Origin of the sequence: Olsenella sp. An293, from assembly GCF_002159495.1 — a bacterium.
GTDB lineage: Bacteria > Actinomycetota > Coriobacteriia > Coriobacteriales > Atopobiaceae > Thermophilibacter.
Window position 1 is genome coordinate 1 of the sequence record NZ_NFIT01000009.1, and the last position, 107,969, is coordinate 107,969.

The following is a 107,969-nucleotide window of genomic DNA, read 5'->3' on the forward strand; positions in this document are numbered from 1 at the left end:
CCCCCCCCGTTGGCGATTACGATCATGGATGCCTCCTTGCTTTCGATGCTTACGATGGCAGCTTTATGCCGAGCACGAGGTCGGTTGTGACATTCAGGGTCAGTGCCATCCCGTTGCTCGACGGCTTTGCGTCAACCACCGAAGATGCGAGGTCCGTGGAGTACCTAGCCGTGGTGCCCATGGTGTCGTAGATGGCTCCAGGCATGGACTCGTACGGGTCCGAATACTGGACCTTGACCTTCGAGCTCACGATCGCGAAGCCCCTGCCGTTCCATATGGTGTTCCCGGTCTGGAACCTGACCATGACGAAGTCGAAGTCGTTGAAGCTCCGGGACAGTGTCACGTAGCTTTTTGCCGCTCCCTTGTAGATGACGGTCGCGACCTGTCTCTCCAGCACGGTCTTGAGATTGTCCACGCTCACCGGCTTGCTACCGGTCCCCGAGACCCCCCCCCGCGACGTCGAGCGCCGCAGCGAGGCCAGCCGCGCTGAGCGGCTCGCTTCCCGTGAGTGCCACCTTCATCACCCCTGTAGCTTGAGATTCATCCCTATGACGCGCTGGACCTTGTCCTGGTTCCAGTCAATCGTCAGGGTCATTCCGTCTGAGGAGAGCTTCGCTTGCGTCGATGTTTCGTTGCCGACGTTTCCAGGCGGGTTCTTCTTGTAGTAGTACATTCCGCCGACGTAGTACTCCGGGCTGTTGCCCGCGTACTTGGACTGCACCAGCATGCTGTAGTACGGCACTCCCCCGTACACACTGAAGACGTCGACCATGAGCAGGTCGTAGTCGTTCGCGCTCCGCGAGAGGGTTGCCTCGGTGACCGCAGGCCCCTCGTAGAGGATGGCGATGCTCGAGGACGCCTCCTTGGCCTCCAGCGCCGCCGCGAGGTTGTCAACGCTCACCGGCTTGCCGCCTGTGTCGGACGCGCCGCCACCGGCGTCGAGCGCCGCCGCAAGGTTATCGGCGCTCACCGGCTCAGTTCCCGTCAGTGCCATAGACACCTACCTCCTACGCCGTCCTCTTCCACGCGTACACTGCGAGGTAGGGCGGCATGTTGTTGTGCGCGGCGCCTCCGCCCTGAGACGGCAGCGACGTGCTTGCGCTTCTGATTGGGTCGTTAAACGTGCCCGCGACGTATCTCAGGTTGGTGGCATGAGTTGAATCTCCAACTGGCCCGACCGAAATCGTCCCGCTGTGGTCGTGAGCCGGCATCTCGTCCACCGTCAGCGCGTGGCTCGCCTCGCCCCCGGTGGAGCCGGCCGCGTACCCGCCGCCAGCGCAGAGCAGGAAGCGGCCCTGAATCTGCTGCCACGTCCCGCCGAAGAGCGTCTGCGGGCTCGTGGCCGACGTGCTCAGGTAGATGGCGCCGACCGGGTAGACGAGGTCAGCTATCGAGCCAGCCCCCCCCCGTCAGATTTTGCACGACGGCGGCTAGGTTCCCGCAGCTCACGGGCATGTCTGATGTGACCAAAGTGAGCACCCCCCTAGCTCAGGCCGAGATAGGCCAGCAGTTCCTCGTTGGTCGGGTAGTGCGAGCTCACGACCTTCTGGAAGAGCGCGTCGTCGGTCGTCACTCCCGTGCCGCCGCGCTCCACGGGCAGCGTGCCGGACGTGACGTCGGCGGCGTCGTGGACGTGCTCGGCGGCCGCCGCGCCGATGGCGGACGGCGTGATGCTCGACTTGTCGAGCTGCTCGATGGTGATGGCGCCGTCGGCGAGCTTCTCGGCCGTCACGGACTTGTCCGCGAGCTTCCCGGTCGTGACCGCGCCGTCGGCGAGCTTCGCCTCGGTCACGGAGAAGTCGGCGAGCTGCGCGGTTCCCACGCCGGACGCCTTGATGGAGAGCACTCCCTCCGCCGTCATGGAGACGGTGACCTCGTCGGCCGTGACGGTCGGCCCGGCGCCCGCGATGGCGTCCGCGATGTCGTGGACGAGCTGCGAGAGGCCCGGGCGGTCGAGGTACTGGGCGGACTTGCCCGTGGTCGGGTCGACCTCGCCCTGCTCCCACATGGCCTCGATGGCCGTCTCCTCGATGCGGGAGACCTGCGGGATGAAGTCCGGGTCGAAGATGGCGGTGACCTCGGCGGCGTCGCCGACGTAGGTCACGACGTCCACCAGCTTCTCCACGAGCGTGCCCGAGGCCGTGCCCGCGGGTATCAGCTCGCCCTCCGGCGTGTAGCCGTAGGAGTAGAGGACGTCGTCGGCGTCCCCGCCCACCTTGGCGTAGAGTCCCAGCTCGCGCCACGTGAAGGCCTCGTCCTGCTCCTCGTTGGTGAAGCGGGCGCCGACCACGGCGGTCTGGCCGTCGCTCACGACGGCCTTGGTGATGGACGCCTGCGCCCTCGGGCTCACGACGTCGGTCATGGTGGCCGGCGACTGCGAGGACGGCATGTTGCCGTCGCCTAGCACGATGCGGGTGAAGGTCAGCCCGCCCTCGCCCGCCATGACGCGGGCGAGCAGCGCCGTGCCCAGGTTGGTGATGTGGTTGTCAGCGAAGTCGCTCAAGGAGTCACCCCCAGCTCGATCGTCTCGCGGGACGTTATCTTGGTGACCATGCCGTGCCGCGCCGTCTGCTCCCCGGTCAGGCCGATCATCACGCCGTCGAAGACGGAGGAGAGGCGCTTGACCTTGCGCAGCATGTCGAGGAAGCGCGGCAGGTTCTCGCCGACCGCCGACGGGTCGGTCGTGAAGACCTTGAAGTGGTGCGGCTGGCCGTCGTAGTCGGGCCACTCCATGACGCGGCCCGCGCCGAAGTAGCTCGAGACGACGCTCTCGACGGCGCCGACCGTGCCGAGCTTCTGGTGGACCCGGTCGGAGTTCCGCACGAGGTCCACCTTGGTGTCGTGCGAGGCCCCCGAGTCGTACCAGCGCACGTCGAGCGCCCACGCCAGCTCGTCGAGGTAGGCGTCGGGGAGCTGGTCTAGGCAGTCCCAGACGCTGAGCACGGCCACCTGCGGCGCGAGGTCGCGGATGACCTCGTCCACGCCCTGCGCGAGCGCGACGTCAGCGAGGTCGCCGCGCATCCACGTGGGCAGCAGCCTCACGAACTCGATGTCGCCGAGCCTCAATCGGACCACCCCGCCTGGGTCTCGACCTCGTGGGTCACGGTCGGCGAGCCGGTGAGGCGCGCGACCTGGAGGCCGCTCACGGCGGTGCGGGTCGGCGCCGTCACGTCGCAGCGCAGGGCGCCCGCCTGCATGACGTAGGTCTTGAGCACGTCCGGCTCTATGTCGCGCCCTAGCTTGGCGCTCTGGTCTGCCACGTAGCGGTCGATGGCTCCGCCCGGGCCCTCCACGGCCTCAACGACCGCGGCCTCGTCGTCGATGGTCGCCCAGTACCTGAGCGAGATGGTGTAGTCCACGGGCGTCGGCGCCTCGACGGTCACCACGTCGGTCATGGGCCGGATGGTCGAGTCGCTGACGGCGGCCGCGACCGCCTCAAGCGTGCCCTCGTCGGGCAGCGCGCCGCCCTCCATGAGCGGCACGACCTTGACGCGCCCGTCCATCTTGCGGTGGACCACCACGTCCACGGACTCCTTGACGGCGTCCGTCTCGGACAGCGTGATGGTCAGAAGGCTGTCCTCGTAGGCGTACGTGAATCCGGTGGACTGGCCCTCGACGGTGAGCAAGGTCTCCGGGTCGAGCAGGTCGCCGCCGACGAACGCCATGCCGTCGTGTACCTCGCACGCGATCGTGTCGTCGAACTCGTCAGAGAACGCCGCCACGTCCACGATGCTCGGGTCGGCGGTCATCGCCCAGTAGACGTAGGCCTGCTCCGGGCCGGCCACGCTGAGGGCGTTCGGCGCGAGGCGGATGCGCTCGCGGAGGCGCTCGTCGCCGTCGGCGGTGTAGGGCTCGCCGTCGTCCCCGCCGTCGGTCGGCGTCGTGTTGGTCACGGTGGCCACGTAGGGCTGGAGGTCAACCAGCGTGGTCAGCGTGCCGGGTAGCAACCCGTTGCCCGCCGAGCCGGCCTCCGTGCAGCTCGCCGTGACCGTGCCGACCGTCTCGCCCGAGGCGATGACGCACGGCTCGTCGGTCGCGAAGTAGATGCTGCCGTCGGAGGTCACGCGCGTCATGGCCGGGATGGTGATGGCGTGGCCCTGCGCCGCGGACAGCTCGAACTTGACCGTTGTCGTCGCCGGGGTCGCGTCGATGCGCTCCACGCCCAGGCGCTCGCCGATGGCGTCGAGCACCTGCCCGCGCGCGTGGCGCAGCAGCGTCTGGCGGCTCGCGTCGTTCGCCTTGCTCGCGTAGGCCACGAGGACCGCCACGAGCGCCTCGGCGAAGATGCGCCGCTCGTCGCCCGGGTAGAGCGGCTCCCCCACGCCGGACTCGAGCGACGTGACCACGTCCGTGTAGATGGTCTGGCTGTCCACGTCGACGAGGTTCAGCGCCTCGTCGTAGGTGTCGGTCGCACCGTCAGCCACTTGCCACCCCCTGTCTGTCCGTGAGCATCGCGACCGCTGAGAGGTCGCCCGCGGCGCCCGCGTCGGCCGACGCGGCCATGCGCACCTCGTCGAGCGTCACGCGCGGCTCGTAGCTGTCTATGACCCACTCCGCGTCGGCGTCCACGCGCCACGACTTGGTGGCGGGGATGTCGATGAGCGAGCGGTCGATGCCCTTGGTCCTCGCGTAGGGCACCTCGCCGCGGAAGGTGCGCAGGAGGTTGAGCGCGCACACCTGCGGCGCGGAGTTGCCTGTCGAGAGCATCGCGATCACATCCCCGGGTTCGAGGGCATCTTGCCCTGCCTCTGCGCGTCGCTCGGCCCCACGGACACCGCGGTGGCCACGGTCTGCGTCATGACGCCCGGCGTGAGGCCCGCAATCTCGCGCTTGTCGAGCTTGAGGCCGCTCTCGTCCTCGGCGTACTCCTCGAAGCTGAGCGTGATGGTGGCGCTGAGCCACTGGCCGTCGGGTCCGAGCAGGATGTCCGACGGCGCCGCGCTCTTGAGCATGAAGAGGTCGGCCATGAACCGGCGTCCGTTGAGATAGAAGGGCGCGTAGACGGAGACGTTTCGCCACCACTCCCCGTACTCGTCGCGCGGGTCGCGGCCGGTCGCGGAGAGCGCCGCGGTGTAGCTCAGGTCGAGCGTCATGAGGTCCATCGCGACCGTCTGGGTGGCGGGCTCGCCCTCCTTGTCCTCGTTGCGCTCGACCGACACCGAGCGGTTCGAGTCGAGCTGCTTGATGGGCCGCACGCAGCCCGGGGCGACGCCCCACGTGAATCCGTTCCACTCGGCCTGTGTGGCCATGGGCGCTCACCTCCCTAGTGCGGGCCGCTCGTCTCGCCGTGCGGCGCCGTGTGCGTGTGCCCGGTCGCGGATATGCCGGCCGCCGTGACGTCTGCCGCGAACGTGCCGCCCGCCTGCCCGGTGAGCTGGCCCTCCACGGTCACGGCTCCCGGGACGAATCCCGCCCACTCGCCGTCGGCGCGGGAGAGCACGATGCCGTCCCCGTCCTCGGAGCGGGCGCACCACACGAGGTCGCCGACCGCGAGCGGGCACATGCCGCCGCGGACCGACCAGTGCAGCGCGAGCGGGCGCGTCACCACGCCGTCTGCCACGAGCGGCAGCACGCGCGCCCTGTCGGGGTCGCCGTTGCGGTCGCTGCCCTCCAGCGTCGAGATCTTGGCCTTGAAGAAGGGCCTGACCTCAGCCATGCGCACCCCCTAGTAGCCGAGCGGCTTGGTCAGCCACACCTTGCACCTGCTGTCGTAGTAGTCGTGGCGGATGCGCGAGACCACCGCCGGGCCGTCCCAGCTCGCCGCCGCGGACGCGCTCAGGTCCACGACCGAGCCGGCCGCGTAGCCTCGCAGCATCGAGTCGGTCCTGACGACCATGCGCACCGCCTCGCGGTTCGCCGCGCGCAGGAGTCCCTTGGCCCAGCGCTCCGCCTCTCCGACGCTGCCGATGCGCTCGGGCACGACGCGCACGAGGGTCTTGCCCTCCCCCGCCGACCACGTGGCCGACGTGGTGCCGTCCGTGACGGTGCAAGCGCCGTATGAGCGCGCCGAGTCGTCGCGGAACTCGTAGTCCACGCCGGGCGTGACGGATAGCTCTCCCGTCGCGCCCTGCGCCTCCAGCCACTCGCCGGAGTAGGCCACGAGCCTCCCGTCGTAGACGATGAGGCCCGCGCCCTCGTAGGTGAGACGGCGGTCGAGGAAGGCGAGGTCGCTCTCGTTGTCCTGCTCGACGTAGGAGTACTCGTGGTCCTCCACGCCATACGTCTCGTAGCTCATGCCGTGGCGGTCGGCCACCTCGGCGATGAGCTGCGAGAGGCGGACGCGCTCCCAGCTCTTGGAGCGTCGCTCGCGGGCGCCCTGCGGCGCCGCGTAGGCGGTGACGGTGAATCGGCTGGACTGCGGCACGACCGAGGAGACGTACATCGTCCCCGACCGGGCCGCGCCGTCCTCGACCGCGATCTCGTCGCCCACCTGCGGGTTCCAGCGGTCCCAGAGGTTGCGGGTGTCGCCGAAGTCCATGGTGAGCGAGTCCATCGCGCCCCACGCGCGCCCGTCCACCCAGCAGCGGCCCACACTCACCTTGGGGTAGATGTCGACCCCCTGATAGAGCACCTTGAAGGCCATGGGCTACCGCCTCCAGGGCGGCAGCGTGTCGGGCGTCTCGACGCGCTCGACGATTGGCAGGTCGATGACCTCGCCGCCGTCGAATAGCAGCACGTCGGCGAGGTCTGGGTTTGCCGCGACGATGACGTCGGCCATCGTCTCGTAGCCGTAGGCCTGACCGGCGAGCAGGTCGAAGGACTCGCCCGCGCGGCAGGTGTACGACCTGTGGCCGACCACGGTCACGCTGCTAGGCATAGGCCACCTCCGCCTGGCCGGCCAGGACCTCCTGGAGGAAGTCCCCGAACTCGGCCTGCGACTGGCGCAGGGCCGCCACGATATCGTCCCTGCTCGCGTTGCCGCGCACCTCGACCTTTGGCGAGTAGGTCATGCCGGAGAGGTCGATGACCGTCCCGCCTCCGCCTGACGCGGCCGCGGTGACGGGCGCCGCCGACGCCGAGTAGGCGCCGAGCATGTGTCCAGCCATCTGCCAGTAGCGCAGGTTCTGCGCGCGGTAGGCCGGGTTGAAGCTGATGACCGCCTCGTTCGGGTAGCGCGGGTCCTCGCCGGCGATGTAGGGGCCGTTGGTGAAGCCGCCCTTGGCGAAGCCGAGGAACGACCCGATGCCGCCGAGGATGCCGCCGCCGATGCTCGCGATTGCGGACGCCGCCTGACCGGCCAGGCCGATGAGGTTGCTGATGAACCCGCAGACGCCGGAGATGGCCGCGCCTATCGCGCTCATGACGCCGGACAGGCCGCTTCCCGCGCTCATGAAGCTCTGGAAGCTGCTGATGGCGCTCGTGATGGGCGCTATGAGGCCCGTGATGCCGCCCTGGACGATCGATATGATGCCCGAGACGCCCGAGAAGACGCTCGACAGGGTCATGACCGCCGTGATGATGAACTGGATGACCGGCGTCAGCGCCTGAATCGCCGCCGTGAGCGGCGGGATGACCGCCGAGGCGATCTGCGTGACGATCGAGATGATGGGCGTCAGGAAGTTGATGATGGGCGGAAGGATGGCGTTCGCGATGGACGCGAGGAGCGGCAGGATGCCGGAGATCGCGCTCATGAGCGGCGGCATGACCGAGGTGGCGAGGTTGCTCAGCGCCGGGCCGAGACTCGTGCTGAGGATCTGCACGGCAGGGCCGACGGAGCTCACCAGCCCGCTGATGCCGGACTGGATGGACGGGAACACCTGCTGGAAGACCGACCCGATGCCCTGCACCACGGGACCGAGCGCGCCCGCGATGGACTGCACCGTCGAGATGATGCCGCCGGCGTCGATGCCGAGGTCCAGCCCGAGGGCGCCGCCCGCCGTGTTGAGGACGCCGGCGAGCGCCTGGGCGAGCACCGGGCCGACGGAGGACAGCGCGCCGGAGAGTGCCCCGGGAAGCGAGCTAGCGAGCGACGAGGCGATGCGCTGCACGACCGGCCCGACGTTGTTGGCGACGTTGCCTATGGACTCGAGAAGCTGGTCGGTCAGGGCGCCCATGTCGGCGCCCTCGGTGCCCAGGCCGGTGAGCCAGTTCGACCACGCGGCCTTCATGGTGTTCACGGAGCCCTCGATGGTGGTCGCCGCCTCGAGCGCCGTGGTCCCCGTGATGCCCATGTTCTCCTGCACGGCGTGGATGGCCGTGATGACGTCGGAGAACTTGGCAGGGTCGAGTGCCTGCCCGGTGAGCTCGGACGCGTCCTTGACGAGGCGCTCGAGCTCGGACTTGGTGCCGCCATACACAATGTTCACGGTGGGTCGCTAGTCCACCGCCGCCCATGACCTCTGGGCTGCTGCACGTCGCCGTGCAGGTCAGACTATCTCTTGGCCGTCGTACGACGGTCCCTCGCGCTTCGGGCCGCTTGGCCCTACCCTACTCGGTTCCGCCCTCGATGGGCGCCCTTTCGGTAGTCGTTACGCGTTCCCATGTGTGGATCGACCATTTCCCAGATACTCGAAGCGGTAGCCGCGCATCTTGCCGCGCCTTCCTATCCCCCCATGCTTGAGCATCAGGGAGATGTTGGCGATGGTCACTCCGAAGTGATCGGCCGCCGCCGTGATGCTCTCGAAGTTGAGAACCTCGTCAACGCCCAGCCAGCTCTCATGGCCGCCGCCGCGCATCTTGCGCTTCTCGGCATAGTGAAAGACTGCTATGCGTTCGCTTCTCGTCCCAGTCGTGTTGAACCGGGAGTTGTTCTCTGAGAACGTCGCCCATCTCAGGTTGCCCACGGAATTGTCCGTCCGACACCCGTTGACGTGGTCTACCGTCCTCTTGTTTTCTGGATTGTCCAGGAAAGCTTCGGCCACCAATCTGTGCACGGGCTTCTTCGTCCTCTTGTTCCCTTTGTAGAGATCGACGTAGAGGTACCCGTTGCTCTTGTTGAGCGTCGGCGCTTTAGGCTTCCCCGTCTTGTCGTTCCGCACCTCTCCGACGTCGCTGACGGAGTATGAGTCAAACCCGAGAACCTTTCGCCAGGCCATAGCGCTCCTAACCACGCTTTTACTGGCTTAATTTTATCAGATTCTGTGGGTGCTCTTGAGCTTCGCTCGGTATTGTCTGCTACTATGCAGCTAGCTGCAGAGTTTCACCGAATTCACGAGGTTTATACTGGGCAATTGCGGCTTGTTTATGTCTACCCAGTTTAAGGTTGTCCAGCATCGCGTAGTTCCCTCGCATGAGGGACTGGTACGTCTGCTGGATGGACTCGATGTTCGTGCCCATCTTGTTGGCGTTGTCGCTCATGTCCTTGATGGCGAGGTCCGCGTAGCTCGCCGCCGCCTGCGTGTCGCCGCCGAGCGACTGGATGAGGCTCGCCGAGAAGGCCGTCGCCTGCTCCATGTAGGTGTTCGCGGAGACGCCTGCGGTCTTGTACGCCTCGGCGGCGTACTGCTGGACCTGCGCGGAGCTTTCCTTGAAGAGCGTGTCCACGCCGCCGACCAGCTGCTCGTACTCGGCGTAGCTGCTGAGCGCGGCGCCGCCGATGGCGGTGGCGGCACTCGCGGCGGCGCCCGCCGCCACGGCGATGCCCTTTGCGGCAGCTGAGCCCGCCTTGCTCATGGCGCTGCCGAAGCCGCTCATCTTCGAGAGGCGCGAGACCTTCTTCTCGACGTCGTCGATGGCCTTCGACAGCGACTTGTCGACCTTGCCGACGAGCGAGATGACCGCCTCCATGGTCTTGCCCTTTGCCATGCTCCCACCCCCTCTCTCTCCTATTGCTCGATGCCCTCTACTTCACACGCCCGAACTTCTGGCGCGACCTGGCCATCTCCCTCTTCATGCGCTCGGCGCGCTCCCGCTCGTCCTCCACGGCCTCGTTGTAGTCGCGGAGGAAGTCGACGAGCGGGCGCCGGGCTACTTCGAAGGGGCTGCAGTTGTACTCGTGGCAGTACTCTCGGATGGCTCGTCGGAGTCGCTTTCCGTCGAGTCCCCATCCGCACCGAGCGCGAAAAAACGGCCGATGCCCGCGATCCTCACGAGGTCCACGCCGCGGATGCGCTCGAGGTCCGCGATGTCGATGGACTGGTCGGCGGCCATGATGCCCTCGAAGCCGAGGTAGATGTGGAATCCGTAGTCGATCTCGGACATGCTCGACGGCGAGCCCTCGTTGTTGCGCTTGGCGTTCGCCAGCGCCTCGGCGCGGATGAACTCGTCCGGGCCGATGGCGTCCATGTCGCAGGGCAGCTCGGTCAGCTTCTTGCCGTTGACGAGCAGCGGCCTTCTCAGCTCGATGGTCTCCAACTTGTCCTCCCTTTCGTGTGAGCGAAGATGGGCGGCGTTGCGCGTCTACCGCCCCGCACGGGCCTCACGGCGCCCGTCGACCTCGCCTCCCGCGGGCGCGTGTGGCTAGAGCAGCTGCTCGGCGCCGCCGGAGTAGTCGACGCCGGCGAAGGTGAAGATGCCGTTGAGCTGGTCCACGACCAGCACCTCCGCGCCGTCCTTGACGAGTCGGTAGCGCGTGCAGCCGAGCGTGGCCTCGTTCTCGCCGGCGCTGCCGACCTCGAGCGAGACGCCCGGGACGGTCTTGCCGTAGGCTCGGAGGAAGGCCTTGTAGCCCGCCATCTTGGAGTTGCCCTCGCGGTCCACGACCTGCTGGGCCCAGCGGACCTCCACCTCGTGGGAGCCGGGGGCGCACAGCTCGGCGAGGGACTCGTCGGGGTTGCCGACGGTGACGGTCGCCTCCATGGCGTCGACTAGGCCGGGGACTGGCGCCTCGACGGTTCCGCCGGCAGACAGCTCGACGGTGGTGAAGGCGATCTCGGGCAGCGTCACCGTGGCGTTTCGCGCGACGAGCGAGCCGTCCACGTAGACGGTGGTGCCGGCGACCGCGCCGGGGATGTCGACCCATCCTGCCATCACGCCTCACCCCCCTCGAAGTACGCGGAGAAGCCCGCGTCGGTGTAGCTGACGTAGACCGTGGCGCTCTTGAGCGGCGGCGTCGGCGTCGCCTCGGCGTTCCAGACGAAGTCGCCGCGCATGAGCTGGTCGGTCGGGTTCTCCTCCTCGCGGAACTCGACCGTGGGCTTGCCGATGAGCGCGCCGATGGTCACGAGCTGGTCGAGCTTCTCCTGCTCTCGGTTGACGATGCGGTCCTTGAGGGCGCGCGTCATGGGCGAGTCGATCTCGGGGCCCCACTCGAGCTGGAAGGAGTTCGTGATGTGGAAGAGCATCCGCATGTTCGTCGCGAAGTACGCGCGCGCGTCGACCGACGGATTGTCGTTGTCGAAGGCCGCGGTGTGCGGGCCCCAGAGCACCCACTCGCCCGCCCAGCCGATGACGGACGTGACGCCCTTGACGTTGAGCTGGTTCGCGGACTGCTGGTCGAAGCCGCGGTTCTTGGCGTTGTCGCCGAAGAACTGCTTCACGACCGGCACGGCCTTGTTCGACGGGCTCTCGAAGGGCACGCCGTCGTGCTCCTGGTCGATGCGCTGCGATGCGGCCACGAAGAGCGTGGAGACGTGGAAGCGCCTGCCGTCGGCGTCCTCGGCCATGGGCCAGCACACCACGGAGCGCTCGGACGAGTAGTTCAGCTCCTCCTTGGCTGCGAGGGCCTTGGCGATGGTGTCGACCATCTGGCTCTCGGCGTCCACGAGCGGCAGGTCGGCCACGACCATGGCGTCCCAGTGGCCGTTGATGGCCTGAGAGGCGTCCACGAGGGCGTCGTAGACCTTCTTCTCGTGGGACCAGCCCGGGGCGGCGAGCAGGTTCGGTACCACGAACTGCTCCTGCCAGAGCAGGGGCAGCGCGGCGATGCCGGAGTACTGGCCGTCCGAGGTAACCATGCCGACGATGTCATCGGCGTCGACGGCGGAGGGGTCCATCTCGGTGTAGGTGACCTTGGCCTCGCCGTCGTCAATGGAGCCGCCCTCGGTGGCGGTGATGACGATCGTGTTCGTGTTCACGTTGTAGTCGAGCGCGTAGTCCGTGCCCTCGGCGTAGGTCGTGGAACCGGTGGAGTCCTTGACGGCCACGGTGTCGAGGACCGCCGTGTCGGTGGCGACCTCGGCGCGGCCGGCCACGAAGGACACGTCCTTCTCGGTGGCCGAGGACACCTTGTGGGTGGCCGGGTCGAGCACGTTCACGACGTAGATGGGGCCCACGCCGTCCTCGTCGGCGTCGAAGTGGGCGGCGATTGCCTCGCAGAGGGTGAAGCTCTCGAAGTCGGGGCTGTAGCCGAACTTGGCACGCGCGTCGGCGAGCGAGGAGATGCGCACGGGCGCGTTGACCACGTCCGCCTCCCCATAGCCGCGCACGAGGCCGACAGGAGCCGTGCCGAAATAGACCGGCACCGTCTCGGACGCCACGACCCGCTGGACGATGGAGTCGCCCAGGTGGCCGTATGCGCCGTGCAGGTAGTCTGCCATGCGCACCTCCTATGTGCGATTGTCTAGAGGTAGTCCTGAAGGAACGTCGGGGACGCCTGCCCCCGGTAGAGCGCGACCTCGACCCACGCGAACCAGAAGGGGTAGAGGTCGGGGATGCTGCCCTGCTCTGAGTACGGGCCGAACCGGACCGGCTGCGAGCGGTCGACGGCGAGGCCGTGGACGTCGCGGGCGTTGCGCAGCTCGCGCACGACCACGTCCACGAAGCTCCACGCGTCTCGCCAGCCGTCGTCGTACGACGGCGCGAACTCGTCGGCCTCGCGCCGCACGAAGCCGCCGTCGGGGGACGGCTCCCACACGTCGCGGCCGTGGAGACCGGGGTTCCACGCGCTGAGGTGGAGCCGGACGGTGAGCGACTCGGTGCGCTCGGCTATCGAGTCCTCGCCGTCGGTCACCTGCACGAGCACGCCGGGGTGGCTGAAGAGGTAGGGCGGCGCGACCATCTGCGGGCCGGTCGGCCAGTACATGCCGTGGACCACCGGGTGGACGAGCTGGTAGTCGTAGCGGCTCCCGTCCTCGTCGCGCCAGTCCTCGGGCACGGCCTTGAGGGTGACCTTGGGGCAGACCTCGTCGGCCAGCCAGTCCATGACGCACTGGACGTCCTGCACCACGGCCACGCGCTACCACCCCCTCGCGAGGTCTATCTCGGTCACGCCCATCTCGTCGCGCCACGCGAGCACGGCGTACGAGCGCCCGTCCACGGAGACGGTCTCGCCGGGGCGCCTGCGCCGCGGCAGGTCCTCGGTGCGGGCGAAGAGGCGGGCCTCGTCGGACGGCACGCCCGAGTCGAGGTCGCGGTCCCCGCGCTCCACCTGGTCGATGACGCACGCGACGGTCGCGCCGTCCACGTCGTGCTCGCCCGCGAACTCGGCGAGGTCGAGGAAGACGCGCTCGCGGTCCTCCCCGACCGTCTCCTTGAAGCCCACCTACTCCACCTCGGCGGCGGAGAGGTCGGGCGCGGCCTCGGCCTCCTCGATGGCGGCGACGAGCTGCGCCTTGGTCTTGCGTCCCACGGGGACGCCCAGACCCTCCGCGACCTCGGCCAGCTCGGCGCGGGTCATCTCGGAGAGGTCGGAGGCGGGCTCCGCGTCGGGCGCGGCCTCGGCGGGAGCGGTGGCGGGGGCGCCGCCGTCCACGTACTCGGCCACGCCCTCGGCCACCCACCGGGCCTCGAGCGCGCGGTCGGCCTCGAAGGCCTCGCCGGGCCGCATGGTGCGGCGCCGGCGCCCGTCGAACCAGAGCAGGTCGTGCTTTGTGGCGCGAATCATGCGTCCTCCTTCTGCCGGCTCGCCTAGTCGGTGAGCAGGGACTTGGCGCTGACCCAGCAGCCCTTGTTGTTCGGCACGAGCAGCGGGCGGGCCGTCAGCGTGAGGGTGCGGACGTTGCCGTCTGCGTCAGCCACGTACTTGGGCACGCGGGCGCGGGCGTAGGTGTGGAAGTTGCCGTCGGCCTGCTCGATCTGGGAGACCGCGCCGTAGAGGGTGCGGCCCGAGTTCGGCGCGGTCATGACGCCGCAGCCCGAGGGGATGTAGCTCGCGGCCTCGCCCTCGGCGTCGACGTAGGTCTCGTCGTAGGAGATGACGTTGATGGCGTGGCCGCGGACGTTGAGCACGCACACGACGGACGCGCCCGGCGCCTCCAGCGTCGGCGCGACCTGCCCGAGGTCGTAGCGACGGTTGTCGAGGAGCTTCTGGACGGTCTCGTCGTTGACGATGGCGTCGGCGACGTCCGGGGCGCACACGAAGTCCTGAGCGGGGAGGCCCGCCTGGGTGAGCTTGAGGACCATGTCGGCCATGTCGCCGAGGATGTCGGCGCCATCGGCGTCCCACTTGGTGGTGATGCTGACGGCGTAGGGGTTGGCGCCCTCGCTGTAGAAGCGCACCTCGTTGGCCACGCCGACCTCCTTGTCGTCGGCGAGCTCCACCATCTTGCAGCCGGAGTCGAGCATGGTCTCGGCGGCCATGGCCTCCTCGCGGCGCGCGATCATGGCGTCGAGGTCCTCGAGGTCGTCCATCGCGAGCATCTGGGCGCGCTGCTGCGGGCTCATGGTGCCGAAGAGAGCCTCGCCGAAGCCGCGCTTGGTGATGTCGTCGATGGTCATCGGGCGCTTGGGCGCGATGGTGGGCGGCAGGTACTCGGCCATCTCGACGGCGCGGCGCGTCACGGGGAAGCCGTTCTCGTAGGGCGTCACGAAGGGCGCGAGGCGGCGGTCGCCGTCCTTGTACTCGACGAGCACCTTCTCGGTGTTGAAGATGTCACCGGCGTTGGTCGGGAAGTAGCGGTCGCGCAGGAAGGAGGGCTTGGGGTTGATGCCCTCCACGGCCATGATGAGCCGCGCGGTGCTATAGATGTCAAGAGCCATGTGCTTCCTCCTTCCTAGAGGGAGTCGGAGACGAGGATTCCATGCGTGCGCATGTAGTCCAGGTCGGCGGCGGTCAGGGTGTAGTCCGGGTCGGTAAGCAATGCCTCGAAGCGGAAGTTGCCGGTCTTGTAGGCCTGTGCCTTGCTGTCGACGCCATTGGCGACGTCGACGTCCTCGGCGAGGACCACGACGGTCGGCGCGGACACGGTGATGGCGCCGGTGCCGGACGCCGTGATGCCGACCGCTGCCTCGATTGGCTTGAGCGTGCCTCCGGGGGTGCCGACGAGCACGGTTCCGCGGTGCAGCGTCTCGTTGTCGCCGTCGACCTGGTTGCCCTGGACCTTGACGGTGGTCACGTGCGCGGTCGGGGTCGCCGCCGCGAAGATGTCGTTGTAGTCGGCGGTGCCGACGGTCTGGTCGAGTCGTGCCACTAGCGGCCTCCCCTCATCTGCGCGCGGAGCTGCGCGCACTGCTGGACTTCCTTCTTGGCCTGCTCCTCCTCGGTGTCCTCGCCCTCGCCGCCGGTGGGGTCGGGCTCGACCTCGTCGGTGCCGGACTCCTCGGCGTCGGACTGGGCGTCCGCGAGGTAGCGCGCCGCGGCGGCGCGGTCGGCATCGGCCCGTGCGGACCTCTCGGCGCTCTGGGCGCGCAGGGCCGCGATGGCCAGCTGCTCGGCGCCCATGGGGTGCTCGCCGTACTTGGCCTCGCGGACCATGTCCGCAGGCAGGCCGTCCGCGACCTCGTCGATTGCCGCGAGGCGGTCGCGCTCGGACTGGCGAGCGGCCGCCTCGATCTCGGCCACGAGGTCAGGGTGCTGCTCGCGCAGCTCGGAGATGTTCATGAACGTCTCCCCTTCCTCTTCTGCCGCACGTGGCGGCTCTGACATATCGGACACGGGGGACGGCTCCCCCGGTGTCTGCTCGGTGTGATTGGCGCTCGCGGAGACGCGGGCCGCGAGGTCGGGGACGTGGCGGAAGCGCGAGAGGTCGTGGAGCACGCCCGCGACCATCACCTCGCCGCCCCCCTCGTCCTCGACGGCGGGCTCCCCGCAGTCCTGGCCGGCGTCCTCGAGCACGTCGGCGAAGCCGGCGTCCACGATCTCCTGCCCGACCATCCACGTCTCGGCCTCGACCATCTCGCGCAGCTCGTCCTCGGGCCTGCCGGTCTTGGCAGCGTAGACGCCGAGCATGGCCCGCACGCCGGCGTCCATGTCGGCCACGAGCGCGCGGAGGTCGGCCCCGGTGTAGTAGCCCATGAGGCCGAGCGCCCCCTCGTGGACCATGAGGATGGAGCCGGGGGTCACGACCACGCGGTCGCCGGCGCACGCGATGACGCTCGCGGCGGATGCGGCGATGCCCTCGACGCGGACGGTCACCTCTGCGTCGAGCGACCTGAGCACGCTGTGGATGGCGAGACCCGTGTAGAGGTCGCCGCCGCAGCTGTTGAGGCGCACGGTCACGCGCTCGGCGCCGCGCAGCTTGTCCAGCTCGCGGTTGAGGGCCTCGGACGTGACGGCGGGGCGCCCGTCGGGCTCGCCCGTCCACCAGTCGCGGCTGTCCTCTGCCATGACGTCCCCGTACATGACCAGCTCGGCGTCGCCGCCCCCGAGATCGGTGGCCGCGATGCGCGGCTCGACCGGGCGGGCGCGCCGCCTGCTTGCGAAGATGCTCACTGAACCACCTCCGTTGGTGTGGCTGATTCTGCGGTCGGCTGGGCGTCGAAGAGTGCCTGATTCTCGCGGCGGAGGCGCGCGACGTTCTCGTCCCAGTCGCTGCCGTTGATGCGGACCGCAGCGGCCTCGCGGGTCGTGATTCCCGCGCCGACCGCCGCCAGCTCCGCGTTGATCTCCTTGGTCGGGTCGAGCTGGCCCTGCGACGGGCCGATCCACTCGCACCCGAGCCACGCGGCCCTCTTGGCTGGGTCGGTGAAGAAGCCAGGGGCCGCGAGCCTGCCCTGCCCGACCGCCTCGGAGAGGAAGAGCTCCCAGACCGGTCGGCAGAAGTCGTTCACGAGCCACGAGCGGCGCATGCGGAAGCCCTTCCACGCCTCCATGAGGGCGGCGCGGCTCGCGCTGTAGCTGCTGTTGAACTTCTTGAGCAGCAGGTCGGCGGGAATCTCGAGCGCCGCGCCAACCTGCGTGGCCATGGACGTCACGAAGGCGTCGAAGCCGGAGGCGGGGCGGCTCGGGTCGGCGAAGGTCACGTCCTCGCCGGGCAGCATGAAGTTCACCGTGCCGGGGCCGATCTCATACTCGTTCTCGTCGCGGCTCTCGTCGGCGTCCGGGGCGCCCGTGCCGTCGCCGACCTCGTTGAAGGGGTTGTCGGTCGGGTCGTCGGTCTTGACGAAGGCCGCGAAGCTCGCCTGGATGACCGCGGCGTCCAGCTCCGCGTTGGTGTAGCGCCGCATCTGGAGCAGCGGCTCGATGGCCTGCGCGAGGTACGGCACGCCGCGGTACTGGTCGGGGCGCTCGGCCTCGAAGACGTGGAGCACGTTGGGTAGCCCCGTCTTGGTGCCGACGGCGGGCACGCGCCGGTACTCGGTCGGTCCGTCGCCCACCTCGAACGGGTGGTGGTTGCACACCCAGTAGGCCGCGACCTCGCCGGTGGGCGAGACCTCCACGCCGTCGTAGATGAAGTTGCCATTATCCGAGTTGCGCCCGGTGGTGACGGCGGCCGGCAGCGTTCGCGCCGCCACGGAGCCGACGCCCGAGCCAGCCTCCCACGGCGTCGAGACGCGGTCGGCCTCGACCACGCGCAGCCTCAGCTGGTAGGGCCGCATGGCGCTCGCCTTGTGGCGGCTGACGAGGACGAAGGTGTCGCCGCTCATGAGCCACGACTGCACCACGAGCTGCTGCAGCTCCCAGAAGTCGTTGAGGCCCTGCGCGTCGCACGAGCGCCGGTCGCTCGCCCACAGCGAGAACTCGCGGCGGGCGGCGTCGGCCCACTCGTCGGCCTGCTCGGGCGTCATGCCGAGCGCGACGGCGTCGGGTCGGGGCCTCGGCACCACGCCGGTGCCGACCACGTTCGTGCGGACGGTGCGGACGGCGGAGGTCGCGACGGGCGCGCCCATGTAGAGCGCGCGCGAGCGCTGCCTGAGCGTGAGGTTGTTGTCGTCGATGTCGCGCGCCGGGCTCACCGAGATGGGGGTGAAGCCGCGGAGCGCGCGGCGCGTGGTGGACGCGCCGGAGTCCGAGTAGCCCGACGCCTGATGTGTCGGCGGCGCGCCCATGATGGGCTTGGGGGCGCGCCTGCCGTTGCTGTGCTTTGCCATGCGCCTCCCCTACCAGTCCCTCAGATAGACGCCGACCGACTTGCGCCGGGAGCCGCCGGCGAGCGTGGCCTCGTCCTCGGCCACCTTGGACTCGAGCGTCGCGATCATGTCCTGCACCTTGCCGAGGTCGGCGCGCGTGAGCGTGCGCGTCCCGATGGTGTAGCTCTGCGCGCCGTCGAGGATGGCTCGCTCTGCCTCGTAGTAGAGCTCCAGCCTCTCGACGTTGCGCTCGAAGCGCCGCCTAACGACGGTCACGGACGCCATGGGCACCCCCTACCACTCGTCTGCGGCGCGCTGCCGCGTCCTTCTCCTCTGATGCCGCACCCGTGGCGCCTTGTCCGCCGCCTTGCCGGCAGCAGAGCGCTCGATGGCGTCCCAGTCGGGGTTGAGAATCTCCAATGCGGCCATCGCGTAGTTGCGGCAGTCCAGCGCCTCGTTGCGCTCGTGGCCGGGTATCTTCTCCCAGCGCCAGCGCGAGCCGGTGCCGGTCTTGCTGAGCACGAGCCGCTCGGAGAGCAGCCCAGCGAAGTAGGCCTCGTCGTAGCCGCGCCCGCGCGGGAAGTGCTGGTAGCGCGGGCCCGGCTCCTGCACCTTGAGGCCGCTCATTATCTGGGCCTTGCCGGCGTCGACGCCGATGGTGTAGAGCCAGCACGTGCGCCTCTTGTCGCGGATGGCCACGCGGGTCGGGACCGCCGTGTAGGGCACGCCCTCGCCGCCCTTGCCCTTGATGGCGAAGACGCGGGACGCCTGCCGCTGGCGGCAGCGCTCGTAGACCTCCTGCGTGTAGTGGCCGCCCGAGTCAACGCACGTGACGGAGGCGCGGACGCCCCGGCCGTCGCGGCGGCGCCAGACGTGGTCGATGACGCCGTCGAGCCGCTCCCACACCTCGTCCGTGTCCGGGCGCCCCATGATGACGCCCTTCTCGAGGCCCCACGTCTCGCCCCAGCGCCCGTGGCCCACGACCTCGTACTCCAGGCGCGTGTCCTGCGTATCGACGCCGATGGTCACGACCATGGCGCCGTCGGGCAGCTCCACGGGCGTGCCGTCCTCGCGCGTGCCGTAGTCCTCGCGGCGCGCCATCATCTCGTCGTCGGAGACGAGATCGCCGCGGTCCTCCCAGAGGCGCCCGAAGAGCGTGTTGTAGACGACCTGCAGTCGCTGCGGGTCGTCCTTGGCCTCGAGGAAGTCGAGGCAAATGCGCGACCACGACGTCCACGGCGAGCAGAAGGCGTTGAGCCAGAAGCTGCGCACGTGGGCTGAGTCGATGGCGCCCGGATTGTCCGCGCGCCAGCGGCTCGGGGCCTCGCGCATGCGACGCTCGCTGACGAGGCAGCCGCACGACGGGCACAGCCACATGGGCTCGCCCTTGAGGCGGTAGGTCTTCCTGCCGTTGACCCTGTCAGACTCGAAGTCGAAGCGGATGTGGTCGAAGTCGATGTCGTGCCACTCCCCGCACTCCGGGCATCGGGTGACCCACCGCTCCTGCGTGCCGCCCGCGTAGGCCCGCTCGATGTTGGACGCGCCCCGGACGGTCGGCGTGGAGACCTCGATGGCCTTGGCATTGTAGAACGTGGTCTGTCGGGCCTCCGCGAGCTTCCACGGGTCGCCCTCGCGGCCCGCCGAGACCGCCCAGCGGTCCCTCTCGTCGCCGATGATGTAGCGCGCGGGCGTGGACGCGAGCGCGGAGGCCGCGTTGGAGCCGGTCATCATCAGCATGCCGCCGGGGAAGGTCTTCTGGAGCACCGTCTTGGCGCCGCGCTGCCCGCGCTCGGCGTCGTGGACCTTGCGGCGCAGGCGCGGGCAGTCGCGTATCATCGGCTCGACGCGGAGGCGCGAGAACTTCTTTGCGTCCTCGAGCGTGGGCTGGACGAATAGGACCGTGCCGGGGTCCTGGTCGATGAGGTAGGCGAGGCAGTTCAGCTCGCACTCGGTCTTGCCTATCTGCGAGCCAGCCACGATCACGACCTTGCGGACGCGCGGGTCGGTGAAGGCGCGCATGGGCTCGGCGAGGTAGGGCGTGCGCGACGTGCGCCACGGGCCGGCCTCGGCAGAGGACTCCGGCGATAGGCGGCGGTACCTGTCGGCCCACTCGTCGACGGTCAGGGACTCAGGAGGACGGAAGCCCCTGACCGCCCGCGAGAGGGTCGCGTTCAGGTCGTCAAGCCTCTGCCTCCCCGTCCTCATCGTCAGTCGACCATCCCTTCCGCGCCCTCACCATCGCTGCGTAGGCCTTCGGGTCGTAGCGGTACTGCGCTAGGTCCTCCAGCACCGCGCAGACCTCGCGGCGGACCACCTCGGAGACCTCGGCGGCGGGCCTGTCGGCGGCGTCCACGGCCACGCGCCCGGGCAGGGCGAGGAGCATCGAGCGCACCGAGTAGACAAGCTGCTCGGTCGCGGCCTCGACGTCCTCGGCGGAGTGCATCCGGCCCTCCAGCTCGGCGAGCCTCAGCTCCTCCTGCCGCGCCTTGGCCTCCTTGTAGTCGGCGTCGGCGCGCAGCTTCTTTCGCTCGGCGTCCTCGTCACCGGCGGACTGGCCGCGCGACGTCTCGCGGACGTAGGCGATGTAGGCCTGCACGCTCTCGGCGAGGTCGTACTGCAGAGGGTGTCCGTCGGCGGTGAGGATGCCGTCCTTGCGCAGCTGCGAGACGCGCGGCGGCGTGATGCCGAGCACGGCCGCGAGCGCCTTGCCTCCGACCATCGCCCCCGTGAGGACCACCCCCGTCCGGAGTCCGAGATGAAGTTAACGTCTAATTTTATGCTGACGGAAAATCGCTCATTTTTGCGGTCGCCGAGCCCGCCGGCCACCCCCTCGCCGAAAGGACCCGCGAGAACGTCACGATATGCCGAACCTCGCGAGCTGGCGCTGCAGCTCCTCCATCATCTTGTCCTGCAGCTCCTGGATCGTCTGCTCGTCGTGCCTCATGGACACGACCATCTGCGGCACGGCGAGCGCGCGCATGGTGCCGCCGAGCGTGGAGCCCATGCGCATGACCGGGCCGGGCACGCCGGGCACGAGCATCCACGGCGACTTCGCCGAGTACCTGCCGCCCTCGGTGCCGGGCATCGACCAGTGACCAATCTTTGCGCTCGACCCCCTAAGCACCTGACCCGTGATGACGTACGGTCGCTTGCGCGGGGTGCGAGGCTTCATGCCCTTGAACTCGGTGATGGGGATGCGCGCGCCGCGGTAGGTCATGGTGAAGGTGGTGAGGCCGCCGGACAGTGACAGCGTGCCGTGCCCGCGCTTATTGTTTGGGTTGAGCCTGCTCTGCGCGATGTTGTAGACCTGAGCCGTGTTGCGTGCCACGATGACCGGGGCGCGGCGGCGCATGGTGCGCATGGTGTAGTCCGCCGCCTTCGGCCACTGCTCGGCGTTCTTGAGCAGCGTCTTGCGGAAGGCCTCGGCGTCGATGCTCGCCTGGATCTGCACGGCCACGCCCGTCACCTCCCCGCACGCGAAGGGCCGCCCCGAAGGACGGCCCCTGACTGTCTCGCGCTCGTGCGCACCCTACTTATATCACGCTAAGGCCGCGACATGATGCGACATGGTGAGACATAGTGAGACATGTTTTTCGGCGTCTCACGGGCATGCCGGCATGAAAAAAGCCCCGAACGGCGGACCGTCCGAGGCTCTCGAATTATCGTTGCTTGCCCGGCTAGTACCTGCTGCCAGGCGTGCTGATGGCGCCCTCGTCCGGGTAGCGGAACTCGACCTCTATGCCCTCTTCTCCAAGTTCCAAAGCAACCTCGCGGGCGACGGCATTGGCGAATCCGTATGGCCCGGGATCGCGACCGTGCGCGTCGTACTGGGACTGGTCGCGGTAGTAGGTGATCACGACCGCAGCGGGCTCCCCGCGCTCCCCCACGATGGCGAGCGCCCTGTCCACGGCCTCGTCGACCAGCGCGTCGTGCCGGTCGTGCATGTCGAGCAGCCAGTCCCATGCGTCCTCAGGAGGCTCCGGCCAGTCCGGGTGCTCCCACCTCTTGACCGTGCGGAGGGAGACCCCGCACGCATCCGCGACGTCCCCCTGGGTGAGCCCGATGGTCTCGCGCAGGGCGCGGAAGTTCGCGGTCGTTCTAGCCATCCAAGCATCTCCTTCGCATTATCGGTCCCACTTGACATAGTTCTTGCACAGGGGGCCTTCGAACTGCGTCTTTGTGCCGTCCGCCCAGTGGACCAGATGCATCTCGTTCCCGCGCTTGCTAATCCAGCTCTCGACTTCGAGGCCGTCGTGCTCGACTTTCACGGAGACCGGAATCCGTTCCAGAATCGCGCCCGCGCAAGACTTAACCCATTCCGGCATCTCATCCAGCTCTTTGGCGGCCTCGTCGGCCATATCCGCCATGTATGTGAAAAGCTTCCGGTCCTTCTCACTCCGCGCATTCTCCGCTAGATCCCTCATTAGCTTGCTCATGATTTGCCCCCTTGGCTCGGTGTCCGGGAGGCCCTTGCCTCCTCGCTGACAAGCTCATTATATGTCACCTTTGGTGACAATGCAAGCGGGAATCTACCGCGAGCGGCACAAAAAAAGCCCCGAGCGGTCACCCGCCCGGGGCATGCTCTCTAATGGGGTGTGCCGCAAAATGCACTTAGCCCTATCCCTCCGCCCCGCCGGCGCCGCCGACGAGGTTCGCCCACCCGAAGAAGTCGCACGCGTCGAGCCCGACCGCGCAGAGCCGCTGGCACTGCTTGGCGGAGTATCCCGTGAGCGCCGCGACCTCCTCCCATGGGCGGGCGTCGACGTAGCGGAAGCTCATGCAGTCCGCCACGGACGAGCCCATGAGGACGTCGAGCCCTCCCTTGCCGGAGTCCTCGCCGTAGAGCGCGCGACACGCGAGGTCGAGCAGGGCGTAGTCCTCATCGATGCGCTCGCGCATGCGCTCCTCGTAGTCAATGCGGGCGTCGGTCTGCGCCATGCGGTCGCGCTCGCCGCCCACGGAGACGCGCTCTGCGTAGGCCTGGGCGCGGGCCCCCTCGCGGGCCTCCATCTGGAGCAGCGTGAGCCGGGTGCGCTCCGCCTCGCGGGATGCCTCGCGGACTGCCGCGAAGAAGTCCCTGGCGTCCCTGTAGTCCTCGAATCGTGGCTCGCGCAAACCCTCCACCTCCGCTTTAGACTTCTCGACATTCTACCAGCTCAGGACAGCAGCGCGGCAACCTGGTCCGCCACCTCGAGCACGCCCCACAGAAGGAGCAGCACAACGAGCATCTGCGCGAGCAGCGTCACGCACCTCTGGAGCAATCGGACCACCTCCCCCCGAGCCACGTGGAGACGGCCGCGACGGCGGACGCCGCCACGACGATGGGCGCGAGCGCGCAGAAGGCGAGGAGGCCGCGCCAGCTCTCCCTACTCCCCATCGTCCGTCGCCTCCGGCACGCGCAGCGGCGAGCCGTCCACGTCGAGCAGGGCGGTCATGCCGTCCCCGTCGCACAGGTACTGGGCGCCGGTCTCATGGTCCACCACGACGGTGAGGCCGGCGACGTTGGTCTCGTGCTCCGAGAAGCGCTCCTGCCCCGTCATGAGCTGAGAGAACTCGACGCTGTCCCCCCACGTGTTGTGGAGGTCTCCGACTCCGAGGAGGGAGCCGATGCCGAAGAGCACGAGCGCCGTCACGAAGAGGCCGAGTATGACGGAAATTATGGATACGACGCAGTCAATCGCGAAATCCCAGTCGATCACTCGACCACCTCCCCGCACGCCTCGTGGATGCGGCGGGCGTAATCCCTAAGCGAATCCCTCTCGCCGCTATACCATCCGTAGGGCGCTCGCTCGTCCATCTCGTCCGCCAGCGCCAGCAGCGCGTCGCGGTCGCACTTAGTCGTAAGGTCGGGCGATTTAGTCGTATCCGTAGTCGTATCGGGGTCGATGAGGTCAGCGAGGCGGGCGTAAAGGTATATAGCGTCAACGCCATCATCGTTGAGTCCGACCGCGGCGTATATCTCGTACAGCACGCGCAGATGATGCCTCACCGGGTTTCTATCAGGCACATTGGCCCACGCTCTGCGCAACCTCGCCGCCACCTCGCGGCGCTCGGTGTCACCAATAATTCGCATTCTCAACCTCCGCGCCGCAGTACGGGCAATAGCAGAAATCAGTTATGAGCCCTGCTTCGTTCATATAGCTCCGTCCATAGCTCTCAAGCCGGTATCCGCACGAGCTGCACGAGAACGCGCCGTCAGCGTCGCCATATGGCTGCGCATCGTTCCTGCATGTACGAACTGGGACGTAGACCCTAGGCGCGTCTAGTTTTCCAACCCTGATGCGCTGCGGGTAGCGCTGCTTTCCCGATGGTCCGGTGCGCTGAATCCACCAATCGCGCCCGACAGTCTGTGTAACGTCCACCGCGCTCATTCGCCCACCTCATCCTCGATGCGCGCGCCGCAGTCCGGGCAGTAGCGCACGTGGTCGCCGACGGGCTCAAGACCGCCGCACTCGCTGCACCTCCACGCGCAAATCTCCTTGTCGTAGACGTAGTGGCACGTGCTCTCCACGCGGCGGTTCCACGCGGCCTTGAGCCTGTCAATGTCGTGGCTCGACCCCGTGCGGCACCCGCACGACTTGCATCGGATGTAGGGCGTCGTGCTAGAGCCGTCGCGCGCCTCGGCCTCGCCACCGCAGTGGGGGCACGGGAGCAGGCCCTCCGGCGTCTTCGCTAGGTAGCTCATTTTTCAGCCTCGCCCTCGCTCTTCGGAAGCGGCACCGTTATCGTCCCGTCACCGACCTCTACGCCAAGGTCAGCCAGACGCTCAATCAGCGTCATGGCCGCCTCGATCTCCTCCACCGTGCCCTCGACCTCGTGGCCGTCATGGCACAGCCAAAGCTCACCGGACATGCGCTCAACCCTCACGTCAAGCGTTCCGTGGCCCTTGTCCTGCCGATTGTTCCCCAGCCAGTCGCGGTACCGTCTTCCAACCTCAACGGACAGCGTGACGTCGGGCCCGTACCCCACCCACGTGGGCTCGACGCCAACCTCCTCGCCGTCCAGCTCGACCGAGCGAAGCCACGACGCGTCGGCGTCCCCTCCGGCGAACTTCTCCATGGTCGGGCCCCACCACTCGCTGTCGCGGAATGCCTCCATGGTGTCGTAGCTGGCCAGCGTCTCCGACTTGGTCCTCAGCGACATAGAGTGGCCGTTCTGGCGAACCTCCTCGATGACGTTGGTGTGGAGCTCCACGCTGACCCTGTTCTGGAACGGCAGGACGTGCCAGCTCATGCTGTCAACCATCCCGACCTCCGGGTAGGCACCATTGCGAACGTTCTCGTGCCTCAGCTGGCCGTCGAACCATTCTTTCGAGGTCTCGCGCATCAGCCACAGGTCCTCGAACGTCCTGGGCTCCATGGTCTCCTTGCTCATTCGTCCACCACCTTCGCCCCGCAGTTCGGGCAATATTCCAAAGCAGCTGCCACGTCATCGACCCAATACGTCGGATCGTCGTACATGCCGAGCATGTAGAGAGACGCGCCGCACTCTGAGCACACGAACTTGTCAAGTCCTCCCACGTCGCGGCACGTGCGCCTCGTGCGCCGTTGCTCGCACGTGCGCTCCGCGCGGCGGTTCCACCTCTCCACCGCGTCGCGCAGACCGCGCTCGCCGCGACCGTAGCCATACACCTTGGCCCCGCACGCGTCGCACACGACGTGCGCCGTCGCCCCGCTAGCGTAGGCCGCGAGCGCGGCGTGCGCCTCGCCCCCGCAGAACGGGCAGGCACGAATCTCAGTCTCCATCACTCACGTCCACTTCCCCATAGACCGCGCGGTCGCACTCCGACCATGCCAGCTCCGCGAGGGCCGCGCACAGCTCCTCGACGGCGCGGGCGCACGCAGGGGCCGCGTCCCCGACGCGACCCCCCCCCGCGAGCGCGTCGAGCGCGACGCCGACCTCTTTCCGCGCCAGTGTCAGCTCCCTGACTGCCTCGCCGATCATCTCTCCCCCAATCTCCTCAGAAGCTCGCCGACCGCCCCGGCGCACCCCGGGCACGCGAGCGTCGAGCCGACCATCTGCCACGTCCACGAGGTGCGCGAGCGCCAGGTCACGGGCGCCTCGCGGAGCACCTGCACGCGGAGCCGCTCCCCGCGCGCCATCGGCGAGCCGCACACCGGGCACGTCTCCACGGCGGCGGGTCCCGTCGCGCTCACTCGTCCACCTTCCCGTCCGTGATGCGCCCGCGTTTCCGGTTGCGCAGCTCGCACGCCTTCATCCACGGGCGGAAGTCCTCGACGCCCAGAGCGGCCACGAGGTTGAGCGTGGCTTGGATGACGTCCGCGCACTCGTCCACGACGGCTGAGCGTTTGACGTCAGACGCGTCGTCTCGGAAGTTCTCCCATGCGGAGAAGACCTCAAGTGATTCTTCCGCAACCTTCATGACCTGCGCCTTATCTGGTTTGACCTCGTCGAAGCGCCGGACGCTGCCGACCTGCACCCACTTGCTCTGCATCGTCATGCCCTCCGATTCCACGTATGTATCGCCGCCTCTATCGCAAGCAGCCTGGTGATGTCCTCGCCGGTCGGCAGGTACGTCGTGCGGCCGCTCTGGTAGTCCCTCGACGTGGAGACGTGGCAGCCTCCGCACACCACGCGGGCCTCGTACCCCATGTCGTCGGGGTACGGCCAGTACTGGACCCACGCGCGGCCGCCGCAGAACGGGCACGGGAGAAGCTGCTCCGAGTGGGCCGTCTGCCCGGTGTCGTCCAAGAGCGCCGCCTCCATCTCACGGAGTCGGGCCATCATGGCCTCGCCCCTCTCAAGCTCCTCGTCGGTGAAGGTGTGGGGCGTCCCGTCCGGCAGCTCGATCGTCTTGCCCATCACTCTCCCCCCTTTGCCCAGAACCGTCTTGCGCTGCTGTCGAGCGCGAGGCGGTTGCGCTTCCCTGACTGCGTGAGGCCGAGCTCGTGGGCGCGCTGGCGGACGGCCTTCTCGCCGCGCCCGAGGCGGGCGCAAATCTCGTCGGTCGGCGTGCCCGCCTCCCAGTTCTCGCGCAGGTACTCGTGCTCGGCCTCCGTCCACGGCCTCCACGCTGGGCGGAGGGTCAGGCCAAGCCGCTTGCCGTGCGAGCGGCACGCCTGCTCTCCGCGCCCCTCGATGCCGCGCGCGACGTCGGCCCACGTGCCGTACTCGAGGCACCTCTGCCGGAGCAGCTCGTCCTCGCGCGGCGTCCAGTGCGCATCCCGCCTCCAGCCCTCCACGCCTATCGCCTGCCTGCGACGCGACACCGTCATTGGGTGGCACCCGAGCGCTCGCGCTATGTCGCGGTCGGTGGCGCCGGACTGGTACATCTCGGTGATCTCGGCGTCGTAGTAGCCCGACGATATGGGGTAGGTGGCCGTGGTCTTGAGCGCCTTCTCGGCCTTCACGTGCTTGCCGTAGACCGCGACGAGCGCCTTGGATATGCGGGAGATCTCGCGGCCCATGCAGACAATCTCCGCCTTCATGTCGCCGATGTCGCTCACCACCTGCGCGCACCACTCGGCGGACTCTATCTGCGCGTCGGCGGACCTCTCGACGGCGCGGGTGAGCTTTGCGACGCGGGCGTCGAGCGAGCGGACGTCATCTTCGACGGCCATCACTCGCCCCTCTCTCCCCAGGCGCAGAAGCCTTCGGGCTCGATTGGCGGACCGACGATTCCGCGGCACCATAGCTCGCCGCGCTCCTCGAACGACCTTCGGCAGTCCCGGCACCGCACGACGCATTCGTTCGGCAGATACTCGGTGTGTATGAGGCTCGTGTCCAGCTCGATGAGAGGGACCGCGATGCAGACATACTCGGTGTTCATCACTGCCCCCTCTCCGCCAGCTTGCGCCCGCACATCGGGCAGTAGTTGATGCTCGGGTAGATGTCCATGGTCACGGCATCCCATCCGCTGCTGTCGTGGTGGCAGTTGAGGTAGAAGCCGTCTGAGTCGTGTTCGATGTCAACCGAGCAGTACTCGCCATATTTCTTGCGCTCGTAGATGGGCGTTACGACAACGCCCTCGCAGTACTCGCACATCACGCATCACCAGCCAGCGCGCGGCAGCGACGCACGAGGCTGTCGAGCGCAGCGCCCAGCGTTTTCTCGTCGACGCACCAAGCAGCAGCCTCTTGGGCTTCGAAGAGGTCTTGTTTCGAGCGCCACGCCACCACCATCGCGCAGATGTCCTCAGCCAATCGGTTTAGGCTGTCTGGGCGCTCGTGGGTGAGCTTTTCGGGATGCCGGTAGTAGAACGTTCCATCCTTTTTCAGCGATACGTGCATACCGCTCTTTTCGGGGAGGCTCCATACGGCGAGCGGGCCACGGCCGTCTACGTCCCACACCGTCTCCCCATCGCGCAGCGGCTTGCCATCCGCCGCGAGGACGGGGGCGCGGTGGGTGAGTTGCGAGGGCTGTATCTCTAGGTCTGATTCGCAGGCGTCAATGTCGGTGCATACGACGAAGTCGTGCGAGAACCCGTCGACCTCAAATCTGTCTCCGGTGTCCTTGTCGTAGACCGTATCCCCCTCGCGAATCTCCACCCCGTCCGCGTCGAGCACCTTGGGCGCGGGGCGCTCGAACCGTTCGTCGCTCTCGTAACACGTGTCGAAACCGTTCTTGTCGCAGAGCGTGAACCCGTTCGCATGGAACTTGACCGCGTCCACATGGATGCGCTCGCCGTAGTCGGGGCCGACCACATCGTCTCCGACCTCCACCAGCTCACCCGATGTGTAGCGCGGCCACTCCATGCCCTCGGGCATGAGGCGGAGGCGCATCTGCGCGCTTTCGAGGCGGAGCGCGTCGTTCTCGCTCGCGATTCTTGCGATGGCGTCACGCCTGCGCCCCAGCGCCCTCTCGCACTCGGCGATGTGGCCGAGAAGGCGCTGGCGCCTCCGCTCGTAGCGGTCGTAGGGCACACGGCTGCGCCACTCCGCCCGCACGTGGTCCAGCCCGCCGTGCTCGCGCACCCACGCGATCGCGTCGCGGTCCTCCTGCGGAAGCAGGTCGTAGGCGCTCATGCTCACGTCCTCGGCGGGGTCGTGCCCCTTGCCGCCAAGCGCCTCACGCAGCTCCCGCTCAATCTGGTCGGCGACGTCGGCGAGCGCCCCGCCGAGGCCCCACTCGTCCCACGCCCCCGCGAGGGTGCGCAGCCTGTCGATTCCGCTCATGCCACCGCCCCCTCTCTCCTCGCCGCCTTTCGCAGGGCGTCGCAGCCAACGCCGCACTCGCCCGCCGCAACCGCCACGGGCACGCCGCGCCCCACCAGCCACACGGCGTGGCGCATGCGCTCGGCCCGCTCCGCGAGCTCCCAGTCGCTGAGCGCGGGGCGCCCCGTCCTGCGCTTGCACGTCCACATCGCCATCTACCTCACCGCCATCAGCTCGTCGCGGATCGACTGCGCGCGGGCCATCGCGTCGGCCAGCGACTCGTCCGGACCGCCCTCGTCGCGCATGCGGCGCTCGAGGACGAAGGCGAGGGCGGCGCCGAGCGTCTGAAAGTAGTTGCCCGTGTCCCTCCATCTCGGCTCCGACGTCTTCGCCCTGCCGTTCGCCGGGTCTGGGGCCTTCCACTGCTGGAGCATCCAGTTCCGCGCGTCGAATCGCCTCAGCCGGTACCCCCCGCCGAGGTCGATGGTCCTAGCCTCCATGTGCCCACCTTCCTAGAATCGATTTTGAGTTGCCTAGAAGCTCGCTGAGCGCGTCGAAATCGCGCGTCGGCTGTAATCCCCCGGAGCGACCGTTTCGTGACGCCCACGAATCTCCACGAGTTCAGCCGTCGTAGCGCCCGGCCCTCACGCGCTCGATGGCGCTGAGCACGCGGCTCTCGCTAACGCCGAGCTTCTGCGCGATCGCCCACACCGAGTAGCCGCGGCGCTCGCGCATCTCGTGGCACCACTTGTCGAACTCCTCGCGGGTCCACCTCCCGGACGTCGGCGGCTCGCTCCAGCTGAAGGTCCTACGCATCCGTCCCACCCCTCCTCACGTCGAGCACGGCGCAGTGGCCGCGCTCCTCGTCCTCGTCGACCCACCACGCGCACGCCTGCCCTATGCAGCGGCCCTCGGTGCCGCGCATCGGGCAGTAGATGCCGCGGCGGGCCTCGTCCACGTCAGCCCTCTTGATCACGCATCCTCCCCGCGTAGCTGTAGCCGCCCCAGAGCTCGCAGCTTGTGCGCGTGCCGGAGCGACCTCCCTTGTTCTTGACCACGTGCAGGACCGCCTCGCGCCACCCCGGGCCCTCGGCCCTCCCCCGCGTGAGCACGCACGCGGCCCACGCCGAGTAGCCCACGACGCCGGAGCCGCGGAACCAGTCGAGGGTCGGGTCGTCCTCCCCCTTCGCGAGCTTGCGCAGGCTGCTGAGGGCGAGCACGGGCGTGCCGCCCCAGAGCGCGACGCGCTGGAGCCTCGCCGCCACGTCAGAGACGCGACTGTACTCCGCGCGGTCGACGTCCGGCGAGCCCGCCTGGTACTGCTGGAGATAGTCCACGACCACGAGCGCGGGCGGCTCGCCCGCATCGCGCAGGTCGCGCAGGATGTCCTCCACCTGGCCTATCTCGGTCACCGAGTCCACGACCGCGAGTCGCCTGCCGGGACCCTCGTCCCACGCCCTCGCGGCCATGAGGGCGGCGTCGCGCCCCTCGTAGGCGACGCGCGATCGGTCGGCGTCGCAGAGGTCGCGCCACCGGCGTCGCATCTCGGGGAGCTGAGACCACGAGAAGGGACCCGCACCGTAGGACGCGGCGTGGGCGACGCTCCACGAGCTCATGCAGCGCGCCACGACGTTGCCCCACGCGTCGTCGAGCGTGAGGTAGAGCACGCGCAGGCCCCTCGACGCCACGCTCGCGGCCGCCTGGCACGCGATCGCCGACTTGCCGGCGCTCGCCACGCCCCCGAGCACCGTCACTCCCGGCATGAGGCCGCCGCCGAGCGCCCCGTCCAGCGGGGTGCCGGTCGGCAGCGGCTCGGCGCCGCCGAGGTAGCAGTCGACGGCCCACCCCCTCTCGGGGGCGTCGCGCGACATGACCTCGTCCCACGCGCTCATGGGCTAGGTGGCGGCGGAGGTGGTGGGTAGTCCCCGGAGTCCCACGGCTCGACGTACTCGTCGGGCGCGGGCGCCGGCGCGTCAGCGCCCGGCGCGCAAGCGCCAGAGTCGCGCAAGCGACTCATGCAAGAATCGCTTCGCTTCTCTTCGCTTCTATTCGCTTTTGACGTTGGTTTTGAGGTCGGTTTAGACCTTGGTTTAGGGGTCGGTTTTGTGGTTGGTTTTTTAGCTGGCCTACCTCCCCTTTTCCCATTCTCCCTCGCCGTGTTGGCGATCTCCTTCGATAGCTCGGCCTGCTTTCGTATGAGCATGAATCCGAACTCGACCATCTTGTCGCTGAACTCAGGATCGACCCCGTCAAAGACGTACTGACACAGCGCCATGATGAAGTCGCTACGCTGATTGCTCGTCTCAAGCGTCTTGAGCGCGTCGTAGTAGCTGTCCCAGAACTTGAAGCTGTCGGTTGCCACGTCTCACCTCCTCGCGGCATGGGAGGGGCCTCCGAAGAGGCCCCGTCGATTCGTCAGCTTTTAAAGCGTTAGCTTAAAATGGAATGTCATCGTCCGCGATGTCGGGCGTGGGCGCCGGGGGCGCGACCACGGGTGCGGGAGCTGCCTGAGCTGGCGCCGAGGCAGGAGCTGGGGCGACGGGCTGCGGGGCAGGGGCCGGCGGGGCCTTGACCACCTGCTGCTCGGGCGGGTACGGGGTGCCCTGAAGCTCCTTGGGGCGCGCGTCGCGGCGCTCGGTGAGCTTGGGGTCGAAGTTCCCGGCGATCGCGTCGGCCGCCGGCAGCACGTAGGAGAGCTCGACGCCCTCGCGCTGCTGTCCTGCGTACTTTCCGCGCTTGGGCACCTTGAGATAGTGCCGGAAGACGCAGCCGACCCACTTGCCCGCGAGCTGCTGCTCGCCTCCGTCGACGTCCTGGTAGACGAAGCCCTTGTTCTGCGTGGTCTGCTCCACGGCCTCGACGAGGGCCTTGTACTTCGCCCAGTCGATGCCGGGGGCGTCGTAGGCGCTGACGAAGTAGCGGTAGGTATGACGCCAGTGCTGCTCGGGGTCGGCGAGGTCCTGCGTGTACATGAGCTTCTTGGTGCCAGGGTCGAGGACGTTGAGGACAAGACCGATGTAGGGGTTCGCCTCCTCCGTGCCATCGATTACTGCATGGATGAGGCAGGCATAGCCGCCGGGGGCGAGCATGCCGCCCGCGCCCCCCTGCTTCGCCGTCACGCCCTGAAGGTTTCCGTTTGCTCGCATGAATTTCTCTCCTTAGCTCTCGTCCTGCGCCATCCTGCGCGGGTCGTACTCCTTGATGAAGTCGTCTACGGCGTCGATGTCGGGCTCGTCGTAATCGAAGTCCGGCACCTCGGGCTCGGGCACGTCGTAGCTGACGGCCCTCGGGTCCTCGGCGGGCATCTCCTCGGCGACGTAGGTGCCCTTGAAGCACCCCGGGTAGAGCTCGCGCAGCGCCTGCGCCTTTGCGACCTTGCGGATCATGGTCGCGGGCTTTGACTCCCACATGGAGTTGTCCTGGGCGTACTCCTCGAGGGGAACCTCGATGTGCACCGGGTGGCCGCGCCCCTTGTCGTAGGCCGTCGCCCATCCGCCGACGATGGCCCATCCCTTTGGCACCACGCAGCCGTCGAACCTCTTGAGGTCGGCGTCGCCGTAGCTCGCGATGACGCCGGACTCCATGCCGTCGTAGCCCTCCTGCATGGCTGCGACGCGCTGGTAGTAGTCGATGCTCGGCATGATGGTCGGGTGCCCCTTGAAGACGCCGATGTGGCAGTCCCCGGCGAGCGGGTTCATGCGCAGTGCGGCGCAGCGGGCCATGATCATCGCGACGTTGCGGTCGGTCATGGCGGGCCGGTCCTTGGCGCTCACCAGCTCCTCGATGACCTTCTTTGGCGTGAGCTCGAACTCGAGCCCGTCCGTGGTCGTGTACTTCACGATCTCTGACACTTGGTCCTCCTTAAAACCTGTATTCCTTGCTCTCCCCCGCCCTGCGGTAGCTCCCGTGGTACCCGCTCATGCGCACGCAGCGCATCACGGCGGGCATGTCGCTCTCGTCTGCCACGAGGTGTTCGACGCCGTCGAGGCGGTAGACCGAGCAGGACTCGCGGTCGGTCGGGCCACGCGGCACGGCGAGCCTCATTCCGTAGAGCGTTCGGTCCATGACGTGGCGGTCGTCGCCCTCGGCGAAGACGTCCCGGAATAGGCCGTCCGCGTAGACCCACCACGGGCGGGGCTGTCCCTCGGCCCACTCCCTGCGCTCCTCCACCTGCCGCCTGAGCCGCGCCTGCCAGCCCTCGTCCCTCACCGGTCGCCCCGCATGAGCGCGCACGCCGTCGAGTAGGGCATGCACACCCACGTCTCGTCCGAGGCGTCGAGCCACCCGTCGCAGACCATGAGAGGCAGGGCGATTCGCGCGAGGTCGCGCATCGTCACCCAGCAGAAGGCCTCGCCGACCGAGTGGTTGAAGTTCTTGACCACGAGCAGGGCGAAGTCGGCGTCGGCGTTCTCGCGCTCGTCGAGCGTCTGCCGCTGGTACTCCGCGAGCGCCTTGGCGCCCATGTCGCGGACGCGCTTGCACTCGATGATGCCCTCGTAGCCGTGCGCGAAGAGGCCGTGGATGTCGCCCATGTCCTTGGATCCGTGGAGGGCGCGGCGCTCTATGCGCTCGTCCCCGAGCTGCGACCTGGTGTAGCGCACGACGTCGGTCTCCCACGCCGTGCCGAGCGCCTTGGGCTTGGTCTTAGGCATCGGTCACCTCGTAGACATTGCAGTTCGAGAAGTCGATGCGGAACCTCCGCCCTCCCTGCTCCCTGACCTCTTCCCCCTTGGACCATTTCGTCCACCAGTCGTGGTCGTTGTAGCCGGTCCATCTAAGGTCTATGAAGTGCCCGGACATTCCGTCGTCGTACTTGAGGAACCTCCAGAAGAGGTCGTTACCGAGCATGTCCCGCTCGGCCTGTCCGATAAGCCTCCCGCTCACTCCTCACCACCACCGAGCAGGCCCACGACGGCGGACGGCAGCTCCGCTCCGAGCGCCGCGCCGACCTTCTTGACGTCCACGCGCAATGTCGTGCCGAGCCACGCGGCGGGCCTCTCGTAGTCTTCGACGCGGCACCCGTCCGGCAGCTCGCCGTCGACGGTGGCGGCGTCGACAATCGCCTGCCGGGTCTTGGGGTCGGCGAGCAGACGCCCAAGAGCGTCGCGCCCGCCATCGGAGTTGCGCAGCCAGTAGAGCAGTTCCCCACCGTCGCTCACCACGACGCGCGTGCCGCTCTCGGGCTTGGAGAGGCGCGCCGAGAGCGTGCCGACCTCCTGCCCGTTGATGACGATGCGGCGGCGGTCGGTGCCGTCCTGCTCGAAGTCCGCCCTGAGCGCGTCGTCGCACTCGGTGCGCAGCGTCGGCGCCCCGTGCGCCCCGCCGCGCGGGTTGGTCATCTCCTTGATCGCCTTGCCCATGGCCTCGGCCACGGCGAGGCGCTGAATGTCCGTCAGCTCCATCTAGTCCCTCCTCGGGGTGAAGCATTCCTCTATGTCTTCTGAGTTCGAGCGGTCGACAACGTAGGGCGTGCCGTCCCATTCGCACGACCCGCAGAAGGACAGCACTTGCTCCGCCTCGACAGATAGCCCGAGCGTCCCGCCAAACTCGCGGAAGTAGGCGCAGTTGACGCACCTGCGCTCGACCGGTTGCTCCGCCATGTGCCGCTCCGCCGCGCCCAGCACGCAGCTCTCCGCAGCGCGCACGGCCTCAGCCTCGCTCTGCACGTCGCTCCTCCTCCCTGTGCCACGCCTGCGTGACGCGCGTCTCCGGAACGCCCGCCTTGGACGCGACCTGCCACGCGGTGAAGCCGCGTCGCAGCATCTCGTGGGCCCAGCGCTCCCACTTGGGCGCGGCCGCGTCGGGCGGCATCTTCGTCCATCGCTTGGCCATCTACGCCACCACCATGCTGGCGAGGGCGCAGATCGCAAAGAGAGCCAGCGCCACGCGCGGGTGGGCGTCGAGCCACGCCCCGGCGCGGACCATGGCGGGGTGCGTGCCGGCGATGATCTCTAGGAGCATGCGACCACCTCCGGCGCCTCCATGACGGCCCTGAGCTGCGAGACGTAGACCATGCGGCCTCGCTGGCAGCCCATCGGCATGCAGCTGGGCAGGATTCCGCGCCGCACGCGGGCGTTGATGACGTGCGTGCTGTAGCCCGTGAGCTGGGCGGCCCTGCGCACGCTCACCGGGTGCTCCCCCGACTCGGGGGCGGGAATCTCGTAGTCGTTCGGTATAATCATCTCGACCACCTTCCATTGGTCGCGGCCTCGCGGTGTGCCAGCACCACGGGGCCATCTTTCTGTCTCTCCGGCGCGCACGCCGGCAAATCCACGCGCCCACCACGGCGACGGCTCGCCGAGTCATGAGGGGTGCGCACGGGAGGAGAGGAGCATGGCAGGCCCTTTGCCCGTGCGCCCGCAAGCCGCCACCGTGGCTGGCGCGCGCAGTGCTTTCGAGAGCGCCGGGGTCGGCGCACGGCACCTTGCGGTGGGAACGCCCGTGCGCCCATCCAGGCGCTCTCGACTCGTGCGGGTCGTCGCAACGGAGCCCGCACCGACGGTTTCCTTCTTTGGGGAAGCCGACAAACCCTGATTCACTGACCCCGCCCGGGCGGCTCTCTGACCGTCGCTAAACACCTTGTCGGGGCTGTCTATGTTTGTTTAGTTGACCTCTTCAGGCAAAAAAATATCCGCGAGGTCACAGTGCAGGAATGAGCAGACCGCCTTGGCTTGCTCGATGCTCATCTTCTCCTGCTTGTTCTCGTAACGGCTGTACGTTTGCCGAGATACGCCCAGGTGTTCGGCCACGGCCTTCTGCTTGACGCCTCGGCTCTCTCTGACTGCTTTGAGCGTGTTCATTTCCCTCCTCTCGACGCTGTCGATGGTAACTAAACAAACATTGGCGTGTCAAGTTAAATCGCCTAAAATGTTGTAAAAAGTTGACCGAGAGGAGAAGACATGTCGGTCGGCACAAACATCAAGCAGCTCAGAGACAGAGCTGGGATGACCCAAGAGGAGCTTGCCGAAAAGCTGGGCGTAGCGCGATCGACCGTCACCCAATGGGAGAACGGATGGTCCAACCCTCGAATGGGAATGGTTCAGAAGCTCGCCGGAGTGTTTCACGTCACCTCGTCTGACATAGTCTCTGACGAGCCGGTAAAGTCTCAACTCCCCGCCAACGCCATCCCCGTGCGCGGCACCTCCGCGATGGTCCCCGTCCGCGTGCTCGGCCGCACCCACGCTGGCGATCGCATGGACGAGGACGAGAGCGACTATGACGCGGAGTTCCCCGAGGGCGTGGTCTCTCGACACCCCGGGTGCTTCGCGCTAAAGGTCGAGGGAGACTGCATGAACCGCCGTTACCCAGACGGATGCCTCATACTCGTGGACCCCGACATGGAGCCGTTGAACGGGCGAGCCGTGGTCGCCGAGTTCGAGGACGGGCGCAGCGTGCTCCGCTGCTACTACCGTGGTCAGTCGTCGCTCATGCTTACTGCCGACAGCTTTTCTGAACATGAGGACATCATCCTCACCGGGGAGGACCCGGTAAGGCTCATTGGTGTGGTTGTTTGGTTCCAAGCAGACAAGGAAGAAGGAGAGTAGCTATGGGACTTTTCGATAGAGCAAAGGAGATGGCGTCTGGCGCCGCGAACTCCGCCCAAGAGAGCGCGCGTCTCGGAGCCTGTTCCGTCTGACGTGAGCAAGGCGGTGTGACGGGAGCGGAATGCTCACGTGGTCGCTCGCGCCGGGCGTTGTGAAGTACATCAAGGAAAAGGAGAGAGAAGATGGCTGAGTCACCCGACATGCTCAACTGGACGTTCGTGTCAGAGTGCGACATCCCAAAGGATGCCGCGGACGTCATGGTCCCCGGAGAAAAGGCAATCGCAGCCTATAAGACCGTGCGCGACGTCGCGATCATCACGGACAAGCGGCTGATCATGAGGGACGCGCAGGGCATCACCGGAAAGAAGGTCGAGGTCTACTCGCTCCCATGGAAGTCCGTAGACATGTGGTCGAGCGAGAACCAGGGGCACTTCGACATCAACAGCGAGCTTGAGTTCTGGACCCGCGCCGGGCACGTCAAGCTGAAGCTTCAGGGCAAGGTCGACGTGAGAAGGCTCGACCGCGTCATAGGGCAGTACGTCCTCTAGCCACAAAAAACCGCCCCGCTCCCCTTTTGCTTGGCGGCGTCGGGGAGCGAGGCGGTGAGAGATGGGAGCGCGGCCCCGCGGGGTCCGCCAAGACAAGCCTGCGAGCGCGTTGAGGGGAGGTGACGTTTGGATTGCCCGAGGTAACCTTCACGGAGGTCGGTCCGCTCGGGGCAATTGCCATGGTCATTGCGGCATTCGTCATGAAGACTGCATCTGACCTCATCGTGTCGAGGGGGCGCATGAGGCTCCTCGCCGAACGAGTGGAGCTCATAGAGCGCCTATCAGCACTCGACCTGTCGGACAAGGAGCGGGCGTGGGTCGAGAGGTACAGGGAGCAGACCGTCTCGAACCTCCCCGTCAGGATGTTCGAGCCGAAGTTCGGTCCGCCCGACTACATCCTCTTTGCGTGGCTCCTCGGGTCCGCCGCGATCGTTCTTCTCGGTGGAACGTGGGCGATGCTCATCGTCTTCTCGGCTGCGGCCCTAGCGCTCGGCGTCACGGCGTCGGTGTCGTACAGCGCTGGAAGGAGGGCGGAGTCAGGGAAGGGGAAGGACCTCGGAGCCGGTGACGGCCTTTAGGATGAGCGCCCAGAGAAGGTAGAGGACGGGAAACCCGATGATCCAGATGCACGCCTTGATTCTGACTTCTTCGAGCTCGTCCATGCCCGCCCCTTAGTCCGACTACGGACGATTATAGCAATCCGCCCACGTGCGTCCGCCAAGACAAGGCACGTGGGCGAGGAGCGCGGGGCCTTGGCCGACCGCGCTCAATACCACCACCCCACGACAGGATGGAGGGCACAATTATGCCACGAAAGCGACGGAAGAAGACGCGGCGCACATGGGGCAGCAACGACCCGGCTGGACCGGGGAGAAGAAGGCTGCGTTATCGCGCCGACCTCCACGACGGGCGAGGGTACGCAAGGCACAGCGAGACGATAGAGGGCACGTGGCAGGACGGCGAGGACAGGCTCGACGCCCTCAAGGTCATGTACGGCAGGAACAGGCAGAGTCGCTCGTGCTCGGTCAGGCACGCCTATGAGACGTGGTGGCTCCCAGACGCCGAGGCGCGCGTCGCGGGCGGTAGGCTCGCCAAGCAGACGCTCGACGGGTACCTCAGCAAGTGGAGGCGCTACGTCTGCCCGAGGTTCGGCGACTCGATGTGCTCGGACATAGACCCGCTCGACGTGCAGGCATGGCTGGACGGCATGACGCAGAAGCCCGCCGTGGACTCGCTCGCCCTGCTCAGGCAGACCATCGACCTCGCGCAGATGTACGGGATGTGCGCGGAGAACGTCGCGAGAAGGCCCTACAAGATGCCGCAGGCACATCGTGACTCAAAGGACGGCGCGTACGCGCTCGCCGAGCTTGACATGATAGCGACCGCCGCGCGCGGCCTCCCGTGCGAGGCGGCGATCATCCTCATGATGTTCGGCTCGTGCCGCACCGGCGAGAGCCTCGGTGTGAAGCTCGAAGAGGTGACGCGAGCAGAGTCGCACGGGCTCACGCTCACCGTGGCGAGCGTGGTGCGCCAGGTCAACTCGGATGCCAGCATATCGCCTGACGGGGTGCTCAAGAACCGCCAGAGCGTGCGCCCCGTGGTCGTGCCGCCGCCCTGGGGGGACCGACTCTGGGAGCTTGCCGATGAGGCGCGCGGTCGCGGTGACGTGTGGCTCTGCGACCTCGGGTCTGGGCGGCCGCTGTCGCAGAACCGACTGCGATCGTCGTGGCGCATGGCGGTCGAGGGCGCCGGGCTCACCGTTCGGCAGCCACGGTCGGCCCGACGGTCGTGGGAGACGTACATGCGGTGGGACATGGGGGTGGACCGCTCGAAGGTCGAGCAGATGATGGGCCACGCCCTGCCCGGAGTGACGGGAGAGCACTACGACAAGCCGACGGCCACGGCGTTCGTGGACACCGTGGCCGAGGCGTTTAGTCGCAAGCCGTTCGGGTGCAGATAGTGGGTCACTGGGACATTTTGGGACGCGACCCTAAAGAACATACCCATCTACCTGCGGTTTTGTAAAATCGTCTAGTCTTCCATGTAGTCCTTCAGGCGGCCGCTGCGGCTCGGGTGGCGCAGCTTGGCCAGCGTCTTGGACTCGATCTGGCGGATGCGCTCGCGCGTGACGCCAAACTCGCGGCCCACCTCCTCGAGGGTGCGCGGGTGCCCGTCCTCGAGGCCAAAGCGGAACTTGATGACCTTGCGCTCGCGGTCCGCCAGGCCGTCGAGCACCTGGTCGAGCTGCTCGCGCAGCATGGAGTCGGACGCGGCCTCGGGCGGCGCGACGGCGCTCGAGTCCTCGATGAAGTCGCCGAGCTGGGAGTCCTCCTCCTCGCCGATGGGCGTCTCGAGGGAGACGGGCTCCTGCGAGATCTTCTGGATCTCGCGAACGCGGTCCGGGCTCATGCCCATCTCGGCGCCGATCTCCTCGGGGGTGGGGTCGCGCCCGAGGTCCTGCAGCAGCTGGCGCTGGACGCGGATGAGCTTGTTGATGGTCTCGACCATGTGCACCGGGATGCGGATGGTGCGCGCCTGGTCGGCGATCGCGCGGGTGATGGCCTGACGGATCCACCACGTGGCGTAGGTGGAGAACTTGAAGCCCTTGGTGTAGTCGAACTTCTCGACCGCGCGGATGAGGCCGAGGTTGCCCTCCTGGATGAGGTCGAGGAACAGCATGCCGCGGCCCACGTAGCGCTTGGCGATGGAGACCACGAGGCGCAGGTTGGCGGAGATGAGCTGCTGCTTGGCGTCGAGGCCCACCTGCTCGATGCGCATGAGGCGGCGCTGCTCGGCGCGGGTGAGCTCGAGCTCGCCGGCCTCGGCGGCCTCGAGCTTGGCCGTGGCGTCGGTGCCCGCCTCGATCTTCATGGCGAGGTGGACCTCCTCGGAGGCCGTGAGCAGGTCGACCTTGCCGATCTCCTTGAGGTACATGCGCACCGGGTCGCCGGTCAGCATGACGGTGGAGGTGTCCTGGCGGCGCGCGCGGGCGCGGCTGGAGCGCTTGGGCTTGGCGGCCTTGGCCTTGGGGACGGAGCGCAGGGCCTCCTTCACCGCCTTGGCCTCCGCGGCGCTCTCGGACTCGCCCTCCTCGTCGTCGGCGAAGTCTCCCTCGACGTCGTCGTCGAAGTCGTCGTCGACCGAGGCGTCGTCATCGTCGACGGCAAACTCCGGCGCGGCGCTCGCGGCGCCCACCTCGACCCCCCGCGCGCGCAGGGCGTCCATGAGGTCGGAGAGCTCGTCGGCGTCGATGTCGATGTCGTGGAGCGCCGCCTGGACGTCCTCCTCGCTGACGCTGCCGGACTTGGCGGCGTTCGAGATCTCGTCGGCGGCCTTGGCCAGCTCCTCGGAGAGCTTCACTTCCTGCTTGGTCTTCTTGGTAGCAGCCACGTATGTCCCTTCGACGCAATAACGGTCAGAAGTATACCCAAAATCAGTCAGCGGAAACCGACGATATCTTCCTCGAGAGCTCCCCCACCCGGCGCTGCAGCTCGGTCGCCTCCTGGAAGAGGGCCTCGGAGCGGTCGTCGGGCACGGCGGAGCCCGAGAGCTCCACGCGGATCTGGCGGATCTTGCGGCGGCACGAGCACAGCTCGGCGTTGTCGACGATGAGGTCGAGCTTCTCGGTGTCCGTGAGCTCGCTCTCGTCCATCACGCGCCCGCCCGAGAGGATCTGCGGTGCGTCGGGCGTGACCGTCGTCGCGGCGGCGACCACCTCGGCGGGGCTCGTCCCGCGCGGCGTGGACAGCATCGCCCACGCCATCGCCTCGTGCCGGGCGTCCGACCAGCAAAGCGACGCGATGCGCTCCTCGTAGGCGCGCAGGGCGTCCGGGCGCTGCGCCATCGCGCAGAGCAGCTCGCGCTCGGCCGTCACCTGCATGCGCTCGTCGGCCGAGAGCGCCCGCATCGAGGTCGCGGGCGGGGCCGGGGCGGCGGACTCGTAGGCCTCGGCGGGCACGTAGTCGTCGGGCGCGGCGCCCTCGTCGGCGTCGGGTGAGAAGGTCGTGGCGTCGCGGCCCGCGCGGCGGGGCTCCCCTCTCCTCGGGCGCTCGGGCGCCTGCGAGGCGCGCGCGGGGCGCTCCTCGTCGAGCTCCACGACCTTGGCCTCGCGGATGGCCCGCTTGGTCTCGGCGACGTCCATGCCCAGGGTGTCCGCCAGGCGCGTGGCGTACTCGTCGAGAAGGACCGAGCGCTTGAGCGGCGCGAGCAGCGACGCCATGTCCTCGAGGGCGCGCACGCGCCGGCCGGGAGAGGTGAGGTCGTGGCCCGCCAGGCGCTTCTCGAAGACGAAGTCCATGAGCGGGCGGGCGCCGGCGAGCTCGCGGCGCAGCGCCTCGGCGCCGTGGTCGGCCAGGTACTCCATCGGGTCCTGCCCGCCCGGCAGCACCACGCACAGAAGCGCCGCCGAGGTCTTGTCGAGGTAGCGCACCGCCCGCTCCGCCGCGCGCTGGCCGGCGGCGTCGCCGTCGAACATGCAGATGATCCGGCTCACGCGCTGGCGCTCCATGAGGCGCACGTGGTCGAGGCGAAAGGCCGTGCCGAGCGCGGCCACCGCGTTGGTGAAGCCCGCCTCGTGCATGGCGATGACGTCGGTGTAGCCCTCGCAGACGATGGCCTCTCCCGTGGCGGCCATGCCCTCCTTGGCGCGGTCGTAGGCAAAGAGGTGCTTGCCCTTGTTGAAGGCGGGCGTGTCGCGCGTGTTCACGTACTTGGCCACGCCGTCGCGCTTGGCGCCCAGGATGCGCCCGCCAAAGGCGATCGTGCGGCCCAGCTCGTCGTGGATGGGAAACATCACGCGGTCGAAGAAGCGGTCGGTGATCCGGCCCGAGCGCTCGTAGGCGAGGTCGGCCGAGACGAGCTCGGCGGTCGAGAAGCCCTTGGAGCGCAGCTGCGCCACGAGCTGGCCGTGCCCGGGCGCAAAGCCCAGGCCCCAGCGCCGGCACACGTCCGAGCCAAAGCCGCGGCCCGCGAGGTAGCGGCGGGCGGCGTCGGGCCCCTCGCCGCGACCGCGCATGAGCATGAGGTGGTAGTAGGCCTCGGCCTCGCCGAGGGCCTCCATGAGGCGGGTCTTGCGGGGCCCGCGCCGAGCGCCGCGCTCCTCGGAGATCTCGATGCCCGCGCGGTCCGCGAGGTAGCGGATCGCGTCCGGGAACTCGAGGTTCTCGCGGCGCTGGACGTAGGAGAAGACGTCGCCGCCCTCCCCGCAGCCAAAGCAGTGCCAGAGCCCCGTGGCGGGGTTCACCTTGAACGACGGGGTCTTCTCGCCGTGGAAGGGGCAGCAGCCCCAGAACTCCTGGCCCCGCTGGCGCAGCTCCACGGTCTCGGAGACCAGCCGCACGAAGTCCGTGGCCTGGCGGACCCGCTCCTTGTCCTCGTCGGTGATCACGACGCCACCTCCCCTGCGAGCTCGACGTTCTTCTCGCCCAGCGTGCTTCGCACCCAGTCGACGTTGCCCAGGACCACGCGCTCCAGCTCCTCCACGGAGCCAAAGGTGCGCGGGGCGCGCAGCCAGCGCGCAAAGACCACGCTCACGCGCGAGCCGTAGAGATTCCCCTTAAAGCCAAGAAGCGTGGCCTCCAGGAAGGGTTCGCCCTGCTCGCCGGGCGAGAAGGACCTGGGCTTGCCCACGTTGATCGCGGCCGGCCAGGCGACGCCCCCGCAGGCGACGTAGCCCGCGTAGACGCCCTCGGCCGGGAGCGCGACGCCCTCTCCCACGCGCACGTTGGCCGTGGGGAATCCAAAGCCCGTGCCCTCGCCGCGGCCGTGCTCGACCGTGCCGCTCACGTAGTGGCAGCGGCCGAGCAGCCCGGCGGCCTCCTCGACGGCGCCCTCCGCGAGCAGGGCGCGGATGCGCGTGGCGGTGATCGGGGCGCCGCCCTCGTCGGCGAGCTCCATGCCAACGACGTCAAAGCCGTCAATGCGTCCCAGCTCGGAGAGGGCGGCGACGTCTCCCGCGCCGGCGGCGCCCAGGCGAAAGTCAGCGCCCACGACGATGCAGTCGAGGTCGACGAGCTCGCCCAGCGTCTCCCGCACGAAGCGGTCGTACGGGAGGGAGGCGAGCCCCGGCGTGAAGTCCAGGACGACGAGGCGGTCGACGCCTGCGGCCGACCCCAGGGCGCGCAGGCGCGCCTCGTCGTCCAGCAGCATGCGCTGGGGATGGCTCGGGGCGAGGACGACGGACGGGTCGGGCGAGAACGTCACGACCACGAGCTCGTCGCCGCGCGCGTCCGCCTCCTCGCGCGCCTGGGCGATCAGGGCGCGGTGGCCCAGGTGCACGCCGTCAAAGGCCCCGATCGCGCACACGGCACGGGGACGCGTCGCCTGGTCGAGGGTATGTACGCCCCGCCCAGAGGGTGTGTACACCTCGCGGCTCGTCGGTTCTTCTCGTCCAAGGCTTTGACCTGCGGTTTTGCGAGAATAACCTTGAAGCCGGGTGTACATACCCTCCTGGATGGGTGTACATACCCTCGCGAGGGGCCGGGCGGCCACGAGGGCGTCGCGCACGAGGTCGCGGGAGGCGGCGGCGTCGAGCGGGCGCTCCGGCGAGAGCGCGCGGAGCGCCGACGCGAGGTCCTTCTCGCCGCCGTCGAGCGGCGACGGAAAACCTGTCCCAAAGCGTCTGCACGAAATAACACGTCCCCTTTGTGCAGGCATCAGCGCACCCCCTCGATGGCCTGGGGGAAGTTGGTCTCGCACACGAGGTGGCGCCCGTCGCAGCGCCAGATGCCGGCGAGCCCGCCGCCCAGGGTGAGGGCCACGCGCGTGCCGTGGGCGACGCCGGCCGCGTCGATGCGGCGGCCGTTGGAGACGTCGGCGATCTCGTCGAGCGAAAGCTCGCGCGCGGGCAGGCCGAGCACGGCCACGGGGTCGAGGCAGCGCTCGCGCACGAGCTCGGCGCCGCCGGCCTCGAGCTCGGAGAGGCTCACGCAGTCCGCGAGCGTAACGGGCCCGGCGAAGGTGCGCTCGAGCGCGCAGACGTGCGCGAGGCAGCCCAGGTCGCGGCCCAGGTCGCGCGCGATGCTGCGCACGTAGGTGCCCTTGGAGACGTCGAGGTCGAGCTCCCAGGTGCAAGCCTCGGGGTCAACGCGCTTGAGCTCGGCGCCATAGATGCAAACGCGCCGGGCCTTGAGCTCGAGCGCCTCGCCGGCGCGCGCGGCGTCGTAGGCGCGCCGCCCGTTCACGGAGACGGCCGAGAAGGACGGCGGGACCTGGTCGTGCTCGCCCACGAGGGCCGCCACCGCTGCAGCCGCCCGCGCCGGGTCGAGCAGCTCCGCGGCCACCTCGGCGGTGCGGGTGATCTCGCCCTCGGCGTCGTCGGTCGTGGTCTCGGCGCCCAGCTGGAAGGTGGCGCGGTAGCCCTTGCGGTCGAGCGTGAGCAGGCCCAGGAGCTTGGTCGCCTGGCCGATGCCCACGACGAGCACGCCGGTTGCCGCCGGGTCGAGCGTGCCGGCGTGGCCCACGCGCTTCTCGCCCACCGCGCGGCGGACGCGGGAGACGACGTCGTGGCTCGTACATCCGGCCGGCTTGTCTATGGCGATGAGCGCGGAGAACGCGCTCGGACGGCGGGCCAAGGTCAGAGCCCCGCGGACGCGGGCACCTCGGCGTAGAGGGCGCGCAGCTTGGGCAGGACCGTGGAGAGGGCCTGGTCGATGTCACCCTCGACGGTGAACCCGGCCGCCGCCGGGTGCCCGCCGCCGCCCATCTCGCGCGCGATGGCGGAGATGTCGCGGGCGGACTTGGCGCGCAGGTTGCCGCGCACCTTGCCGCCGGGCACCTCCTTGAGGAAGAGCGCCACCTCGCAGCCGTCCACGCGCCGCACGAGGTCGACGAGGCCGTCGCACTCGGCCACGGGCACGCCCGTGGCCGCGAAGTCGGCCGAGGTGGCGTAGCTGTAGGCGATCTTGCCTCGCTCGAAGGTGACGATGCGGCCCATCACCGTGGCGGAGAGGTGCAGGTAGCTCAGGCGGTCGCTCTGGTAGACGTGCAGCGAGACCTCGGAAGGAGAGCCGCCCGCCTCCACGAGCGCGCTCGCGACGCGGAAGGCCTCGCCGTCGGCGTTTTGGTACTGGAAGCAGCCCGTGTCGGTCATGAGGGCGCAGAGCAGGTTCTGCGCCATCGTGGGCGTGAGCTCGCAGCCCGCGTGGCGCGCGAACTCGGTCACGATGACGCCCGCGGCGGCAGCGTCCGGGCGCACCACGCCGGCGTCCCAGCAGGGCTCGTCGCAGGGATGGTGGTCGAGGACCGCCACGTGCGCGGAGCGCTCCAGGACGGCGCGGGCGTCGGCGAGCCGGCTCGGCTGGGAGAGGTCGACGCAGATGAAGAGGTCCGGCGCTCCCTCGTAGTCGCAGGCGCGCACGAGGCGCTCGACGCCCGGGAGAAACTCGTAGATCCTCGGCACCACGTCGTTGTCGGCCAGAAGGCCCGTGACCTCGCGGCCCGGCCAGGTGCGCTCGATGACCTCGGCCAGGGCGAGGCCCGAGCCGAGCGCGTCGCCGTCCGGCGAGGTGTGCGCGCAGATAGCGATCGTGCGCGCCCCCTCGATGAGCCGGCAGATGGCGTCGAACTGCGCGTCCTGGCCGGCGCGCTCGCAGCTGCCTCCCATGCGGCCCCCTACTCCTCGTCCTTCTCGGCCGGCCCGGCCTCGTCGGCCTTCTCGGCCTGCCCGACCGGGTAGCCAAACTCGTCCTTCTCCACGAAGAGCGTGGGAGGGACCTCCTCGAGGGCGCGCGAGATGCGCTCGGCCTCGTCGGTGGTGGTGTCGATGCGGAAGTCCAGCTCCGGCGTCACGCGCCAGCTGAGCGAGCGGCCCAGAAGCGAGCGGATGCGGCCCTTGGCGCGCGCCAGGGCGGCCGTGACCTCGTCGTAGCGGTCGGCGTCGCAGCTCACGTAGGCGCGCAGGTAGGACTTGTCGATCGAGACCTCCACGCCCGTGACGGTCACGAGCGCGAGGTCGGGGTCGGAGACCTCAAAGAGCAGGATGCTCGCGAGCTTCTCGCGGGCGAGCTCGTTGGTCCTTCTCGAGTGCTGGTTCTGCTTCATGCTATGCCCCCTGGCGGGTCGGGGCGGGCCTGACGCCCGCCCCGCGATGTCCCAAAAGTATCCTGTCCCTTCTTGGGACTACTCCGTGCGCGCGACCTGGTCGATGCGGAAGCCCTCGATCTGGTCGCCGGGCTTGACGTCCTGGAAGTTCTCCAGGCCGATGCCGCACTCGAAGCCGGCCTTGACGCTCTTGACGTCGTCCTTGTAGCGGCGCAGCGAGGCAATCTTGCCCTCATAGACGACGATGCCGTCGCGCACGAGGCGGACCTGGTCGTCGCGGGAGATCTCGCCCTCGACGATCATGCAGCCCGCGGCGATGCCGACCTTGGGCACCTTGAAGGTGTCACGAACCTCGGCCGTGCCCGTCTGGACCTCGATCTCGGTGGGCTTGAGCATGCCGATGCGGGCGGCGTCGATCTCCTCGATCGCCTTGTAGATGACGCTGTAGGTGCGGATCTCGACGCCGTCGCGCTCGGCCGCGGCGCGGGCCTTGGCCTCCGGGCGCACGCCAAAGCCGATGATGATGGCGTTGGAGGCGTCCGCGAGGACGACGTCGGTCTCGGTGATCGCGCCCACGGCGGAGTGGATCGTGTTGATGCGCACCTCGGACTGGTCCATCTTGTCGAGCGAGTCCTGGAGCGCCTCGATCGAGCCCTGGACGTCCGCCTTGATGATGAGGTTGAGCTCCTTGACCTCGGCGTCGGCCATGGTGTCGAAGAGGTTCTCGAGGGTGACGTGCTTGACGCGGTTCTGCTCCTCGATGCGGGCCTTGAGGGCGCGCTGGTCGGCGAGGTCGCGGGCGTCGCGGTCGTCCTGGAAGACGCGGAACTCGTCGCCGGCCATCGGCACGCTCTGCAGGCCCAGGATCTCGACGGCGTCGGAGGGGCCCGCCTCGGTGACGGAGTTGCCCTTGGGGTCGAGCATCGCGCGGACGCGGCCGTAGGAGAGGCCCGCCACCAGCGCGTCGCCGATACGCAGCGTGCCGCGGGTCACGAGCACCGTGGCCACCGAGCCGCGGCCGCGGTCGAGCTTGGCCTCGAGGACGTTGCCGGAGGCGAAGGTGTCCGGGTTGGCCTTGAGCTCGAGGACGTCGGCCTGGAGAAGGACGGTGTCGAGAAGCTCCTCGATGCCGATCTTCTGGCGCGCGGAGATGTTGACGAACATGTTCTGCCCGCCCCACTCCTCGGGGATGATGCCGTACTCGGTGAGCTCCTGGCGGACCTTGTCGGGGTTGGCGCCGGGCTTGTCGATCTTGTTGACGGCCACGATGATGGGCACGCCGGCGGCCTTGGCGTGGTTGATCGACTCGACGGTCTGCGGCATGACGCCGTCGTCGGCCGCGACGATCAGGATGACGATGTCGGTCACCTTGGCGCCGCGGGCGCGCATGGCCGTGAAGGTCTCGTGGCCCGGGGTGTCGATGAAGGTGATCTTGCGGTCGCCCACGGTGACCTGGGAGGCGCCGATGGCCTGCGTGATGCCGCCGGCCTCGCCCTCGGCCACGCCGGTGTGGCGGATGGCGTCGAGAAGCGAGGTCTTGCCGTGGTCGACGTGGCCCATGACCGTGACCACCGGCGGGCGCGGCTTGAGGTCGGCCGGGTCGTCGTAGAACGTGAAGGAGTTCTCCTCCTCCTTGGTCATGACCTTGACGTCGCGCCCGAGGTCGTCGGCCACGAGCTCGATGAGCTCGTCGGACATGGACTCGGTGAGCGTGAGCGGGGTGCCCAGGAGGAACAGGCGCTTGATGATGTCGTTGGCGGGCACGCCGAGAAGCTCGGCGAGGTCCTGGACGGTGGAGCCCTGCGGGACCTTCACGGTGTCAAGCTGCGAGAGGTCCTGGTCGTTGGCGATGGCCTCCTCGATGCGCTGCTCCATCGCCGCCTCGGCCGCCTGCTTCTGGCGGCGCTCCTTGCGGCGCTTGCGGCGGCCGGTGGACTCGCGGGAGGCCTCCTCGACGGCGACGCGCGCCTCCTCGAGGACGCGGCTCCTGTTGTAGGCCTCGGCCTCGCGGGCCATGCGGCTGTAGCGGTCCTCGCCGCCCTCGGAGCCGCGACGGCCCTTCTTGCCGCGGCGACGGCCGTCGCCGGAGTCGCCGGCGGGCGCGGAGCCCGGGTCGGACGCGGGGCCGGAGGCGGCGGCGGAGCCGCGGCGCGCGGGGGCCTCGGAGCGACGGCGGCCACCCTGGCCCTCGGCCTTCTTCTGCGCGGCCTCCTCGGCCTGGCGCTTGAGGACCTCCTCCTGCTGCGCGATCTGGTCGAGCAGCGACGAGAAGGAGGGGACGGACTTGGGCGCGTTGTCGCGCACGCGGTTGCGCTCGGCCTCCTCGCGGGCGAGGCGCTCCGCCTCGGCCTTCTCGGCCTCCGCCTTCTTGCGCGCGGCCTCGGCGGCGGCGCGGCGGCGCTCCTCCTCGGCGCGCTCGCGCTCGCGGCGCTGCTCGGCCTCGATGCGCTCGGCCTCGGCCTTCTCGGCGGCGATGCGCGCCTCCTCGGCCTTGGCGGCCTCCTCGGCGGCCTTGGCCGCCTCGATCTCGGCGGCGCGGGCCTCGAGGATGGGCTTGAGCTTCTTGCGGACCATGGACACGTAGGCGTCCTCGAGGGTCGACGAGGCCGACTTGGCCGGGATCTTCATGTCCTTGAGGTGGTCGAGCATCTCCTTGCTCGACATCCCGTATTCCTTTGCGAGGTCATGTACGCGGGTCTTTGCCATGTGACCTACCTTCCCACGCCGGGCGGCGCGCCCGGGTTCTTCTCGATGTGCGCTGCGACGGAGGGGCTAGATGAGCGAGTCGGGGTCGTCGGAGACCTCGACGCCGGCCATCTGCTCGTGGACGCCGCAGAAGCGCGAGCCGGGACGGGCCATGTTGCGGCACTGGATGCCGTTCTCGCCCACGTACTCGCAGCGGTGGGACTCGCCGTCGTCGACGAGGTCGTCCTCGGCGACCACGTGGGAGAGGTCGCGCAGGACCCCCGCGGCGAGCGACTCGTTCTTGATGTCGATGTGAAGCCCCGTGAGGCGCGCGGCGAGGCGGGCGTTCTGGCCCTCCTTGCCGATGGCCAGGGAGAGCTGGTCGTCCGGCACGATGACGGTGGCGTAGCTGTTCTCCTCGTCGATGAGCACGCGGCTCACGCGCGCCGGCGAGAGCGCCGCGGCGACGCGGCGGGCCGGGTCGTCGCTCCACAGGACCACGTCGACGCGCTCGCCGCGCAGCTCGGAGACGACGGTGCGCACGCGGCTGCCCTTGGGGCCGACGCAGGCGCCCACCGGGTCGAGGTGCGGGTCGTTGGAGGAGACGGCGACCTTGGAGCGGACGCCGGGCTCGCGGGCGATGCTGCGGACCTCGACGATGCCGTCGTAGACCTCGGGGACCTCGAGCTCGAAGAGGCGACGGAGCAGGTCCGGGTGGGTGCGGGAGACCACGATGGGCGGACGCTGGCGCTCGCCGCGGACGGCGGGCTGGGTCGCGTTGGGGTCGCGGACGTCGATGATGATCGCGCGGAGGCGCTGGTTGTGCATGTAGCGCTCGCCCGCGGGGCGCTCGTTTCGCTCCTCGGGGTAGCGGCGCTGGTCGAAGTGGGGCAGCTCGGCCTCGACGCCCTCGCGGATCTTGATGATCGTGAAGTCGGGCGTGGTCTGCAGCACCGTGCCGGTGATGATGTCGCCCACGCGCTGCGAGAACTCCTCGTAGATCTGGACGCGCGCGGCGTTGCGCACGATGGCCTTGATCTCGGCCTTGGCGTGCTGGGCGGCGATGCGGCTCGTGTCGGGCGGGGTGACGTCGACCTCGTCGAACTCGGCGTACTCGCCGGTCTCCGGGTCCTCCTCGCCCTTGGGGACGAGCTCGTAGACGTAGACGCGACCGGTCTGGCGGTCGATGGTGACGCGGGCGCCGAAGGGCAGGTGCAGCACGTCGGTGTAGCTCTTGGCGAGCGACTGCTCGAGGCGGTCGATCAGGTAGAGCTGGTCGATGTGCTTCTCCTGGCACAGGAGCTCGAGGGCTTCCATCATCTCAGAGGCCATGGTTATCCTTTCACGCTTGCTTCTTCGCGTCCGACGCGGTGAAGTCGGGCTTGATCGTGCACTTCCTGATGTCATCGAAGGGGAGCTCGACGCGCTCCCCGTCGCACTCGAGGGCCACCGTGGCGTCCTCGATGCCGAGCAGGGTCCCGGTGTAGCGGCGCCTGCCCTCCCCCGGGACCAGCGAGACCTGGACCGTCTGCCCGGCAAAGCGCGCGAAGTCGCGCGGCTTGCGCAGGGGGCGGGCCATCCCCGGGGACGAGACCTCGAGCGTGAAGCTCGAGGGGATGGGGTCGAGCTCGTCGAGGGCGTCGGAGATCCAGGCGGTCTCCGCGGTGACCTCGTCGAGCGAGATCGTGGGCGCGCCCTCGTCGGCGTGGTCGATGCGCACGCGGACGCACGGCGCCTTGCTCGCGCCGACGACCTCGACGTCGACGACGTCGATGCCGCGCTCGGCGGCGAGCGGCTCCAGGGCGTCGATGATCTTCTGCTCGAGGCCTTGCTTTGGCATGAACCCTCCTCACCTGCATACAGAAAGGAAGCGGGGCGAAAAGATCCACCCCACTTCCTACGATTACAGCTTCGAATACACAGGTAGTTTACGGTGTTTCTCGTTTTGCGTCAAATGGGGCTCCACGAGATTCCCACAAGCCGCGGGCGGACACGGGGCGGCGGGCTAACCCGTGAGGGGGCGGCGGGCTGACCCGTGAGGGGCGGCGGGCTGACCCGTGAGGGTATGTACACCGACCCGCGGCGCCCGTCCTTATCGGCAGCCCATCTACCTGCGCAAACGCAACTCCGCAGATGTGGCGCGGTGTACATACCCTCGCCGGCTCGCGCGCGGCCACCCGCCGGCCGCGAGATGGCGCGCCCCCTCGCCCAGGGCCGGGCGGCGGCGACAGTTCGGGGCGGGGGTGGCTCTCCCATCCGACGCTTGTCGTCAAGTGCCCTCCGGCGCCTGCGATCGGCCGCGGATTCTAAGCAACAAAAAAACGGCCATCTACCTGCGATTTCTTGCGTCTACGCAGGTAGATGGCCGCTTAACAATCACGGGGCGTCGCAAACGACGGCAGCAACGGGGCGAGGACCCCGCCCTCGGGAGCCCTAAACGGCGACGATGTTCACCAGGCGGCCCTTGATCACGATGACCTTCTTGATCTGCTTGCCCTCGAGCTGGGCGGCGACGGCTGCCTTGGCGGCCTCCTCGATCTGCTCGTCGGAGGCGTCGGCCGGGACGGTCACGCGGCCGCGGACCTTGCCCTTGATCTGGACGGCGATCTCGACCTCGTCGGCCTTGGCCGCGGCCTCGTCGAACTCGGGCCAGGCTGCGTCGTAGACCGAGCCCTCCTGGTGCAGGGCCTCGTGCCAGAGCTCCTCGGCCCAGTGCGGGCAGATGGGCGCGAGCATGGTCACGATCGCGTTGGCGGCAGCGAAGCACAGCGCCGCGTCGCGCTTCTCGGGCGCCACGTCGTTCACGTACTTGGACGCGGCGTTGGTGATCTCCATGACGGCGGAGATGGCGGTGTTGAACTGGCAGCGGTCGAAGTCGGCCGTGCACTTGAGGCCCATGGCGTTGACGGTGCGCCAGAGCTCCTTGCCCGCGGCGTCGAGGGTGCCCGCGCTCACGGCGCCGGCGGCCGCGCCCTGGGAGAGCAGCCACACGACGCGCCAGGCGCGCTTGATGAAGCGGTTGGCGCCGGCGACGGCCTCCTCGTCCCAGTTGAAGTCCTTCTCGGGCGGGGCGATGAAGAGGATGGCCAGGCGCATGGTGTCCGCGCCGAAGGGCTCGATCACCGAGGACGGCGGCACGACGTTGCCCTTGGACTTGGACATGGTGTCGCCGTTGGCGTCCTTGACCATGCCCTGGCAGAGCAGGTTCTCGAAGGGCTCGTCGCAGTCGATCATGCCGAGGTCGCGCAGGACCTTGGTGAAGAAGCGGCTGTAGAGCAGGTGCAGGATGGCGTGCTCGATGCCGCCGATGTAGTTGTCGACCGGCATCCAGCGGTCAACGGCCTCCTTGGAGAAGGGCAGCTCCTCGTTGTGGGGGTCGCAGTAGCGCAGGTAGTACCAGCTCGAGCACGTGAAGGTGTCCATGGTGTCCGTGATGCGACGGGCCGGCTTGCCGCACTTGGGGCAGGTGGTCTCGTAGAAGGGCGCGTACTCCGCGAGGGTCTCGCCGGCGCCCAGGTCGAGGTTGTCCGGCAGCGTGACGGGCAGCTGGTCGTAGGGCACGGGCACGTCGCCGCAGCAGTCGCAGTGGATCATCGGGATGGGGTTGCCCCAGTAGCGCTGGCGGGAGATGAGCCAGTCGCGCAGGCGGAACTGCACGGTCTTGCGGCCGAGGCCCTGCTCACCGAGCCACTCGATGATGGCGTCGACTGCCTCGGAGTGCTTGCCGCCCTTCATGCCGGTGAACTGGCCGGACTGCACGAGGTAGCCCTCGGCCTCCATCGCGCAGGTCCAGTCGACGGAGGTCACGCGGAGCTCGCGCTCGTCCTTGAGCTCCTCGTAGAGCGGGTCGTCCTTCTCGCAGATAATCGGGGCGATCTCGAGGCCGTACTTCTTGGCGAAGTCGAAGTCGCGCTGGTCGCCGCAGGGCACGCCCATGACGGCGCCGGTGCCGTAGTCCATCAGGACGTAGTCGGCGACCCAGATGGGGGCCGGGCGGCCGTTCACCGGGTTGATGACGTAGCGGCCGGTGAAGACGCCGTGCTTCTCGCGCTCCGAGCCCTGGCGGTCGACCGAGGAGACCTTCTCCGCGGCTGCCTTGAGCTCGAGGAAGGCGGCCTCGTGCTCGGTGCCGGCCACGAGCTCCGCGGCGAGCGGGCTCTCGGGCGGCAGCAGGAAGAAGCTCACGCCGAAGAGCGTGTCCGGGCGCGTGGTGAAGACGGTGATCTTGGTGTCGGTGGGCGTGACGCCGTCCTCCGCGGCCAGGGCGAAGTCGATCTCGGCGCCCTCGGAGCGGCCGATCCAGTTGGCCTGCATCGCACGGACGCGCTCGGGCCACTTGCCCTCGAGGAGCTTGAGGTCGTCCAGGAGCTCCTGGGCGTAGTCGGTGATCTTGAAGTACCACTGGGAGAGCGGGCGCTTCTCGGGGATCGAGCCGCAGCGCCAGCACTTGCCGTCGACGACCTGCTCGTTGGCAAGGACCGTCTGGCAGCCCGGGCACCAGTTCACCGGCGAGGTGTCGCGGTAGACCAGGCCCTTCTCCCACATCTTGAGGAAGATCCACTGGCCCCACTTGTAGTACTCGGGGTCGCAGGTGTTGAACATGCGGTCGTAGTCATAGGAGAAGCCCATACGGCGCATGGTCTTGGTGGCCTGCTCGATGTTCTGGTGCGTCCAGACGCTCGCCTGCGTGTTGTGCTTGATGGCGGCGTTCTCCGCGGGCAGGCCGAAGGCGTCGTAGCCCATGGGGTGCAGCACGTCGAAGCCGCGCATGCGGGCCTGGCGGGCCATGGCGTCGCCGATGGTGTAGTTGCGGGCGTGGCCCATGTGCAGGTCGCCGGAGGGGTACGGGAACATCTCGAGCACGTACTTCTTGGGCTTGCTCGGGTCCTCCTCGGTCTTGTAGAGCTCGTCGGCCTCCCAGGCCGCCTGCCACTTGGTCTCGATGGCCTCGGCGTCGTAGGCCGGGACCTCGAAGTTCTTCTCGGCGTCGCTCATCTGCGTGACTCCTTTGTGTGCGATGGTCAACCGTGCCATTGTAACAGCAACTCGCAGGGCCGCAGGGTGTTCCTCCGAGAAGTGCGCTTCGCGAAACTTCTCTCCGGAACACCCCGGCGGCAAGACAGCCCCATGGGCACTCAATCGGTGAAAAGAAGGTAGGCCGCCCGGGCGCAAGGCGCCGGGCGGCCGACAGAGCTGGGTTCTTCTCGCCAGAAAAGGGCTAGCGATAGCTCACGGAGTGCTGGGAGTCCTTGACCACGACGTCGTGCGCGCCGCCCTCGACGATGGAGGTCGAGCTCACGAGCGTGAGGCGCGCCTTCTCCTGGAGCTCCTTGATCGTGAGCGCGCCGCAGTTGCACATCGTGGACTTGATCTTGTAGATGGTCTGGCCCACGCCCTCCTTGAGCGAGCCCGCGTAGGGCACGTAGGAGTCGACGCCCTCGACAAAGCCCAGCTTGGTGGCGCCGCCCTGGTCGTAGCGCTGCCAGTTGCGGGCGCGCGCCGAGCCCTCGCCCCAGTACTCCTTCATGTACTGGCCGTTGACGTTGACGCGCTCGGTGGGGCTCTCGTCGAAGCGGGCGAAGTAGCGGCCGAGCATCATGAAGTCGGCGCCCATGGCCAGCGCAAGCGTCATGTGGTAGTCGTAGACGATGCCGCCGTCGGAGCAGACGGGCACGTAGACGCCGGTCTCCTCGAAGTACTTGTCGCGCGCGCGGCACACGTCGATGACCGCGGAGGCCTGGCCGCGGCCGATGCCCTTGGTCTCGCGCGTGATGCAGATCGAGCCGCCGCCGATGCCCACCTTCACGAAGTCCGCGCCGCAGTCCGCGAGGAAGCGGAAGCCGTCCTCGTCGACGACGTTGCCGGCGCCCACCTTGACGGAGTCGCCGTAGTTGGCGCGGACCCACTCGAGGGTGCGCTTCTGCCACTCGGAGAAGCCCTCGGAGGAGTCGATGCACAGGACGTCCGCGCCGGCCTCGACGAGCAGCGGCACGCGCTCGGCGTAGTCGCGGGTGTTGATGCCGGCGCCGACCATGTAGCGCTTGTTGGCGTCGAGCAGCTCGTTGGGGTTGGACTTGTGCTGGTCGTAGTCCTTGCGGAAGACGATGCCCACAAGATGGTCGTTCTCGTCCACCACGGGCAGGGCGTTGAGCTTGTTCTCCCAGATGACGTCGTTGGCGCGCTTGAGCGTGATGTCCTTGTCGCCCACGATGAGCTTCTCGCGCGGGGTCATGAACTCGGAGACCTTCATCTGGTGGTCGTCGCGCGTGGGGCGGTAATCGCGGCTGGTCACGATGCCGAGGAGCTTGCCGCGGGAGGAGCCGTCGTCGGTGACGGGCATGGTGGAGTGGCCGGTGCGCTCCTTGAGCTCCATGACCTGCTCCATGGTCATGTCCGGCGTGAGGGTGGAGTCGGACTCGACGAAGCCGGCCTTGTGGTCCTTGACGGCCTTGACCATGGCCGCCTCCTGCTCGGGGGTCTGGTTGCCGTAGATGAAGGCGAGGCCGCCCTCGATGGCGAGCGCCACGCCCATGTCCACGCCGGAGACGGACTGCATGATGGCCGAGACCATGGGGATGTTGAGGGAAAGCGCGGGCTCCTCGCCGCGACGGAACTTCACGAGCGGGGTCTTGAGCGAGACGTTGGCGGGAATGTTCTCCGCCGAGGAGTATCCCGGGACGAGCAGGTACTCGGAAAAGGTGTGGGACTCCCCCTCGAAGAACGTGGCCATGTGGTGGCTCCTCTCCCCGCCCGCGGCGGAAACAACCCCGTAACCAGATTTGAGCCATTGTAGCATCCGCTCACGGGTTTTTCAGCGACCGTTTGCCGAGAAGTACCAGCTCACGATAAGGACACGACGAGAAGGACGCGGACCCGTATACTTGACGGGTCGAGAGGGGGTTACCATGGAGAGCGGACGCGTGGCCGCGGCGGTGCGGCAGATCATGGACGAGACCGCGCGGCGCGAGCCGCGGCCCGGACGAAACGTCCTCATGCTGGCGTGGTTTGAGGACGAGATGGGCGCGCTGCCGCGCAACCCCGGTGACTACGACATCATCTCGATGACGGCGCCGCTCGGCGCCTTCTCCGGGGACGACGCGTGCCCGGACGCCGGCCGAAAGGTGTTTCTGGCGCTGTACTTCATGACCGAGCGGTTCGTTCAGAGCCTCATGCCCATCGCGGACGAGGACTCGCCGCTCTTTCGCATGCTCACGACCACCGCTGCGAAGCGCCACCCCGTGCGCCGCGTCGACACGCCCGACCCCAACAAGGAGCTCATGATCGACCTCTTTGGCGCCGCGGCAGTGGCCTACGTGGAGCGGCACGACGGCTGGGAGCAGCTGGTGGAGGCGCTCGGCGTCGCGATTATTGCCCTGGTCTCCCCCGTCATCCCCGAAGAGGCGCCGAGGGGTGCGGACGAGGTTCTCGCCGTGATCTTGCAGGACATCGCCGCGCGCCCGGAGCGCGCGAGCCTCTCCGGGCTGGCGCGGCGCTACTCCTACAGCACGACCTACCTCTCCGAGCTCATCCACGAGCGCTGCGGCATGACGTTCACCGAGCTCGTGGCCAAACAGCGCATGGAGCGCGCGGCCATGCTGCTGCGCGCGACGCAGCTTCCGGTGCGCGAGGTCGCACAGCAGGTGGGCTACTCGGGGACGAGCAACTTCTATAGGGCGTTTCGCGCGCAGTATGGCTGCGGACCTGCCGAGTGGCGGAGCCTGCACGTTGGGGACAGTCCCCAACAAACATATCGCGCGGGCGCCAAAAAATAACGGACATTGGTTTCCCAAAAATGGCTCGCAGAGACACGTTTTCCCAGTTGAGCTTTTTCTTTCAGGAAACCAATGTCCGTTATTTTTTGGCGTGGGGCCGTAGCCACCTACTTGACGCGGGCCAGGCGGCCGTCGCGGACCTCGTAGATGCGGTCCGCCGCGGCGTCGAGGTCGCCGGAGTGCATGACGGCGACGACGGTGCGCCGCCCGCGCAGGCCGGCGAGGTAGGCGCACAGGCGCGCGGACGTGGCCGCGTCCAGGTTCGCGAGCGGCTCGTCGAGAAGGACCGCGGGCTCCGGGCGCGAGAGCGCGCGCAGCAGGCCCAGCTTCTGGCGCTCGCCGAGCGAGAGGTTGAGCGGCTGGTCGGTGATGGCGCGCCCGGGAAGGTCACCCAGGTCGAGCACGCGCGCGACCTCCGGGTCCGCCGCAGCGCCGAGGAGGTTATAGGCGAGGTCCCCCGTGAAGACGGGCACGGGATAGGTGAGGTAGGCCGCGTGGAGCGCCTCCGGCGCGAGCGTGGCCTCCCCGTCGAGGTCGGCCGGGTCGGACAGCCCGCGCACGAGGTCGAGCAGGCGCGACTTGCCCGAGCCGTTGGCGCCCTTCACCACGACGAGCTCGCCGGGACGGACCTCGAACTCACCGGCCCAGAGCCGCTTGCCGTCCTCGCCGCGCGCCGGCGTCGCCCAGAGCGTGCCGTTCACGCGCGCCGCCAGGTCCTTCTCGCCCGCCATGAGCGCCTCGAACCCGGAGGGCTCCGCCGCTGCCGCGGCCACCTCGCGCAGGCGCTCGACTTGCGGCAGGTTGCCGCGCACCTGCGCCACGCGCTGCGCGATGGCAGTGAGCGGCGCCTGCACGAGCTGCGCGAGCGAGTACGCCACGAGCACCTGGCCCACGCCCGCCCCGACCGTCAGGCAGCGCCACGCCGCGACCCCCATCATCGCCGCCGCGAGCGCACAGGAGAGCAACGCGGGGAGGTTGGAGATGAGCAGCTCGAGGAAGCGGTAGCGCGTCACGGTGCGCAGGAACGCCTCGGAGCGCTCGCGATAGCGCGACGAGAAGTACCCCTCGGCTCCGGCCGCGTTGACGGAGCGCTTGTTCTCGACGATGCGCTTGGACTCGCCGAGCCAGGCGTCCTGCACGGGGAGGACGTCGCGCTGAAGCTCGGCGAGCGAGCGTGCGGGAAGCCGCAGTGCGAGCCAGAGGACGGGAGCGTAGACCACGACCAGCGCCGCCATCAGCGGGTCGATCAGCGCCGCGATGGCCACGGTCCCCAGGAGCGCCAGCACTGCCCCCGGGATGCGCACGCTTGCCCCGGCATAGAGCGTGCCGTAGGTGTCGGTCGAGTTCATGAGGACGTTCACGAAGTGGCCCTTCTCGTGCCGCGCGAAGGCGCGCTGCGGGGAGGCGAGGATGCCCCTGGCACAGGCCATAGCGCCGTCGAGAAAACGGCGCACCCCCAGCCACGTGGGCACCCACTCGCCGAGAAGGACCGTCGCGGCAGCGGACGCCAGTGCAAGGATGAGGGCAACGGCGAGCGGAGCCTCGAGGTACGACACCCCGCTCGAAAGCTGGTCGACGACGTGTCCAACGGCGACGCTCGCCGCTGCCGCGAGCATCGTGGACGCCGCGACGCCCACGGAACGAACGACGTTGCGAACGCTCATGTCAACGAGCGGATAATCACTCTTCTTGACCATGGTTTCACCAATCCGGCGCGCTCGCGCCCTAGGGATGAATCTGTGAATTGGGGACTGTCCCCAAATCACATAAAACTTTTCTGTTAATTGGGGACTGTCCCCAATTAACAGACGCGAGCGAGGCGGGCGTCGCGGATCTCGTAGATGCGGTCGGCCGCGGCATCGAGGTCACTGGAGTGCATGATGGCCACAACGGTCTTGCGGCCGCGCAGGCCGGCAAGGTAGTCGCAGAGCCGCGCGGACGTGGCCGCGTCGAGGTTCGCGAGCGGCTCGTCGAGAAGGACCGCGGGCTCCGGGCGCGAGAGCGCGCGCAGCAGGCCCAGCTTCTGGCGCTCGCCGAGCGAGAGGTTGAGCGGCTGGTCGGTGATGGCGCGCTCGGGCAGGTCGCCTAGGCCGAGCACGCGGGCGACCTCGGGGTCCGCCGCAGAACCGAGGAGGTTGTCCTCGAGCGTTCCGAGCACCACGGGCACCGGATACGTGAGGTAGGCCGCATCCAGGAGCCCCGGCGCGAGCGCGGCCTCCCCGTCGAGGTCGGCCGGGTCGGACAGCCCGCGCACGAGGTCGAGCAGGCGCGACTTGCCCGAGCCGTTGGCGCCCTTGATCACCACGAGCTCGCCGGGACGGACCTCGAACTCACCGGCCCAGAGCCGCTTGCCGTCCTCGCCGCGCGCCGGCGTCGCCCAGAGCGTGCCGTTCACGCGCGCCGCCAGGTCCTTCTCGCCCGCCATGAGCGCCTCGAACCCGGAGGGCTCCGCGGCCTCCCCCGCGTGATCGCGCAGCAGCGCGAGGTTCGGCCGGTAGGCAACGTAGAAGCTCACAAGCGAGCAGATGTCCGCCATGGGCGACTGGAGCAGCGAGAAGAGCTGCCACGCCGCGACGACGGCCCCGAGCGTCATGCCGCCCGACGTCCACAGCGCAACGCACACGGCGAGCGCCGCAACCTGGAGCGCTGGAGAGACGGCCGCGGGAAGCGTCGTCTGCGTGGCATCGGCAAGGCGGTGCCGGCGGAGAAACGCGCGGTACGCGCTCGTGCTCTTCTCAAATCGGTGCTCGTAGAACCCCTCGGCACCGCCGGCGTTGGCAACGCGCTTCTCCTCGACGAGCCGTCGGACCTCCTCCTGCCAGGCCTCGCGCGCGGGCATCATCTCCATGAGCAGGCGCCCGGCTGAGTGCATGGGACCCCAGTTGACCACGAAGTACACGACCAGCCCGCAGAGAAAGACCGGCACGAGCAGGACGTCGATCGCCGCGGCGCACGCCAGCAGCGCCACGACCGCAATCGCGCACCCCACGACGTTCACGTTCAGGTAGACCGACATCGAGCCGTAGCCAAACGCCGCCGCGTTCACCACGTTGAGGTAGTGACCGGCGTCGTGGCGCTCGAAGGCTCGCTGCGGCATGGCGAGCAGCTGGTCGATCGCCTCGTCCGAGGCGTCCACCTCCGCGCTGAGGTTCGCCTTGAGCGGGAGCCAGTCATTAAGTGAAAACTTCGCGAGCGCTGCCGCGAGCGACACGACCAGAAACGCCGCCAGGCGCGCCGCGATCTCGCCGGGCGCGAGCTCGCCCGACGCCAGCCCGTCCACGATCGCCCCCAGCAGGTACGCGGCGCCCGCCGAGAGCACGGTGCCGGACGCCACGCCGAGCGCCAGCGCGAGGTTGCGCGCGCTCGGCCTGAAGAGCGGATAGGCCTTTCCGCCCGAGGTTCTTCTCGCCATGTTGTTTCTCCTTCCACGAGACTGAAGTCATCGTAGAAGCGAGAAGAACGGCGCAGCTCAGGACCGCGCCACGCCCGAAGCCGCGTCACCCGCAACCCGAAAATCCGGCGCACTCTGCGCAATGGGGACGTGTTTTTTCGTGCAGACGAAAAGGGACAGGTTTGCCCCGTCGCCGCGGGCAAACCTGTCCCAAGCGGTCTGCACGAAAAAACACGTCCCCTTTGTGCAGTTACACGCTGCCGCCGACGACGTCGTCGACGTTGACCACGACGTCGTGCTTGGTGGGCACCCACTCGACCTTCTTGAACAGGGCCACCACGGTGATGGGGATGTAGGTCATCATGAAAAGCGGGAACGTGAAGAGGTTGGTGAAGACGCGCCACTTCTTCTTGGCGTGGATGTGGCTGCGCTCGGAGATCGTGGTGATGATCGCCAGGATGAAGAAGACCACGTACATCGAGGCAAACGTCATGATGAGCGACCCCACGCACATGTCGAGCTCGCCCTGGGTGGCGATGAAGCCGTGCGAGAGGGAGCCCACGATGAGGTAGGTGGCGTTCACGAAAAACGACAGCAGCGTCAAGATCATGCCCGGCGCCACGGTCATGAGCATGTCGTAGCTCGCGAACCGACCCTTGGAGATGCCCTTCACCAGGTCGCGCCCGTAGCTGAAGAACACCTGGTAGAAACCCTTGGTCCAGCGCATGCGCTGCGTCCAGGACGCCTTGAGGGTCACGGGCTGCTCGTCGAAGAACTCGGCAGGCGCGTAGCCGATCTGCACGTTGTTGGCGCAGCAAAAGGTGGAGAACTGGATGTCCTCGGTCAAGGTGTGGAAGCCCCAGCCGTGCATGCCGCGGACGATGCGCTCGGAGACCATCCAGCCCGAGCCGGAGATAGCGCAGCTCGTGCCCATCATCATGCGGGCGTTGTTGAGGAACTTGGCCTCGCGCAGAAACCACAGCGCGTAGGCGGCGCTGATCCAGCTGGAGTCGAAGTTCTTGGAGTTGCGATAGCCCGTGCAGACGAGGTAGCCCGCGTCGAAGGCCTGATTCATGACCTTGATGTAGTCGCGCGAGACGAGGTTGTCGGCGTCCATGACGATGAAGGCCTCGTACTTGTCGCCGTACTCGTTGAGGATGCGGTCGAAGCCGTAGTCCATCGCCCAGCTCTTGCCGCGGCGCGCGAGGTCGTTGCGGTCCCAGACGATGGCGCCCGCCTCCTCGGCCGCCGCATGGGTGTTGTCCGTGCAGGCGTCGCAGACCACGAAGACGTCCATGAGCTCGCGCGGGTAGTCCTGGGCAAAGATCGAGCGCACGAGGTTGCCGATGACGAGCTCCTCGTTGTGCGCGGAGATGAAGAACGCGTAGCGGTGCTGCTTCTTTGCCTCGGGCAGGCGCACGGTGCCCTTGAACATCACGCGGATGATGTAGACGATCTGGTAGAAGTACGCCAGCGTGAAGAACAGCCAGATGATCAGGTTGAAGACGACGATCGGCGTGAGGCCGAGCCGGTTGAGCTCCATCATGGGCATGTGAGCGCACCCCTTGGGTCTTGTCGGCGGGTCGGACGGGCGGCCGCGTTCGGGCGGGCCGGGCGAGAAGGGCGGGCGGCCGCGTTCGAGCGGGTTGGGCCGGGTCAGGCGCCGAGCTGCGGGCAGATCTTCTCGCCCGCCGCCGTGCGGCCCATCGAGCGGTCCTTCAGAGATTTTAGTACATCGAGCAGGTCGTCCGGCAGGCGGTCGGCAAGCTCCACGGTCTTACCCGTCGCGGGGTGGTCAAAGCGCACGTGCCACGAGTGGAGGAACTGCCGGCGCAGGCCTAGGTTGAGCCGGTCGTCCCCGCGGCCGTAGAGCGGGTCCCCCACCAGGGGGTGCCCGATGTGGCGCATGTGCACGCGGATCTGGTGGGTGCGGCCGGTGTAGAGGTGGCACTCCATCAGGGTGTAGCCCTCGTCGCGCTGGAGCGCCTCGAAGCGCTCGAGCACGCGGAAGGTGGTGATGGCCTCGCGCGCGCCGGGCGCGTCGGAGACCGCCATGCGGATGCGGTCGCGCGTGGAGCGCGCGATGCCCGTCTCGATCGTCCCCTCGTCGTGGGCCACGTAGCCGTGGGTGAGCGTCACGTAGCGGCGGTCGAGCACGCGCAGGCGGATGAGGTCCTGCAGCGCCTTCTGGGTGGCGTCGTCCTTGGCGGCGAGCATGAGGCCCGTCGTGTCCATGTCGAGCCGGTGCACGATGCCAGGGCGCTCCTCGCCCTGCAGCATGCCCAGGTGATCGTAGCCGCAGTGGGCGACGAGCGCGTTTGCCAGCGTGTCGTCCACGTGACCGGGGCTCGGGTGGCACACGAGCCCCGCCTGCTTGGAGAGCACGATGAGGTGCTCGTCCTCGAAGCGAATGTCGAGCGGGATGTAGGGGTTGGGCGCGAGCAGGCCCCCCGCGGGCTCGGGCTCGTCCACGGTCGCGCGGACGCGGTCGCCGAGAAGGACCTTCTCGCTTTTGCTCGTTGCCGGGGTCTCGTTGATGGTGACCGCCCCGTCCTCGACGAGGCGCGCGCACGCGGAGCGGCTGGGCATGTCGGGGCCGGTCGCCAGGAAGGCGTCGAGCCGCATGCCGTCGGACTCGGGACCCACGAGCAGGTTCACGACGCGCTGGGACATGGGGGTCACTCCCCCGCCGCGGCCCGCTCGCGCGCGGCGTCCCAGCGCCACCAGAGCACGAGGGCAACCGGCACGCCGCAGGTCACGAAGATGTCGGCCACGTTGAAGATCGCAAAGTCCACGAACGTGGTGGCGAAGAAGTCGGTCACCGCGCCCAGGGCCACGCGGTCGATGGCGTTGCCGATGCCCCCGCCGGCGACCGCGCCGAGCACGAGCGTGAGCGACAGCGGCGCGTCGGTGCGCCGCCAGGCGACCCAGGCCCCAAAGCCCGCGATCGCCGCTGCCACGAGCACGAAAAACGGCCCCGCGCCCTCGCCGAGCGAGAATGCGGCCCCGGTGTTGTAGACCAGCGACAGGTCCATCACGCCCGGGATCAGCGTGACGGGCTCGCCGGGAACGAGCGCGGCGCGCGCCGCGGCCTTGCTCGCCTGGTCGAGCGCCACGACGGCCACGGCGACCAGGACGAACAGGGCGAGCCGGCGCGCGCCCGAGCGCGCGGGCGCGAGCCGGCTCCGGACGGAATCGTCGCCGAGACCGCCCGGAACCCGCGCGTTCTTGTCGCCGAGGTCGCCGGCCACGCCTACTCCGCGGGGTCGAGCGCGGCGACGGCGTCGTGGCAGCGCGGGCACAGGCCGTCCTCGCCGACCTCGCGGAAGTTCCAGCAGCGCGGGCACTTCTCGCCACGGGCGGGCTCGACGGAGCAGGCCAGCTCGTCGCCGGAGACGACCTCGACCTCGGAGCACACGAAGGGCTCGGCGAGGTCGCAGCCCAGCTCGCCGACGAGCAGCTCGTAGGTCTCGGAAGGCACCGTGAGCGCGGCGCGCGCGGCCTGCGTGGTCTTCTCGGCGAGCGCGTCGGCGGCCACCGCGGCCTCGTAGGCCTTGGTGAACGCGGCGCGGGCCTCCACGACGGCGTCGTAGGCGGGCAGGTAGCGCTCGTAGACGTCGGCGGTCCAGGGCGCCTGGTACCAGTCAAGAAGGGCGGCGAACTCCTGGCCGTCGCGCAGGGACGCGGGCAGGTAGGCCATGGCCTCGTCGGTGGTGTAGACGAGGATCGGCTGCAGGTCGTGCACGAGCATCGAGAGGATCTGCGCCCACACCGTGAGGGCGGAGCGGCGCTCGTAGGAGTTCTTCTCGCCGCAGTAGACGCGGTCCTTGGTGGCGTTGAGGTAGCCGTTGGAGAGCTCGGTGATCACGTAGTCGTAGAGCGTGCGGTAGACCACGTTGAAGCGATAGGTCTCGTAGGCGGCGCTCACCTGGTCGTGGACCTGGCAGAGGCGCGCCAGGGTGAGCTTGTCGTACGGGAGGAGCTCATCGTAGGCCACGGCGTCGACGGCCGGATCGAACTGCCCCTCGATCTCGCCCAGGAGGAACCGCAGGGTGTTGCGGAAGCGGCGGTAGGCCTCGCCCACGTGGTCGAGGATCGAGTCGTCGCAGGGGATGTCGTTGGAGGTGTCGACCGAGGTGACCCACAGGCGCAAGATGTCGGCGCCGCGGGTGTCGCACTCGGCGTTGGGGTCGATGACGTTGCCGAGCGACTTGGACATCTTGCGGCCCTGGCCGTCGAGCGTGAAGCCCTGGGAGACCACGGACTTGTAGGGGGCCACGCCGTAGGCGCCCACGGAGGTCATCAGCGAGCTCATGAACCAGCCGCGGTGCTGGTCGGAGCCCTCGAGGTACATGTCGGCCGGGAACTTGAGGTTGTCGCGGTGGCGGCAGACGGCGGTGTGGGAGACGCCGGAGTCCCACCACACGTCCAGGATGTCGGAGTTGGCCTTGAGGTGGTGACCGCCGCACTTGGGGCAGACGCAGGCGTCGCCGAGGTAGCTCGCCGGGTCGTCCGTGAACCAGCAGTCGGAGCCCTTGGTGCGGAAGAGCTCGATCACGGCGTCGAGGGTGTCGTCGTTCATGACCGTGGCGCCGCAGTCCTGGCAGGTGAAGGCCGGGATGGGCACGCCCCAGTTGCGCTGGCGGGAGATGCACCAGTCCGGGCGCCCCTCGACCATCGAGCCGATGCGCTTGATGGCGTGACTCGGGTAGAAGCTGACCTTGGAGAGCTCCTCGAGCGCCTGCTCGCGGAGGCTGCGGCCGTTTGCGAGCGGCTTGTCCATCGAGACGAACCACTGGCTCGTGGCGCGGAAGATGACGGGCTCCTTGCAGCGCCAGCAGTGCGGGTAGCTGTGGTTGATGTCCTCGTGCAGGATCAGCGTGCCGCGCTCCTCGAGCCAGGCGATGATCTTGGGGTTGGCCTCGTTGACCTCCATGCCGGACCACGGGCCGCCCGTGCCGATCTTGTCGCCCACGAAGAAGCGGCCGTCGTCGTCGACGGGCATGACCGTGGGGATGCCGAACCTCTGGCCGGCGAGGTAGTCGTCGACGCCGTGGCCGGGCGCGCAGTGGACGATGCCCGTGCCGTCGTCGAGCGTGACGTAGTCGGCGTAGATGAACTCGCCCGTCTCGCCCTGGTCGGCAAAGATCGGCTGCTTGTAGCGGTTGTGCGCGAGGGCCTCGCCGGTGGCGCGCCAGGGCTGCCCGTCCGCGCCGCGCACGAGCTCGACCTCGCCGTAGCCAAACTTCTCGCAGCAGCGCGCGGCGAGCGCCTCCGCCACGATCTCGGCGCGGCCGTCGTGGACCAAGGCCACGTAGGTGGCCTCGGGGTGCAGGATGACGGCGTCGTCGGCGGGAAGGGTCCAGGGCGTGGTGGTCCAGATGTCGACCCACAGGCGCCCGGCCCACTCCTCGAGGCCCTCCGGGACAGTGGTCATCTCAAAGCGCACGAAGATGGCGGGGCTGACCTCGTCACCGTACTCGATCTCGGCCTCGGCGAGGGCGGTGTGGCAGTGGGAGCACCAGTGCACCGGCTTGGAGCCCTGGACGATGGCGCCGGCGTCGAAGATCGCCTTGAAGATCTCGACGTCGGTGGCGTCGTAGTCGTTGACGTAGGTGAGGTAGGGGTTGTCCCACTCGCCCAGGACGCCCAGGCGCTTGAAGCCCTGGCGCTGGGTGTCGACCTGCTCGACGGCCATCTTGCGGCAGAGCTCGCGGATCTTCTCGGTGGGAAGCTGGTTGAACTTCTCGGTGCCGAGCATGGTCTCGACCTTGTGCTCGATGGGCTGGCCGTGGCAGTCCCAGCCGGGGACGTAGGGCGTCTGGAAGCCGCGCATGGACCAGTAGCGGTTGATGATGTCCTTGGAGATCTTGTTCTGCGCGTGGCCGAGGTGGATCGGGCCGTTGGCGTACGGGGGGCCGTCGTGCAGGACGAACTTGTCGTGCCCCTCGTTCTTGGCAATCATCTGCTCGTAGACGTGGTTGGCCTCCCACATGGCGAGGCGCTTGGGCTCGTTCTGCGCGAGGCTCGCGCGCATGGGAAAGCCCGTGCTCGGCAGGTTGGTCGTCTTCTTGTACTCGTTTTTCGCCACGCTCTCCTCCTTCGCGACCCAAAGGGGGGCGCCCCGTTGGATCATCTCTCCCGGACACGAAAAAACGCGCCCGTCCCTCCTGCTGGGACGAAGCGCGCCTGCGACTTCGCTTGTGAACCACCCAGCGAGCGGATATCCGCCGTACTCGGCTGGCCTGTCTCGGCGGCCACTCCGGCGACGCCTACTCGCGAGAGGCAGGACCACAGGTCCGGACTCCCCCGCTTTGGGGCCGCGGCTCGGGGGTGATCTTCGCCGGGACGCGACCGCGGGCTCCCACCATCCCCGCTCTCTCTGGGTCGCGCGCCCCCGGGTACTCTCCCCGTCAACGCCTCGAGTCCGTATGGTAGCACGGTTGGGCATGCGGCACGTGCGCGAACCTGCGTTGGCAAAAAAACCTGCGAAGTGCGCGACCTCCGGCGGGGAGAGGCCGCGGGGGCACCCCGAGCCGCCTCGTCTGCCCAGCTCGCCGGAAGCCATCGGACCCTCCTGACGCCCGGACCGGGAGGCCGTCGCTCACTTGGGCGCTTTTTTGCCAACAGCCCGCCCGCGCGCCGCCCCGGCCGGCTCGCAGGCCTCCGAACCCCGCGCGGAGCGCCCCGCCGCACCCCACTCGTTACTACCACCCGACCGCAAACGCCCCTCTCGCCGAAAAGTGCTCGCGCGCGGCCCGACCGCACATCACAGTGGGACGCGAAGCCACGGAAGGGGGACCCATGCCAGACCGCAAGTACCTCGAGCTCCTCTCGGAGAAGTTCCCCTCGGCGCAGTCGGTCTACACCGAGATCATCAACCTCGAGGCCATCCTCAACCTGCCCAAGGGCACCGAGCACTTTGTCTCAGACGTCCACGGCGAGTACGACGCCTTCAAGCACATCCTCAACAACTGCTCGGGCGTTATCCGCGAGCGCGTGGCATCCACCTTCCGCTTTGAGCTCACCCACGACGAGCAGGCGGACCTGTGCACCCTCATCTATTACCCGCACCGCAAGCTCCGCCGCCTCAAGGCCTCGGGCAACGTGACCGAGGAGTGGTACGCCATCACGCTCATGCGCCTCGTGCGCCTGGCGCGCTACCTCTCCGACTCCTACACCCGCTCCAAGGTCCGCAAGGCCATGCCCGTCGAGTACGCCTACATCATCGACGAGCTCCTCCACGCCTCCCCCGGCGAGGGCGAGCAGCGCCAGAGCTACCACCAGCGCATCATCGACACCATCGTGGACACCGGCTCGGCGGATGACTTCATCGTGAGCCTGGCGTCGCTGATCAAGCGGCTCGCCGTGGACCACCTGCACCTCGTGGGCGACGTCTTCGACCGCGGCTCGCACGCCGACAAGATTCTCGACCGCCTCATGGAGTACCACTCCGTGGACCTGCAGTGGGGCAACCACGACATCGTCTGGATGGGCGCCGCGGCGGGCTCGGCCACGTGCCTTGCCGCCGTGATCCGCAACAACATCCGCTACGACTCCCTCAAGATCCTCGAGAGCGCCTACGGCGTCTCCCTGCGCGAGCTCGCCCTGTTCGCGGAGGCGACGTATCGCGCGGACGACGCCATGACGCCACTCGAGAAGGCGATCTCGGTCATCCTCTTCAAGCTCGAGGGGCAGACCATCCAGCGCCACCCCAACTGGCACATGGAGGACCGGCTGCTGCTGGGCGGCGTGGACCCGGCCTGCGGCGTCGCGCGCGTGGGCGAGAAGGACTACCGGCTCGTCTCGAGCGACTTCCCCACCCTCGACCCGGCCGACCCCTACGCGCTCTCCGACGACGAGCTGCGCGTGATGGACAACCTCCTCGAGGCCGTGCGCACCTCCTACAAGCTCCAGACCCACGTGAACTTCCTCTACGAGCGGGGCAGCGCCTACCTCGTCCACAACAACGACGTGCTCTTCCACGCCTGCGTCCCCATGAACGAGGACGGGACCTTCCACCCGGTCAACCACCAGGGGCAGCTCCTCGCGGGCAAGGCCTACTACGACTACGCCGACCGCCTGGCCCGCCGCGCCTGGCACGAGCACGACGAGGTCTCGCTCGACTGGATGTGGTACCTCTGGTGCGGCCGCTACTCGCCGCTCTCGGGGCGCGTGGTCAAAACCTTCGAGCGCACCTACTTCACGGACCGCTCCACCTGGGCAGAGCCGCGCGACCCCTACTACGCCCTCACGGACAACCCCGAGGTCTGCCGGCGCATCCTCGAGGAGTTTGGCGCGGATCCCGAGCACGGCCACATCATCAACGGCCACACGCCCGTGCACGCCTCCGAGGGCGAGAAGGCCGTGCGCGCCGGCGGGCGGCTCGTGGTCATCGACGGCGGCTTCTGCCAGGCCTACCACAAGACGACGGGCATCGCCGGCTACACCCTCATCTCCGACCCGCGCGGCATGCGCATCAAGGCGCACCGCCCCTTCGGCTCGATCGCCGACGTGCTCGACCTCAACGCCGACATCATGAGCGACGACGACCGCTTCGAGGTGAACCCGCGCCCCCTCACGATCGACGACACCGACACCGGTGCCGACATCCGCGAGCAGCTCGCCGACCTGCGCGCCCTGCTCGACGCCTATCGCTCGGGCGAGCTCCCCGAGCGCACCGCCCACTGACCCGCACGTTGGGGACAGTCCCCAACGTGCTGCTAATTGGGGACCGTCCCCAACGTGCGGGTCCCGGGCGGCGGGCGGACGCGGGAGATTGTCTGGTCGCGCGCGCCCTCGGGGATGAACCATCATTATTTGGGTATCAGAGAACCCAAGTACCGCAACGCATGAAGGGTTACCACGAAAGATGGACATGAACGAGAACAAGCGGCGCCGCTCGATGCTGCTCTACGTGCTGATCGCGATCATCGCGTACCTCGCCATCAGCCAGGCGCTCGGCACCAACCTCACGGCGAGCCGCGTGACCCACGTCGAGTACAGCCAGTTCGTCGACATGGTCGAGAAGAACGAGGTGACGCAGGCGGAGTCCGTCTACGGCAACCCCGAGATCACCTTCACGACCGGCGAGGGCGACTCCCAGAAGCTCTACACCACGGTGCTGTGGAACGGCACGGAGCAGTCGACCGCCCAGCTGCTGGACGACCACGGCGTCACGATGGTCTCCGAGATCCAGGACACCTCGAGCGACCTGTGGCTCATGCTGCTCGTCTCCTACGGCCTGCCGATCCTCATCTTCCTGGGCATCGGCTGGTGGCTCAACCGCCGCATGAAGAAGGCCATGGGCGACGACGGCCCCTCGATGAACTTCGGCGGGGGCGGCTTTGGCATGGGCGGCGGCCTGGGCAAGTCCAACGCCAAGGAGATCAAGGGCGAGGACACCGGCGTCACCTTCAGGGACGTGGCCGGCCAGGACGAGGCCAAGGAGTCGCTCCAGGAGATCGTGAGCTTCCTCAAGAACCCCGAGAAGTACAACGAGATCGGCGCGCGCTGCCCGCGCGGTGCGCTTCTGGTGGGCCCCCCGGGCACGGGCAAGACGCTGCTCGCCAAGGCCGTCGCCGGCGAGGCGGGCGTGACCTTCTTCCAGATCGCCGGCTCCGCCTTCGTCGAGATGTTCGTGGGCCGCGGCGCCGCCAAGGTGCGCGACCTCTTCAAACAGGCCAACGAGAAGGCCCCCTGCATCATCTTCATCGACGAGATCGACGCCGTGGGCAAGCGGCGCGACAGCTCCCTCTCCTCCAACGACGAGCGCGAGCAGACCTTGAACCAGCTCCTCTCCGAGATGGACGGCTTCGACAACCACAAGGGCATCGTGGTGCTCGCCGCCACCAACCGCCCCGAGACCCTCGACCAGGCGCTGCTGCGCCCGGGCCGCTTTGACCGCCGCATCCCCGTGGAGCTGCCCGACCTCACGGGCCGCGAGGCCATCCTCAAGATCCACGCGGACGACGTCAAGATGGAGCCGGGCATCGACCTGGGCGTGGTGGCCCGCTCCACGCCGGGCGCCTCGGGCGCCGACCTCGCCAACATCATCAACGAGGCCGCGCTGCGCGCCGTGCGCTTTGGACGGCGCCGCGTGACCCAGGAGGACCTGCTCGAGTCCGTGGACGTGGTCATCGCCGGCGAGAAGAAGAAGTCGACGGTCCTCTCCCCGCACGAGAAGGAGGTCGTCTCCTACCACGAGACGGGGCACGCCATCGTGGCCGCCATGCAGAAGGGCGCAGCTCCCGTCTCCAAGATCACGATCGTCCCGCGCACCTCGGGCGCCCTGGGCTTCACGATGCAGGTCGAGGAGGACGAGCACTTCCTCACCACGCGCCAGGAGGCCAAGGACAAGATCGCGGTGCTCTGCGGCGGGCGCGCGGCCGAGGAGCTCATCTTCAACGAGATGACCACCGGCGCCTCCAACGACATCGAGAAGGCCACGCAGCTCGCGCGCGCCATGGTCACACAGTACGGCATGTCCGACAAGTTTGGCATGGTGCAGCTCGGCCAGCCGGCCAGCCGCTACCTCGGCGGCGGGCAGCAGCTCACGTGCTCGGAGGGCACGGCGCAGGAGATCGACGCCGAGGTCCAGGCGCTCGTGGAGGAGGGCCACCAGACGGCCCTGCGCACCCTGCGCGAGAACCGCTTCAAGCTGCACGAGATCGCCCACTACCTCCAGAAGAAGGAGACCATCACCGGCGAGGAGTTCATGAACATCCTCACCCGCGACGACGGCTTCGCCCCCAAGATGCCGACGCCGACGGAGTAACCTCCCAGGGCGAGAGAACGAGAAGGACCCTCCCTCACCGCTCACTGCTTCGCAGAAATCGCGTGAGGGAGGGTCCTTCTCGTTCTCTCGCGGCGACGCCCCAACACGTCGGCGTGGACGGCTTGGGGCGGGGCCGGTGACGCGCGCTCGGGGCGATTAGGGTTGGGTCGCGGGGGTGACGTGGCTGGGGCGGTGACGAACCTGTCAGCGGAAGAGCTGCCAGAAGGCCACGGCGGAGCTGGCGGCGACGTTCAGGGAGTCGACGCCGTGGGACATGGGGATGATGACGGACCGGTCGCAGGCCGCGAGCGTCTCGGGCGCAAGGCCGCTCCCCTCGTTGCCAAAGACGAGGGCGCGCCTCTCGGCCGCGAGCAGCGAGGGGTCGTCGAGCGGGACGGCGCCCTCCACGAGCGCCATCGCGTAGCAGGCAAATCCCTCCGCCCGCAGCGCGTCGAGGGTGCCGCGGGGCCACCGCCCCTCCTCGGCGCGGGCCCAGGGCACCGTGAAGACCGTGCCCATCGAGGTGCGCACCGCGCGGCGCACGTAGGGGTCGGCGCAGCGCGGCGAGACCACCACGGCGTCAGCCCCGAGCGCGGAGGCCGAGCGAAAGAGCGCGCCCACGTTGCTCACGTCCACGAGGTCCTCCACGATCGCCAAGCGACGCGCGCCCGCCACGACCTCGGCCACCGACCGCGGCGCGGGCCGCTCCATCGCGCAGAGCAGGCCGCGCGTCACGTTGTAGCCCGTGAGCCGCTCCATCTGGCCGTGCGGGAGCACGAAGGCGGGGACCTCGTCGCCGGCGCGCGCGAGCACGTCGGCGTGGGCCTCAAGGTGCCTCTCGTCAACGAGGAAGGAGAGCGGACGCACGCCGGCGTCGAGCGCCACCTCGACCACGAGGCGCGTCTCCGCCACGAGCACGCCGGACGCCCCCTCGAGCCGCGCGCGCAGCTGATGGTCGGTCAGGCGCGCGTAGGCGTCGAGGCGCGGGTCGTCGAGCGCTTTCAGGTAGGTGACCGCGGCCATCTGTTCTCCTTTGGTTGGGACCAAGAAACGTCGTGTCATCGCGTCTATCCTAGGGTACGATAGCGTGCGCATGCCTGAACCACGTGAAACTTTCCCAGGAGGACGCATGGCAAGCCACATGAGGCCCATGTCCCCGTCAGATACCACCGTTAAGCCCAAGGCCGCCGAGAAGAGCCCGGAGCAGGAGCTCGGCGGCACCGCGCAGAGCTCCCCCGTCGGCGACGCGCCGCAGCCCAAGCGCCACCGGCACCTTCTCTGGATCATCCCCGCCGCGCTCGTCGTTCTTCTCGGCGGCGCGTACGTGGGCGGCGCCCTCTACTTTGAGTCCACCTTCATGCCCGGGACCATCCTCGACGGCGAGGACGTCTCGATGCGTCCCGTGAGCGAGGTCGCGGACGAGAAGGCCTCCTCGCTCGACGGCTACTCGATCCACGTCATCGGCAAGGGGCTCGACCTCACGATCGGCGCCGAGCAGGCGGGGCTCACCTGCGATGGCCAGTCCTACGCGAGCGAGGCGCTCGCCCAGGTCAACCCGTGGGCCTGGCCGCTCGAGATCGCCGGAACGCGCCAGATCTCCGCCACGGCCACGGTCACGATCGACCGCCAGAAGGTCGCCGACGTGGTGACCCCCGCCGTCGAGGCGCTCGCGTCCGACGCGGCGGTCGGCGGCCACGGCATCACCTACGACGCCGAGGCCGCCGCCTACGTCATCGACGAGCAGCTCCTCGCAAGCTCGCTCGACGCCGAGCTCGTGACCGACGCCGTCGTCGCCGCCATCCAGGCCGGCGAGGCCGAGGTGGAGATCGGCGACGAGTGCGCCGAGACCAAGACCGAGCTCCAGACCGCCGTCGACGCGGCAAACAAGCTCGTCTCCTCGACGGTCTCGCTCACGCTCGGCGGCACCCACGTGGCCGACGTCACGTCCGAGATGATCGCCGGCTGGACCACCATCGGCGACGGCCTCTCGGTCTCCCTCAACGCCGACGCCGTGACCGAGTGGACGCGCGGCGCCCTCTCCGACCAGCTCGACACCATCGGCACCGACCGCACCTACACCCGCCCCGACGGCCAGACCTTCACCGTCACGGGCTCGACCTCCGGCTACGGCGCGAGCACCTACGGCTGGAGCATCGACGGCGCGGCGCTCGCCGAGCAGATCGTGGCCAACGTGCAGGCCGGCCAGCCCTCCACCATCGACATCCCCTGCGTCCAGACCGCGGCCCAGGTCAACCCCGGCGGCCAGGACTGGGGCAACCGCTACATCGACGTCGACCTCACCGCGCAGCACGCCGTCTTCTACGACAACGGGACCGTGATCTGGGAGGCCGACATCACCACCGGCCAGCCCAACCTCGGCCAGGAGACCCCGACCGGCGTCTGGACCGTCACCAACCGCAAGTCCCGCGCCACGGACGGCGACATCAACCTCAAGGGCCCCATCGACCCCGCGACCGGCGAGCCGGAGTGGGACAGCCACGTTGACTTCTGGCTCGGCTTCGTGGGCAACCTCGTGGGCTTCCACAACGCGCCGTGGCAGTCCGTCTTTGGCGGCGATATCTACACCTACTACGGCAGCCACGGCTGCATCCGCATGAGCTACGCGGACGGCCAGGCCCTCTACAACGTTGGCCGCGTCGGCGACGTGGTGGTCGTGCACAAGTAGGTCGCAGGGCAAGGCACGTTTGGGGCCCCGGGAGCGATCCCGGGGCCCCTTCGTGGGCCGGAGGGCGCTTTGACGGCGCGGAAGGGGTGCTTAGGCTCTCTTCGCCGTGCGCCGCGCGCCCCGCCTCGAGGGTATGTACACCTTACCCTGAGGGTATGTACACCGTCCGATTTCGGACGGTCGATGTTTGCGCAGGCAGACGAGCCGCCGAGAAGAACGCGCCGAACGGATTTGCGTACATACCCTCAAGGTGGGGTGTACATACCCTCGAGGGCCGATTGGGGGCAGGCCGCGAAAGGGCCCGCCGCCCGCGCCGGGCGCCTAGAACGGCAGCTTGCCGCCGGGACCGCCCATGCCGCCCATCTCGCGCATCATCTGCTGCATGGCGCGACGGCCCTTCTTGCCGCCGCCCTGGTTCATGAGGCCCTTCATCTTGCCCATCATCTTGTTCATCTCGTCCCACTGCTTGATGAGCTGGTTGACCTCCTGCACCGTGCGGCCCGAGCCCGCGGCGATGCGCTTGCGGCGCTGGCCGTTGATGATCTTTGGGCGGAGGCGCTCCTCGCGCGTCATCGAGTGGATGATGGCCTCGATGCGGGTCATCTGGGAGTCGTCGGCCGCCTGCGGCATCTGCGCCATCGCGCGCTCCATGCCCGGGATCATGCCCAGGATCTTCTGCAGGCCGCCCATCTTGCGGATCTGCTGCATCTGACTCAGCAGGTCGTCCATCGTGAAGCCCTCGCGCAGCATGCGCTCGGCGTCGGCGACCTGCTGCTCGTCGGCGATCTTCTGGGCCTGCTCGATGATGCCCACCACGTCGCCCATGCCCAGGATGCGCTTGGCCATGCGGTCGGGGTGGAAGACCTCGAGCGAGTCGGGCTTCTCGCCCATCGAAACGAACTTGATCGGCTTGCCGGTGACCTCGCGGACGGAGAGGGCGCCGCCGCCACGGGCGTCGCCGTCGAGCTTGGACATGATGACGCCGTCAAAGTCCACGCGGTTGGCGAACTCGGTGACCACGTTGACGATGTCCTGGCCGGTCATGGCGTCGACGACCATGAGGATCTGGTCGGGGCGCACCGCGCGCTTGATGGCGACGGCCTCCTCCATCATCTCCTCGTCGATCTGCAGGCGGCCCGCCGTGTCCACGATCACGATGTCGTTGAGGTGGTCGACGGCCTCCTGGATCGCGCCGGAGGCCACGGCCACGGCGTCGCGTCCGTCCCCGCGGAACACGCTCACGCCGATCTCGCCGCCGAGGGTGGCGAGCTGGTCGGCTGCCGCGGGGCGGTGCGTGTCGCACGCGGCCAGAAGCGGGCTGTGGCCCTGGCTCTTGAGGAGGTACGCGAGCTTGGCCGCCGCCGTCGTCTTGCCCGAGCCCTGCAGGCCCACGAGCATGATCACGTTGGGCGTGCGGTTCTGCGCGAGCGTGAGCTTGGAGTCCGTGGAGCCGAGAAGGACGGTGAGCTCGTCGAGGACGATGCGCACGACGTTTTGCGCCGGCGTGAGCGACTCCATGACCTCGGCCGTGAGGCACTTCTCCTTGCAGCGCGCCACGAAGTTCTTGACCACGCGGTAGTTGACGTCGGCCTCGAGCAGCGCCATGCGGATCTCGCGCATCGCGACGTTGATGTCGTCCTCGGTGAGACGGCCCTTGCCGCGCAGCTTCTCGAAGGTGTCCTGGAGGCGGTCGGAGAGAGAGTTGAACATGGCTACATCCCTTCGCCCACGAGCGCGCGGCAGAACTCGAGCGCGTCGAAGGCCTGGAGGTCGTCGAGGGTCTCCCCCACCCCGATGCGGTAGATGGGAAGGCCCAGCTGGCTGGAGATGGCAAGGGCGATGCCGCCCTTGGCGGTGCCGTCGAGCTTGGTCACGATGAGCCCGTCGAGCTCGAGGGCGTCGTTGAACTCCTTGGCCTGGTTGAGGCCGTTCTGCCCGGTGGTGGCGTCGATCACGAGGACCACCGAGACGGGCATGGACTGGCAGCGCTTGCGGGTGACGCCCACGACCTTCGCGAGCTCGCGCATGAGGTCGGAGGAGGTGTGCAGGCGCCCGGCGGTGTCGATGAGCACGAGCTCGGCGCCGCGGCGCTCGGCCTCCTCCACCACGTCGTAGCACACGCTCGCGGGGTCGGCGCCGCGCTCGCGCGTGATCACGTCGACGCCGGCGCGCTGGCCCCAGACCTCGAGCTGCTCGATGGCGGCGGCGCGGAAGGTGTCGGCCCCACCGATCAGGCAGCGCCTGCCGGTGTCGCGGGCGCGCCCGGCGAGCTTGCCCACCGTCGTGGTCTTGCCGGCTCCGTTGATACCCACAAAGAGCACGCAGCTCGGGAGGTCGGAGAACGGGTCGCGCCCGGACTCGGGGAACTCCTGGGCCAGGCGGCGCGCCAGGGCGTCGCGCAGCTGCTCGGCGCGGGTGAGGTTCTCGCGCGCGGCCTGCTCGCGCAGGTCGTCGGTCACGCGCATGGCCACCTCGGCGCCCATGTCGCCCATCACGAGCGTGTCCTCGAGGTCCTCCCAGAAGTCCTCGTCGACCTCGCCGCCCATGTAGAAGATCTCGTTGATGGCCTCGCGGGATCGCTGGAGGCCCGCCTTCAGGCTGTCGAGAAAGCCCATCTTACGCATCAACCACCTTTCCTGTCTGCCGGTCGAGCCGCTGCGAGACGACGCGGCTCACGCCGTCCGCCTGCATCGACACGCCGTAGAGGACGTCAGCCTGCTCCATCGTGCGCCGCTGGTGCGAGATCACGATGAGCTGCGTGGATTCCTTGAGTCGCTCGATCGCGTCGAGCAGCTTCGAGAGGTTGGAGTCGTCGAGCGCGGCCTCGACCTCGTCGAAGACGTAGAACGGCACGGTGCGCACCTTGTAGACCGCAAAGAGCAGCGCGAGCGCCGTGAGGGACTTCTCGCCGCCGCTCATGAGCATCATCTTGGCGATGCGCTTGCCGCGGGGCTGGGCCACGATCTCGACGCCGGTCTCGGAGGGGTTGTCCGGGTCGGTCATCTCGATGTGGGCCTGGCCGCCGGGGAACAGCAGCGAGAAGATCTCCGAGAAGTTCTCGTTCACCCGCTCGAAGACCGAGAGGAAGCGCGTGCGCATCTTGCGGTCGATCGCGGCGGTGATCTTCTTGAGCGAAGAGCGCGCGGCCTCGAGGTCGGCGACCTGCTCGTTGATGTAGTCCGCACGCTCCTTGAGGCGGGTGTACTCGTCCATGGCCACGGCGTTGACCGGGCCGATCGACTCGATCTGGCGGCGCAGCTCCGCCACGCGGCGCTCGGCGGCGTCGCGGTCCTCGGGCGCGGGGATCGTGAGCGCCTCGTCGAGCACGGCGCCCGTCGCAACGATGGCGTTCACGGCGCCCTCGACCTGCACCTCGAGCTTGCCGAGGTCCACCTTGACCGACGAGGAGGCCTCGCGGGCGTCCTCGAGCTCCTTGGCCGCGGCGGCCACGGCCTGCCGGGCGTCGCCGATCGTGCGCTTGAGGGAGTCGGAGTCCGCCTCGGCGAGCGACGCGCGGTCCTTGAGGCGCGCGGCCCACTCGAGGGCGCGCTCGCGGATGAGCTCGTAGCGGTCGTGGAGCGGGTCCACGCGCAGGCGCACGACCTCGAGCGCCCTCGAGCCGCGCTCCGTCGCCTCGATGCGCTGGCCGAGCTCGCGGACGCGGCGGGAGAGGTCGCGCTCGCGGGTCTCGAGGTTCGCGCGGCGCTCGCTGGTCATCGCGAGCTCGAGGCGGGCGTCGGAGAGCGCGCGGCTCGCCTTGCCCTGCTCGGCGATGGCGTCCTGGTGCGCGTCGCTTTTCTCGGAGAGCTCGCCGGCGAGGGCGTCGGCGCGCTCGCGGGCCGCGCGGGCGGCGGCGCGGTGCTCGTCGATTTGCCCGCGCGCCTCGGCGGCGCGCTCGGCGGACGCCTCGCGGCGCTTGAGGACCTGGGAGCGCTCGGAGATGAAGCCGGCGAGCTGGGCCTCGAGCCGCCCGCGCTCGGACTGCGCGGACGAGAGCTCCGCGGTGAGGCGGGCGAGCTCTCCCTTGGCCGAGACGGCGCCCTCGCGCGCGGCGGCGAGCGCCTCCTCGGCGAGGTCGACCTCCTCCTCGGCGGCCGAGAAGGACTCCTCGAGGCCCTCCATGCCCTCGTCGAGCGCGCGGATGCGGCGCTTGCGCTCGAGCGCGCCCGCCTCGCCGGAGGGGGTCGAGCCCACGCGCAGGCGGCCGTCGGGAAGCAACGCGGCCCCCTCGGGGGTCACGTAGGTGTTCCAGGGGGCCCGCTCGTGCGCGCGCACGGCCTCGGCCACGCCCTCGACGAGCCTCACGTCGCCGAGAAGCGCCTCGAGCAGCGCCCGGGCGTCGTCGGCCACGCGCAGGCACTCGACGAGCGGCGTGCCGGGCGCGTCGCCCCTTTCCGCCCCTCCGGACGGGACCGCGGCGCGCGAGACGATCGTCGCGGCGCCGCCCTTGTCGGCGAGCTCGAGCGCGCGGGCGGCGAGCGAGCCGGCCGCGTCGGAATCGGCCACGACGAGCGCCGCGAGGTCGTCGCCGAGCAGCTGCTCGACGAGCCCCTCGACGGAGGCGTCGGCGTCGATGAGGTCGGCGAGGCGGCACTGCACGGCGTCGCCGGCGCCCTCGGCGAGCGCCGCCACGAGCGGGCTCGCCTTCTCGACGTCGGCGTCCACGGCGCACAGCGCCTCGAGGGTCGCGCGGGCCGAGGAGAGCGCGGTGCGCGCCTCGCGCTCGGCGGCGCGGGCCCGCTCGAGCCCCTCGGAGCGGCGGGCAATCTCTCGCTCGAGGCCGTCGGCCGAGCCGCGGGCCCGCTCGAGCTCCTCCTCGAGGCGCTCGGCGCGCTGCTCGCGCTCGGCGAGCGCCTCCTCGGCGGTGTCGGCGCTCTCCTGGAGCTGCTCGAGCCTCGTGGCGAACATCTGGTCCTCGAACTGGGCGTTTCCGACCTGATCCTCGAGCTTCGCGTAGGCGAGCGTCTCGCGGTCCGCCTCGGCGCGGGCGGCGCGCTCGTCGGCGGTGATGCGGGAGAGCTCGTCGTCGAGCGCGCGGCGGCGGGCCGCGGCGGCGTGGGAGGCGGCCGAGAGCTCCTCGAGGGACTCCCTCAGCTCGCGCTCGCGCACGCGGGCGTCGGAGAGCTCGCCGGCGACGCGCTCGAGCTCCTCGGCGGCGTCCGCGCGCTGCTTGCGCGTCGAGGAGAGCTGCATGCGCATGTCGGAGAGGCGGGACACCATGTTCTTGCCCTTCTCCTCCAGAAGGCGCATGTCGGCGTCCATCCGGCCGAGGAGGTCCTGCATCCTGCGGCGCTGCTCGCCGAGGTCGCCCACGAAGAGCCCCTTCTGCTCGAGCAGCGACTGGAGCTTCTCGAGCTCGCGGCTCTTCTCGTCATGGCGGTACTGCGCGAGCTCGATGGCGGCGTCGGCCTCCTTGCCGCGGGCGAGCAGGCGGTCGTAGCCCTCCTGGAGGCGGCGGAGGTCGTCGACGGCGAGCTGGGTGGTGAGCTCCTTGAGCTCGCTCTCGAGGACCTTGGCGCGCTGGGCCTTGTCCACCTGGCGCTCGAGGGGCTTGAGCTGGCGTCCGAGCTCGCGGGAGAGCAGCTTGGCGCGCGAGAGGTTCTCGTCCATCGAGACGAGCTTGCGCATGCTGCGCTCCTTGCGGCGGCGGTGCTTGGAGATGTCGGCCGCCTCCTCGATGAGGGCGCGGCGCTCCTCGGGGCGGCTCGAGAGGATGGAGTCGAGCTTGCCCTGGGAGATGATCGAGTGGGTGTCCTTGCCCAGGCCCGAGTCGTGCAGGATGTCCTGGACGTCCATGAGGCGGCTCGGCGCGCCGTTGATGAGGTACTCGGACTCGCCGGAGCGATACATCCGGCGGGTGATGCCCACCTCGGCAAAGTCGATGGGCAGGGTGTGGTCGGAGTTGTCGAGCACGAGCGTGACCTCGGCCACGCTCACTGCGCCGCGCGCTGAGGAGCCCGAGAAGATGACGTCCTCCATGGCCTGGCCGCGGAGCTGCTTGGCGCTCTGCTCGCCGAGGACCCACAGGATGGCGTCGGAGACGTTTGACTTCCCGGAGCCGTTGGGGCCCACCACCACCGTGAGGCCCGGGTCGAAGGCCATCTGGGTGCGGTCGGCAAAGGACTTGAACCCCTTGAGTGTCAGCGACTTGAGGTACACGCGGCCGGTCTCCTCACGGCTAGTTGGTGGTTCCGGCGCCCTCGAAGTCCTCGGGCTCGGCATAGCCGAGGCGCACGAGCGCGTCGACGGCGGCGGCGCTCTCCGAGGACTTCTTCGAGGAGCCCGACCCTCGGCCGATGCGGCGCCCCTCGACCATCACGACGGAGGTGAAGGTGGGATCGTGGGCGGGGCCCTCCTCGGCGACGAGCTTGTACTCGGGGCCGCAGCGCATCTCGCGCTGGGTGACCTCCTGGAGGCGCGACTTGGGGCTGATGGGCTTGCGGGCGAGCTCCGGGGAGACCTCGGGGCCGAGCGTGCGCACCACGAAGTCGTGCGTCGCGGTGTAGCCGGCGTCGAGGTAGAGCGCGCCGACGATGGCCTCGTAGACGTTCTCGAGCGCGGAGTGCATGCCCCGCGCGCCCGTGCCCTTCTCGGACTCCCCCATCACGATGAGCTCGGCGACGCCGAGGCGCTCGGCGACGCTCGCGAGCATCTTGCCCGAGACGAGGCTGATCTTGGCCTGCGTGAGCGCGCCCTCGTCCATGTCCGGGAAGCGCTCGAAGAGGTCGGTGGCCACGATCGCGCCGAGGATGGAGTCCCCGAGGAACTCGAGGCGCTCGTAGGAGGCGGACACGGGCAGCCCCTCGGCGGCCGAGGGGTGCGTGAGCGCCGATACGATGAGCTCCTGTCGATCAAAGTGGTGGCCGCAGACCTTCTCGGCCGCGACCACCCGCTGGTGCATCTCCAAGAAACGGGCCCCCTGCTACTGAGCGCTGGCGATGGCGTCGACGACCTGGCCGACGGTGGAGATGGTGCCCACGGCGTCGTCGGCGAAGGTCATGGAGAACTCGTCCTCGAGGGCGGTGACGAGCTCGAGCAGGTCAAAGGAGTCAGCGCCGAGCTGCTTGAGGTCGGTGGCCTCGCTCAGGGTGACGTCGTCGCCGAGCGACAGCGTGTCCTCGACGACCTCGATGACCTTGGCGTAAATGGCGTCGCGGTCCATGGTTCCTCCTAACGTAGTCAACCAGTCATTCTACCCGAACGCGAAAGGGGGATGAGAACGGGACGCCCCTTTGCGTCATCTCCGCATCACAGGACGCAGGCGTCGGCGATCTTCTCGGTGAGGCCGGCGCGGGCGGCGGCCGCGGCGGCGAGCGTGCCCTTGCGGACGGCCTGGGCGCTCGTGGCGCCGTGGCCCTTCACCACCGGCGCGCGCAGGCCCAGAAGGATCGCGCCGCCATACTCGTCGCCGGACATCTCGGCGGCGAGGGACTTGAGCGAGCCGGCGAGCAGCGCCATGCCGATCTTGTTGGAAAGCGACGCCTCCATCGCGGCCTTGAGGCGCCTGATCACGAACTTGCCCGTGCCCTCGATGGACTTGAGGGCCACGTTTCCGGTGAAGCCGTCGGCCACGATGACGTCGAAGGTGCCGGCGAGCAGGTCGGTGCCCTCGGCGTTGCCCGCAAAGCCGCAGTTGCCCTGGGCGAGCGCCTCGTGATAGGCGAGCGCCATCTCGGAGCCCTTGGTGTCCTCCGAGCCGTTGCAGAGCAGGCCCACGCGCGGGCTCTCCACCCCCAGGATCGCGCAGGCGTAGGCGCGACCCATGTGCGCGAACTGCACCATCACGTCGGGCTTGACGTCGGCGTTGGCGCCCATGTCGAGAAAGACGGTCTTCTTGCCGGAGATGCCGGGGAACGGCAGGCTAAGCGCGGGGCGCTTGACGCCCTTGATGCGCCCCACGCCAAAGGTGGCGGCGGTGAGCACGGCGCCCGTGGAGCCGGCCGAGAACAGGCCGTCCGCCTCGCCCGCGTGGACCGCGGCGGCGGCGCGCACGATGGAGGCGTCCTTCTTCTTGCGGACGGCGCTGGCGGGGTGCTCGGACATCGCGATGACCTCGGTGGTGACGAGCGCGCGGGCGCGGTCGTGCGAGGCGGCGAACGGCTCGATGACGTCGGCGCTGCCGGCGACGAGCACCTCGAGCTCGGGGTCGTCCGCGAGCGCCGCGGCGACGCCCTCGAGAAGGACGGCGGGCTCCTTGTCCGCACCCATGACGTCGACGCAGATGGTGGTCATGCTTCCTCCTTGGCTCGAATCTTCAACTGCTCTATTATGCCGCAACCTGCGGGGGCGCGTTCTTCTCGCCCGGAGCGGCGGGGCGCGCGGCGGGACCCGCCGTACCAGGCACGAAAAAAGGCCGACCCAGGGGGCCGGCCTCGAAGGTTCCGCGTATCGAGAAGCTACTCGGTAACGATGACCTCGCGGTCCTTGTAGTGACCGCAGTTGGGGCACACGTGGTGCGGGAGCTTGGGAGCGCCGCACTGCGGGCACACGGAGCGCGCCGCGGCCGAAAGCTTCATGTTGGCCGAACGACGGGTGTGGGTGGCGCTGCGGCCCTTCTTTTGCTTGGGTACTGCCATGTCAGACTCTCCTGTCCAAAACCTCTGCCCCTCCGCTCGCGCAGCGGCAGGCGTGTCTCAGTCATGCGAAGAGACACTATAGCACGTCTCCCCTGCGCGGGGAACGCTTCATCAGCAATTCTTCACTCCGTCGCGCCCTCGGCGTCGGAGGGGTCCTCGGCGCCGGAGAGGTCGAGGCCCGCGAGCGCCGCGAAGGGCGACGACTCGAGCCGGTCCTGCTCGCGCTGGGCCCCGATCTGCGCCGCGTGACCGCAGTCCTCCTCGTTGAGGTTGGCGCCGCAGACCGGGCACAGGCCCGCGCAGTCCTCGCGGCACAGCACGATGAAGGGCGTCTCCATGACGAGCGCCGCGACGAGCGCGCCGGAGAGGTCGATCGTGCGGTCGGCGGAGACGAGCTCGTAGTCGGCCTCGTCCTCGTCGTCGCCGAGCTGCTCGGGCTCCTCGAAGAGATAGTAGCCGTCGACCTCGCCCGCGACGTCGAACTCGGCGTCCTCGAGGCAGCGGTCGCAGGTCCCCACCACGTGAGCGCGCAGGAGCCCGGTGGCCAGGATGCCCTCGCCGGCGTTGGTGAGCACGACGTCGTAGTCGATGCCCTCGGGCAGCGAGAACTCGTGGTCGCCGAGCTCATAGCCGGACTCGTCGAGATGACCCGCCACCGCCCAGGTGTCACCCGGGTTGGCGAGCCGCTCGTCGATCGAGAAGATCAGTGGGCCCATGGCTACCAGGGCACGTTGTTGGTGGTGTTGCGGGGACCGGAGTTCTCGTCGAGCGTCTGGCGGACGCGAGAGACCGAGCTGGTGAGCGACTTGAGGTTCTCCTCGAGGTGGGCGAGCACCGTGTCGGCGTACTCCTCCGCGTTGTAGCGGGTGTCGCGCTCGTACTGGGCCGCCTGGTCGCGGATGCCCTCGGCCTGCTGCTGGGCCAGGCGCACGATCTCCTGGTCGCCGGCGAGAATCATCGCCTGCTGCTGGGCGTCGGCGATGATGGAGTTGGCCTGCTGCTGGGCGCGGTCGAGCGTCTCCTGCTCCTCCTTGAGGATGCGGCGGGCATCCTGGAACTCCTGCGGGAAGACGCGGCGAATCTCATCGAGAATCTCGTAGACGTCCTGGGCGTCGACGATCTTCTTCTGGCCGTTGTCCATGAGAGGGGACTTGGCCTCGCTCACGATCTGCTCGAGCTCGTCGACCAAGCTCTCGATTTCCTCACCTGGCTGCATCTATGGTTCCTTTCACGTGATTCGTCGACGCATGGCTGCGTGAGTCTACCCATCTTCGAGACATGTTAGCAGATTGTTCGCGCTTGTATGCAGCGGCGTTCCCTCGTCAACGAGAAGTGGGGCGGCCGACGGACTTGAAGGACTTGACAATCTCGTCAGGTTATATTGTCAACCCGCACGGGACCGGTCGGCTGACGGACTTGACAATCTCGTCAGGTTATATTGTCAACCCGCACGTGGGTTGACAATATAACCTGACGAGATTGTCAAGTCCGTCAATCAGCATGCGGGTTGACAATATAACCTGACGAGATTGTCAAGCCCGCGTCTCACGCGTAGCGCTCGCGGAGGCGCGCGGCGACGTTGGCGGGCACGAGGATGTCCACGTCAGAGCCCATCGCCGCGATCTCGCGCACGATCGAGGACGAGACGTAGCCGTACTCGGGGCTCGACATGACGAACACCGACTCGAGGTCGGGCGCCATGTGGCTGTTGAGGTCGGCCTGCTGGAGCTCGTACTCGAAGTCGGTCATCGCGCGCAGGCCCTTGACCACGCCGCCCGCGCCGATCTGGCTGCAGAAGCTCACGAGAAGCCCCGTGAAGGGCTCGACCTCGATGTCTTTGGAGAGCCCCTCAAGCTCTATGGCCTCGCGGATCATCTCGACGCGCTCCTCGAGCGTGAAGGTGGTGCCGCGGCCGTGCTTGTTGGCCGAGGCCGCCACGGCGACGGTCACCTTGGGAAACAGGCGCCGGGCACGGCGGATGACGTCGAGGTGCCCAAAGGTGACCGGGTCGAAGGTTCCCGGGACGACGACGTGGGTGATGGTGGCGTCGGTCATGACGCGTCCTCCTCCGGATGGTAGACGAGCAGGTCGAGCGACGTGATACCGTGGGTCTTGCTGCGCACGGGAACAAGTCCCGGGCAGGAGAGCCCCTCCCCCGCCGAGCTGCGCTCGTAGACCACGACGGCCCCGTCGGCGAGCTGGCCGGAGGCGGCGAGAGAGACGAGCAGCCCCGAGACGCGCTCGGCGGGAAGCGCGTAGGGCGGGTCGAGAAACACGATGTCAAAGGGGGCGCCGGGCAGGCGGCGGCCGGCGAGCGCGCAGACGTCCCCGGAGAGCACGTCGAGCTCGCCTCTCTTTACGCCGAGCGCGGACGCGGTGCGCCTCACGCGCTGGGCGGCGCGACGGTCGAGGTCGACGAAGGTCGCGTGGGCCGCGCCGCGGGACAGGAGCTCCAGGCCCATCGCCCCGGACCCCGCGAAGGCGTCGAGGACCGAGTCGCCGGAGAGGTCGAGCCCGCGCGCCGAGAGGATCATCGACGCGACCTGCTCGCGTGTGCGGTCGGTCGTCGGCCGCGTGACGTCGCGGCCCTTGGGCGCCTCGATGGCGCGCCCGCGCCACTTCCCCCCGACTATCCTCATGCGCGCTCGAGCTCCTCGAAGTAGGCGCCAAACCGGTCGCGCGCCTCGATCGCCATCGCGCGGTGCGCTGGCGAGAGCAGGCGCGGGTCCTCGTCGGCGATGGCGCGCGCGTCGGCGTGGGCCAGCTCGACGAGGTCGGCGTCGGCCTCGAGGTCAGAGATCTCGAGCGAGACGCCGCCGCTCTGACGATACCCCAAAACCTCGCCCTCGTGTCGCAGGCGCAGGTCGAGCTCGGCGAGCTCGAAGCCGTCCGAGGTGGCCTCGAGGGCGGCGAGGCGCTGGCGGGCGCGGCTGTCGCGCTTGGCGGCGCAGGAGAGGTAGACGATACCCGCCGCGTCGCCGCGGCCCACGCGGCCGCGGAGCTGGTGGAGCGTGGCCAGGCCAAAGCGGTCGGCGTCGAGCACCACCATGGCCGTTGCGTTGGGGACGTCGACGCCCACCTCGACCACCGTCGTGGCCACGAGGACCTTGGTCCTGCCCGAGCGGAAGCGCTCCATCGCGAGGTCCTTCTCGGCCGCGGACATGCGTCCCGTGAGCAGGTCGCAGGCGATGCCGGGCAGAACCGAGGCCCTGAGGTCCTCGAGGGTCGAGACGGCGGAGCGCAGCCGGTCGCTCGTGGAGCGCATCGCCTCCGGGACGTCGTCGAGCGACGAGCCGTCGTCCTTGTCGTCCACCAGGGGGCAGATGATGTAGGCCTGGTGCCCGGCGGCCACGGCGTCGCGCACCGCGCCCCAGGCCAGGTCGAGGTTGTCGGGGGTGATGACCTTGGTCGTGACGCCGGCGCCCGCGCGCGGCCGGCGCCGGATGCGCGAGAGCGAGACGTCGCCGTAAAGCGACAGCGCGAGCGTGCGCGGGATGGGCGTGGCGGTCATTGCGAGCAGGTCGGCGCCGGCGCCCTTGCGGCGCAGGGCCGCGCGCTGGTCGACGCCAAAGCGGTGCTGCTCGTCGATGACCACGAGCGAGAGCGCGGAGAACTCGAGGCCCTCCGAGAGCAGCGCCGTGGTGCCAAAGACCACGGTGAGCTCCCCGCGGGAGCAGGCGAGCTCGGAGAGGGCGCGCTCGTCCGAGGGGGTCGCGCCCGTTATGAGCGCCCAGCTCACGTGCGCCGCGTCGAGGACGGGCCCGAGCTTCTCGGCGTACTGGCGCGCGAGCACCGAGGTCGGCGCCATGACGGCGGCCTGCGTGCCGGTGTCGGCCACGGCGGCGAGGGCCACGGCGGCCACGGCGGTCTTGCCGGTGCCCACGTCGCCCAGAAGCAGGCGGTTCATCACGTGGGGCGCGGCCATGTCGGCGAGGATCTGGTCCGCGGCGAGGCGCTGCTCGTCGGTGAGCGAGAAGGGCAGCGCGGCGAGCAGGGCGGCCATGTGCGGGCCGTCGGTCACGTGAACCGTCGGCTCGACGCCGTCGAGCTCGAGGCCGCGCCTCGTGAGCAGGGCGATCTGCAGGCAGAGCAGCTCGTCGTAGGCAAGGCGCCGGCGCGCGGCCTCGGCGGCGGCGGTCGAGGACGGGAAGTGCGCCTCGCGCAGGGCACGCCCGAGCGTCATGAGCCCGCGCTCGGCCACCAGGCCCGCCGGCAGCCAGTCGCAGACGTCGCCCACGTCGGCCAGGGCCGCGGCCACGATGCGGCGCATCCAGGAGGCGGTGACGCCCTCCCCCACCGGGTGGACCGGCAGCACGCGGGCATAGCCGCCCGCCTCGCCCGCGGAGCCCACGACCTCGTGGAAGGGGGCCTTCATCTGCTTGAAGCCGTAGGCGAAGGTGACCTTGCCGGAGAGGGCGACGACGTCTCCCGCCTTGATCTGGTCGGCGATCCAGGGCTGGCGGAAGAACGTGGCCACGAGCACGCCGGTGTCGTCCATCACGGAGACCTCGACGACCTGCAGGCGACGGTTGCGCGTGGCCTTGCGGCTCACGCGGTCGACGATTGCCACCACGGTGGCGTCCTGGCCCACGTCGGCGTAGGCGATCTTGGTGACGCGCGTGAAGTCGAGGTAGCGGTGGGGTATGTGCAGGAGCAGGTCGCGCACGCGACGGATGCCCAGGCGCTCGAGGGCGGCCTGGCGCGCGCCCGAGACGTAGCGCAGGCGCGACACAGAGTCAGAGAGGGCGCAGGTTCGCTGCACCCTCTCTGCTGCTGACGGTATGGTCGGGAAGCGCCCCAAGAGCCTACTCGATCGAGAAGATCACGGGGTAGAGGGGCTGCTCGCCGCGGTGCGGGTCGACCTCGAGATCGGGCTGGGCCTGCTCGATGGCGGCCACGAGCGCCTCGAAGGCCTCGTCGTCCATGTCCTGGCCGGCGAGGATGGTGAGCGAGTCGCCCTCCTCCTCGTCCTGCATCTTGGCGATGAGGTCGAGCGTGACCTGCGCCACGTCGGAGCCCACGACCTCGATGGAGTCGTCCTGGATGCCCATGACGTCGCCGTCGTGGATGGGGGTGCCGTCGGCCGCCTGGGAGTCGCGCACGGCGGTGGTGACCTCGCCGCCGCGGACGTCGGCGATGGCCTCGGTCATGGCCTCGACGTTGTCCTCGAGCGAGCCCTCGGGGTCGACGACGAACATGGCCGAGAAGCCCTGGAGCACGGTCTTGGTGGGAACCACGGCCACGCGGGCGTCCTCGCAGGCGCTCGCGGCGGCCTCGGCGGCCATGCGGATGTTGCCGTTGCCGGGGAGCACGATGACGGCGTCGGCGTTGACCTGCTCGATCGCCGAGAGGATGTCGGCCGTGGAGGGGTTCATGGTCTGGCCGCCGGAGACGACGACGTCGACGCCCAGCGAGCGCAGGATCTCCTCCTCGCCAGAGCCGGCGGCGACGGCCACGAAGCCGAGCGCCTTGCACGGCTCGTCGCTCTTCTCGCCCTCGGCCGCCTGGTCCGCCGCGATCTTTGCGGTGCGGTCGTGGGACTCCATGTCCATGTTGTGGATGAAGACCTCGTAGACCTGGCCAAACTGGAGCATGTACTCGAGCACGCGGTTGGGCTCGTTGGAGTGCACGTGGACCTTGAAGTCGGGGTAGGCGCCCACGATGAGCTCGCAGTCGCCGAGCGTGGCGAGGTGGGCGAGGCTCTCATCGACGTCGAAGGGCTTCTCGGCCTTGAAGAGGAACTCGTTGCAGTAGCGGAACTCCGAGCCCTCCCAGTCGTCGTTGAGCTCGATGGCGACCTTGGCGGAGACGTCGGCCTTGGCGTCGACGGTGGTCTTGAACTCGGTGAGCTCGCCGGCCTTGCCGGTGGCGGCGTTGACGAAGGCCTCGAGGAAGGTGGCGAAGCCGAAGGCGCCCGAGTCGACGACGCCGTTCTCCTTGAGGACGGGCAGCAGCTCGGGCGTGCGGGCCACGGACTCGTAGGCCTCGACGACGAGGGCGTCGAGCATGTCGCGCGTGGAGATCTTGGTCTTCTCGAGCTGGTCGGCCTTGGCGGAGACGTCGCGCAGGACCGTGAGGATGGTGCCCTCGACCGGCTTGCGGACGGCCTTGAAGGCGACCTTCACGCCGCGGCGCCAGGCGTGGGCAATGTCGCCGGGGGTGGGGTGCTCCTGGTTCTTGGCGTCGACGAGGCCCTCGGCGATGCCGCGCAGGATCTGGCTCGTGATGACGCCGGAGTTGCCGCGCGCGCCCATGAGCGAGCCGTGCGTGATCGCCTTGGCGATGTCTTCGATCGAGGCGTCGGCCGGCAGGGCCTGGACCTCGCCGACGACGGTGTTGAGCGTGAGGGACATGTTGGTGCCCGTGTCGCCGTCAGGCACGGGGAAGACGTTGAGCTTGTTGATCTCCTCCGCGCGGTCGGCCACGACCTTGGCGGCGGCGGGGAAGCAGGTGCGGATGACGGTGGAAATCATCTTCGAGTACCTCGGTTCTTCTCGGAGTGCCTAGCGGGCGTTGCGGAGGCCCTCGATGTGCACCTTCACGTCGACGTCTTCGAGCTCGGCGATCTGCTTGAGCAGGAACTTGACCGAGCTCGTGAGGTTGCCCACGACCGAGGCCATGTTGACGCCCTGCTCCACGATCACGTGCAGGTCAACCGAGACGCGGCCGCCCGAGGAGGCGACGTCGATGCCCTTGCGCAGGCGGAAGGACGGCAGCAGGCGAACGACGCCTGCCTGCTCGTCGAGCTCGGCCATGCCGACCACGCCGTAGCACTCGAGCGCGGCATAGCCCGCGAGGTCGGCGATGCAGTCATTGGACACCCTCAGCGTTCCTGGAACGACACCAGACATGTGGTCTCCTCTCGCTGGCGGAAGCTTCATACACACATTTGCTGTAGTATACCGCAGCTCCGGCGCGGGCGAGGGGGACGCGCGCCCGGGCGCTACAGGCGGCGCAGCTCCTCGACGAGACCGGTCTTGGAGTCGGTCTTCCCGTCGCGCATCTTGATCACGCGCGCCGGGACGCCCGCCACGACGGCTCCCGCGGGCACGTCCTCCACGCAGACGGCCCCGGCGGCCACGACGGCGCCCTCCCCCACGCGCACGCCCTCGAGCACCACGGCGTTGGCGCCGATCATGACGCCGTCCTCCACGACCACGGGCACGGCGCTCGCCGGCTCGACCACGCCCGCGAGCACGGTCCCCGCGCCCACATGGCAGTTGGCGCCCACGATGGCGCGCCCGCCGAGCACGGCCCCCATGTCGATCATGGTCCCCGGGCCCACCACGGCGCCTATGTTGATGACGGCGCCCATCATGATGACGGCCCCGTCGCCGATCTCGACGCGGTCGCGGATGATGGCGCCCGGCTCGATGCGGGCGTTGACGCCCTTGAGGTCGAGCAGGGGCACCGCGGAGTTGCGGCGGTCGCACTCCACGTCGAAGTACTCGATGCTCTCGGCGTTCTCCTCGAGGATGGCGGAGAGCTCGGACCACTCGCCAAAGACGATCTTTCCGTCGCGCCCGCCGTAGACGCGGGCGTCTCCCCAGTCCACGCGCATGCCGCAGCGTTCGTGGACGTACAGCTTGACCGGCGTCGTCTTGGGCGCGTTGGCGATGAAGTCGATGATCTCCTGGGCGTTCACAGGTCGTTCCTTTCTTTCGTGGGGGCGGAGGCCCCGCGCGTAGCAGTCGCTATCTTAGGCGGGCGATGGGCCGGGACGCCCTTCCCCGCTGGGTTGAGCCCGCTCGCACTGCATGCCCGCACTCGTGAGTGCACGCAAGGAGTGCGGGCAGTTTTAGGTCCGAGGCGCATCGAGTGCCCGGCTCTTCTCGACACTTGCAAAGAAGTGTGCGCATCGAGTGCGCCCCGGCCCGCACTTGATGTGCCCTGCAAGAAGTGCGGGCGCAATCCCGGCGGACACCGTCGAGTGCGGGCAGAGCTTCGCCGCGCGCCCACATCCGGATGGGGCCGCCGGGACAGGCGAGAAGGACGGCGCTACCCGAACATCAGAGCGTCGAAGTCGTAGAAGCCGACCGGGCGATCGAGCAGGCGCTGCGCGGCGGCAACGGCGCCGGCGACGAAGATCTGGCGACTCGCGGCGCGATGGGTGAGGCAGAGCTCCTCGTCCGTGCCAAAGAAGTGCACCTCGTGCGTACCGGCGACGGTGCCTCCGCGAACGGCGTGGACGCCGATCTCTCCGGGGACGCGCGCGCCCACGATTCCCTCGCGGCCTCCCACGACCGGGCGCTCCCCCTTTGGGTCGATGGCGGCGAGCAGCGCCTTGGCGGTGCCGGAGGGCGCGTCGGCCTTCTGGTTGTGGTGGGTCTCGACGATCTCGACGTCCCATCCGGCCAGCGCCTCGGCGACCAGCGCCGTGGCCCGGCGCAGCGCCGCCACGCCCAGGGAGTAGTTGGACGACCAGATCACGCGGTTGGTCTTTCCCAGGGCGCGCAGCTCGTCCAGCTGCTCAGGCGCGTAGCCGGTGGCACCGCTCACGAGCGCCGTGCCGGTTCGCCGCGCGTAGGCGAGCACGTGCGGCAGCGCCGCGGGCGCCGAGAAGTCGACGGTCACGTCCGCGGCGGGCGCGCCCTCGTCGAGCTCGGCGATGTTGTCCACGTCGAAGGAGCCCACGAGCTCAAAGCCCGCGGCGGCGAGCGCCTCGCGCACGAGGCGCCCCATGCGGCCGTTGCCGCCGACCACGATCGCGCTAGCCAACAAGACCAACCCCCCTCATGGCGGCGAGCAGGCGCGCGCGGCCGGCGTCGGAGATCTTCCACAGCGGCAGGCGGTAGTTCTCCTCGATGAGGCCCATCTCGGCGAGGGCGCACTTCACCGGGATCGGGTTGACCTCGCAGAACAGGGCGTGGATGAGCTCGAGGTTCTCGAGCTGGGCGGCACGCGCGGACGCGAGGTCGCCGGCGAGGAAGTCGGCGCACATCTTGTGCACCGTGGCGGGCGCGACGTCCGCCCACACCGAGATGACGCCCTTGGCGCCGAGGCTCATGAGCGGGACCACGATGTCGTCGTTGCCGGAGAACATGCGGAAGTCGTCGGAGAGGTAGCGCGCCGCCATGGTGGCGTACTCGATCGAGCCGGAGGCCTCCTTGATGCCCCAGGCGTTGGGGTGCCGCGCCAGGCGAGCGAGGTTTTTCTCGCTAATAGAGCAGCCGGTGCGGCCGGGGATGTTGTAGAGGATGCAGGGCACGTCCACCTCGTCGAGGACGGCGGTGAAGTGGCGGTAGATCCCCTCCTCGTTGGACTTGTTGTAGTAGGGCGTGATGAGCAGCAGGCCGTCGACGCCCACCTTGACGAGGCCGGCCGCCTTGCGCTCGGACTCGAAGGTGGCGTTGGAGCCGGCGCCGCCGATCACGGGGACGCGCCCGGCGACGCGCTCCACGACGCAGCGCGCGACGGCGAGGTCCTCCTCGTCGGTCATCGTGGAGGACTCGCCGGTGGTTCCGAGCACGAGGATGCCGTCGGTGCCGTTTTCCAAGTGAAAGTCGACGAGGCGCTCGAGGCCCTCGAAGTCGACGGAGCCGTCGGCGGCAAACGGCGTGACGAGCGCGACGATCGATCCGGTGAGGTTGGTCATGTCCATGGCGCTACCTTTCTCGATGCGGGGAGGGGGCCGTCCGTTGCCCGCGCTTCTCCACGATTACTTCCAGTCGGGGTTGACGTCGAGGGTGGCAAAGTAGTCGGAGGGCTTCTCGGCGCGCCGGATGAGCTCGGTGGAGCCATCCGTGCGCAGCAGTACCTCCGCGGAACGCAGCCGTCCGTTGTAGTTGTAGCCCATCGAGTGGCCGTGGGCGCCGGTGTCGTGGATGACGAGCAGGTCGCCCACCTGCACCTCGGGCAGCTCGCGGTCAATGGCGAACTTGTCGTTGTTCTCGCAGAGGTTGCCCGTGACGTCGTAGGTGCGCGTGGCCGGCCAGGCCGACTTGTCCGGGCCGCCCGCCTGCCCCATCACGGTGACGTGGTGGTAGGCGCCGTACATCGCCGGGCGGATGAGGTCGACGGCGCTCGCGTCCACGCCGAGGTAGTCCTTGTAGATGCGCTTCTCGTGGATGACGCGGGTGACCAGGCAGCCGTAGGGCCCCATCATGAAGCGGCCCATCTCGGCGAAGATGGCGACGTTGCCCATGCCGGCCGGAACGAGCACCTCCTCGTAGGCGCGGCGGACCCCCTCGCCGATGGCGCGGATGTCGCAGGGCTCCTCGTCCGGGCGGTACGGGATGCCCACGCCGCCGGAGAGGTTGACAAAGCCCACGTGCACGCCGCACTCGCGCGAGAGGCGCACGGCCAGCTCGAAGAGGATGCGCGCGAGGGCGGGATAGTAGTCGTTGCCGTGCGTGTTGGAGGCGAGAAACGCGTGCAGGCCAAACTCGCGCGCGCCGCGGTCGCGCAGCATGCGGTAGGCCTCGAAGAGCTGCGGCTCGGTCATGCCGTACTTGGAGTCGCCGGGGTTGTCCATGATGCCGTTGGCCAGGCGGAAGAGCCCGCCGGGGTTGAAGCGGCAGCTCACGACCTCCGGGACGGGCCCCGCGACCTCCTCGAAGAAGGGGATGTGGGAGATGTCGTCGAAGTTCACGATCGCGCCGAGCTCGCGCGCGAGGGCAAAGTCATCCGCCGGCGTGTCGTTGGACGAGAACATGATCCTCTCGCCCGTGACGCCGAGGGCCCGGGCGATCATAAGCTCCGTGTAGCTGGAGCAGTCCACGCCGCAGCCGTACTCCGCAAGTATCCTGACCAGCGACGGGTTGGGGTTGGCCTTCACGGCAAAGTACTCGCGAAAGCCCGGGTTCCACGCAAACGCCTCGAGCACCGCCTCCGCGTTTGCGCGGATGCCGGCCTCGTCGTAGAGATGGAAGGGCGTGGGATGGCGCTCGGCGATGGCGACGAGCTGCTCTTTGCTCACAAACGGGTGCTTCATGCACGACTCCCCTGATAGCGCTCCTGCACGGTACTTGCAGACAGTCCTGCGGGTCTTTCCCGCAGGCCCACCCCGCGCCCGCGCCCGGGCGAGGAGTTCGGCTGGCTCGCCTCCCCGCGGGGTCGTGACGCCTGCCGGCTGCCCCGCGGATCTTCTCACCCGCGCCTCTATCGAGTGTTGCCACTGTAGCACGGCTTTGTCACGAGACAGCGATTCGAAGACTCCGGTTGATACACTGGCAACAAAAAAGCTGACGTCAGGGGGAAACGTGTCGGACGAGAAGAACCTGGAGCTCGAGCGCCTCACGCGCTGGCGGCGCGACCTGCACCGCATTCCCGAGCTCGACTTTGAGCTGCCGCAGACCATGGCCTACGTGCGCGGGGTGCTCGAGGGGCTCTCCTGCGAGGTCCTTAAGCCCTGCGAGAGCTGCGTCTGCGCGTGGTTTGACCTCGGGCGGGAGCGCTCCGTCGCGCTGCGGGCCGACATGGACGCGCTCCCCGTGACCGAGCGCACGGGCGCCGCCTACGCGAGCGCCGCGCCCGGCCGCATGCACGCCTGCGGCCACGACGGCCACATGGCCATGGCGCTGGCCGCCGCCACGTGGGTGGACGACGTCGTGGGCGGCCGCGCGGACGACGTCTGCGCGGAGGACCTCCCCCGCAACGTGCTCGTGGTGTTCCAGCCCGCCGAGGAGACCACGGGCGGCGCGGCGCTGGTCTGCGAAAGCGGCGTCTTCGATCGCTGCCGCGTCGAGCGCATCTTTGGCTTTCACCTCTGGCCCGACCTGCCGGCGGGGGCGCTGGCGTCGCGGCCCGGCCCCCTGCTCGCCCGCTCGAGCGAGGTCACCGCGGAGTTTGCCGGGCGCTCGAGCCACATCGCGCGCTGGCGCGAGGGTCGCGACGCGCTCGCGGCGGCGGCGCGCTTCGTGCCGTCGGCCGAGGCCATGTGCGGGCGCCTCCAGAAGGAGCTCGGCGAGCCGTGCCTGCTGCGCTTCGGCCGGCTCGAGGCGGGGACGGTGAGAAACGCCATCGCCGGCGCCGCGCGGGCGGAGGGCAGCCTGCGCGTCTTCTCGGACGCGATGTTCGACCGGGCACGCGAGGCCGTGACCACGCTCGCGGCAAACGCCGCCAAGACCGAGGGCTGCACCGCTAAGATCACCTTCTCGGTGGGCTACCCGCCCGTGGTGAACGACGCCGCGCTCTTCTTTGCCGTGGAGAAGACCCTGCCTGAGCTGGGCCGCATTGACGAGCCGCTGCTCATCGCCGAGGACTTTGCCTTCTATCAGCGGCACCTGCCGGGCGTCTTTGTGCTGCTGGGCACGGGCACGGGCGTGCCGCTGCACGCGGACGCCTTCGACTTTGACGAGCGCGTGCTGCTCGCCGGCGCCGACGCCTACCGCCGCCTGCTGCGCATGCCGTAGCGCAAGCTCATCTCGGAACGCCCACGCGTTGTCCCCCGCGCCCGAACCGCCGGGAGCGGGGGACAACTCTTTGACCAGGTATGCCGAGAAGGGCGCGCAGCCCTTGCCGCCCCCCTACTCGGGCGCCACGACCGGGTCGGCGTTGATGAGGTCCGACCCGCGGCCGTAGCTCGGGCGGGCGGCCTCGTGCTGCATCGCGAGCGCGAGGTCGCGCACGCGGCCGGCGCCCACGTTGTCATAGCGGTGGCAGGCGCAGGCGTGGTCGGGCAGCACCTCGCGGAGCCTGGGCGAGGCCACGTCGCAGGCGCCGACCTTGGCGAAGCAGCGGCTCGCGAAGCGGCAGCCCGCCGGTGGGTCGATGGGGCTCGGGACGTCGCCCTCGAGGATGATGCGGCGGCGCTGGAGCTTGGGGTCGGGGCTCGGGATCGCGGAGAGCAGCGCCTGGGTGTAGGGGCACAGCGGCTCGCTGTAGAGGCTGTTCTTGGGCGCGATCTCCATGAGGCGCCCCAGGTACATGACGCCCACGCGGTCGGAGATGTGCTTCACGACGTTGAGGCCGTGCGCGATGAAGAGGTACGTGAGGCCCAGCTGGTCCTTGAGGTCGTCCAGGAGGTTCAGGACCTGCGCCTGGATGGACACGTCGAGCGCGGAGACCGGCTCGTCGCAGACGATGAGCTTGGGGTTCACGGCGAGGGCGCGCGCGATGCCCACGCGCTGGCGCTGGCCGCCGGAGAACTCGTGCGGGTAGCGGTTCTTCATGTAGCTCGCGAGGCCCACGCGCTCGAGCAGCTCGTCCACGCGGGCGTCGATCTGGTCCTCGGGAAGCAGCTTGTTGGTGCGGATGGGCTCGGCCACGATCTGCGCGATCGTCATGCGCGGGTTCAGGCTCGCGTAGGGGTCCTGGAAGATCAGCTGGATGTCGCGGCAGAGCTGACGGCGCTCGGCCGTGGGCAGCGCGGTGATGTCGCGGCCCTCGAAGATGATCTTGCCGCTGGTGGGCTTGAGCAGGCCCACCAGCATCTTGCCGATGGTGGTCTTGCCGCAGCCCGACTCGCCCACCAGGCCAAAGGCCTCGCCGCGGCGGATGGTGAAGCTCACGTCGTCGACCGCCTGGACAAAGGACGTGGGCTTGCCGAAGAAGTTGGTGTCTGCCACGAAGCTCTTGGTGAGGTGCTGGACCTCGATGAGGTTGTCGTTCTTATCTGCCATCTAGCGCACCTCCTCGGGCGCGTCCTCGCCGCGACGGCGCGCGGCGGCCTCCATCGCCTGCTGGATGCGGGCACGCTCCTGCGCCTCGAGGGAGGCCTTGACCTGGTGCGCGTCGACGGTCGCCTCGACCGCGCGCTCGACCTCGGCCTCGTCCTCGTAGAGGAAGCAGCGCACGCGGCGCGTGGTCCCGGGCACCGTCGTGAGCTCGGGGCGCTCGGCGCGGCAGCGCTCCATGCAGCGCTCGCAGCGGTCCGAGAACGGGCAGCCCGCGGGCATGTCGAGCGGGTTGGGCACGGAGCCGCGGATCATGTAGAGCCGCTCGGAGGTCTCGTCCTCGAGGCGCGGGATGGAGTTCAGCAGGCCCAGGGTGTAGGGGTGCAGCGGGCGCTCGAAGATCTCGAACTTCTCGCCCTCCTCGACGACCTGGCCGCAGTACATGACCACGACGCGGTCGGCGACCTCGGAGACAACGCCCAGGTCGTGCGTGATGAGAAGGACGGCCATGTTGAACTCGTCGCGCAGCTTGTAGATGAGGTCGAGAATCTGCGCCTGGATCGTCACGTCGAGGGCCGTGGTGGGCTCGTCGGCGATCAGCAGCTTGGGGTCGCAGGAGAGCGCCATGGCGATCATGACGCGCTGGCGCATGCCGCCGGACATCTGGTGCGGGTAGTCGCGGGCGCGCTCCTCGGGGCTGGGGATGCCCACGACGCGCAGCATCTCGACGGCGCGCGCCCAGGCGTCCTTCTTGGACATGTCCGAGTGGGTGCGGATGGCCTCGACGATCTGGTCGCCCACGCGATAGACGGGGTTGAGCGAGGTCATGGGCTCCTGGAAGATCATCGAGATCTGCCCGCCGCGGACCTGCTCCATCTCGGCCTCCGAGGCGGCGAGGAGGTCCTTGCCGTCGAAGGTGATCGAGCCGCCGGCCACGTGACCGGGGTCCTGGAGCAGGCCCATGATCGAGAGCGACGTGACGGACTTGCCCGAGCCGGACTCGCCCACCACGGCGAGGATCTCGCCGCGCTCGAGGTCAAAGGTCACGCCGTCGACGGCGCGGACGACGCCCTTGCGCGTGGGGAACTCGGTGACCAGGTCGTGTACCTCTAGCAGTGCCATGTCGATCACCTACCTGTTCCTGCTCTTGGGGTCAAACGCGTCGCGGATGCCGTCGCCGAGCAGGTTGAACGCGAGCACGGTCACGGTGATCGCGAGGCCCGGGAAGATCATGGCGTGCGGCGCGGCGAAGATGTAGTTGCGGCCGCGACCGAGCATGTCGCCCCACTCCGCCGCCGGCGGCTGCACGCCGAGGCCGAGAAAGCCCAGGGCCGCCGCGTCCAGGATGGCACTCGAGATGCCGAGCGTGGCGCGGACGATGATCGAGGGCATGACGTTGGGCAGCACGTGACGGAAGATGATCGTGGCGTCGGAGTCGCCGATGACGCGCGCGGCGGCCACGTAGTCGGACTGCTTGACGGCGAGCACCTGGCTGCGCACGATGCGCGCGTACTCCGGGATGGAGACGAAGCCGATGGCGATGATCGCCTTGTCGATGCCGCGGCCGAGCGCCGCCATGAAGGCGATGGCGAGCAGGATCGACGGGATGGCGAGCATCATGTCCATGACGCGCATGATGACCGTGTCGACCACGCCGCCCTTGTAGCCGGCGACGGCGCCGAGCGTGACGCCGATCACGAGCGAGATGGCCACGGAGAGCAGGCCCACCGTGAGCGAGATCTGGCTGCCGATGAGGATGCGGCAGAAGATGTCGCGGCCCTGCTGGTCGGTGCCGAACCAGTGCTCGGCGCTCGGGCCCTGGAACGACGCGGAGAGGTCCTGCTGGTAGGGGTCGTACGGGAGGATCTGCGGCGCCACGAAGGTGACGATGGCCACCAGGGCAAGAAGGACGATGATCGCGAGGCTCACCATGGCGGGGACGTTCTTGCGCAGGGAGTACCAGACGTCCTTCCACAGCGACTCGGTCTTCTCGGCCGCGACGCCGCTCTCGGCGGCCTGGGCGGTTGCGTCTGCCATGTCGATCACCCCTCTTCCTTGCCGTAGGTGATGCGCGGGTCGAGGTAGGCGTAGATCACGTCGACCACGAGGTTGATGACGACGAAGATCACCGCGATGAGCAGGACCGCGCCCTGGACCACCGGGAAGTCGGACTTGAGGATGCAGTCGACCACGTACTTGCCGATGCCCGGCCACGCGAAGACCGTCTCGGTGAGCATGGCGCCGCCGAGCAGGCTTCCCAGCTGAAGGCCGATGACCGTGGTCACGGGCAGCATGGCGTTGCGCAGCGCGTGGTGGATGTCGACGCGGCGCTTCTTGAGGCCCTTGGCGCGGGCGGTGCGGACGTAGTCCTCGTTCAAGGTCTCGAGCATGCTCGAGCGCGTCATGCGCGTGATGACGGCCATCGAGTACATCGAGAGCGCGAGCGCCGGCAGCACGATGTGGCTGGCCGCGTCGGCGAAGGCCTCGAAGTCACCCGAGAGCAGCGTGTCGAGCAGGTAGAGACCGGTGCCTCCCACCGGCGCGAGCAGCGGGTCGATGCGCCCGGAGCTCGGCAGCACGTGCAGCACGCCGGCGAACAGGATGATGAGCAGGACGCCGAGCCAGAAGATCGGCATCGAGACGCCCACGAGCGCCAGGATCGTGGCGAGGCCGTCGATCGGCGAGTTCTTGTGGGTGGCAGAGACCACGCCGAGCGCCACGCCGATCACCGCCGCGATGACGATGGCGACGAGCGCGAGCTCGACCGTCGCCGGGAAGCGGGAGAGCAGCTCGTCGGTGACGGCGGCGTGCGTGTAGTAGCTCTCGCCGAGGTCGCCGTGGAGCGCGCCTGTGATGAAGTTTATGTACTGCATGACGATGGGGTCGTTGAGGCCGTTGGCGTCACGCCACGCCTCCATGGCCTCCGCGGTCGCATGCTGGCCCAGCACGACGGGAGCCGGGTCGGCAGAGAACACGCGCATGATCAAGAAGACGATGATCGATACGCCCAGCAGCACCGGTATCGCGAGCAGGATGCGCTTGAGCACGTACTTGAGCACGCGTTCCTCCTTTCTCACTCGGGGGCGCGGGCGCAGGGCGCCGCGCAGAGAAGGGAACGGGCCGCGCTGGTCGGCCCGTTCCCGTGACGCTTGAAGATCGAAGCCGCGTTCTTCTCGCTAGGCGGTCTTGGTGACGCCCTCCATGTGGACGACGCCGGTGGGGTGATAGAAGAAGCCCTGGACCTTGGGGCTGTAGCCCGCGAGGTTCTTGGAGTGGGAGATGACCATCCACGGCATCTCGTCGGCGACCATCTGCTCGCACTGCTTGTAGATGTCGTTGCGGGCGTCGCCCTCCTCGGTGGCAAGGCCCTGCTGGATGAGGGCGTTGTACTCCTCGCTGCGGTAGCGGCCGACGTTCATGGAGACGTTCTCGTCGGCGAGGAGGTTCATGAAGTTGTCGGGGTCGCCGTTGTCGCCGACCCAGCCGTACAGGCAGCAGTCGAAGGCGTCGGTCTCGACCTTGGTCTGGTAGGTCGTCCAGTCGTAGGAGACGATCTCCATCTCGACGCCGACCTCGCGCAGGTAGCCCTGGATGGCCTCGGCGAGCGCCTGGCCGCCGATGGAGTTGTACGGGCGCGGGTTGGTGTAGGCGAGCATGGTGCAGCTGGTGATGCCGAGGTCGGCGAAGGTCTGCTTGGCGGCCTCGGGGTCATAGGCGGTCTGCTGGATGTCCTCGTCGTAGGGGGCCATCCACAGCGGCATGACGGAGGTGGCGACGCCGGCGTACTCGCCGTAGAGGCTCTGGACCATCTCCTCGACGTTGACGGCCTGGCAGAAGGCGCGACGGGCCTCGACGTCGGTGAAGGCGCCGGAGTCGTTGCGGAACGCCATGTAGTTGATGTTCATGCCGTCCTCGTCGAAGAGCTCGTAGCCCGCGTCGGTGATGGTGGGCACCACGGAGGCGTCGATGCCGTCGATGATGTCGACCTCGCCGTTGGTGAGGGCGGTCACGCGGCTGGAGTTCTCGGCGATGAAGCGGAAGATGACGTTCTTGGTCTGCGGCATGTGGTCCGCGTTCCAGTAGTCCTCGTTGGCCTCGAGAACGACGTTCTCGCCCTTGTTCCAGGAGACGAACTTGTAGGGGCCGGAGCCGATGGGGTTCTCGATGGAGTTGGCGCCGTTCTCGTAGGCCGAGGGGGCCACGACCGGGGCGGCGAGCGCCATCGCCATGTTCTTGATGAACGGCGTGGAGGCGGCGCGCAGGGTGATGACGAGCGTGGTGTCGTCGACGGCCTCGACGGAGGCGACGCCGGAGCCGGAGGCCTCGGAGCCAAAGACGAAGGAGGCGTAGGGCATGTCCTCGGTGCGGTTGGGCTCGAGCTGGCGTTCGATGTTCTTCTTCACGGCCTCGGCGTTGCAGTCGGTGCCGTCGTGGAACTTGACGCCCTCGTGCAGCTTGAAGGTGTAGGTCAGGCCGTCGTCGGAGACCTCGGGCAGGTCGGCGAGTCCGGGGACGACGTCGCAGGTCTCGGTGTCATAGGCGAGCAGCGTGTCGTAGATGTTGCACATGATCTTCGCGGACTCGCCGTCGTCGACGTAGGCGGGGTCGAGGCCGCGCGGGTCGGCGCCCTGGGCGAAGGTGATGGTGTCGGCGATGCCGGACTCGGAGGAGCCGCCCTCGTCGCCGTCGGCCTCGCTGGCGCGCTGGCTGTTGCAGCCGGCGAGCGCAAAGACGCTGGTCGCGGAGACCGCGCCCATCGCCTGGACGAAGCGGCGCCTGGAAATGTCTGCCATGGTCATGGTTGTTCTCCCTCCCGTGGGGTCGTTGCACAGGCTACTTTAGTCCCGTGGAGCGCGGGAAGGTCACAAAAGAAACAAAAGTGAGCCAAGCAGAAACGGCGCGGCTTTGAACCTGAAGCAGGCTTGAAACAATGCGCGGCGGGCAAATGGGACGGACGCGGGGCGCGGCGCGGGGCGTGAGCTGGGGCGGAGGCAGCCTCTCGTCAGTGGGGCGGAGGCAGCCTCTCGTCAGGGTCTTGCGATACAAAAGAGGGAGGCCCTTGGGCCTCCCTCGAACGCTCTCTTTGTGGCTGAGCTGCTAGCTGCGGGCAATCTTGCCGGACTTGAGGCAGCGGGAGCACACGTTGGCCTTGCGACGGTGACCGTCGACCACGACGGTGACGCGCTGGATGTTGGGCTTGAACGTGCGGTTCACCACGCGGTGGGAGTGGCTGATGGAATGACCGGCAACGGCATGCTTGCCGCAGAACTCACAAACCTTGGACATGACTCGTACCTCCTCGGGGGCGCGGCGCTCTTCTCGCGCCCGCATCTTTCACAGCTCGCCAACTATAGCACATGCGGTGCTGGCTGCAACGAGAAACCCCAACTTATTGTGGCGTTTTTGTTGCCCGGAGCAGAAACGCGGCGACGGCGCCCGCGCGGCAGGCCACCTCGGCGTCCGGGCTCGTGACGACGTTGGAGATCCCGAGGTCGTCGAGCAGGCCCATCGGGTGGTCGTCGAGCTCCCAGCGCATGCCGCGCTCGTCGATGCGCGTGTCCGGGGCAACGGCGACGGCCGAGAACGTCGCTCCCGGGGCGTCCGGCCCCAGGTACCAGCGGCTCTCCCCCGCCGCCGAGACGATGCGCATCTCGTAGGCGTCCTCGACGATCCGGGCGCGCGCGGCCCCGGAGCCGGCGAGCAGCCCCACGACCGCGAGCGCGTGGTCGGGACGACCGCCGGAGGCGCAGGTCAGCGTGATGGCGAGGGGTCGGGCCTGGCGCGACGCCTCGTGGCGCGCGCAGTCGAGCGCGAGCGAGAGATCCGTCGCGTACTTCTCCGAAGGAAAGCCCACGCACGTCCGGGCGGCGGCCCGGGCCCATGCGGCCGCCTCGGAGCTCGCCGAGTCGGAGTCGCCGCAGAAGACGTCCGGGGCGACGCCGGCGGCGCGGCAGGCGTCGGCGCCGCCGTCCGCGCAGATCACGTAGTCCGCCTCGTCGGCGAGCACGGCGAGCAGACCAGGGGAGCTCGGCTCGGGCGAGCCGGCGACCACCAGCGCGGCGAGCGGGGCACCGTGGACCGGGACGGGACGCTCGTAGTCGCGCAGCAGCGGAACCGAGAGCTCGGCGAAGCCGTGGACGAAGACGTCGCAGAACGGACGGACGTCCTCCTCGCGACGGCCGTCGTGGTCGTTGATGAGGCCGACCACGGCAAAGCCCGCGCGGCGGGCGGTCCGCACGCCGAAGGGGGCGTCCTCGAAGACCCACGTCGCCTCGCGCGGGGCGCCCAGGCGTCGGGCCGCCTCGAGGTAGACGTCGGGAAACTCCTTGTCGCGGCCTCCCACGTCCTCGGTGCTCACCACGTCGGCGAAGTAGCGCGAGAGGCCGTGGACGTCGAGGCAGCAGCGCAGCTCGCGCACCGGGGTCGAGGAGGCGAGGACCATCGGCACGCCCGCGGAGGCGAGCTCGTCCAGAAACTCCCGGGCGCCCGGCATGAGCGCGACCTCGTGCTCGTAGGCATCGCGCACGTGGGCGCAGAGCTCCTCGTAGAGCTCGCCGGTCGAATCGGGGATGCCGAGCTCGTCATGGAAGTAGGAGCAGGTGTCGCGCAGCGAGAGCGACTCGATGCGCGACAGCGGGACGGGGTCCTTCCCGTGCCGCTCGGCGAGCCAGTCCCACGCGTGGGCCCACATGCCCATCGAGTCGACGAGCGTCCCGTCGCAGTCAAAGATCGCGCCCGCTATCTCCATCGCTCCCCTTCCCTCGGCGCCCAACACATCATAGTTGATGGCGACGGGAGGCCGCGCGGGAGCGCCGAGGCACGGCGGAGGCGCGCCGGGGCTGCAGTTTGGGCCTCCAATCCATATTTGCCGGCGCGCCAGAACAAAACCGGGCTTCGATCCATGGGATTTTGGGGCTCGATGCGACGGGGCCGGAACAAAGCCGCAGGATCGGTCCGAGCGCGCCGGACCCGACGGCCCCCAAACGGCCTCGGAGGGCGATTTTTCCATGGATCGAAGCGAGGTTTTGTTCTGGCGCGCCGGCAAATATGGACTGGAGGACGATTCTGCACGGCGCAGGCCGCGCGCGGGCGAGGCCCGCGACAGCCGGACTGCGCAGGCAGGGTGAATATGGCGGCGGGAGACGGATTCTCGCGTGAGACGGCGGCGAGGTTGGGTAAAGTATCCTGCGGTTTGATTGAGACGTCTTGAGCACCACCGGAGGGAACCATGGCACGTTACGACTATCACTGCCCGGACTGCGGGATCACGTTCGAGGTGGAGCACCCCATGAGCGCCCACCCCAAGGTGAGCTGCCCGACCTGCGGGCACGAGGCCGAGCGCGTCTTTGACCCCTCGGGCATCGTCTTCAAGGGGTCGGGCTTCTACAACACCGACCAGCGGGGCAAGGGCTCCGCGCCCAAGAGCGAAAAGTGCGAGAGCTGCGGCGCCTGCGACTAGGCGCGAGACGGCAGATGACGTGACGAAGGCGGCCCCTCGGGGCCGCCTTCTTCGTGTTGCGGCGGTCCTGCCGCTCGCGCGCCCGCTACGCGAACTGCGAGCGGTAGAGCTCGGCGTACGCGCCGCCGGCGGCGAGCAGCTGCTCGTGGGTCCCCTGCTCGATGATCGTCCCCTTCTCCATCACGAGGATGAGGTCCGCGTCGACGATCGTCGAGAGGCGATGCGCGATGACGAAGCTCGTGCGGTTCTCCATGATGGCCTCCATCGCGCGAACGATGGCCTGCTCGGTGCGGGTGTCAACGCTGGAGGTTGCCTCGTCGAGGATGAGGATCGCCGGGTCGGTGAGCATGGCGCGCGCGATCGTGAGCAGCTGGCGCTGGCCCTGGGAGATGTTCTCCGCGTCGTTGGAGAGCAGCGTGTCGTAGCCGTGCGGCAGCGTGCGCACGAAGAAGTCAACGTGCGCGGCGCGGGCCGCGGCCTCGACCTCCTCGCGGGTGGCGCCGGGCTTGCCGTAGGCGATGTTCTCGGCGATGGTGCCCTCGAAGAGCCACGCATCCTGGAGCACCATGCCAAACTGGCGGCGCAGCTCGGCGCGGGTGAGCGAGCGCGTGTCGACCCCGTCGAGCGTGATCCGCCCGCCGTCGACCTCGTAGAAACGCATGAGCAGGTTGATCAGCGTGGTCTTTCCGGCGCCTGTGGCTCCGACGATGGCGACCTTCTGCCCCGGCTCGGCGACGAGCGACACGTCGCGCATGAGCGGGCGGTCCGGGGCGTAGCCAAAGCGAACGTGCTCGAAGGCCACGCGGCCGCGCACCGTCTCCGGCAGCGCCTCGGGCGTGACGGGGTCGGGCACGACCTCGGGCTCGTCGACGAGCGCGAAGACGCGCTCCGCGGCGGCGAGCGCGCCCTGGAGCATGTTCACCGTGAGCGAGAGCTGCGTGAGCGGCTCGGAGGCCTGCATCACGTACTGGAAGAAGGCCTGGAAGACACCCACGGAGATCTGGCCCATGACAAGCATGCCGCCCGCGAGCAGACCAATGGTCACCTGGCACAGGCGCATGAGCAGGCGGATGGCCGGCGCAATGGCGTTGGTCACGAAGTCGGCGCTGCCGGAGGTCTCGGCGAGCGCCTCCGCCGCGGCGCGGACCTCGGCGAGGCTCGCCCCCTCGCGGCCGAAGGCCTTGATGACGGCGCGGCCGCTGTAGGCCTCCTCGACGCGCCCCGTGAGGGTGCCGAGCGCCTCCTGGCGCGCCGCGGCCAACTTGAGCGTGTAGGTCGTGACGAGCTTGGTGACCACCGCCGCGACGAGCGCAAACGCCACGAAGATGCCCGTGAGCACCAGGTCGTAGGTCGCCATCAAGACGATGGCGCCGCCCACCATGGCAAAGGCCATCAGCAGCTGGAGCAGGCCGCGCTGCAGGACCTCGGAGATCTTGTCGAGGTCGTTGGTGGCGCGGCTGATGGTGTCGCCGGGCTGGTGCGCGTCGTAGTAGGCGAGCGGCAGGCGGGAGAGCTTGTCGGCAATCTGGCCGCGCAGGCGCAGGTTCAGGCGCTCGGCGAAGCTCGCCATGACGAGCGCCTGGACGGTGTAGGCCGCCCATGCCGCCGTCCAGATGCCGAAGAAGACGAGGATCTCGCGACCGGCGTTTTCCAACGACACCACGAAGGGCTCGCCCGCGGCGAAGCTCGCCTGGATCCCCGCCCAGAGGTGGTCGATGAGGCCGGCGCTGTAGGCGGTGGCACCGAGGCTTCCCGCCACGTAGGCGACCGAGCAAAATGCCGCCACCACGAGTCGCCAGCGCTGGCCGGCCGCGGCGGACCACAGGCGCGCCGCGGTGCCGAGGGCGTCGGAGGGCACGTCGAGCTCGCCCTCCGAGGACGCACCGTCCCCGGCGGCGGGGTCCTCCCCGCGCTCGAGGCGCTCGAGCTCGTCGAGCTCGCGGTTCTTCTCGCTAGGCATCCGCATCTCCCCCTCTCGTCTGGGAGTCGGCGATGGCACGGTAGGTGGGGCAGCCGGCCATGAGCTCGTCGTGGGTCCCCAGGCCCACGACCTCGCCGTCCTTGAGGACGACGATCTGGTCGGCGTCGTGGATGGTGCTCACGCGCTGGGCGATGATCAGCGTCGCGGCGTCGGCGAGCTCGGAGGAGAGCGCGTGGCGCAGCGCGGCGTCGGTCTTGTAGTCGAGCGCGGAGAACGAGTCGTCAAAGACGTAGAGGTCGGCGTGGCGAACGAGGGCGCGGGCGATCGCGAGGCGCTGGCGCTGCCCGCCCGAGAAGTTCGTGCCGCCCTGCGCCACACGGGTCCCCAGGCCGTCGGCGAGGTCGCGCACGAACGAGCCCTGGGCCACGTCGAGGGCGTGCCAGAGGCGCTCGTCGGAGGCCTTGGCGTCGCCGTGGCGCAGGTTCTCGGCCACGGTGCCCGAGAAGAGCCACGCCTTCTGTGGCACGTACGCGATGCGGCGGCGCAGCTCGTCCTGGGTGAGGCGACGCACGTCGACGCCTCCGAAGCTCAGGCTTCCGCCCGTGACGTCGTTGAAGCGCAGCAGCATCTTGGCGATCGTGGACTTGCCCGACCCGGTGTTGCCAATGATGGCCGTGACCTGGCCGCGCCGCAGCGCGAAGGAGATGTCGTGCAGGGTGTCCTCGTCGGCGTCGGAGAAGCGCAGGCTCACGTGGTCGAAGCGCGCGACCTCGTCGCCGCCCTCGCCCGCCGCGGCAAGGGCGGCCGGCGTCGCGGCGTCGACGATCTCGGGCTCGACGTCGAGCACCTCGGCGGCGCGCGTGAGGCAGGCCAGCGCGCGCGGCACCTGCAGGATCGCGAACTGAGCCATCATCATGAACATCATGATGAGCATCGCGTACTCCACGAGCGCCGAGATCGAGCCGATCTGCATCGCATGGGCGCCCACGCGGTCCGCGCCCACCCACATGATCGTGGCCTCGACGACGTTCATGAGGAAAAATGTCATGGAGTCCGTGACCGCGAAGACGAGGTTCACGCGGATGGCGTTGCTCGCGTACTCGGTGAAGGTCTCGTCGAGGCGGGCGCGCTCGTGCGGCTCCTTGCCAAAGGCGCGGATCACGCGCACGCCCGTGATGGACTCGCGCAGGCGCGTGTTCATGTTGTCGATAAAGCCCTGGAGGCGCGTGAAGATGGGCGCCGAGCGCGCCACGGCGACGGCTGAGATCGCGACGATGGCCACCGTGACCGCGAGCAGGACCCAGCCCATCACCACGTCCGTGGAGAAGGCCAGCCAGATGGAGATCGCGCACATGATGGGCACCGGGAAGATCATGAGGATCGACATGAGCAGCGTCTGCTGGATCACGTTGGCGTCCGAGAGCGTGCGCGTGATCATCGAGCCCGTCCCGAAGGCGTTGAAGTCCGACCCCGAGAACGCAAGCGAGGACTCGTAGACGCGAACGCGCAGGTCGCGGCCCACCTTGGCGCACAGGCGCGAGGTGAGAAACACCGTCGTGAGATAGCCGCCCGAGCCCACGAGCGCCGCGATGAGCATGGCCACGCCATGCCCCATGAGCGCGCTCATGTCACGGGTGTTCACGGCCACGTTGACCATGGCCGAGAGCTGCGTGGGAATGTAGAGCATGCCCGTCATGTCGCAGATCGACGCCAGCAAGATCGCGGCGAGCAGGCCCTTGTACGGGGCCACGAGGCTCACGAGCAGGCGCGCGGAGGCGCGCTTGCTGTAGTCGCGGTTCTTATCGCTCAATCCCTCTCCCCTCCCTCGTCGCGCGACGCCTGGGGCGCGTCGCCGCGCGTGTCTTCCGTGCGCCGCGCCAGCCGGCTGAGCTCGCGGTCGATCGCCGCGGTGTAGGCCGCGGCGAGCCGCAGGAACTCCGAGCGCTCCTCGGGCTCGAGGCTCGCGAAGGCGCGGTCCTCGGCCTCGATGGCCGGGACGATGCGCTCGTCGCTGAAGGCCTGGCCCGCCTCGGTGAGGCTGACGAGCTTGCCGCGTCGGTCTTTCGACGCTCCGGCGAGCGTCACGAGCCCCTTTGCCTCGAGCGTCTTGAGGGCGGAGTGCACCGTCTGCTTGGAGTAGGAGAACTCCCCTGCGATGCGCGCCTGCGTGGCGCTGCCGCCGGAGACCTCGAGCGCGTAGAGGATCCAGTATGCGGTCTCCGAGATGCCGCACCCGCGCGCGAACTCGTAGTAGATCTTGTCGGTCTTCTGGTAGAGGACATCGAGCTCGCGGGCGCCTTTGACTCTGCTCTCGTTGGGCATGCTCCCCCCTCCCCCTTTTCGGCGAGATGCAAGATTAGTCCGATTTCGGACCATTGTCAAGGGCGGCAGGCGAGAAGGACGAGGGGCGCTTAGCCTTTGCCGCGCATCACACGGAGCGGGGCGCGGTTGCTTACGAAACGCCGCCCGTCGCACACGGCGGCGCCGTCGCGCTTAATCTTCGCCGCGCATCGCGCGCAGTTGGCACATCGAGCTTAACGATCCCCGCGCATCACGCGCGGCGGGCCCGTCACGCTTAACGATCGCCGCCCATCGCGCGCGGCGGGCCCCTTCCGGCAGCAGGCCGCTGCGATGGGCGGCGATCGTTAAGCACCGAGAAGGGCGGGCGTGCGATGGGCGGGGACGATTAAGCATCGCAGGCGAAGGGGACGGGGGCCGGTTGCGGGTAGGCGGCGCGGGCGTTGCGGGTTTTGGGGCCAGGGCACGGCGGCGCGAGGCGGCGTTGCGAATAATGCGGCCAGGGCAGGCGGGCGCAGCGGCAGACGGGTCGCGAGCGCCACGACGGGCCCGCAGACA

Annotated in this window: 117 protein-coding genes; 10 read left to right on the plus strand and 107 right to left on the minus strand. The window is 68.8% G+C overall.

The window, feature by feature from the left end; all coding sequences use genetic code 11:
* Positions 1 to 49: 49 nt before the first annotated feature.
* The 60 genes from B5F85_RS06805 to B5F85_RS07085 all read right to left on the minus strand — a co-directional run bounded on the left by B5F85_RS06805 (position 50) and on the right by B5F85_RS07085 (position 35,959).
* Positions 50 to 415: a hypothetical protein gene (locus B5F85_RS06805; RefSeq protein WP_087315693.1), complete on the minus strand. Its 366-nt coding sequence runs from the start codon at positions 413 to 415 to the stop codon at positions 50 to 52.
* Positions 416 to 520: 105 nt separating this feature from the next.
* Positions 521 to 994, minus strand: a complete 474-nt coding sequence (locus B5F85_RS06810) for a hypothetical protein (RefSeq protein WP_087315695.1) — start codon at positions 992 to 994, stop codon at positions 521 to 523.
* Positions 995 to 1,483: 489 nt separating this feature from the next.
* Positions 1,484 to 2,503 carry a phage tail protein gene (locus B5F85_RS06815; RefSeq protein WP_087315697.1) on the minus strand — a complete coding sequence of 340 codons (1,020 nt, stop codon included), beginning with the start codon at positions 2,501 to 2,503 and terminating at the stop codon, positions 1,484 to 1,486.
* Positions 2,500 to 3,066 carry a phage tail protein I gene (locus tag B5F85_RS06820; protein ID WP_087315699.1) on the minus strand — a complete coding sequence of 189 codons (567 nt, stop codon included), beginning with the start codon at positions 3,064 to 3,066 and terminating at the stop codon, positions 2,500 to 2,502. The genes B5F85_RS06815 and B5F85_RS06820 overlap by 4 nt, the downstream gene beginning before the upstream one ends.
* On the minus strand, positions 3,063 to 4,424 hold the full coding sequence (locus B5F85_RS06825; RefSeq protein ID WP_087315701.1) for a baseplate J/gp47 family protein: 1,362 nt from the start codon (positions 4,422 to 4,424) through the stop codon (positions 3,063 to 3,065). Before B5F85_RS06825 ends, B5F85_RS06820 begins: the two co-directional genes overlap by 4 nt.
* Positions 4,417 to 4,707, minus strand: coding sequence for an early E1A protein (locus B5F85_RS06830; RefSeq protein ID WP_204204667.1), 291 nt, complete (start codon positions 4,705 to 4,707; stop codon positions 4,417 to 4,419). Before B5F85_RS06830 ends, B5F85_RS06825 begins: the two co-directional genes overlap by 8 nt.
* A 5-nt stretch (positions 4,708 to 4,712) precedes the next feature.
* Positions 4,713 to 5,249 (minus strand): hypothetical protein, encoded by a 537-nt coding sequence (locus B5F85_RS06835; RefSeq protein ID WP_087315703.1) that lies wholly within the window; start codon positions 5,247 to 5,249, stop codon positions 4,713 to 4,715.
* A 14-nt stretch (positions 5,250 to 5,263) separates the two neighbouring features.
* Positions 5,264 to 5,656: a hypothetical protein gene (locus B5F85_RS06840; protein WP_087315705.1), complete on the minus strand. Its 393-nt coding sequence runs from the start codon at positions 5,654 to 5,656 to the stop codon at positions 5,264 to 5,266.
* 9 nt (positions 5,657 to 5,665) lie between these two features.
* Positions 5,666 to 6,583, minus strand: a complete 918-nt coding sequence (locus B5F85_RS06845; protein WP_087315707.1) for a hypothetical protein — start codon at positions 6,581 to 6,583, stop codon at positions 5,666 to 5,668.
* Between the two features lie 3 nt (positions 6,584 to 6,586).
* Positions 6,587 to 6,817: a hypothetical protein gene (locus B5F85_RS06850; protein WP_087315709.1), complete on the minus strand. Its 231-nt coding sequence runs from the start codon at positions 6,815 to 6,817 to the stop codon at positions 6,587 to 6,589.
* The gene (locus tag B5F85_RS06855; protein WP_087315711.1) at positions 6,810 to 8,306 is read right to left on the minus strand and encodes a hypothetical protein; all 1,497 of its coding nucleotides are present in this window, start codon (positions 8,304 to 8,306) and stop codon (positions 6,810 to 6,812) included. The genes B5F85_RS06850 and B5F85_RS06855 overlap by 8 nt, the downstream gene beginning before the upstream one ends.
* A gap of 162 nt (positions 8,307 to 8,468) precedes the next feature.
* On the minus strand, positions 8,469 to 9,035 hold the full coding sequence (locus tag B5F85_RS06860) for an NUMOD4 domain-containing protein (RefSeq protein ID WP_087315713.1): 567 nt from the start codon (positions 9,033 to 9,035) through the stop codon (positions 8,469 to 8,471).
* Between the two features lie 82 nt (positions 9,036 to 9,117).
* A complete protein-coding gene (locus tag B5F85_RS10785; protein WP_087315715.1) occupies positions 9,118 to 9,744 on the minus strand; it encodes a hypothetical protein in 627 nt (208 codons plus the stop codon).
* 162 nt (positions 9,745 to 9,906) lie between these two features.
* On the minus strand, positions 9,907 to 10,293 hold the full coding sequence (locus B5F85_RS06870; RefSeq protein WP_087315717.1) for a hypothetical protein: 387 nt from the start codon (positions 10,291 to 10,293) through the stop codon (positions 9,907 to 9,909).
* A gap of 105 nt (positions 10,294 to 10,398) precedes the next feature.
* The gene (locus B5F85_RS06875; protein WP_087315719.1) at positions 10,399 to 10,908 is read right to left on the minus strand and encodes a phage major tail tube protein; all 510 of its coding nucleotides are present in this window, start codon (positions 10,906 to 10,908) and stop codon (positions 10,399 to 10,401) included.
* Entirely contained in the window at positions 10,908 to 12,416 is a 1,509-nt protein-coding gene (locus tag B5F85_RS06880) for a phage tail sheath protein (protein ID WP_087315721.1), read from the minus strand. Before B5F85_RS06880 ends, B5F85_RS06875 begins: the two co-directional genes overlap by 1 nt.
* A gap of 23 nt (positions 12,417 to 12,439) precedes the next feature.
* Positions 12,440 to 13,051 carry a hypothetical protein gene (locus B5F85_RS06885; protein WP_087315723.1) on the minus strand — a complete coding sequence of 204 codons (612 nt, stop codon included), beginning with the start codon at positions 13,049 to 13,051 and terminating at the stop codon, positions 12,440 to 12,442.
* 3 nt (positions 13,052 to 13,054) lie between these two features.
* Entirely contained in the window at positions 13,055 to 13,360 is a 306-nt protein-coding gene (locus B5F85_RS06890) for a hypothetical protein (RefSeq protein WP_087315725.1), read from the minus strand.
* Positions 13,361 to 13,702, minus strand: a complete 342-nt coding sequence (locus B5F85_RS06895; RefSeq protein ID WP_087315727.1) for a Rho termination factor N-terminal domain-containing protein — start codon at positions 13,700 to 13,702, stop codon at positions 13,361 to 13,363.
* A gap of 23 nt (positions 13,703 to 13,725) precedes the next feature.
* A complete protein-coding gene (locus B5F85_RS06900) occupies positions 13,726 to 14,796 on the minus strand; it encodes a major capsid protein (protein ID WP_087315729.1) in 1,071 nt (356 codons plus the stop codon).
* Positions 14,797 to 14,810: 14 nt separating this feature from the next.
* On the minus strand, positions 14,811 to 15,227 hold the full coding sequence (locus B5F85_RS06905) for a hypothetical protein (protein WP_087315731.1): 417 nt from the start codon (positions 15,225 to 15,227) through the stop codon (positions 14,811 to 14,813).
* A complete protein-coding gene (locus B5F85_RS06910) occupies positions 15,227 to 16,468 on the minus strand; it encodes a head maturation protease, ClpP-related (RefSeq protein ID WP_087315733.1) in 1,242 nt (413 codons plus the stop codon). The genes B5F85_RS06905 and B5F85_RS06910 overlap by 1 nt, the downstream gene beginning before the upstream one ends.
* Positions 16,465 to 18,066, minus strand: coding sequence for a phage portal protein (locus B5F85_RS06915; RefSeq protein ID WP_239386752.1), 1,602 nt, complete (start codon positions 18,064 to 18,066; stop codon positions 16,465 to 16,467). The genes B5F85_RS06910 and B5F85_RS06915 overlap by 4 nt, the downstream gene beginning before the upstream one ends.
* Before the next feature lie 9 nt (positions 18,067 to 18,075).
* On the minus strand, positions 18,076 to 18,330 hold the full coding sequence (locus tag B5F85_RS06920; protein ID WP_087315735.1) for a DUF6148 family protein: 255 nt from the start codon (positions 18,328 to 18,330) through the stop codon (positions 18,076 to 18,078).
* A 9-nt stretch (positions 18,331 to 18,339) separates the two neighbouring features.
* Positions 18,340 to 20,250, minus strand: coding sequence for a phage terminase large subunit family protein (locus B5F85_RS06925; RefSeq protein WP_087315737.1), 1,911 nt, complete (start codon positions 20,248 to 20,250; stop codon positions 18,340 to 18,342).
* Positions 20,225 to 20,764: a hypothetical protein gene (locus B5F85_RS06930; RefSeq protein ID WP_087315738.1), complete on the minus strand. Its 540-nt coding sequence runs from the start codon at positions 20,762 to 20,764 to the stop codon at positions 20,225 to 20,227. Before B5F85_RS06930 ends, B5F85_RS06925 begins: the two co-directional genes overlap by 26 nt.
* A 135-nt stretch (positions 20,765 to 20,899) precedes the next feature.
* Entirely contained in the window at positions 20,900 to 21,502 is a 603-nt protein-coding gene (locus tag B5F85_RS06935) for a hypothetical protein (RefSeq protein ID WP_087315740.1), read from the minus strand.
* A 220-nt stretch (positions 21,503 to 21,722) separates the two neighbouring features.
* Positions 21,723 to 22,151, minus strand: coding sequence for a helix-turn-helix transcriptional regulator (locus tag B5F85_RS06940; protein WP_087315742.1), 429 nt, complete (start codon positions 22,149 to 22,151; stop codon positions 21,723 to 21,725).
* Between the two features lie 18 nt (positions 22,152 to 22,169).
* The gene (locus B5F85_RS06945) at positions 22,170 to 22,481 is read right to left on the minus strand and encodes a hypothetical protein (RefSeq protein WP_087315744.1); all 312 of its coding nucleotides are present in this window, start codon (positions 22,479 to 22,481) and stop codon (positions 22,170 to 22,172) included.
* A gap of 181 nt (positions 22,482 to 22,662) precedes the next feature.
* Positions 22,663 to 23,160 carry a hypothetical protein gene (locus B5F85_RS06950; RefSeq protein WP_087315746.1) on the minus strand — a complete coding sequence of 166 codons (498 nt, stop codon included), beginning with the start codon at positions 23,158 to 23,160 and terminating at the stop codon, positions 22,663 to 22,665.
* A gap of 251 nt (positions 23,161 to 23,411) precedes the next feature.
* Positions 23,412 to 23,744 carry a DUF6440 family protein gene (locus tag B5F85_RS06955; protein WP_087315748.1) on the minus strand — a complete coding sequence of 111 codons (333 nt, stop codon included), beginning with the start codon at positions 23,742 to 23,744 and terminating at the stop codon, positions 23,412 to 23,414.
* A complete protein-coding gene (locus B5F85_RS06960; RefSeq protein WP_143786148.1) occupies positions 23,741 to 24,016 on the minus strand; it encodes a hypothetical protein in 276 nt (91 codons plus the stop codon). The genes B5F85_RS06955 and B5F85_RS06960 overlap by 4 nt, the downstream gene beginning before the upstream one ends.
* A 396-nt stretch (positions 24,017 to 24,412) precedes the next feature.
* Positions 24,413 to 24,730, minus strand: coding sequence for a Lar family restriction alleviation protein (locus B5F85_RS06965; RefSeq protein WP_087315752.1), 318 nt, complete (start codon positions 24,728 to 24,730; stop codon positions 24,413 to 24,415).
* A complete protein-coding gene (locus tag B5F85_RS06970) occupies positions 24,727 to 25,419 on the minus strand; it encodes a hypothetical protein (RefSeq protein ID WP_087315754.1) in 693 nt (230 codons plus the stop codon). Before B5F85_RS06970 ends, B5F85_RS06965 begins: the two co-directional genes overlap by 4 nt.
* Positions 25,416 to 25,790 (minus strand): Lar family restriction alleviation protein, encoded by a 375-nt coding sequence (locus B5F85_RS06975; RefSeq protein WP_087315756.1) that lies wholly within the window; start codon positions 25,788 to 25,790, stop codon positions 25,416 to 25,418. The genes B5F85_RS06970 and B5F85_RS06975 overlap by 4 nt, the downstream gene beginning before the upstream one ends.
* Positions 25,780 to 25,989: a hypothetical protein gene (locus tag B5F85_RS06980; RefSeq protein ID WP_087315758.1), complete on the minus strand. Its 210-nt coding sequence runs from the start codon at positions 25,987 to 25,989 to the stop codon at positions 25,780 to 25,782. Before B5F85_RS06980 ends, B5F85_RS06975 begins: the two co-directional genes overlap by 11 nt.
* A complete protein-coding gene (locus B5F85_RS06985; RefSeq protein ID WP_087315760.1) occupies positions 25,986 to 26,201 on the minus strand; it encodes a hypothetical protein in 216 nt (71 codons plus the stop codon). The genes B5F85_RS06980 and B5F85_RS06985 overlap by 4 nt, the downstream gene beginning before the upstream one ends.
* Positions 26,198 to 26,506, minus strand: coding sequence for a hypothetical protein (locus B5F85_RS06990; protein ID WP_143786149.1), 309 nt, complete (start codon positions 26,504 to 26,506; stop codon positions 26,198 to 26,200). The genes B5F85_RS06985 and B5F85_RS06990 overlap by 4 nt, the downstream gene beginning before the upstream one ends.
* Positions 26,503 to 26,868 (minus strand): Lar family restriction alleviation protein, encoded by a 366-nt coding sequence (locus B5F85_RS06995; RefSeq protein ID WP_143786150.1) that lies wholly within the window; start codon positions 26,866 to 26,868, stop codon positions 26,503 to 26,505. Before B5F85_RS06995 ends, B5F85_RS06990 begins: the two co-directional genes overlap by 4 nt.
* Positions 26,868 to 27,626 carry a helix-turn-helix domain-containing protein gene (locus B5F85_RS07000; RefSeq protein WP_087315766.1) on the minus strand — a complete coding sequence of 253 codons (759 nt, stop codon included), beginning with the start codon at positions 27,624 to 27,626 and terminating at the stop codon, positions 26,868 to 26,870. The genes B5F85_RS06995 and B5F85_RS07000 overlap by 1 nt, the downstream gene beginning before the upstream one ends.
* The gene (locus B5F85_RS10670; protein WP_087315768.1) at positions 27,626 to 27,835 is read right to left on the minus strand and encodes a hypothetical protein; all 210 of its coding nucleotides are present in this window, start codon (positions 27,833 to 27,835) and stop codon (positions 27,626 to 27,628) included. Before B5F85_RS10670 ends, B5F85_RS07000 begins: the two co-directional genes overlap by 1 nt.
* Positions 27,835 to 28,050, minus strand: coding sequence for a hypothetical protein (locus tag B5F85_RS07010; RefSeq protein WP_087315770.1), 216 nt, complete (start codon positions 28,048 to 28,050; stop codon positions 27,835 to 27,837). The genes B5F85_RS10670 and B5F85_RS07010 overlap by 1 nt, the downstream gene beginning before the upstream one ends.
* On the minus strand, positions 28,050 to 29,180 hold the full coding sequence (locus tag B5F85_RS07015; RefSeq protein ID WP_087315772.1) for a hypothetical protein: 1,131 nt from the start codon (positions 29,178 to 29,180) through the stop codon (positions 28,050 to 28,052). Before B5F85_RS07015 ends, B5F85_RS07010 begins: the two co-directional genes overlap by 1 nt.
* Positions 29,177 to 29,374 (minus strand): hypothetical protein, encoded by a 198-nt coding sequence (locus tag B5F85_RS07020; protein ID WP_087315774.1) that lies wholly within the window; start codon positions 29,372 to 29,374, stop codon positions 29,177 to 29,179. The genes B5F85_RS07015 and B5F85_RS07020 overlap by 4 nt, the downstream gene beginning before the upstream one ends.
* A complete protein-coding gene (locus B5F85_RS07025) occupies positions 29,375 to 29,659 on the minus strand; it encodes a hypothetical protein (RefSeq protein ID WP_087315776.1) in 285 nt (94 codons plus the stop codon). It abuts the gene before it with no gap.
* Between the two features lie 121 nt (positions 29,660 to 29,780).
* Positions 29,781 to 29,975, minus strand: a complete 195-nt coding sequence (locus B5F85_RS07030; RefSeq protein WP_087315778.1) for a helix-turn-helix transcriptional regulator — start codon at positions 29,973 to 29,975, stop codon at positions 29,781 to 29,783.
* The gene (locus tag B5F85_RS10675; protein WP_158094575.1) at positions 29,968 to 30,135 is read right to left on the minus strand and encodes a hypothetical protein; all 168 of its coding nucleotides are present in this window, start codon (positions 30,133 to 30,135) and stop codon (positions 29,968 to 29,970) included. The genes B5F85_RS07030 and B5F85_RS10675 overlap by 8 nt, the downstream gene beginning before the upstream one ends.
* Positions 30,119 to 31,030 (minus strand): DnaB-like helicase C-terminal domain-containing protein, encoded by a 912-nt coding sequence (locus B5F85_RS07035; RefSeq protein WP_158094576.1) that lies wholly within the window; start codon positions 31,028 to 31,030, stop codon positions 30,119 to 30,121. The genes B5F85_RS10675 and B5F85_RS07035 overlap by 17 nt, the downstream gene beginning before the upstream one ends.
* Positions 31,031 to 31,047: 17 nt before the next feature.
* On the minus strand, positions 31,048 to 31,521 hold the full coding sequence (locus B5F85_RS10555; protein WP_143786152.1) for a DUF6291 domain-containing protein: 474 nt from the start codon (positions 31,519 to 31,521) through the stop codon (positions 31,048 to 31,050).
* A 73-nt stretch (positions 31,522 to 31,594) separates the two neighbouring features.
* Complete coding sequence (locus tag B5F85_RS10560) at positions 31,595 to 32,305, minus strand: hypothetical protein (RefSeq protein WP_143786153.1); 711 nt, start codon at positions 32,303 to 32,305, stop codon at positions 31,595 to 31,597.
* A 12-nt stretch (positions 32,306 to 32,317) separates the two neighbouring features.
* Positions 32,318 to 33,010, minus strand: coding sequence for a phage recombination protein Bet (bet, locus tag B5F85_RS07045; protein WP_087315782.1), 693 nt, complete (start codon positions 33,008 to 33,010; stop codon positions 32,318 to 32,320).
* 10 nt (positions 33,011 to 33,020) lie between these two features.
* A complete protein-coding gene (locus B5F85_RS07050) occupies positions 33,021 to 33,368 on the minus strand; it encodes a hypothetical protein (protein WP_087315784.1) in 348 nt (115 codons plus the stop codon).
* Complete coding sequence (locus tag B5F85_RS07055; RefSeq protein WP_087315786.1) at positions 33,365 to 33,811, minus strand: hypothetical protein; 447 nt, start codon at positions 33,809 to 33,811, stop codon at positions 33,365 to 33,367. The genes B5F85_RS07050 and B5F85_RS07055 overlap by 4 nt, the downstream gene beginning before the upstream one ends.
* Complete coding sequence (locus tag B5F85_RS07060; RefSeq protein ID WP_087315788.1) at positions 33,804 to 34,043, minus strand: hypothetical protein; 240 nt, start codon at positions 34,041 to 34,043, stop codon at positions 33,804 to 33,806. The genes B5F85_RS07055 and B5F85_RS07060 overlap by 8 nt, the downstream gene beginning before the upstream one ends.
* Positions 34,040 to 34,561 (minus strand): hypothetical protein, encoded by a 522-nt coding sequence (locus B5F85_RS07065; RefSeq protein ID WP_087315790.1) that lies wholly within the window; start codon positions 34,559 to 34,561, stop codon positions 34,040 to 34,042. The genes B5F85_RS07060 and B5F85_RS07065 overlap by 4 nt, the downstream gene beginning before the upstream one ends.
* The gene (locus tag B5F85_RS07070; RefSeq protein WP_087315792.1) at positions 34,562 to 34,825 is read right to left on the minus strand and encodes a hypothetical protein; all 264 of its coding nucleotides are present in this window, start codon (positions 34,823 to 34,825) and stop codon (positions 34,562 to 34,564) included.
* Positions 34,809 to 34,991, minus strand: a complete 183-nt coding sequence (locus B5F85_RS07075; protein ID WP_087315794.1) for a hypothetical protein — start codon at positions 34,989 to 34,991, stop codon at positions 34,809 to 34,811. Before B5F85_RS07075 ends, B5F85_RS07070 begins: the two co-directional genes overlap by 17 nt.
* The gene (locus tag B5F85_RS10920; RefSeq protein WP_255373642.1) at positions 34,992 to 35,120 is read right to left on the minus strand and encodes a hypothetical protein; all 129 of its coding nucleotides are present in this window, start codon (positions 35,118 to 35,120) and stop codon (positions 34,992 to 34,994) included. It lies immediately after the preceding gene.
* A complete protein-coding gene (locus B5F85_RS07080; RefSeq protein WP_087315796.1) occupies positions 35,111 to 35,341 on the minus strand; it encodes a hypothetical protein in 231 nt (76 codons plus the stop codon). Before B5F85_RS07080 ends, B5F85_RS10920 begins: the two co-directional genes overlap by 10 nt.
* A 420-nt stretch (positions 35,342 to 35,761) precedes the next feature.
* On the minus strand, positions 35,762 to 35,959 hold the full coding sequence (locus B5F85_RS07085; protein ID WP_087315798.1) for a helix-turn-helix transcriptional regulator: 198 nt from the start codon (positions 35,957 to 35,959) through the stop codon (positions 35,762 to 35,764).
* A gap of 99 nt (positions 35,960 to 36,058) precedes the next feature.
* Between B5F85_RS07085 and B5F85_RS07090 the strand changes: the two genes are divergently transcribed.
* The 3 genes from B5F85_RS07090 to B5F85_RS07100 all read left to right on the plus strand — a co-directional run bounded on the left by B5F85_RS07090 (position 36,059) and on the right by B5F85_RS07100 (position 37,829).
* Entirely contained in the window at positions 36,059 to 36,703 is a 645-nt protein-coding gene (locus B5F85_RS07090) for an XRE family transcriptional regulator (protein WP_087315800.1), read from the plus strand.
* A 182-nt stretch (positions 36,704 to 36,885) separates the two neighbouring features.
* Entirely contained in the window at positions 36,886 to 37,251 is a 366-nt protein-coding gene (locus tag B5F85_RS07095; RefSeq protein WP_087315802.1) for a PH domain-containing protein, read from the plus strand.
* Positions 37,252 to 37,382: 131 nt separating this feature from the next.
* Entirely contained in the window at positions 37,383 to 37,829 is a 447-nt protein-coding gene (locus tag B5F85_RS07100) for a hypothetical protein (RefSeq protein ID WP_087315804.1), read from the plus strand.
* Here B5F85_RS07100 and B5F85_RS10925 read toward each other — a convergent pair.
* Positions 37,788 to 37,913, minus strand: coding sequence for a hypothetical protein (locus tag B5F85_RS10925; protein WP_255373643.1), 126 nt, complete (start codon positions 37,911 to 37,913; stop codon positions 37,788 to 37,790). The two genes, B5F85_RS07100 and B5F85_RS10925, sit on opposite strands and share 42 nt — an antisense overlap.
* A gap of 143 nt (positions 37,914 to 38,056) precedes the next feature.
* On the opposite strand from B5F85_RS10925, the gene B5F85_RS07105 reads away from it, so the two are divergent.
* A complete protein-coding gene (locus B5F85_RS07105) occupies positions 38,057 to 39,211 on the plus strand; it encodes a tyrosine-type recombinase/integrase (protein ID WP_087315806.1) in 1,155 nt (384 codons plus the stop codon).
* Between the two features lie 71 nt (positions 39,212 to 39,282).
* On the opposite strand, the gene rpoD is transcribed toward B5F85_RS07105, so the two are convergent.
* The 11 genes from rpoD to B5F85_RS07160 form a co-directional block, all read right to left on the minus strand.
* Positions 39,283 to 40,641, minus strand: coding sequence for an RNA polymerase sigma factor RpoD (gene rpoD / locus B5F85_RS07110; protein ID WP_087315808.1), 1,359 nt, complete (start codon positions 40,639 to 40,641; stop codon positions 39,283 to 39,285).
* A gap of 43 nt (positions 40,642 to 40,684) precedes the next feature.
* The gene (gene dnaG, locus B5F85_RS07115) at positions 40,685 to 42,637 is read right to left on the minus strand and encodes a DNA primase (RefSeq protein WP_087315810.1); all 1,953 of its coding nucleotides are present in this window, start codon (positions 42,635 to 42,637) and stop codon (positions 40,685 to 40,687) included.
* On the minus strand, positions 42,634 to 43,614 hold the full coding sequence (locus tag B5F85_RS07120) for a riboflavin kinase (protein ID WP_158094577.1): 981 nt from the start codon (positions 43,612 to 43,614) through the stop codon (positions 42,634 to 42,636). Before B5F85_RS07120 ends, dnaG begins: the two co-directional genes overlap by 4 nt.
* 290 nt (positions 43,615 to 43,904) lie before the next feature.
* Positions 43,905 to 44,822, minus strand: coding sequence for a tRNA pseudouridine(55) synthase TruB (gene truB, locus B5F85_RS07125; protein ID WP_087315814.1), 918 nt, complete (start codon positions 44,820 to 44,822; stop codon positions 43,905 to 43,907).
* 2 nt (positions 44,823 to 44,824) lie between these two features.
* Positions 44,825 to 45,853 (minus strand): DHH family phosphoesterase, encoded by a 1,029-nt coding sequence (locus tag B5F85_RS07130; RefSeq protein WP_087315816.1) that lies wholly within the window; start codon positions 45,851 to 45,853, stop codon positions 44,825 to 44,827.
* A gap of 8 nt (positions 45,854 to 45,861) precedes the next feature.
* Positions 45,862 to 46,290, minus strand: a complete 429-nt coding sequence (rbfA, locus tag B5F85_RS07135; RefSeq protein WP_087315818.1) for a 30S ribosome-binding factor RbfA — start codon at positions 46,288 to 46,290, stop codon at positions 45,862 to 45,864.
* 78 nt (positions 46,291 to 46,368) lie between these two features.
* Positions 46,369 to 48,996: a translation initiation factor IF-2 gene (gene infB / locus B5F85_RS07140; RefSeq protein ID WP_087315820.1), complete on the minus strand. Its 2,628-nt coding sequence runs from the start codon at positions 48,994 to 48,996 to the stop codon at positions 46,369 to 46,371.
* A gap of 66 nt (positions 48,997 to 49,062) precedes the next feature.
* On the minus strand, positions 49,063 to 50,307 hold the full coding sequence (nusA, locus tag B5F85_RS07145; protein WP_087315822.1) for a transcription termination factor NusA: 1,245 nt from the start codon (positions 50,305 to 50,307) through the stop codon (positions 49,063 to 49,065).
* Between the two features lie 10 nt (positions 50,308 to 50,317).
* Positions 50,318 to 50,815 (minus strand): ribosome maturation factor RimP, encoded by a 498-nt coding sequence (gene rimP, locus B5F85_RS07150; protein WP_087315824.1) that lies wholly within the window; start codon positions 50,813 to 50,815, stop codon positions 50,318 to 50,320.
* Positions 50,816 to 51,408: 593 nt separating this feature from the next.
* A complete protein-coding gene (gene leuS / locus B5F85_RS07155; RefSeq protein ID WP_087315826.1) occupies positions 51,409 to 53,970 on the minus strand; it encodes a leucine--tRNA ligase in 2,562 nt (853 codons plus the stop codon).
* Positions 53,971 to 54,193: 223 nt separating this feature from the next.
* Complete coding sequence (locus tag B5F85_RS07160; RefSeq protein WP_087315828.1) at positions 54,194 to 55,705, minus strand: IMP dehydrogenase; 1,512 nt, start codon at positions 55,703 to 55,705, stop codon at positions 54,194 to 54,196.
* A gap of 175 nt (positions 55,706 to 55,880) precedes the next feature.
* On the opposite strand from B5F85_RS07160, the gene B5F85_RS07165 reads away from it, so the two are divergent.
* Positions 55,881 to 56,747 carry a helix-turn-helix transcriptional regulator gene (locus B5F85_RS07165; protein ID WP_087315830.1) on the plus strand — a complete coding sequence of 289 codons (867 nt, stop codon included), beginning with the start codon at positions 55,881 to 55,883 and terminating at the stop codon, positions 56,745 to 56,747.
* Positions 56,748 to 56,854: 107 nt separating this feature from the next.
* Here the strand turns inward: B5F85_RS07165 and B5F85_RS07170 are convergent, their stop codons facing one another.
* The 6 genes from B5F85_RS07170 to ileS form a co-directional block, all read right to left on the minus strand.
* Positions 56,855 to 58,444 carry an ABC transporter ATP-binding protein gene (locus B5F85_RS07170; protein ID WP_087315832.1) on the minus strand — a complete coding sequence of 530 codons (1,590 nt, stop codon included), beginning with the start codon at positions 58,442 to 58,444 and terminating at the stop codon, positions 56,855 to 56,857.
* Positions 58,445 to 58,548: 104 nt separating this feature from the next.
* Entirely contained in the window at positions 58,549 to 60,159 is a 1,611-nt protein-coding gene (locus B5F85_RS07175) for an ABC transporter ATP-binding protein (protein ID WP_087315834.1), read from the minus strand.
* A gap of 229 nt (positions 60,160 to 60,388) precedes the next feature.
* The gene (locus B5F85_RS07180; RefSeq protein ID WP_087315895.1) at positions 60,389 to 61,681 is read right to left on the minus strand and encodes a glycosyltransferase family 2 protein; all 1,293 of its coding nucleotides are present in this window, start codon (positions 61,679 to 61,681) and stop codon (positions 60,389 to 60,391) included.
* 113 nt (positions 61,682 to 61,794) lie between these two features.
* A complete protein-coding gene (locus B5F85_RS07185) occupies positions 61,795 to 62,811 on the minus strand; it encodes an RluA family pseudouridine synthase (RefSeq protein ID WP_087315836.1) in 1,017 nt (338 codons plus the stop codon).
* Between the two features lie 5 nt (positions 62,812 to 62,816).
* Positions 62,817 to 63,389 carry a signal peptidase II gene (gene lspA, locus B5F85_RS07190; protein WP_239386756.1) on the minus strand — a complete coding sequence of 191 codons (573 nt, stop codon included), beginning with the start codon at positions 63,387 to 63,389 and terminating at the stop codon, positions 62,817 to 62,819.
* Between the two features lie 2 nt (positions 63,390 to 63,391).
* Positions 63,392 to 66,175, minus strand: coding sequence for an isoleucine--tRNA ligase (gene ileS / locus B5F85_RS07195; protein ID WP_239386768.1), 2,784 nt, complete (start codon positions 66,173 to 66,175; stop codon positions 63,392 to 63,394).
* 767 nt (positions 66,176 to 66,942) lie between these two features.
* Between ileS and B5F85_RS07200 the strand changes: the two genes are divergently transcribed.
* The gene (locus B5F85_RS07200) at positions 66,943 to 68,829 is read left to right on the plus strand and encodes a fructose-1,6-bisphosphatase (protein WP_087315841.1); all 1,887 of its coding nucleotides are present in this window, start codon (positions 66,943 to 66,945) and stop codon (positions 68,827 to 68,829) included.
* 181 nt (positions 68,830 to 69,010) lie between these two features.
* The gene (gene ftsH, locus B5F85_RS07205; protein ID WP_204204673.1) at positions 69,011 to 70,915 is read left to right on the plus strand and encodes an ATP-dependent zinc metalloprotease FtsH; all 1,905 of its coding nucleotides are present in this window, start codon (positions 69,011 to 69,013) and stop codon (positions 70,913 to 70,915) included.
* A 204-nt stretch (positions 70,916 to 71,119) separates the two neighbouring features.
* On the opposite strand, the gene B5F85_RS07210 is transcribed toward ftsH, so the two are convergent.
* Positions 71,120 to 71,938, minus strand: coding sequence for an RNA methyltransferase (locus tag B5F85_RS07210; protein WP_087315843.1), 819 nt, complete (start codon positions 71,936 to 71,938; stop codon positions 71,120 to 71,122).
* A gap of 106 nt (positions 71,939 to 72,044) precedes the next feature.
* Between B5F85_RS07210 and B5F85_RS07215 the strand changes: the two genes are divergently transcribed.
* Positions 72,045 to 73,601 (plus strand): L,D-transpeptidase family protein, encoded by a 1,557-nt coding sequence (locus B5F85_RS07215; protein ID WP_158094578.1) that lies wholly within the window; start codon positions 72,045 to 72,047, stop codon positions 73,599 to 73,601.
* Positions 73,602 to 73,922: 321 nt separating this feature from the next.
* Here the strand turns inward: B5F85_RS07215 and ffh are convergent, their stop codons facing one another.
* The 18 genes from ffh to B5F85_RS07305 form a co-directional block, all read right to left on the minus strand.
* Complete coding sequence (gene ffh, locus B5F85_RS07220; RefSeq protein ID WP_087315847.1) at positions 73,923 to 75,311, minus strand: signal recognition particle protein; 1,389 nt, start codon at positions 75,309 to 75,311, stop codon at positions 73,923 to 73,925.
* A gap of 2 nt (positions 75,312 to 75,313) precedes the next feature.
* Entirely contained in the window at positions 75,314 to 76,216 is a 903-nt protein-coding gene (gene ftsY / locus B5F85_RS07225) for a signal recognition particle-docking protein FtsY (protein ID WP_087315901.1), read from the minus strand.
* Between the two features lies 1 nt (position 76,217).
* On the minus strand, positions 76,218 to 79,760 hold the full coding sequence (smc, locus tag B5F85_RS07230) for a chromosome segregation protein SMC (RefSeq protein WP_087315849.1): 3,543 nt from the start codon (positions 79,758 to 79,760) through the stop codon (positions 76,218 to 76,220).
* A 19-nt stretch (positions 79,761 to 79,779) separates the two neighbouring features.
* Entirely contained in the window at positions 79,780 to 80,508 is a 729-nt protein-coding gene (gene rnc / locus B5F85_RS07235) for a ribonuclease III (RefSeq protein WP_087315851.1), read from the minus strand.
* A gap of 15 nt (positions 80,509 to 80,523) precedes the next feature.
* Positions 80,524 to 80,763 carry an acyl carrier protein gene (locus tag B5F85_RS07240; protein ID WP_087315853.1) on the minus strand — a complete coding sequence of 80 codons (240 nt, stop codon included), beginning with the start codon at positions 80,761 to 80,763 and terminating at the stop codon, positions 80,524 to 80,526.
* A gap of 86 nt (positions 80,764 to 80,849) precedes the next feature.
* Entirely contained in the window at positions 80,850 to 81,833 is a 984-nt protein-coding gene (plsX, locus tag B5F85_RS07245) for a phosphate acyltransferase PlsX (RefSeq protein WP_087315855.1), read from the minus strand.
* A 164-nt stretch (positions 81,834 to 81,997) separates the two neighbouring features.
* Positions 81,998 to 82,177, minus strand: coding sequence for a 50S ribosomal protein L32 (gene rpmF, locus B5F85_RS07250; protein WP_087315857.1), 180 nt, complete (start codon positions 82,175 to 82,177; stop codon positions 81,998 to 82,000).
* Between the two features lie 122 nt (positions 82,178 to 82,299).
* Positions 82,300 to 82,893 carry a DUF177 domain-containing protein gene (locus B5F85_RS07255; RefSeq protein WP_087315859.1) on the minus strand — a complete coding sequence of 198 codons (594 nt, stop codon included), beginning with the start codon at positions 82,891 to 82,893 and terminating at the stop codon, positions 82,300 to 82,302.
* Positions 82,894 to 82,895: 2 nt separating this feature from the next.
* A complete protein-coding gene (locus B5F85_RS07260; protein ID WP_087315861.1) occupies positions 82,896 to 83,393 on the minus strand; it encodes an ATPase in 498 nt (165 codons plus the stop codon).
* A gap of 329 nt (positions 83,394 to 83,722) precedes the next feature.
* Entirely contained in the window at positions 83,723 to 84,232 is a 510-nt protein-coding gene (coaD, locus tag B5F85_RS07265) for a pantetheine-phosphate adenylyltransferase (RefSeq protein WP_087315863.1), read from the minus strand.
* Positions 84,229 to 84,816: an RsmD family RNA methyltransferase gene (locus B5F85_RS07270; RefSeq protein WP_087315865.1), complete on the minus strand. Its 588-nt coding sequence runs from the start codon at positions 84,814 to 84,816 to the stop codon at positions 84,229 to 84,231. Before B5F85_RS07270 ends, coaD begins: the two co-directional genes overlap by 4 nt.
* Positions 84,813 to 86,939, minus strand: a complete 2,127-nt coding sequence (locus tag B5F85_RS07275) for an ATP-dependent DNA helicase RecG (protein WP_239386758.1) — start codon at positions 86,937 to 86,939, stop codon at positions 84,813 to 84,815. The genes B5F85_RS07270 and B5F85_RS07275 overlap by 4 nt, the downstream gene beginning before the upstream one ends.
* A 43-nt stretch (positions 86,940 to 86,982) precedes the next feature.
* On the minus strand, positions 86,983 to 88,650 hold the full coding sequence (locus tag B5F85_RS07280; protein WP_087315868.1) for a DAK2 domain-containing protein: 1,668 nt from the start codon (positions 88,648 to 88,650) through the stop codon (positions 86,983 to 86,985).
* Between the two features lie 30 nt (positions 88,651 to 88,680).
* Positions 88,681 to 89,028, minus strand: a complete 348-nt coding sequence (locus tag B5F85_RS07285; RefSeq protein WP_087315870.1) for an Asp23/Gls24 family envelope stress response protein — start codon at positions 89,026 to 89,028, stop codon at positions 88,681 to 88,683.
* A 92-nt stretch (positions 89,029 to 89,120) separates the two neighbouring features.
* Positions 89,121 to 89,822: a 2,3,4,5-tetrahydropyridine-2,6-dicarboxylate N-acetyltransferase gene (dapD, locus tag B5F85_RS07290; RefSeq protein WP_087315872.1), complete on the minus strand. Its 702-nt coding sequence runs from the start codon at positions 89,820 to 89,822 to the stop codon at positions 89,121 to 89,123.
* A gap of 353 nt (positions 89,823 to 90,175) precedes the next feature.
* Positions 90,176 to 90,895: a 4-hydroxy-tetrahydrodipicolinate reductase gene (gene dapB / locus B5F85_RS07295; RefSeq protein ID WP_087315874.1), complete on the minus strand. Its 720-nt coding sequence runs from the start codon at positions 90,893 to 90,895 to the stop codon at positions 90,176 to 90,178.
* Entirely contained in the window at positions 90,888 to 91,778 is an 891-nt protein-coding gene (gene dapA / locus B5F85_RS07300; protein WP_204204674.1) for a 4-hydroxy-tetrahydrodipicolinate synthase, read from the minus strand. Before dapA ends, dapB begins: the two co-directional genes overlap by 8 nt.
* A 57-nt stretch (positions 91,779 to 91,835) precedes the next feature.
* Positions 91,836 to 93,110 carry a diaminopimelate decarboxylase gene (locus B5F85_RS07305; protein WP_087315876.1) on the minus strand — a complete coding sequence of 425 codons (1,275 nt, stop codon included), beginning with the start codon at positions 93,108 to 93,110 and terminating at the stop codon, positions 91,836 to 91,838.
* A gap of 268 nt (positions 93,111 to 93,378) precedes the next feature.
* Between B5F85_RS07305 and B5F85_RS07310 the strand changes: the two genes are divergently transcribed.
* Positions 93,379 to 94,530, plus strand: coding sequence for an amidohydrolase (locus tag B5F85_RS07310; protein ID WP_239386760.1), 1,152 nt, complete (start codon positions 93,379 to 93,381; stop codon positions 94,528 to 94,530).
* Between the two features lie 114 nt (positions 94,531 to 94,644).
* Here the strand turns inward: B5F85_RS07310 and B5F85_RS07315 are convergent, their stop codons facing one another.
* The 7 genes from B5F85_RS07315 to B5F85_RS07345 form a co-directional block, all read right to left on the minus strand.
* Positions 94,645 to 95,739 (minus strand): oligopeptide/dipeptide ABC transporter ATP-binding protein, encoded by a 1,095-nt coding sequence (locus tag B5F85_RS07315; protein ID WP_087315880.1) that lies wholly within the window; start codon positions 95,737 to 95,739, stop codon positions 94,645 to 94,647.
* On the minus strand, positions 95,740 to 96,855 hold the full coding sequence (locus B5F85_RS07320) for an ABC transporter ATP-binding protein (protein WP_087315905.1): 1,116 nt from the start codon (positions 96,853 to 96,855) through the stop codon (positions 95,740 to 95,742).
* 9 nt (positions 96,856 to 96,864) lie between these two features.
* Entirely contained in the window at positions 96,865 to 97,770 is a 906-nt protein-coding gene (gene nikC / locus B5F85_RS07325; RefSeq protein ID WP_087315907.1) for a nickel transporter permease, read from the minus strand.
* Positions 97,771 to 97,775: 5 nt separating this feature from the next.
* Positions 97,776 to 98,792 (minus strand): ABC transporter permease, encoded by a 1,017-nt coding sequence (locus tag B5F85_RS07330; RefSeq protein WP_087315882.1) that lies wholly within the window; start codon positions 98,790 to 98,792, stop codon positions 97,776 to 97,778.
* Between the two features lie 117 nt (positions 98,793 to 98,909).
* On the minus strand, positions 98,910 to 100,526 hold the full coding sequence (locus B5F85_RS07335) for an ABC transporter substrate-binding protein (protein ID WP_239386762.1): 1,617 nt from the start codon (positions 100,524 to 100,526) through the stop codon (positions 98,910 to 98,912).
* A 304-nt stretch (positions 100,527 to 100,830) separates the two neighbouring features.
* On the minus strand, positions 100,831 to 101,019 hold the full coding sequence (gene rpmB / locus B5F85_RS07340; protein WP_072371255.1) for a 50S ribosomal protein L28: 189 nt from the start codon (positions 101,017 to 101,019) through the stop codon (positions 100,831 to 100,833).
* Positions 101,020 to 101,122: 103 nt separating this feature from the next.
* Positions 101,123 to 102,481 (minus strand): thiamine diphosphokinase, encoded by a 1,359-nt coding sequence (locus B5F85_RS07345; protein WP_158094579.1) that lies wholly within the window; start codon positions 102,479 to 102,481, stop codon positions 101,123 to 101,125.
* A gap of 480 nt (positions 102,482 to 102,961) precedes the next feature.
* Between B5F85_RS07345 and B5F85_RS07350 the strand changes: the two genes are divergently transcribed.
* Positions 102,962 to 103,192: an FmdB family zinc ribbon protein gene (locus B5F85_RS07350; protein WP_087315888.1), complete on the plus strand. Its 231-nt coding sequence runs from the start codon at positions 102,962 to 102,964 to the stop codon at positions 103,190 to 103,192.
* A gap of 85 nt (positions 103,193 to 103,277) precedes the next feature.
* On the opposite strand, the gene B5F85_RS07355 is transcribed toward B5F85_RS07350, so the two are convergent.
* From B5F85_RS07355 to B5F85_RS07365, 3 genes are read right to left on the minus strand one after another with little or no spacing between them, the layout of a single operon-like run.
* Positions 103,278 to 105,152 (minus strand): ABC transporter ATP-binding protein, encoded by a 1,875-nt coding sequence (locus B5F85_RS07355; RefSeq protein WP_087315909.1) that lies wholly within the window; start codon positions 105,150 to 105,152, stop codon positions 103,278 to 103,280.
* Positions 105,145 to 106,923 (minus strand): ABC transporter ATP-binding protein, encoded by a 1,779-nt coding sequence (locus B5F85_RS07360; RefSeq protein WP_239386764.1) that lies wholly within the window; start codon positions 106,921 to 106,923, stop codon positions 105,145 to 105,147. Before B5F85_RS07360 ends, B5F85_RS07355 begins: the two co-directional genes overlap by 8 nt.
* Positions 106,920 to 107,435: a MarR family transcriptional regulator gene (locus B5F85_RS07365; protein ID WP_158094580.1), complete on the minus strand. Its 516-nt coding sequence runs from the start codon at positions 107,433 to 107,435 to the stop codon at positions 106,920 to 106,922. The genes B5F85_RS07360 and B5F85_RS07365 overlap by 4 nt, the downstream gene beginning before the upstream one ends.
* Positions 107,436 to 107,969 lie beyond the last annotated feature (534 nt).

Bases quoted from the DNA above. Each gene is read 5' to 3' on its own strand.
- B5F85_RS06810 (WP_087315695.1), bottom strand. From the start codon at position 994: ATGGCACTGACGGGAACTGAGCCGGTGAGCGCCGATAACCTTGCGGCG.
- B5F85_RS06830 (WP_204204667.1), bottom strand. From the start codon at position 4,707: ATGCTCTCGACAGGCAACTCCGCGCCGCAGGTGTGCGCGCTCAACCTC.
- B5F85_RS06835 (WP_087315703.1), bottom strand. From the start codon at position 5,249: ATGGCCACACAGGCCGAGTGGAACGGATTCACGTGGGGCGTCGCCCCG.
- B5F85_RS06840 (WP_087315705.1), bottom strand. From the start codon at position 5,656: ATGGCTGAGGTCAGGCCCTTCTTCAAGGCCAAGATCTCGACGCTGGAG.
- B5F85_RS06845 (WP_087315707.1), bottom strand. From the start codon at position 6,583: ATGGCCTTCAAGGTGCTCTATCAGGGGGTCGACATCTACCCCAAGGTG.
- B5F85_RS06850 (WP_087315709.1), bottom strand. From the start codon at position 6,817: ATGCCTAGCAGCGTGACCGTGGTCGGCCACAGGTCGTACACCTGCCGC.
- B5F85_RS06860 (WP_087315713.1), bottom strand. From the start codon at position 9,035: ATGGCCTGGCGAAAGGTTCTCGGGTTTGACTCATACTCCGTCAGCGAC.
- B5F85_RS10785 (WP_087315715.1), bottom strand. From the start codon at position 9,744: ATGGCAAAGGGCAAGACCATGGAGGCGGTCATCTCGCTCGTCGGCAAG.
- B5F85_RS06875 (WP_087315719.1), bottom strand. From the start codon at position 10,908: ATGGCAGGATGGGTCGACATCCCCGGCGCGGTCGCCGGCACCACCGTC.
- B5F85_RS06880 (WP_087315721.1), bottom strand. From the start codon at position 12,416: ATGGCAGACTACCTGCACGGCGCATACGGCCACCTGGGCGACTCCATC.
- B5F85_RS06895 (WP_087315727.1), bottom strand. From the start codon at position 13,702: ATGATTCGCGCCACAAAGCACGACCTGCTCTGGTTCGACGGGCGCCGG.
- B5F85_RS06900 (WP_087315729.1), bottom strand. From the start codon at position 14,796: ATGGCTCTTGACATCTATAGCACCGCGCGGCTCATCATGGCCGTGGAG.
- B5F85_RS06915 (WP_239386752.1), bottom strand. From the start codon at position 18,066: ATGGCAAAGCACAGCAACGGCAGGCGCGCCCCCAAGCCCATCATGGGC.
- B5F85_RS06920 (WP_087315735.1), bottom strand. From the start codon at position 18,330: ATGGCGTCCGTGACCGTCGTTAGGCGGCGCTTCGAGCGCAACGTCGAG.
- B5F85_RS06925 (WP_087315737.1), bottom strand. From the start codon at position 20,250: ATGAGGACGGGGAGGCAGAGGCTTGACGACCTGAACGCGACCCTCTCG.
- B5F85_RS06930 (WP_087315738.1), bottom strand. From the start codon at position 20,764: ATGGTCGGAGGCAAGGCGCTCGCGGCCGTGCTCGGCATCACGCCGCCG.
- B5F85_RS06940 (WP_087315742.1), bottom strand. From the start codon at position 22,151: ATGGCTAGAACGACCGCGAACTTCCGCGCCCTGCGCGAGACCATCGGG.
- B5F85_RS06945 (WP_087315744.1), bottom strand. From the start codon at position 22,481: ATGAGCAAGCTAATGAGGGATCTAGCGGAGAATGCGCGGAGTGAGAAG.
- B5F85_RS06965 (WP_087315752.1), bottom strand. From the start codon at position 24,730: ATGAGCTACCTAGCGAAGACGCCGGAGGGCCTGCTCCCGTGCCCCCAC.
- B5F85_RS06970 (WP_087315754.1), bottom strand. From the start codon at position 25,419: ATGAGCAAGGAGACCATGGAGCCCAGGACGTTCGAGGACCTGTGGCTG.
- B5F85_RS06975 (WP_087315756.1), bottom strand. From the start codon at position 25,790: ATGGAGACTGAGATTCGTGCCTGCCCGTTCTGCGGGGGCGAGGCGCAC.
- B5F85_RS06980 (WP_087315758.1), bottom strand. From the start codon at position 25,989: ATGATCGGCGAGGCAGTCAGGGAGCTGACACTGGCGCGGAAAGAGGTC.
- B5F85_RS06990 (WP_143786149.1), bottom strand. From the start codon at position 26,506: ATGACGATGCAGAGCAAGTGGGTGCAGGTCGGCAGCGTCCGGCGCTTC.
- B5F85_RS06995 (WP_143786150.1), bottom strand. From the start codon at position 26,868: ATGGGCAAGACGATCGAGCTGCCGGACGGGACGCCCCACACCTTCACC.
- B5F85_RS07000 (WP_087315766.1), bottom strand. From the start codon at position 27,626: ATGGCCGTCGAAGATGACGTCCGCTCGCTCGACGCCCGCGTCGCAAAG.
- B5F85_RS10670 (WP_087315768.1), bottom strand. From the start codon at position 27,835: ATGAACACCGAGTATGTCTGCATCGCGGTCCCTCTCATCGAGCTGGAC.
- B5F85_RS07010 (WP_087315770.1), bottom strand. From the start codon at position 28,050: ATGTGCGAGTACTGCGAGGGCGTTGTCGTAACGCCCATCTACGAGCGC.
- B5F85_RS07015 (WP_087315772.1), bottom strand. From the start codon at position 29,180: ATGAGCGGAATCGACAGGCTGCGCACCCTCGCGGGGGCGTGGGACGAG.
- B5F85_RS07020 (WP_087315774.1), bottom strand. From the start codon at position 29,374: ATGGCGATGTGGACGTGCAAGCGCAGGACGGGGCGCCCCGCGCTCAGC.
- B5F85_RS07025 (WP_087315776.1), bottom strand. From the start codon at position 29,659: ATGGAGGCTAGGACCATCGACCTCGGCGGGGGGTACCGGCTGAGGCGA.
- B5F85_RS07030 (WP_087315778.1), bottom strand. From the start codon at position 29,975: ATGCGTAGGACCTTCAGCTGGAGCGAGCCGCCGACGTCCGGGAGGTGG.
- B5F85_RS07035 (WP_158094576.1), bottom strand. From the start codon at position 31,030: ATGTCGCGCGACGCCCCCGAGAGGGGGTGGGCCGTCGACTGCTACCTC.
- B5F85_RS10560 (WP_143786153.1), bottom strand. From the start codon at position 32,305: ATGCGAGCAAACGGAAACCTTCAGGGCGTGACGGCGAAGCAGGGGGGC.
- B5F85_RS07055 (WP_087315786.1), bottom strand. From the start codon at position 33,811: ATGCCTAAGACCAAGCCCAAGGCGCTCGGCACGGCGTGGGAGACCGAC.
- B5F85_RS07065 (WP_087315790.1), bottom strand. From the start codon at position 34,561: ATGGAGCTGACGGACATTCAGCGCCTCGCCGTGGCCGAGGCCATGGGC.
- B5F85_RS07075 (WP_087315794.1), bottom strand. From the start codon at position 34,991: ATGGCCAAGCGATGGACGAAGATGCCGCCCGACGCGGCCGCGCCCAAG.
- B5F85_RS10920 (WP_255373642.1), bottom strand. From the start codon at position 35,120: ATGCTCCTAGAGATCATCGCCGGCACGCACCCCGCCATGGTCCGCGCC.
- B5F85_RS07080 (WP_087315796.1), bottom strand. From the start codon at position 35,341: ATGATTATACCGAACGACTACGAGATTCCCGCCCCCGAGTCGGGGGAG.
- B5F85_RS07085 (WP_087315798.1), bottom strand. From the start codon at position 35,959: ATGAACACGCTCAAAGCAGTCAGAGAGAGCCGAGGCGTCAAGCAGAAG.
- B5F85_RS07090 (WP_087315800.1), top strand. From the start codon at position 36,059: ATGTCGGTCGGCACAAACATCAAGCAGCTCAGAGACAGAGCTGGGATG.
- B5F85_RS07095 (WP_087315802.1), top strand. From the start codon at position 36,886: ATGGCTGAGTCACCCGACATGCTCAACTGGACGTTCGTGTCAGAGTGC.
- B5F85_RS10925 (WP_255373643.1), bottom strand. From the start codon at position 37,913: ATGGACGAGCTCGAAGAAGTCAGAATCAAGGCGTGCATCTGGATCATC.
- B5F85_RS07105 (WP_087315806.1), top strand. From the start codon at position 38,057: ATGCCACGAAAGCGACGGAAGAAGACGCGGCGCACATGGGGCAGCAAC.
- B5F85_RS07130 (WP_087315816.1), bottom strand. From the start codon at position 45,853: ATGGGAGGCAGCTGCGAGCGCGCCGGCCAGGACGCGCAGTTCGACGCC.
- rbfA (WP_087315818.1), bottom strand. From the start codon at position 46,290: ATGAAGCAGAACCAGCACTCGAGAAGGACCAACGAGCTCGCCCGCGAG.
- infB (WP_087315820.1), bottom strand. From the start codon at position 48,996: ATGGCAAAGACCCGCGTACATGACCTCGCAAAGGAATACGGGATGTCG.
- nusA (WP_087315822.1), bottom strand. From the start codon at position 50,307: ATGGCCTCTGAGATGATGGAAGCCCTCGAGCTCCTGTGCCAGGAGAAG.
- rimP (WP_087315824.1), bottom strand. From the start codon at position 50,815: ATGCCAAAGCAAGGCCTCGAGCAGAAGATCATCGACGCCCTGGAGCCG.
- leuS (WP_087315826.1), bottom strand. From the start codon at position 53,970: ATGAGCGACGCCGAGAAGAACTTCGAGGTCCCGGCCTACGACGCCGAG.
- B5F85_RS07160 (WP_087315828.1), bottom strand. From the start codon at position 55,705: ATGGCCACGTTCTTCGAGGGGGAGTCCCACACCTTTTCCGAGTACCTG.
- B5F85_RS07165 (WP_087315830.1), top strand. From the start codon at position 55,881: ATGGAGAGCGGACGCGTGGCCGCGGCGGTGCGGCAGATCATGGACGAG.
- B5F85_RS07170 (WP_087315832.1), bottom strand. From the start codon at position 58,444: ATGGTCAAGAAGAGTGATTATCCGCTCGTTGACATGAGCGTTCGCAAC.
- B5F85_RS07175 (WP_087315834.1), bottom strand. From the start codon at position 60,159: ATGGCGAGAAGAACCTCGGGCGGAAAGGCCTATCCGCTCTTCAGGCCG.
- B5F85_RS07180 (WP_087315895.1), bottom strand. From the start codon at position 61,681: ATGGAGCTCAACCGGCTCGGCCTCACGCCGATCGTCGTCTTCAACCTG.
- B5F85_RS07185 (WP_087315836.1), bottom strand. From the start codon at position 62,811: ATGTCCCAGCGCGTCGTGAACCTGCTCGTGGGTCCCGAGTCCGACGGC.
- ileS (WP_239386768.1), bottom strand. From the start codon at position 66,175: ATGCGCGCGAGCCTCGCGCAGAACGAGCCCAAGCGCCTCGCCATGTGG.
- B5F85_RS07200 (WP_087315841.1), top strand. From the start codon at position 66,943: ATGCCAGACCGCAAGTACCTCGAGCTCCTCTCGGAGAAGTTCCCCTCG.
- ftsH (WP_204204673.1), top strand. From the start codon at position 69,011: ATGGACATGAACGAGAACAAGCGGCGCCGCTCGATGCTGCTCTACGTG.
- B5F85_RS07210 (WP_087315843.1), bottom strand. From the start codon at position 71,938: ATGGCCGCGGTCACCTACCTGAAAGCGCTCGACGACCCGCGCCTCGAC.
- B5F85_RS07215 (WP_158094578.1), top strand. From the start codon at position 72,045: ATGGCAAGCCACATGAGGCCCATGTCCCCGTCAGATACCACCGTTAAG.
- ffh (WP_087315847.1), bottom strand. From the start codon at position 75,311: ATGTTCAACTCTCTCTCCGACCGCCTCCAGGACACCTTCGAGAAGCTG.
- ftsY (WP_087315901.1), bottom strand. From the start codon at position 76,216: ATGGGCTTTCTCGACAGCCTGAAGGCGGGCCTCCAGCGATCCCGCGAG.
- B5F85_RS07240 (WP_087315853.1), bottom strand. From the start codon at position 80,763: ATGGACCGCGACGCCATTTACGCCAAGGTCATCGAGGTCGTCGAGGAC.
- plsX (WP_087315855.1), bottom strand. From the start codon at position 81,833: ATGACCACCATCTGCGTCGACGTCATGGGTGCGGACAAGGAGCCCGCC.
- rpmF (WP_087315857.1), bottom strand. From the start codon at position 82,177: ATGGCAGTACCCAAGCAAAAGAAGGGCCGCAGCGCCACCCACACCCGT.
- B5F85_RS07255 (WP_087315859.1), bottom strand. From the start codon at position 82,893: ATGGGCCCACTGATCTTCTCGATCGACGAGCGGCTCGCCAACCCGGGT.
- B5F85_RS07260 (WP_087315861.1), bottom strand. From the start codon at position 83,393: ATGCAGCCAGGTGAGGAAATCGAGAGCTTGGTCGACGAGCTCGAGCAG.
- coaD (WP_087315863.1), bottom strand. From the start codon at position 84,232: ATGACCGACGCCACCATCACCCACGTCGTCGTCCCGGGAACCTTCGAC.
- B5F85_RS07270 (WP_087315865.1), bottom strand. From the start codon at position 84,816: ATGAGGATAGTCGGGGGGAAGTGGCGCGGGCGCGCCATCGAGGCGCCC.
- B5F85_RS07280 (WP_087315868.1), bottom strand. From the start codon at position 88,650: ATGATTTCCACCGTCATCCGCACCTGCTTCCCCGCCGCCGCCAAGGTC.
- B5F85_RS07285 (WP_087315870.1), bottom strand. From the start codon at position 89,028: ATGTCTGGTGTCGTTCCAGGAACGCTGAGGGTGTCCAATGACTGCATC.
- dapA (WP_204204674.1), bottom strand. From the start codon at position 91,778: ATGGACATGACCAACCTCACCGGATCGATCGTCGCGCTCGTCACGCCG.
- B5F85_RS07305 (WP_087315876.1), bottom strand. From the start codon at position 93,110: ATGAAGCACCCGTTTGTGAGCAAAGAGCAGCTCGTCGCCATCGCCGAG.
- B5F85_RS07315 (WP_087315880.1), bottom strand. From the start codon at position 95,739: ATGGCAGATAAGAACGACAACCTCATCGAGGTCCAGCACCTCACCAAG.
- B5F85_RS07320 (WP_087315905.1), bottom strand. From the start codon at position 96,855: ATGGCACTGCTAGAGGTACACGACCTGGTCACCGAGTTCCCCACGCGC.
- nikC (WP_087315907.1), bottom strand. From the start codon at position 97,770: ATGGCAGACGCAACCGCCCAGGCCGCCGAGAGCGGCGTCGCGGCCGAG.
- B5F85_RS07335 (WP_239386762.1), bottom strand. From the start codon at position 100,526: ATGGCAGACATTTCCAGGCGCCGCTTCGTCCAGGCGATGGGCGCGGTC.
- rpmB (WP_072371255.1), bottom strand. From the start codon at position 101,019: ATGTCCAAGGTTTGTGAGTTCTGCGGCAAGCATGCCGTTGCCGGTCAT.
- B5F85_RS07345 (WP_158094579.1), bottom strand. From the start codon at position 102,481: ATGGAGATAGCGGGCGCGATCTTTGACTGCGACGGGACGCTCGTCGAC.
- B5F85_RS07350 (WP_087315888.1), top strand. From the start codon at position 102,962: ATGGCACGTTACGACTATCACTGCCCGGACTGCGGGATCACGTTCGAG.
- B5F85_RS07355 (WP_087315909.1), bottom strand. From the start codon at position 105,152: ATGCCTAGCGAGAAGAACCGCGAGCTCGACGAGCTCGAGCGCCTCGAG.
- B5F85_RS07365 (WP_158094580.1), bottom strand. From the start codon at position 107,435: ATGCCCAACGAGAGCAGAGTCAAAGGCGCCCGCGAGCTCGATGTCCTC.